93 protein-coding genes and 1 riboswitch (1 of these 94 running past the window's edge) are annotated in these 115343 nt (G+C 68.4%); of the genes, 49 read left to right on the forward strand and 44 right to left on the reverse strand.

Annotated elements, in window-relative coordinates; all coding sequences use genetic code 11:
- Positions 1-378: 378 nt before the first annotated feature.
- The gene (locus ABIA71_RS07515; RefSeq protein WP_354284413.1) at positions 379-1434 is read right to left on the reverse strand and encodes an NAD(P)-dependent alcohol dehydrogenase; all 1056 of its coding nucleotides are present in this window, start codon (positions 1432-1434) and stop codon (positions 379-381) included.
- Positions 1435-1541: 107 nt separating this feature from the next.
- On the opposite strand from ABIA71_RS07515, the gene ABIA71_RS07520 reads away from it, so the two are divergent.
- From ABIA71_RS07520 to ABIA71_RS07535, 4 genes are all read left to right on the forward strand, one after another.
- Positions 1542-2435 (forward strand): LysR family transcriptional regulator, encoded by an 894-nt coding sequence (locus ABIA71_RS07520; protein ID WP_354284415.1) that lies wholly within the window; start codon positions 1542-1544, stop codon positions 2433-2435.
- A gap of 83 nt (positions 2436-2518) precedes the next feature.
- Complete coding sequence (locus ABIA71_RS07525; RefSeq protein WP_354284417.1) at positions 2519-2914, forward strand: glutaredoxin family protein; 396 nt, start codon at positions 2519-2521, stop codon at positions 2912-2914.
- Between the two features lie 31 nt (positions 2915-2945).
- Complete coding sequence (locus tag ABIA71_RS07530; protein ID WP_354284419.1) at positions 2946-3611, forward strand: SMI1/KNR4 family protein; 666 nt, start codon at positions 2946-2948, stop codon at positions 3609-3611.
- 8 nt (positions 3612-3619) lie between these two features.
- On the forward strand, positions 3620-3835 hold the full coding sequence (locus tag ABIA71_RS07535; protein ID WP_354284421.1) for a hypothetical protein: 216 nt from the start codon (positions 3620-3622) through the stop codon (positions 3833-3835).
- A gap of 252 nt (positions 3836-4087) precedes the next feature.
- Here ABIA71_RS07535 and ABIA71_RS07540 read toward each other — a convergent pair whose 3' ends face one another.
- Positions 4088-5191, reverse strand: a complete 1104-nt coding sequence (locus tag ABIA71_RS07540; protein ID WP_354284423.1) for an alkene reductase — start codon at positions 5189-5191, stop codon at positions 4088-4090.
- A 127-nt stretch (positions 5192-5318) separates the two neighbouring features.
- Between ABIA71_RS07540 and ABIA71_RS07545 the strand changes: the two genes are divergently transcribed.
- The 3 genes from ABIA71_RS07545 (at position 5319) to ABIA71_RS07555 (ending at position 8035) form a co-directional block, all read left to right on the forward strand.
- Complete coding sequence (locus tag ABIA71_RS07545; protein ID WP_354284425.1) at positions 5319-6227, forward strand: LysR family transcriptional regulator; 909 nt, start codon at positions 5319-5321, stop codon at positions 6225-6227.
- Between the two features lie 81 nt (positions 6228-6308).
- The gene (locus ABIA71_RS07550; RefSeq protein WP_354284427.1) at positions 6309-7028 is read left to right on the forward strand and encodes a hypothetical protein; all 720 of its coding nucleotides are present in this window, start codon (positions 6309-6311) and stop codon (positions 7026-7028) included.
- A gap of 20 nt (positions 7029-7048) precedes the next feature.
- On the forward strand, positions 7049-8035 hold the full coding sequence (locus tag ABIA71_RS07555) for an alpha/beta hydrolase family protein (protein ID WP_354284429.1): 987 nt from the start codon (positions 7049-7051) through the stop codon (positions 8033-8035).
- A gap of 14 nt (positions 8036-8049) precedes the next feature.
- Here ABIA71_RS07555 and ABIA71_RS07560 read toward each other — a convergent pair whose 3' ends face one another.
- Positions 8050-8607 carry a DUF4240 domain-containing protein gene (locus ABIA71_RS07560; protein WP_354284431.1) on the reverse strand — a complete coding sequence of 186 codons (558 nt, stop codon included), beginning with the start codon at positions 8605-8607 and terminating at the stop codon, positions 8050-8052.
- A gap of 123 nt (positions 8608-8730) precedes the next feature.
- Between ABIA71_RS07560 and frmR the strand changes: the two genes are divergently transcribed.
- Genes frmR through fghA form a run of 4 tightly spaced genes read left to right on the forward strand, consistent with a single transcriptional unit; the run spans position 8731 to position 11388 of the window.
- Positions 8731-9006, forward strand: a complete 276-nt coding sequence (gene frmR / locus ABIA71_RS07565; RefSeq protein ID WP_128096888.1) for a formaldehyde-responsive transcriptional repressor FrmR — start codon at positions 8731-8733, stop codon at positions 9004-9006.
- Positions 9007-9061: 55 nt separating this feature from the next.
- On the forward strand, positions 9062-10171 hold the full coding sequence (locus ABIA71_RS07570; RefSeq protein WP_354284433.1) for an S-(hydroxymethyl)glutathione dehydrogenase/class III alcohol dehydrogenase: 1110 nt from the start codon (positions 9062-9064) through the stop codon (positions 10169-10171).
- A gap of 7 nt (positions 10172-10178) precedes the next feature.
- Positions 10179-10547: a YqcC family protein gene (locus ABIA71_RS07575; RefSeq protein WP_354284435.1), complete on the forward strand. Its 369-nt coding sequence runs from the start codon at positions 10179-10181 to the stop codon at positions 10545-10547.
- Between the two features lie 10 nt (positions 10548-10557).
- Complete coding sequence (fghA, locus tag ABIA71_RS07580) at positions 10558-11388, forward strand: S-formylglutathione hydrolase (RefSeq protein ID WP_354284437.1); 831 nt, start codon at positions 10558-10560, stop codon at positions 11386-11388.
- 262 nt (positions 11389-11650) lie between these two features.
- Here the strand turns inward: fghA and ABIA71_RS07585 are convergent, their stop codons facing one another.
- The 3 genes from ABIA71_RS07585 to ABIA71_RS07595 form a co-directional block, all read right to left on the reverse strand.
- Entirely contained in the window at positions 11651-12511 is an 861-nt protein-coding gene (locus ABIA71_RS07585) for a PA4780 family RIO1-like protein kinase (protein WP_128096891.1), read from the reverse strand.
- 122 nt (positions 12512-12633) lie between these two features.
- Positions 12634-13326, reverse strand: a complete 693-nt coding sequence (locus ABIA71_RS07590) for a M23 family metallopeptidase (RefSeq protein WP_354284439.1) — start codon at positions 13324-13326, stop codon at positions 12634-12636.
- A 4-nt stretch (positions 13327-13330) separates the two neighbouring features.
- On the reverse strand, positions 13331-14296 hold the full coding sequence (locus tag ABIA71_RS07595; RefSeq protein ID WP_354284441.1) for a L,D-transpeptidase family protein: 966 nt from the start codon (positions 14294-14296) through the stop codon (positions 13331-13333).
- 196 nt (positions 14297-14492) lie between these two features.
- On the opposite strand from ABIA71_RS07595, the gene ABIA71_RS07600 reads away from it, so the two are divergent.
- Positions 14493-15926 (forward strand): GGDEF domain-containing protein, encoded by a 1434-nt coding sequence (locus tag ABIA71_RS07600; protein WP_354284443.1) that lies wholly within the window; start codon positions 14493-14495, stop codon positions 15924-15926.
- 27 nt (positions 15927-15953) lie between these two features.
- Here the strand turns inward: ABIA71_RS07600 and ABIA71_RS07605 are convergent, their stop codons facing one another.
- A complete protein-coding gene (locus tag ABIA71_RS07605) occupies positions 15954-16430 on the reverse strand; it encodes a hypothetical protein (RefSeq protein ID WP_354284445.1) in 477 nt (158 codons plus the stop codon).
- Between the two features lie 18 nt (positions 16431-16448).
- Positions 16449-16895, reverse strand: a complete 447-nt coding sequence (locus ABIA71_RS07610; protein ID WP_128096044.1) for a universal stress protein — start codon at positions 16893-16895, stop codon at positions 16449-16451.
- 148 nt (positions 16896-17043) lie between these two features.
- On the opposite strand from ABIA71_RS07610, the gene ABIA71_RS07615 reads away from it, so the two are divergent.
- The 4 genes from ABIA71_RS07615 to ABIA71_RS07630 all read left to right on the forward strand — a co-directional run bounded on the left by ABIA71_RS07615 (position 17044) and on the right by ABIA71_RS07630 (position 22173).
- Positions 17044-17952: a LysR family transcriptional regulator gene (locus ABIA71_RS07615; protein ID WP_354284447.1), complete on the forward strand. Its 909-nt coding sequence runs from the start codon at positions 17044-17046 to the stop codon at positions 17950-17952.
- Between the two features lie 182 nt (positions 17953-18134).
- Positions 18135-19679: an MFS transporter gene (locus ABIA71_RS07620; RefSeq protein WP_354284449.1), complete on the forward strand. Its 1545-nt coding sequence runs from the start codon at positions 18135-18137 to the stop codon at positions 19677-19679.
- A gap of 17 nt (positions 19680-19696) precedes the next feature.
- Complete coding sequence (locus tag ABIA71_RS07625; protein WP_354284451.1) at positions 19697-20752, forward strand: HlyD family secretion protein; 1056 nt, start codon at positions 19697-19699, stop codon at positions 20750-20752.
- Positions 20749-22173 carry an efflux transporter outer membrane subunit gene (locus ABIA71_RS07630; protein ID WP_354284453.1) on the forward strand — a complete coding sequence of 475 codons (1425 nt, stop codon included), beginning with the start codon at positions 20749-20751 and terminating at the stop codon, positions 22171-22173. The genes ABIA71_RS07625 and ABIA71_RS07630 overlap by 4 nt, the downstream gene beginning before the upstream one ends.
- A 162-nt stretch (positions 22174-22335) precedes the next feature.
- Here ABIA71_RS07630 and ABIA71_RS07635 read toward each other — a convergent pair whose 3' ends face one another.
- The 5 genes from ABIA71_RS07635 to ABIA71_RS07655 all read right to left on the reverse strand — a co-directional run bounded on the left by ABIA71_RS07635 (position 22336) and on the right by ABIA71_RS07655 (position 27223).
- Complete coding sequence (locus tag ABIA71_RS07635) at positions 22336-22677, reverse strand: hypothetical protein (RefSeq protein WP_354284455.1); 342 nt, start codon at positions 22675-22677, stop codon at positions 22336-22338.
- 132 nt (positions 22678-22809) lie between these two features.
- The gene (locus tag ABIA71_RS07640; RefSeq protein WP_354284457.1) at positions 22810-23754 is read right to left on the reverse strand and encodes a DegV family protein; all 945 of its coding nucleotides are present in this window, start codon (positions 23752-23754) and stop codon (positions 22810-22812) included.
- Positions 23755-23846: 92 nt separating this feature from the next.
- The gene (locus ABIA71_RS07645; RefSeq protein ID WP_354284459.1) at positions 23847-24476 is read right to left on the reverse strand and encodes a 2-hydroxychromene-2-carboxylate isomerase; all 630 of its coding nucleotides are present in this window, start codon (positions 24474-24476) and stop codon (positions 23847-23849) included.
- Positions 24477-24530: 54 nt separating this feature from the next.
- Positions 24531-25817, reverse strand: coding sequence for an amidohydrolase family protein (locus ABIA71_RS07650; RefSeq protein ID WP_354284461.1), 1287 nt, complete (start codon positions 25815-25817; stop codon positions 24531-24533).
- Positions 25814-27223 (reverse strand): amidohydrolase, encoded by a 1410-nt coding sequence (locus ABIA71_RS07655; protein WP_354284463.1) that lies wholly within the window; start codon positions 27221-27223, stop codon positions 25814-25816. Before ABIA71_RS07655 ends, ABIA71_RS07650 begins: the two co-directional genes overlap by 4 nt.
- Before the next feature lie 228 nt (positions 27224-27451).
- Here ABIA71_RS07655 and ABIA71_RS07660 point away from each other — a divergent pair, with 228 nt between their 5' ends.
- The 3 genes from ABIA71_RS07660 (at position 27452) to ABIA71_RS07670 (ending at position 32318) form a co-directional block, all read left to right on the forward strand.
- On the forward strand, positions 27452-30832 hold the full coding sequence (locus tag ABIA71_RS07660) for an autotransporter domain-containing protein (protein WP_354284465.1): 3381 nt from the start codon (positions 27452-27454) through the stop codon (positions 30830-30832).
- A 116-nt stretch (positions 30833-30948) separates the two neighbouring features.
- A complete protein-coding gene (locus ABIA71_RS07665; RefSeq protein WP_038686330.1) occupies positions 30949-31725 on the forward strand; it encodes an AMP nucleosidase in 777 nt (258 codons plus the stop codon).
- Positions 31726-31778: 53 nt separating this feature from the next.
- On the forward strand, positions 31779-32318 hold the full coding sequence (locus ABIA71_RS07670) for a DUF924 family protein (protein ID WP_038686332.1): 540 nt from the start codon (positions 31779-31781) through the stop codon (positions 32316-32318).
- Positions 32319-32874: 556 nt separating this feature from the next.
- Here ABIA71_RS07670 and grxD read toward each other — a convergent pair.
- Complete coding sequence (grxD, locus tag ABIA71_RS07675; RefSeq protein ID WP_354284467.1) at positions 32875-33801, reverse strand: Grx4 family monothiol glutaredoxin; 927 nt, start codon at positions 33799-33801, stop codon at positions 32875-32877.
- A gap of 57 nt (positions 33802-33858) precedes the next feature.
- On the opposite strand from grxD, the gene ABIA71_RS07680 reads away from it, so the two are divergent.
- Positions 33859-34641, forward strand: a complete 783-nt coding sequence (locus tag ABIA71_RS07680; protein ID WP_354284469.1) for a polysaccharide deacetylase family protein — start codon at positions 33859-33861, stop codon at positions 34639-34641.
- Positions 34642-34659: 18 nt separating this feature from the next.
- On the opposite strand, the gene ABIA71_RS07685 is transcribed toward ABIA71_RS07680, so the two are convergent.
- The 4 genes from ABIA71_RS07685 to ABIA71_RS07700 are packed head-to-tail and all read right to left on the reverse strand — an operon-like array spanning position 34660 to position 37670.
- The gene (locus ABIA71_RS07685) at positions 34660-35013 is read right to left on the reverse strand and encodes a hypothetical protein (RefSeq protein ID WP_354284471.1); all 354 of its coding nucleotides are present in this window, start codon (positions 35011-35013) and stop codon (positions 34660-34662) included.
- Positions 35014-35073: 60 nt separating this feature from the next.
- Positions 35074-35715 (reverse strand): class I SAM-dependent methyltransferase, encoded by a 642-nt coding sequence (locus ABIA71_RS07690; protein ID WP_354284473.1) that lies wholly within the window; start codon positions 35713-35715, stop codon positions 35074-35076.
- 56 nt (positions 35716-35771) lie between these two features.
- Entirely contained in the window at positions 35772-36395 is a 624-nt protein-coding gene (locus ABIA71_RS07695) for an SGNH/GDSL hydrolase family protein (protein ID WP_354284475.1), read from the reverse strand.
- Positions 36396-37670 (reverse strand): pyridoxal phosphate-dependent aminotransferase, encoded by a 1275-nt coding sequence (locus ABIA71_RS07700; RefSeq protein ID WP_038686340.1) that lies wholly within the window; start codon positions 37668-37670, stop codon positions 36396-36398.
- 142 nt (positions 37671-37812) lie between these two features.
- Here ABIA71_RS07700 and rsgA point away from each other — a divergent pair, with 142 nt between their 5' ends.
- A complete protein-coding gene (gene rsgA / locus ABIA71_RS07705; RefSeq protein WP_128097010.1) occupies positions 37813-38910 on the forward strand; it encodes a ribosome small subunit-dependent GTPase A in 1098 nt (365 codons plus the stop codon).
- 474 nt (positions 38911-39384) lie between these two features.
- Positions 39385-40626: a flavohemoglobin expression-modulating QEGLA motif protein gene (locus ABIA71_RS07710; RefSeq protein ID WP_128097011.1), complete on the forward strand. Its 1242-nt coding sequence runs from the start codon at positions 39385-39387 to the stop codon at positions 40624-40626.
- A 53-nt stretch (positions 40627-40679) separates the two neighbouring features.
- Here ABIA71_RS07710 and ABIA71_RS07715 read toward each other — a convergent pair whose 3' ends face one another.
- Positions 40680-41228, reverse strand: a complete 549-nt coding sequence (locus ABIA71_RS07715) for a DUF4274 domain-containing protein (RefSeq protein WP_354284478.1) — start codon at positions 41226-41228, stop codon at positions 40680-40682.
- A 198-nt stretch (positions 41229-41426) separates the two neighbouring features.
- Here ABIA71_RS07715 and ABIA71_RS07720 point away from each other — a divergent pair, with 198 nt between their 5' ends.
- Complete coding sequence (locus ABIA71_RS07720) at positions 41427-43724, forward strand: TonB-dependent receptor (RefSeq protein WP_354284480.1); 2298 nt, start codon at positions 41427-41429, stop codon at positions 43722-43724.
- Positions 43725-43937: 213 nt separating this feature from the next.
- Here ABIA71_RS07720 and phbB read toward each other — a convergent pair whose 3' ends face one another.
- The 3 genes from phbB to ABIA71_RS07735 are packed head-to-tail and all read right to left on the reverse strand — an operon-like array spanning position 43938 to position 47257.
- Complete coding sequence (gene phbB / locus ABIA71_RS07725; protein ID WP_354284482.1) at positions 43938-44678, reverse strand: acetoacetyl-CoA reductase; 741 nt, start codon at positions 44676-44678, stop codon at positions 43938-43940.
- A 25-nt stretch (positions 44679-44703) separates the two neighbouring features.
- Positions 44704-46032, reverse strand: coding sequence for a CitMHS family transporter (locus tag ABIA71_RS07730; RefSeq protein WP_038691835.1), 1329 nt, complete (start codon positions 46030-46032; stop codon positions 44704-44706).
- A 40-nt stretch (positions 46033-46072) separates the two neighbouring features.
- Positions 46073-47257 carry an OprO/OprP family phosphate-selective porin gene (locus tag ABIA71_RS07735; protein WP_354284484.1) on the reverse strand — a complete coding sequence of 395 codons (1185 nt, stop codon included), beginning with the start codon at positions 47255-47257 and terminating at the stop codon, positions 46073-46075.
- 182 nt (positions 47258-47439) lie between these two features.
- Here ABIA71_RS07735 and ABIA71_RS07740 point away from each other — a divergent pair, with 182 nt between their 5' ends.
- The 4 genes from ABIA71_RS07740 (at position 47440) to ABIA71_RS07755 (ending at position 51458) form a co-directional block, all read left to right on the forward strand.
- The gene (locus ABIA71_RS07740) at positions 47440-48141 is read left to right on the forward strand and encodes a response regulator (RefSeq protein ID WP_314403520.1); all 702 of its coding nucleotides are present in this window, start codon (positions 47440-47442) and stop codon (positions 48139-48141) included.
- Positions 48131-49513 carry a sensor histidine kinase N-terminal domain-containing protein gene (locus tag ABIA71_RS07745; protein WP_354284486.1) on the forward strand — a complete coding sequence of 461 codons (1383 nt, stop codon included), beginning with the start codon at positions 48131-48133 and terminating at the stop codon, positions 49511-49513. Before ABIA71_RS07740 ends, ABIA71_RS07745 begins: the two co-directional genes overlap by 11 nt.
- The gene (locus tag ABIA71_RS07750; protein ID WP_354284488.1) at positions 49510-50571 is read left to right on the forward strand and encodes an ABC transporter substrate-binding protein; all 1062 of its coding nucleotides are present in this window, start codon (positions 49510-49512) and stop codon (positions 50569-50571) included. The genes ABIA71_RS07745 and ABIA71_RS07750 overlap by 4 nt, the downstream gene beginning before the upstream one ends.
- Before the next feature lie 230 nt (positions 50572-50801).
- Positions 50802-51458, forward strand: coding sequence for a LuxR C-terminal-related transcriptional regulator (locus ABIA71_RS07755; RefSeq protein ID WP_354284490.1), 657 nt, complete (start codon positions 50802-50804; stop codon positions 51456-51458).
- A gap of 261 nt (positions 51459-51719) precedes the next feature.
- Here ABIA71_RS07755 and ABIA71_RS07760 read toward each other — a convergent pair whose 3' ends face one another.
- Entirely contained in the window at positions 51720-54365 is a 2646-nt protein-coding gene (locus ABIA71_RS07760; RefSeq protein ID WP_354284492.1) for a hybrid sensor histidine kinase/response regulator, read from the reverse strand.
- A gap of 56 nt (positions 54366-54421) precedes the next feature.
- Entirely contained in the window at positions 54422-55588 is a 1167-nt protein-coding gene (locus tag ABIA71_RS07765; RefSeq protein ID WP_354284494.1) for an OprO/OprP family phosphate-selective porin, read from the reverse strand.
- A gap of 312 nt (positions 55589-55900) precedes the next feature.
- Between ABIA71_RS07765 and ABIA71_RS07770 the strand changes: the two genes are divergently transcribed.
- Both ABIA71_RS07770 and ABIA71_RS07775 read left to right on the forward strand, forming a co-directional pair.
- On the forward strand, positions 55901-57250 hold the full coding sequence (locus ABIA71_RS07770) for a dicarboxylate/amino acid:cation symporter (protein ID WP_038686359.1): 1350 nt from the start codon (positions 55901-55903) through the stop codon (positions 57248-57250).
- A gap of 246 nt (positions 57251-57496) precedes the next feature.
- Positions 57497-59788, forward strand: a complete 2292-nt coding sequence (locus ABIA71_RS07775; protein WP_354284496.1) for an NADP-dependent malic enzyme — start codon at positions 57497-57499, stop codon at positions 59786-59788.
- 384 nt (positions 59789-60172) lie between these two features.
- Here ABIA71_RS07775 and ABIA71_RS07780 read toward each other — a convergent pair whose 3' ends face one another.
- Positions 60173-60814, reverse strand: coding sequence for a basic secretory protein-like protein (locus ABIA71_RS07780; protein WP_354284498.1), 642 nt, complete (start codon positions 60812-60814; stop codon positions 60173-60175).
- Between the two features lie 296 nt (positions 60815-61110).
- Entirely contained in the window at positions 61111-64461 is a 3351-nt protein-coding gene (locus ABIA71_RS07785; RefSeq protein ID WP_354284500.1) for a GH92 family glycosyl hydrolase, read from the reverse strand.
- A 386-nt stretch (positions 64462-64847) separates the two neighbouring features.
- Here ABIA71_RS07785 and ABIA71_RS07790 point away from each other — a divergent pair, with 386 nt between their 5' ends.
- The 4 genes from ABIA71_RS07790 (at position 64848) to ABIA71_RS07805 (ending at position 68123) form a co-directional block, all read left to right on the forward strand.
- Positions 64848-65045, forward strand: a complete 198-nt coding sequence (locus ABIA71_RS07790; protein WP_128097818.1) for a zinc-finger domain-containing protein — start codon at positions 64848-64850, stop codon at positions 65043-65045.
- Between the two features lie 15 nt (positions 65046-65060).
- On the forward strand, positions 65061-66173 hold the full coding sequence (locus ABIA71_RS07795; RefSeq protein ID WP_354284502.1) for a glycosyltransferase: 1113 nt from the start codon (positions 65061-65063) through the stop codon (positions 66171-66173).
- 10 nt (positions 66174-66183) lie between these two features.
- Positions 66184-67476: an O-antigen ligase family protein gene (locus ABIA71_RS07800; protein ID WP_354284700.1), complete on the forward strand. Its 1293-nt coding sequence runs from the start codon at positions 66184-66186 to the stop codon at positions 67474-67476.
- 191 nt (positions 67477-67667) lie between these two features.
- On the forward strand, positions 67668-68123 hold the full coding sequence (locus ABIA71_RS07805; RefSeq protein ID WP_354284504.1) for an REP-associated tyrosine transposase: 456 nt from the start codon (positions 67668-67670) through the stop codon (positions 68121-68123).
- A 172-nt stretch (positions 68124-68295) separates the two neighbouring features.
- Here ABIA71_RS07805 and ABIA71_RS07810 read toward each other — a convergent pair whose 3' ends face one another.
- The gene (locus ABIA71_RS07810) at positions 68296-69216 is read right to left on the reverse strand and encodes an LpxL/LpxP family Kdo(2)-lipid IV(A) lauroyl/palmitoleoyl acyltransferase (protein WP_354284505.1); all 921 of its coding nucleotides are present in this window, start codon (positions 69214-69216) and stop codon (positions 68296-68298) included.
- An 85-nt stretch (positions 69217-69301) separates the two neighbouring features.
- On the opposite strand from ABIA71_RS07810, the gene waaA reads away from it, so the two are divergent.
- Positions 69302-70600: a lipid IV(A) 3-deoxy-D-manno-octulosonic acid transferase gene (gene waaA / locus ABIA71_RS07815; protein WP_354284507.1), complete on the forward strand. Its 1299-nt coding sequence runs from the start codon at positions 69302-69304 to the stop codon at positions 70598-70600.
- A gap of 21 nt (positions 70601-70621) precedes the next feature.
- Here the strand turns inward: waaA and mgtE are convergent, their stop codons facing one another.
- The 5 genes from mgtE to ABIA71_RS07840 all read right to left on the reverse strand — a co-directional run bounded on the left by mgtE (position 70622) and on the right by ABIA71_RS07840 (position 76083).
- Positions 70622-72004, reverse strand: coding sequence for a magnesium transporter (gene mgtE, locus ABIA71_RS07820; RefSeq protein ID WP_354284509.1), 1383 nt, complete (start codon positions 72002-72004; stop codon positions 70622-70624).
- A 121-nt stretch (positions 72005-72125) separates the two neighbouring features.
- Positions 72126-72794 (reverse strand): PA4824 family protein, encoded by a 669-nt coding sequence (locus tag ABIA71_RS07825; protein ID WP_354284511.1) that lies wholly within the window; start codon positions 72792-72794, stop codon positions 72126-72128.
- Between the two features lie 453 nt (positions 72795-73247).
- Positions 73248-74609 (reverse strand): TolC family outer membrane protein, encoded by a 1362-nt coding sequence (locus ABIA71_RS07830; protein ID WP_128097808.1) that lies wholly within the window; start codon positions 74607-74609, stop codon positions 73248-73250.
- A gap of 16 nt (positions 74610-74625) precedes the next feature.
- Positions 74626-75273, reverse strand: a complete 648-nt coding sequence (locus ABIA71_RS07835) for a protein-L-isoaspartate O-methyltransferase family protein (protein WP_354284513.1) — start codon at positions 75271-75273, stop codon at positions 74626-74628.
- Between the two features lie 138 nt (positions 75274-75411).
- Positions 75412-76083 (reverse strand): TetR/AcrR family transcriptional regulator, encoded by a 672-nt coding sequence (locus ABIA71_RS07840; RefSeq protein WP_354284515.1) that lies wholly within the window; start codon positions 76081-76083, stop codon positions 75412-75414.
- A gap of 124 nt (positions 76084-76207) precedes the next feature.
- On the opposite strand from ABIA71_RS07840, the gene ABIA71_RS07845 reads away from it, so the two are divergent.
- The 3 genes from ABIA71_RS07845 to ABIA71_RS07855 all read left to right on the forward strand — a co-directional run bounded on the left by ABIA71_RS07845 (position 76208) and on the right by ABIA71_RS07855 (position 81723).
- Entirely contained in the window at positions 76208-77338 is a 1131-nt protein-coding gene (locus tag ABIA71_RS07845) for an efflux RND transporter periplasmic adaptor subunit (protein ID WP_354284517.1), read from the forward strand.
- 3 nt (positions 77339-77341) lie between these two features.
- Complete coding sequence (locus ABIA71_RS07850) at positions 77342-80512, forward strand: efflux RND transporter permease subunit (RefSeq protein ID WP_354284519.1); 3171 nt, start codon at positions 77342-77344, stop codon at positions 80510-80512.
- 149 nt (positions 80513-80661) lie between these two features.
- Positions 80662-81723 (forward strand): hypothetical protein, encoded by a 1062-nt coding sequence (locus ABIA71_RS07855; RefSeq protein WP_354284521.1) that lies wholly within the window; start codon positions 80662-80664, stop codon positions 81721-81723.
- Positions 81724-81749: 26 nt separating this feature from the next.
- On the opposite strand, the gene leuB is transcribed toward ABIA71_RS07855, so the two are convergent.
- The 9 genes from leuB to ilvC all read right to left on the reverse strand — a co-directional run bounded on the left by leuB (position 81750) and on the right by ilvC (position 91479).
- Complete coding sequence (gene leuB, locus ABIA71_RS07860; protein WP_354284523.1) at positions 81750-82814, reverse strand: 3-isopropylmalate dehydrogenase; 1065 nt, start codon at positions 82812-82814, stop codon at positions 81750-81752.
- Positions 82804-83382 (reverse strand): 3-isopropylmalate dehydratase small subunit, encoded by a 579-nt coding sequence (gene leuD, locus ABIA71_RS07865; RefSeq protein WP_354284525.1) that lies wholly within the window; start codon positions 83380-83382, stop codon positions 82804-82806. Before leuD ends, leuB begins: the two co-directional genes overlap by 11 nt.
- Positions 83382-84803 carry a 3-isopropylmalate dehydratase large subunit gene (leuC, locus tag ABIA71_RS07870; protein WP_354284527.1) on the reverse strand — a complete coding sequence of 474 codons (1422 nt, stop codon included), beginning with the start codon at positions 84801-84803 and terminating at the stop codon, positions 83382-83384. The genes leuD and leuC overlap by 1 nt, the downstream gene beginning before the upstream one ends.
- 34 nt (positions 84804-84837) lie before the next feature.
- Positions 84838-85620 (reverse strand): methyltransferase domain-containing protein, encoded by a 783-nt coding sequence (locus ABIA71_RS07875; protein ID WP_354284529.1) that lies wholly within the window; start codon positions 85618-85620, stop codon positions 84838-84840.
- Between the two features lie 9 nt (positions 85621-85629).
- Complete coding sequence (locus tag ABIA71_RS07880) at positions 85630-87183, reverse strand: 2-isopropylmalate synthase (protein ID WP_463271811.1); 1554 nt, start codon at positions 87181-87183, stop codon at positions 85630-85632.
- Complete coding sequence (locus ABIA71_RS07885; RefSeq protein ID WP_354284702.1) at positions 87180-88277, reverse strand: threonine dehydratase; 1098 nt, start codon at positions 88275-88277, stop codon at positions 87180-87182. Before ABIA71_RS07885 ends, ABIA71_RS07880 begins: the two co-directional genes overlap by 4 nt.
- A gap of 210 nt (positions 88278-88487) precedes the next feature.
- A complete protein-coding gene (locus ABIA71_RS07890; RefSeq protein WP_354284531.1) occupies positions 88488-88748 on the reverse strand; it encodes an ACT domain-containing protein in 261 nt (86 codons plus the stop codon).
- Positions 88732-90465 carry an acetolactate synthase 2 catalytic subunit gene (gene ilvG / locus ABIA71_RS07895; RefSeq protein ID WP_354284533.1) on the reverse strand — a complete coding sequence of 578 codons (1734 nt, stop codon included), beginning with the start codon at positions 90463-90465 and terminating at the stop codon, positions 88732-88734. Before ilvG ends, ABIA71_RS07890 begins: the two co-directional genes overlap by 17 nt.
- Positions 90466-90504: 39 nt before the next feature.
- Positions 90505-91479, reverse strand: coding sequence for a ketol-acid reductoisomerase (gene ilvC / locus ABIA71_RS07900; protein ID WP_128095643.1), 975 nt, complete (start codon positions 91477-91479; stop codon positions 90505-90507).
- 677 nt (positions 91480-92156) lie between these two features.
- Here ilvC and ggt point away from each other — a divergent pair.
- Positions 92157-93851 carry a gamma-glutamyltransferase gene (gene ggt, locus ABIA71_RS07905; protein ID WP_502961221.1) on the forward strand — a complete coding sequence of 565 codons (1695 nt, stop codon included), beginning with the start codon at positions 92157-92159 and terminating at the stop codon, positions 93849-93851.
- Between the two features lie 202 nt (positions 93852-94053).
- Here ggt and ABIA71_RS07910 read toward each other — a convergent pair whose 3' ends face one another.
- The gene (locus ABIA71_RS07910) at positions 94054-95622 is read right to left on the reverse strand and encodes a BCCT family transporter (protein ID WP_354284537.1); all 1569 of its coding nucleotides are present in this window, start codon (positions 95620-95622) and stop codon (positions 94054-94056) included.
- A gap of 246 nt (positions 95623-95868) precedes the next feature.
- Positions 95869-95970: riboswitch (TPP riboswitch) on the forward strand.
- A gap of 112 nt (positions 95971-96082) precedes the next feature.
- Here ABIA71_RS07910 and thiC point away from each other — a divergent pair.
- The 5 genes from thiC (at position 96083) to ABIA71_RS07935 (ending at position 105257) form a co-directional block, all read left to right on the forward strand.
- The gene (gene thiC / locus ABIA71_RS07915) at positions 96083-97960 is read left to right on the forward strand and encodes a phosphomethylpyrimidine synthase ThiC (RefSeq protein WP_354284539.1); all 1878 of its coding nucleotides are present in this window, start codon (positions 96083-96085) and stop codon (positions 97958-97960) included.
- A 103-nt stretch (positions 97961-98063) separates the two neighbouring features.
- Positions 98064-98741 carry an ion channel gene (locus ABIA71_RS07920; RefSeq protein WP_038686408.1) on the forward strand — a complete coding sequence of 226 codons (678 nt, stop codon included), beginning with the start codon at positions 98064-98066 and terminating at the stop codon, positions 98739-98741.
- A 250-nt stretch (positions 98742-98991) separates the two neighbouring features.
- Positions 98992-101313, forward strand: a complete 2322-nt coding sequence (locus ABIA71_RS07925; RefSeq protein WP_354284541.1) for a winged helix-turn-helix domain-containing protein — start codon at positions 98992-98994, stop codon at positions 101311-101313.
- 123 nt (positions 101314-101436) lie between these two features.
- Entirely contained in the window at positions 101437-102318 is an 882-nt protein-coding gene (locus ABIA71_RS07930; protein WP_354284543.1) for a helix-turn-helix transcriptional regulator, read from the forward strand.
- A gap of 68 nt (positions 102319-102386) precedes the next feature.
- Entirely contained in the window at positions 102387-105257 is a 2871-nt protein-coding gene (locus ABIA71_RS07935; RefSeq protein ID WP_354284545.1) for a TonB-dependent receptor, read from the forward strand.
- Positions 105258-105833: 576 nt separating this feature from the next.
- Here ABIA71_RS07935 and ABIA71_RS07940 read toward each other — a convergent pair.
- Together ABIA71_RS07940 and ppa are read right to left on the reverse strand one after the other, a co-directional pair.
- Positions 105834-106955 carry an HDOD domain-containing protein gene (locus ABIA71_RS07940; RefSeq protein ID WP_354284547.1) on the reverse strand — a complete coding sequence of 374 codons (1122 nt, stop codon included), beginning with the start codon at positions 106953-106955 and terminating at the stop codon, positions 105834-105836.
- A gap of 150 nt (positions 106956-107105) precedes the next feature.
- Positions 107106-107642: an inorganic diphosphatase gene (gene ppa, locus ABIA71_RS07945; protein WP_354284549.1), complete on the reverse strand. Its 537-nt coding sequence runs from the start codon at positions 107640-107642 to the stop codon at positions 107106-107108.
- A 184-nt stretch (positions 107643-107826) separates the two neighbouring features.
- Between ppa and ABIA71_RS07950 the strand changes: the two genes are divergently transcribed.
- The 6 genes from ABIA71_RS07950 to ABIA71_RS07975 all read left to right on the forward strand — a co-directional run.
- Positions 107827-108744, forward strand: a complete 918-nt coding sequence (locus ABIA71_RS07950) for a hypothetical protein (protein WP_354284551.1) — start codon at positions 107827-107829, stop codon at positions 108742-108744.
- Positions 108745-108795: 51 nt separating this feature from the next.
- Complete coding sequence (locus ABIA71_RS07955) at positions 108796-110016, forward strand: helix-turn-helix domain-containing protein (protein WP_354284553.1); 1221 nt, start codon at positions 108796-108798, stop codon at positions 110014-110016.
- Positions 110017-110062: 46 nt separating this feature from the next.
- Positions 110063-110731 carry a Vgb family protein gene (locus ABIA71_RS07960; RefSeq protein ID WP_354284555.1) on the forward strand — a complete coding sequence of 223 codons (669 nt, stop codon included), beginning with the start codon at positions 110063-110065 and terminating at the stop codon, positions 110729-110731.
- Between the two features lie 60 nt (positions 110732-110791).
- Positions 110792-111292, forward strand: coding sequence for an RNA polymerase sigma factor (locus tag ABIA71_RS07965; RefSeq protein WP_354284557.1), 501 nt, complete (start codon positions 110792-110794; stop codon positions 111290-111292).
- 131 nt (positions 111293-111423) lie between these two features.
- A complete protein-coding gene (locus ABIA71_RS07970) occupies positions 111424-112386 on the forward strand; it encodes a FecR family protein (RefSeq protein ID WP_354284559.1) in 963 nt (320 codons plus the stop codon).
- 157 nt (positions 112387-112543) lie between these two features.
- On the forward strand, positions 112544-115343 hold the 5' portion of the coding sequence (locus tag ABIA71_RS07975; protein ID WP_354284561.1) for a TonB-dependent receptor. Its footprint extends 125 nt past the window's final position; 2800 of the gene's 2925 nt are visible here — the first part of the coding sequence; the start codon lies at positions 112544-112546; the stop codon falls past the right edge of the window.

Raw genomic sequence — 115343 nt, forward strand, 5'->3', positions numbered from 1 at the left:
CCTTTCCGGCGAATGTCCTCCGGCGTCGGCCTGCGGCCGCCCCCTCCCCCTTTACTTCGCCTCCAAGGGTATGGGACCCCAGCGCCCGACCCACCGACCAGCGCCAAACAGGCTTGGCTTCTTCTACCTGCTTACCGCAAGCGGAGCCCCGTAGCGGCCGGTAGGCTCCTGGGCAAAGTAAAGGAGGAGGCCGCCACGCGGCCGGGGGACATTTGCACCAGGGGCCTACCGGGCGCTGCGGGGCCCTCACGCTCGCAACAGACCCGGGCGAATACACAACAAGATCCACATGGCGCCTGGACTGCCCAACCACACGCCTACAGCTGACAAAAAAAACCCCGGCAATGCCGGGGTTTTTTTCATGCCTGTGCGGAAGGATCAGGCCGCCTTTTCCAGCGTGGCCATGTCGATCACGAAGCGGTAGCGCACGTCATTCTTCGCCATGCGCTCCCAAGCTTCGTTGACGGTCTTGATGTCGATCACTTCCACGTCGCTGACGATGTTGTGTTCGGCACAGAAGTCCATCATTTCCTGGGTTTCGGCCATGCCGCCGATCGCCGAGCCGGTGATGTGCTTGCGGCCGAACATCATCGCAGCGCCCATCAGCGGCGGGTCCAGCTCGGTCAGCACGCCGACCAGGCACATGGTGGCGTCGCGCTTGAGCAGGCCCATGTACGGGTTGGTGTCGTGGCTTACCGGGATGGTGTTGAGCAGGAAGTCGAAGCTGCCGGCGTGGGCCTGCATCTGCGCCGGATCGCGCGAGACCAGCACTTCATCGGCGCCCAGGCGCTTGGCATCGGCACCCTTTTCCGGGGTGGTGGTGATCATCACCACGGTGGCGCCCATCGCCTTGGCGAACTTCACGCCCATGTGGCCCAGGCCACCCAGGCCGATGATGCCGACCTTCTGGCCGGGGCCCACCTTCCAGTGGCGCAGCGGCGAGTAGGTGGTGATGCCGGCGCACAGCAGTGGCGCGGCGGCCTTGAGGTCCAGCGTGTCGGAAACCTTCACCACGAAGCGCTGCTCGACCACGATGTGATCCGAGTAACCGCCGAAGGTGGGCTGGCCATCGCGTTCGGTGCTGTTGTAAGTGTAGCTGGCGCCCTTTTCGCAGTACTGCTCCAGCGATTCGTCACAGGCCGCGCAATGGCGGCACGAGTCGACCATGCAGCCGACGCCGGCGAAGTCGCCGACCTTGAAGGCGGTGACACCGGCGCCGACTTCGGTCACGCGGCCGATGATCTCGTGGCCCGGCACCATCGGGAACTTCGAGTTGCCCCAGTCGTCGCGGGCCTGGTGCAGGTCGGAGTGGCAGATGCCGCTGTACAGAATCTGGATGCGGACGTCGCCAGCGGCGACCGGGCGGCGCTCGAAGGAGAACGGCACCAGCGGGGCGGTCTGGTCGTGGACGGCGTAACCATGGGCGAGGGACATGGGAGATCCTTGGCGGGTTTTGTAGAAAGGCGCTTTACAATACGCCCCGTTCCCGTGCACATACAGTCAGGATATCGGCATGATTCATCAAGTAAAACGGGATAATCATGGCCACTGACAACCTGACCCATCTGGCCGCCTTCGCCGCCGTCGCGCGCCACCGCAGCTTCCGCAAGGCCGGTGACGAGCTGGCCCTGTCCACCTCGGCGGTGAGCTATGCGATCCGCGCGCTGGAGGAGCGGCTGGGGGTGGGGCTGTTCCATCGCACCACCCGCAGCGTGGCGCTCACCGAGGCCGGCCAGCGCCTGCTCGAACGGCTGCAGCCCGCCCTGCACCAGGTGCATGACGCCCTGGAGGAAATGAACCACTTCCGTGCCGCGCCGGCCGGGCTGCTGCGCATCAATGCCACCCGCGCCGCCGTGCAGACCCAGCTGGGCCCGCGACTGGCGCGGTTCCTGCAGGCCCATCCGGATGTGCGCATTGAACTGGCGCAGGACGATGGGCTGGTGGATATCGTCGCCAAGGGCTTCGATGCCGGCGTGCGCCTGCACGAGTCGGTGCCTGAAGACATGGTGGCGGTGCCGCTGGGCCCGCCGCTGCGCGGCCTGATCGTGGGCGCGCCGTCCTATGTGCAGCGTCGCGGGATTCCCATGCATCCGCACGACCTGGCGCAGCATGAGTGCGTGCGCTTCCGCTACGCCAGTGGCCATCTGTACAAGTGGCAGTTCGAACGCGACGGCCAGGAACTGGAGGTGGACGTACCCGGGCGGCTGACCCTCGGCGACCAGCACACCATCCTGCAGGCCGTGATCGACGGCCTTGGCCTGGCCTACGTGCTGGAAGACTCCGCGCGCCCGTTCCTGGACGATGGCCGCCTGGTGGCGGTGCTGGAAGACTGGAGCGAACCGTTCCCCGGCTTCGTGCTGTATTACCCGCGGCAACGGCAGATGTCGTCGGCGCTGCGCGCGTTCGTGGACATGGTGCGCGACACCACCGCCTAGCCGCGCAGGCGCACGCATTGAGCCACGCCCGCGCCGCATGCTAGCGTCGCTGCGGGCAGGGGGACTGCCGACAAGGACTGTCGATGAATCGCATTGCCGTGTTGTTGTTGATCCTGGGTACGCTCGGGGGCGTGCTGCACCTCAAGAACCTTTTGTTCAAGCACCGCGCCGGCCAGCAACAGGTGGTGGCGCCGCTTGCTGCTGCGGGCGCCGCCACGCAGGGCCGGGCCGTGGACGTGTACGGGCGCGACGGCTGCGGCTTCACCCGGCGCATGCTGGCCGACCTGCAGGCCGCCAACGTGCCGGTGCGCTACCACGACATCGACGTGCCCGCCGAGCAGGCGGCGTTCCATGCGCGCTTCGAGAATGCTGGCGTGATGCGCGATGGCAGTTATGCACTGCCGGTGGTCGAGGTGTCCGGGCAGTCGATTGCACGCCCTTCTTCGTCCAGCGTGGTCTATCGTTACAACGCGCGCTGAGCGCGCCCTTCTTCAGCTTCATGGATTCCGCATGCACACGCTTTCCGATATCGAACAGGCCACCGGCCAAGCCTTCCCGCCGCTCTACCGGCAGCTGGACGCCGAAGGCCGGCTGGGCTTTGGGGGCCCGCACCCGGACTGGTTCAAGGTCGTGTTTCCAAGCCTGCAGGCCGCACCGCCGGTGCTGCTGTATGCGTACGATTACGAGCCGATCCCGCGCGAGCGCCTGCACGAGGCGTGGTCGGACCTGACCGCGACCGACCACTACAACCCCCTGCGGGCGGACATGCAGCTGCTGCCGTTCGCCGAAACCGGGGCCGGCGATGTGTACTGCTTCTGGACCAACGCACCGGGCTTTGCCGAGCCGCCGGTGCTGCTGGTCTGGCACGACGACGACCGCGCCGACCTGCTGGCCGCGAACTACCAGGACTTCCTGTTCCGCAAGATGGTGGAATCGGTGCTGGACCTGGAGGAGTCGCTGCTGGACGACAGCGCGCTGGCCGACAACCTGCAGCGCTGGCTGGACACGCACCGCGCGTGGCTGCGCGCCGACCAGGTGCAGGCATTGGAAACGTGGTTCGGGCAAACCGACGCCATCGCCGACGGCGCACTGCACGAAGACCAGGCCGATGTGCTGATCCGCGAGGTGATCGGGTTCGAGCGCATCAACGAGCGCATTCCCTACGTGCAGGCATGACCGCGGAAATGCCTGCGCCTGCTGCCACACTCAGCGACACCGACTTCCGCCAGCTGGCCGACCATCTGCTGGCGCTGGACGCCGGACGGGTACCGCCAACGTTGCCCCCGCACCTGCGCGCGCACCCGGTGGCGACCCTGGCGGCCGCCGGGCAACTGGACCAGGCGGTGGTGGCCCTGATGGGCGACGTACCCAACCCATGGCGAGGCCTGCTGCTGCGATAACCGCCCGCGGCGGGCGGTAGAGCCACCCCATGGGTGGCTGCCGCAGCGCGCATATCGAGAAATCAGCCACGCATGGCGTGGCTCTACCGCCGGCGTGGCACAGGTAGAGCCACCCCATGGGTGGCTGCCCGCAGCGCGCATATCGAGAAATCAGCCACGCATGGCGTGGCTCTACCGCCGGCCGGGCACGGGTAGAGCCACCCCATGGGTGGCTACCCGCACGGAATCACCACGCCCGCGCCGGCCCCACGATCAGCGGGCAACCGGGTAATCGGTATACCCCTCTGTCCCACCGCCGTAATACGTGGCCCGATCCGGCACCGCCAATGCCACGTCGTTCTCCAGCCGCGCCACCAGATCCGGGTTGGCAATGAACGGCTGGCCGAACGCGGCCAGGTCGATGATGCCCTCGTCCACCAACCGCAGCGCGCGCTCGCGGGTGAGGCTGCCGGCCAGGATCAGGGTGCCACCGTAGCTCTGCTTGAAGGTGCGCAGGAACGCCTCGCTCAGCACCGACACACCGCGCGCATGGTTGTCGTTGAGGTGCACGTAGGCCAGCCCGCGCTTGCCCAGTTCCTGTGCCAGGTACAGGTAGGCCGCTTCGTTGCCGACGTACTCGGGCATGTCGAACTGCAGGTTGTTCGGCGCCAGCCGCACGCCCACGCGGTGCGACCCGATCCGCGCGGCCATCGCATCGACGGTCTCCAGGATCAGGCGCGCGCGGTTCTGCAGCGTGCCGCCGTACCCGTCGGTGCGGTCATTGGTGACCGGGTTGAGGAACTGCTCGAACAGGTAGCCGTTGGCCGCATGCAGTTCAATGCCGTCGAAACCCGCGGCGATCGCGTTGTCGGCGGCGCGCGCGAAGTCGTCCACGATGCCGGGCAGTTCGTCGGTGCGCAGCGCGCGCGGCGGGGTTGGATCGGCGTGGCCCCGGCTGCCGTCTTCGTGGTACACGAACGAGGTGTTCTTCGGGCTGCTCGCCACCGGGCGGGTGCCCGCGCTGACCGGCTGGCCGCCGTCAGGCTGCAGCGAGGCGTGCGACATGCGTCCCACGTGCCAGAGCTGGGCGAAGATCGCGCCGTGCTCGTCGTGCACGGCCGCGGTGACCTGCTTCCAACCTTCCACCTGCTCGGCCGACCACATCCCCGGCACGTCGATGTAGCCCTGGCCCTGTGCCGACACCGGGGTGCCTTCGCTGATGATCAGCCCGGCGCTGGCGCGTTGCCGGTAGTACTGCGCGGTGAGCGCGTTGGCCACGCTGCCGGGGTTGCGCGCGCGGGTCATCGGCGCCATCGCGATGCGGTTGCGCAGAGGGGTACCGGCGAGGTCGTAAGGCTGGAAGAGCAGGGCGGTCATGAGGGGGAACTCGTGGGGAGGAAGGCGCCAGCGGCGCGACCCCTTCAAGATAGGGTTGACCTGGAGGTGCATAAAGAACTTCAATTTCCCCGCAAGCGGGACATTGTGTCCCCAATGGAGCGCGGCCATGCTGCCAGTGGAATCGTTGAACGGGCTGGTCACCTTCGTCACCACGGCGCGCTCGGGCACCTTCACCGAAGCTGCCGAGACCCTGGGGATCTCGCGCTCGGCGGTCGGCAAGGCGATCGCGCGGCTGGAAGAGCGGTTGGGCGTGCGGCTGTTCCATCGCACCACCCGGCGCATCTCGCTCACCGCCGATGGCCAGGCGTACTTCGCCTCCTGCGCCGCCGCGCTGGAAGAGATCGCCTCGGCCGAGGCCTGCCTGGGGTCGGCATCGCATCTGCCTGCCGGGCGCCTGCGCATCGACATGCCGTCCTCGTTCGGCCGGTTGATGATCCTGCCGGTGCTGCTGCGCATCTGTGCCGACCACCCCGAACTGCAGCTCACCATGACCTTCACCGACCACTTCGTGGACCCGGTCGAAGAAGGCATCGATCTGTTGATCCGCTTTGGTGGGCTGGACCAGGCCCAGCATCTGGTGGCACGGCGGCTGGGCACGCAGCGGCTGATCACCTGCGCATCGCCGGCCTACCTGGACAAGCACGGCACGCCTGGCACCGTTGACGAGCTGCATGCCCACCGCAGCATCGTCGGCTACCGCTACGGCCAGCCGGTGGCGTGGCGGATCGGCGAGGACGATGCGCAGGCGCGCTTCATCCCCAGTGGCACCCACCAGCTCAACGATGGCGATGCGGTGATCGAAGCCGCCCTGGCCGGGCTGGGCATCTGCCAGATGCCGCACTTCCTGGTCAAACAGCACCTGCAGACGGGCGCGCTGCAGCAGGTGCTGGGGCAGTGCATGCAGCATCACGTGGAGATCCACGCGTTGTGGCCGCAGACCCGCCACCTGCGGCCGAAGGTGCGTTATGTGGTGGATGAACTGACGCGGCTGGCCGACGCGGGCGCGTTCGACTGAGCCGGGCGCACGTCCACCTCGGTTGCCAGTGCCACGCAGCGCAGGCCATCATCGGTGCACCCACCATGGACGGGAATGGCAATGCACGGGATGCACGCAGTGATGAGCACGGCGGGGCGCGGGCTGCTGGCGCTGCTGCTGGGGGCCCCGGTTGCGCAGGCCGGTGAGGCTGCAGGTAGCGAGCCCATCTACATTGAATTCCTGTGGGCCAGGACACCGACAGGCGCACTGGCCCGGCAGCAGACGCGGCAGTTCGTCCTTGAAGGTGGACCCGTGCACCAGGTGTGTGTCGCGGCGAATGCGGACGATACCGATGTGCAGGGCCTGACCCTGGCGATCCGCGATGCAGCCGGCACGGAGGTGTCCCGCAGCACCCACGCCGACTATCGCGGCCGCAAGCAGTGTTTTCCCGCGCCGCTGGGCCACGATGGCGCGCCGGGGCAATGGACGGTGGAGACCTGGCTGGGCGATGGACGCCATGCCAGCGCCACCGTGCGGGTGGATCGCCGGCTTGACGATTCCCCGTACATGCGCGACCCCGCCATCGCCTATGTCTACGGCCGCCCCAACTACGATGCGGACATACCGCCAGCGGAATGGATAGGGCGGGTGGAATGGCAGATGGACGTGGACCCGCAGGGCCGCGTCACCCACGTGGACATCATCGCCGCCGAGGGCGTGGGCACGCGCCTGCGCGACCGCGCCATCGCCGCCGGCTACATCAGCCTGTTTCCGCCCGATGCCTCGCGCACGGATTCCCCGCTGCGCGCGCGGCGTGCATTGTCCTTCGCTGCGGAATGACATCTGACAATGGACGCAGCATGATCAACGTGATTCATCGCATCACCGGAACGCTGTTCGGCCTGCTGTGCATGAGCACGGCAAGTGCGTTGCCGCTGCAGGAGCACCTGACCGTATCCCGCGTGGACGGCACGCCTATCGACGTGCAGCTGCACCGGCCCGCAGCGGCGGGGAAGATCCCGTTGCTGGTCTTCATCGACGGTTCGCTGTGCATTCCGTCCGCGCTCAACGACAGCGTGGGCTGGCTGCAGCAACAGGTAGACGGTAGACATCCTTTCGCTTTGGCCGTGGTGGAAAAGCCCGGCCCCGTCGATCCGCCGCGCAACGCCGACGGCGGCATCGACATCGGGCCGGACTTCCGCTGCAGCGATGCCTTCCGCCAGCACTACACCCTCGATCAACGTGTCATCGATCACCTGCGCGCGCTGCAGTACCTGCACCGCCATGCACCGTGGTGGAACGGCGAGCTGTGGATCTGGGGTTTCTCCGATGGCGGCCGGATCGGTGCGCAGCTGGCCGCATACGCGCCGCAGACCAGGGCGGTGGCACTCATCGGGTTCGGCGGCGGGGTGCCGATGGCGGAGTCGATGCAGGACATGGTGTGCGCAGCCAACGGCGCGCCAACGACGTGCCGCCAGGAACTGCGCGCCAGGATGGACGCGATTCGCGCCGAGCCGGTGCCGGGCAAGGACTGGATGGGAGAGGCCAATACATTCGCCGTCTGGGCCAATCGCCTGGACGCGGTGGAGGCCAACATCCTGCGTGATCTGCGTGCCCCGTTGCTGGTGGTGCACGGTGAGCGCGATGGCTCGGTGCCGGTGGCATCGGCGCGGCAGCTGGCCACGGCGATGCAGGGGGCAGGCGTTCCCTTCCGCTACGTGGAGGTGGCCGGCATGCGGCATAGCCTGTGGAGTACGCCTACCGAGGCGCAGGCGCTTGAGCTGCACCGGGGCGTGCTGGACTGGCTGCACGGCACGCCCGCTATCGAGGACGACAGCGAAGAGTAGGGCGTTCTTCCGGCTCAGCCGAACCGCGCCGCCAACTGCGGCACCAGTGCCTCCACGTCGCCATCGACGTCGTCCCACGGCGCATCGATATCCGCTGCGTAGTGGAGGGTCGCCACAAGCGCGGCGTGGTCGGCGGCACTGGGCGCATGTGCACGCATCGCCTCGGCGAGGGCCGCGTGGTCCGGCGCCATGCCCATGCGCTGGAACCAGGCATTGGCGCCCACCACGAGCATGCCTTCACCCTCGGCCGGCGTGGCGTCCAGCGGATGGGTGGCCAGGGAGTCGGGGTCGCGCAGGGCGGCGAGGAAACATGCCTGACCCTGCCCGATCAGCCAGCCGCGAAAGTAGTCGAAGCCGTCGTCGCTGCAGCCGTCGGTGATGATGTACGCCGCGGCCCACAACCGGCTCTTGTACGAGAGTGCATGGTAAAGGTCGAAGTACCCGCACCAGCGCAGGATCGCCTCGGCGTCCTGCGTGGCCAGCCGGCGGGTCAGCACGGCGGGCATCGCGTCGGGCGACGGGGTGTCCTGCCGGGCCTGCTCAATGAGGGTCCAGAATGCGTGGCGGTCCATGCGGGGCGGTTCACGAGGGGGAGCCCCGTTCTAGCCGATGCCCCGCGCCAAGGCAACCGCGCGCTGACGGCAGAGTCCGGTTGTGTATACTATCCCCCAGTATAGTTCTCTGGTCGTTCGCCCGTGCCCCACTCCCCGGAAGAAAAGAAGAAGGTCCTGGCCCGCGTGCGCCGCATCCGCGGCCAGTGCGATGCGCTGGACCGGGCGCTGGAGGGCGGGGCCGACTGCGCGCCGGTGCTGCAGCAGATCGCGGCGATCCGCGGTGCGGTCAACGGGCTGATGTCCGAAGTGATGGAAGCCCACCTGCGTGAAGAATTCGGCCAGCCGGCGCAGTCCGATGCGCAGCGCGCCGAGCGTGTGCGCGACATGAGCGCGCTGATCCGTTCCTACCTGAAATAAGCGCGCGGGCACCCGCGCGCGCACCTGTCTTGTTCCTTGCCTTGGAGAGTTTCCGATGAAATCCCGTGCCGCTGTAGCGTTTGGTCCCGGCCAGCCGTTGAAGATCGTCGAGATCGACGTCGCCCCGCCGAAGAAGGGCGAAGTGCTGGTCAAGATCACCCATACCGGTGTCTGCCATACCGATGCGTTCACCCTGTCCGGCGATGATCCGGAAGGCCTGTTCCCGGCGGTGCTGGGCCATGAAGGCGCCGGCATCGTGGTGGAAGTGGGCGAGGGCGTCACCAGCGTCGCCCCGGGCGACCACGTCATTCCGCTGTATACCGCCGAGTGCGGTGAGTGCCTGTTCTGTACCTCGGGCAAGACCAACCTGTGCGTGGCCGTGCGCGCCACCCAGGGCAAGGGCGTGATGCCCGATGGCACCACCCGCTTCAGCTACAACGGCGAGCCGATCTACCACTACATGGGTTGCTCCACCTTCAGCGAGTACACCGTGGTGGCCGAGGTCTCGCTGGCCAAGATCAACCCCGAGGCGAACCCGGAACACGTGTGCCTGCTGGGCTGCGGCGTCACCACCGGCATCGGCGCGGTGCACAACACCGCCAAGGTGCAGGAAGGCGATTCGGTGGCCGTGTTCGGGCTGGGCGGCATCGGCCTGGCGGTGATCCAGGGCGCGCGCCAGGCCAAGGCCGGTCGCATCTTCGCCATCGACACCAACCCGTCCAAGTTCGACCTGGCCAGGCAGTTCGGTGCCACCGACTGCATCAACCCGAAGGACTTCGACACGCCGATCCAGCAGGTGATCGTGGAGATGACCACCTGGGGCGTGGACCACACCTTCGAGTGCATCGGCAACGTCAACGTGATGCGTGCGGCGCTGGAATGCGCGCACCGTGGCTGGGGCCAGTCGGTGATCATCGGCGTGGCCGGCTCGGGCCAGGAAATCTCGACCCGTCCGTTCCAGCTGGTCACCGGCCGCTCGTGGAAGGGCACCGCGTTCGGCGGCGTGAAGGGCCGCAGCCAGCTGCCGGGCATGGTCGAAGACGCCATGAAGGGCGACATCGAACTGGCGCCGTTCGTCACCCACACCATGGACCTGGAGCAGATCAACGAGGCCTTCGAGCTGATGCACGAAGGCAAGTCGATCCGCTCGGTGGTGCATTACTGAGCCGCACATGGGCCTGACCGACTTCTGGATGCGACGCACCGCGCCCGCGCCAACGGTACGTGACGCGCTGGTCGACCAGATCGAGCAGGCCCTGCGCGATCTGGGCTGGCTGCAGGGGCCGGTGGGCGCACCGCGCCACGTCGATTCGCCGTTCGGCATCGATGAGATGCCGTTCGAGCATTGGCTGGTACAGGTGTTCCTGCCGCGCCTGCAGGAAGCGCGCCGTGACGGGCAATGGCCACCGCAGAGCAAGGTGTCGGTGGCGGCGGTGCGCAACCTGGATGGCCAGGACGAGTGCCAGCCCCTGCTGCACCTGCTGGCGCAGCTGGACCACGACATCAATACCGGCGGCGCGCCTGCGCGCGACCGCCCCTGAAGGAACTTCCATGGAACGCATCGAACATCGCGCCGCCTTCGGCGGTTGGCAGGACGTGTACCAGCACCGCTCGCAGGTGCTGGGCTGTGACATGAAGGTGGCGGTGTACCTGCCGCCGCAGGCGGCTACGCAGAAACTGCCGGTGCTGTACTGGCTGAGCGGGCTGACCTGCACCGAGCAGAACTTCATCACCAAGGCGGGCGCGCAACGCTACGCGGCCGAGCACGGGGTGATCCTGGTGGCGCCGGACACCAGCCCGCGCGGTGACGACGTTGCCGACGCCGACGGTTACGACCTGGGCAAGGGCGCAGGTTTTTACCTCAACGCCACCGAGCAGCCGTGGGCCGCCCACTACCGCATGTACGACTACATCGTGGACGAACTGCCGGCGCTGGTGGAAGCCCACCTGCCGGCAAGCGGTGCGCGCAGCATCAGCGGGCATTCGATGGGCGGCCACGGCGCCTTGGTGATCGCGCTGAAGAACCCCGGCCGCTACCGCAGCGTGTCGGCGTTCTCGCCGATCGTGGCGCCTACCCGCGTGCCGTGGGGCCAGAAGGCGTTCACCGCGTATCTGGGCGAAGACCGTAGTGGCTGGGCGGCCTGGGACGCCAACGAACTGGTGGCCACCGCCGAAGAGAAGCTGCCGTTGCTGGTGGACCAGGGCGGTGGCGACGAATTCCTGGACACCCAGCTGCAGCCGCAATGGCTGCAGGCCGCCTGCACCGCCGCCGGCCACCCGCTGCAGCTGCGCCTGCAGCCCGGCTACGACCACAGCTACTACTTCATCAGCACGTTCATCGGCGACCACATCGCGCACCACGCCAAGGCGCTGCACGCCTGAGCCTGGGGTAGAGCCGACCGTTGGTCGGCTGCGCGCATCAACGCACCGAAGGTAGAGCCACCCCATGGGTGGCTGCAAGCATCAACCCCGGAAGGTAGAGCCACCCCATGGGTGGCTGCACGCATCAACCCCGGAAGGTAGAGCCACCCCATGGGTGGCTGAACGCATCAATCCATCGCCGGTAGAGCCGACCGTTGGTCGGCTGCGCGCGGTGCCAGAACGACGGGTAGCCACCCATGGGGTGGCTCTACCCGCGGCCCCATCAATCCTCGTCTTCTTCCGCCGCCTCGCGACCCTGCTGGCGGATCAGCGCTTCTTCGCGCGCATCGTTGATGGCGTGGCGCACGCTGTCCAGGTCGATGGTGGTTTCGTCGTGCACGAACGTACCGGTGAGCGGGCTGTCCGGCAGCAGGTCGCCGGCTTCGAACAACGCCCACATCTCCTCGCCATACCAGCTGTCCAGCAGCTCGGGCGCGAAACGCCCGAGGTAGGCGGTAAGGTTGTTGACGTCACGCAGCAGCATACTGCGCGCGGCGTTGTTGCCACCAGCGCTCACCACCTGCGGGAAGTCGATCACCACCGGGCCGTCCGGGCCCACCAGCACGTTGTACGGCGACAGATCGCCGTGGATCAGCCCGCAGCACAGCATGCGCACCACCTGGCGGACCAGGGTCTGGTGGAACGCGCGGGCCTGGTCGGCCTCCAGCTCCACTTCGCCCAGGCGCGCGGCGGAGAAGCCGTCGGCATCCGTCACCAGCTCCATCACCAGCACGCCGTGGTAGTAGCCATGCGGCTCGGGCACGCGCACGCCGGCGTCGCGCAGCTGGTACAGCGCGTCCACTTCGGTGTTCTTCCAGGCCGTTTCCTGCTGCTTGCGACCGTACTTGCTGGCCTTGCCCACCGCACGCGCTTCACGGCTGCCGCGCACCTTGCGGCCTTCCTGGTACTGCACGCGCTGCTGGAAGCTCCGTTGGGCCATGTCCTTGTAGACCTTGGCACAGCGCACGTCGTCACCGCTGCGGACCACATACACGGCCGCTTCCTTGCCGCTCTTGAGCGGGCGCAACACTTCATCGATCACGCCGTCGTCGATCAGCGCCTGCAAGCCTTGGGGGGTCTTCACGGAATCTCGGGTATGCGGCCGGCGCCAATGCGCCGGCCTGAAAGGGGGAGGGATTTTCGCATCTTCGGGGCGGGCCGGCCATCGGCGGCTGTTCAAGCGGGCCGGCGCACCCCCGGACGGGCTCAGGGCAGCCGCTGCTCGCCGCGCAGCACCGGGTAGGGATTCAGCGAGGCGCCCTTCCACCATTGCTTTTCCGGGCCCAGGGTATGGATCTCGAAATGCAGGTGCGGGGCCTCCGGGCTGGCATTGCCGGTGCTGCCGACGTAGCCGATGACCTGGCCGCGGGTGACGGTCTGCTTCTCGGCCAGGCCGTCGGCATAGCGCTCAAGGTGGGCGTAGTAGTAGCAGTACCGCCCGCCGGGCTCGAACTGGTACACCGTCAGCCCGCCGCGATCGCTGTTGAACAGCTTCTCGATGGTGCCATCGGCCACCGCCAGCACCGGGGTGCCGGCTGGTGCCAGGATGTCGATGGCATCGTGCACGCGGCCTTCGCTGCGGGCGTCGGTGAAGGTGTCCTGCAACTGGGCGGCGGTGATGCCCTGCACCGGCAGCAACAGCGCGCTGCCGTCTGCCGGGGTGGACACCGGCGGGGCAGGTGATGGGGCCGACGGCGCTGCCGGGGCCGCACTGCTGGCCATGGCGGCCGGCGCGGCCCGGCTGGGGGCCGCCAACGTGGCCGGGTCGGCCGGGGCGGGCACCGGCATCGCGGGCGTGGCATCGGCACCCGCCTGCGGGCCATTCACCACCGGGCCCAGCCACCACCAGCCGGCGATCCCGACCACCAGTCCCAGTGCCAGCAGCTTGGTCAGTTTCATCCGGTCACTCCTGCATCACCACCGGCACCGATGCGTCCACCGCGTCGGCCACCTGCAGCGCGTCCCAGTTGGTCATGCGCACGCAGCCGTGCGATTCGGTCTTGCCCACGTGGCCCGGCTCGGGCGTGCCGTGCAGGCCGTAGTGCGGCTTGGAGATGTCGATCCAGACCCGGCCCACCGGGTTGTTCGGGCCCGGCGGCAGCAGCGCCTTGCTTTCCTTCTTGCTGGCATCCCAGAACAGCTTGGGGTTGTAGTGGAAGGTCGGGTCGCGCGAGATGCCCAGGATCTTCCACTTACCGATCGGCAGCGGGTCGTGCTTGCTGCCAGACGACACCGGGAACTGTGCGTAGACCTTGCCCTGCGCGTCGTACAGACGCAGCGTGGAATCGGATTTGTCGATCACCAGTTTGGCGGCCTTGGGCAACGTGCCCGGTGCGATGTTGGGCACCTGGATCTCGCTGCCGGCCTTGGCCAGGTCCACGCCGGGGTTGAGCGCGCGCAGCAGCGCCGGGTCGGCATGGAAGCGCTCGCCCAGCGCCTCCTCCACCGATGCGTAGCCAAGCGCCTTCAGTTTGGCCTGCTCGGCCGGCTTCTTCGGAATCGGCGCGAACGGGCCGGCCACGTCCTCGGCGGTGAGCGTGTAGCGCGCCAGCACCGGGGTGGCGTCCGGCTGCAGCGCCTGCCAGGTGGCGTCATCAAGCTCGCCGGTCACCTTGAGGCCGCGAGCGGCCTGGAAGCCGGCCACCGCGCGCTTCTGGTTGGAGCCGGTCAAGCCGTCGATCTGGCCGGGCGAGAAATGCGCGCGATCCAGCAGTACCTGCGCGTGCAGGTCCGAACGCGGACCGGTGGCAGGGGTGCTGCTTTCGGCAATCGGTGCCGGCAGGGCAGCCGGTTGCTGGGCAAATGCGGGCGCAGCGCTGGCAAGGGCCAGCACCAGCAGCGAAACGGTGGCAGTGGGGCGCAACGGCATTGACTACTCCAGGGCGGGCTCACCTGCACCATGCCGCAGCGGTGTGCACGGCTGTCGTGAAAACGCTGACGCGCAGCTGAGCGCAGCGTCGCGCCGCAGCGGGCGCGTGCAGGCGCTGTGAAAGACGCGCGCGGCTGCACCGGGTGCACGGCAAAGGCAGTATCGTGGGTCCACATCGCATCCGGGCGGGGATGGCATGGCAGCTGTGTTGGCGGCGTTGTACATCGTGTGCCACGGACTGGCCCTGGTGCTGTTGCCGGGCCATGCGCAGGCGGTGTCGTTTTCGTTCCTGATCGGTGCGCCGGTATTGGCGGCCCTGGCCTGCGCGTGGCGGATGCTGCACAGCGAAGCGCGGGTGGGCTGGCTGGCCTTGAGCGCCGGCATGCTGCTGTGGGCCGGTGGCATGGCGCTCAACATGTACCAGGACATCGGCCTGGGCACGCCTGACGCCACCCCCGGGGTGAGCATGCTGTTGTACGTGCTGTACGGGGTGCCGTTGACGTTTGCGATGGCCCATCCGCGCCATGAACCGTGGTTCCTGGTGGTGATCGATGGCGCGCTGGCGCTGCTGCTGGGCTACCTGTTCTTCGTGCACACCTTCTCGTTCGCCACGATGAGCGATGCCCCCGAGCAGGGCGTCAACAGCCTGCGCCTGATGTTCGACATCGAAAATCTGTTCATCGCCGCCTTCGCACTGGTGCGCTATCTGGCCAGCGAGGATGCATCGCGGCGCATCTTCTTCCGCGCTCTCGCCGCCTTCGCGTGGGTGTACATGGGCGTGGCGGCCTACATCAACCACGTCGCCACCGAGGCCAACTACGGGGGGCTGGTCGATCTGGTCATCGACCTCCCGTTCCTGCTGCTGGCGTGCCTGGCGCTGCGCCGTGGCGACGCGGTGGCCATGGAGACGCCGCGCCGCCTGGCCCTGGCCGTGCGTGCCGGCAGCCCGCTGATCCTGCCGGCGGCACTGCTGGTGGTGTCGGCCTTGATGGTGAGGTCACACCCGCACCTGGCGGTGGTCGGCTTCGCGTTGGCCACGCTGGGCTCGGGCCTGCGCGGGGTGGTGATGCAGGTGCGGGCGATGGAACGCCAGGACCAACTGGACGTGCTGGCGCGGGTGGATGCACTCACCGGTGTGGCCAACCGCCGTCAGTTCGACCAGGTGCTGCAGACCGAGTGGAGCCGTGCGCGACGCAGCGGCCAGGGCATGGCGCTGCTGATGGTGGACATCGACCATTTCAAGGAATTCAACGACCGCTTCGGCCACCCGCTGGGCGACGCCTGCCTGCGTGCCGTGGCCACCGCACTGTCGGGATGCGCTACGCGAGGCAGCGACGTGGTGGCCCGCTATGGCGGCGAGGAGTTTGCGGTGGTGGTGTCAGGCACAACCCGCGACGGCGCGCTGGCCCTGGCCGAGACCATGCGCGTGGCGGTGGAGCGGTTGCGGCTGGCCACCACCGATCCGATCGGCAGCGTGGGTGTCACCATCAGCATCGGGGTGGCGCACGTGGCGCTGATCGCGTCGGCCGACCCCGGCGCGTTGCTGGCCGCGACCGATGCCGCGTTGTACGAGGCCAAGCGCGCCGGCCGCAACCGCGTGGTGGAAGGTCGGCTGCCCGAGGCGCTTTGACCGCGTTGGAGGCACATCCCGTTCCCGTCAGCCGCGCACCCATGCCGCTGGATCGAGCAGGCGCAGGCCCACCGGTGACAGCGTGGTCAGGCGCAGGCCGAGGTCGGCCTGGCGTGCGGCCTGGGCACACTGCGCCAGCTGGTCGCGCAGCGCCACCGTGGCATCGCCGTCGTGGTGTGCACGCGGGCGCGGATGGCGCCATTGCGACAGCCGACGCACGCAGGCCAGCAGGTCCAGTTCGGTGGCGCCAATGAACGGTGAGCCGGGTTGCAGCAGCTCGATCGGCGCGTGGCCGGTGCGCAGCAGCGGCACCAACATAGTGAACGCGGCGATACCGTCGGCATCCAGCCCCAGGCCGCCCAGCAGCGCAACGGCATCGTCGCGGGTCGCGGGGTTGGCCACGCGGCGCAGCGCGCACAGCAGGCGCTGCTCGACGGCATTGCAGCGTCGGCCGATCGACTGGTAGCTGACCCGGGTGGGGGAGCTGGGAGTGCGGTGGGGCATGGGCGACCTGCGAAGGTGTCAGGGAACGGCGTCGCGGACCTCGACCAGCACCGGGCACGGGGCGTGGTCGATGGTCCATTGGCCGACGGAACGCTCGAACAGCCGCTCCATCCGGGAAAGATGCCGGTGGCCGATGACAATCAGGTCGCAGTCGTGCTGGCGGGCGTAATCGCACAGGACCTGGGCCGGTTCCCCGGCCGGGTGGCTGGCCACCCCATCGATGCCGCGCTCGCGCAGCTGGTCCAGCGCGGTGGTCAGCAGCTGCACGGCCTGGTGGCGCTGGTCGTCGGCGGCCACATACTCGGTGCGGTCGGCACGCGGCGCATCGTCGGCCAGCGCAAAGGCCGGGTCCAGCACGCACAGCAGGTGCAGGCGGGTGTGCGGGGTGGCCAGTGACGCGGCCAGTGCCAGCACCTGGGCGTGCTGGGGGCCGCCGTCGATGGCGACCAGAACGGTGGTGAACATGCGGCATCTCGCAGGGGGGACGGGGATGGTCGCGCAAAGCACCCCGCACACCCATGCCCTGCGCCGCAGGCATGGATTGCGTCAAGCGCACGAATCATGGAATTGGCATGCCGTAAAGTGACTGCCATCCTCCCTGTGTGCCGCCGCCATGCCCGACCTGAACCTGCTGCTTGCCCTGGACGTGCTGATCGAGGAGGGCAGCGTGGTCGGTGCCGCGCGGCGGATGAACCTGAGCGCGCCGGCGATGAGCCGCACCCTGGGCCGCATCCGCGAGGCGGTGGGCGACCCGGTGCTGGTGCGCTCGGGCCGGGGGCTGGCGCCTACCCCACGCGCGCTGCAGCTGCGCGAGCAGGTGCGCGAAGTGATCGAACAGGCGCACCTGGTGTTCAACGCCGGCCGCGAGGTCGACATGCTGACCCTGGAGCGCACCTTCAGCATCCGCGCCAACGATGTGTTCGTGGGCACCTACGGCGGCCGCATGCGGGAGCTGTTCCAGGCCCAGGCACCGCGCGCGGTACTGCGCTTCGTGCCCGAAGGGGACGGCGATGACGATGCCATGCAGCAGGGCCGCATCGACCTGCACATCAGCACTGCCGGCAAGCACGGCGCCGACACCAAGGTGCAGAACCTGTTCAGCACCTCGTTCTTCGGGGCCGCGCGCGAGGACCACCCGCTGTTTGCCGACGAGATCACCGTGCAGCGCTTCGTTGCCTACGACCACATCGCGGTGTCGCGGCGCGGACGCCCCCATGGCCCGATTGACGATTACCTGACCACGCAGGGCCTGCAGCGTCGAGTGGCGCAGATCATGCCCACCTTCCATTCGGCGATCTTCGCCGCGGCCGATTCGGACCTGATCCTGCCGCAGATGCCGAGCGTGATGCTGGGGCGCCTGGAACGGCTGGGCGTGCCGCTGCGGCTGTTCGAACTGCCGATTCCGGTCAGCACGGCCGTTGTGGTGCAGGCATGGCACCCGCGCCTGGACAGCGATCTGGCGCATCGTTGGCTGCGCCGCAGCATCAAGGCCCTGTGCGACGCACAGTCAGGCCTGGCCTGAGTCCGGGCACGCGCGCATGGCGCGCCGGGTGACGATCGAGGCGTGCGCCTGATGCATTCGTGGATTGGCCGGCGCAGCATTTTTCGCAGCATGCGCGCTGCCTAGACTGCCGCTCCCCGTCGTGGAGTGGTTGCCATGTTCCTGCTGTATGCCGTGCACCGGGCCCTTGTGGGCGGTGCGCGATGACTGCGCTGAGCGCACCCGTGACGGCCACCGCCGCACCCGCCGCACCGACGTCGCCCCCGCAGGCTGTGCTGAGCCCGCGCCTGGCAGTGGGCTTGTGCGGGGTACTGCTGGCGGTGCTGATCTCGGGCATCAACGAAAACGTCACCAAGGTCGCGCTGGCCGACATCCGCGGCGCGATGGGTTTCAGCGTCGACCAGGGCAGCTGGATCGTGGCGGTGTACACGGCGATGTCGGTCAGTGCGATGGCGTTCGCGCCGTGGTGTGCGGTGACGTTCTCGCTGCGTCGCTTCGCGATGTGCATGATCGGCGCCTTCATGTTGCTGGGCGTGCTGTGCCCGCTGGCACCGGACCTGCCTTCCCTTCTGATCCTGCGCGCGCTGCAGGGCCTGGCCGGCGGCGCGTTGCCGCCGCTGCTGATGAGCGTGGCGCTGCGCTTCCTGCCACCGGGCATCAAGTTGTACGGGCTGGCCGGCTACGCACTCACCGCCACGTTCGGACCCAGCCTGGGTACGCCGATGGCGGCGCTGTGGGTGGAGTACGTGGGCTGGCACTGGGCGTTCTGGCAGATCGTGCCGTGGTGCATCGCGGCCATCGCCATGGTTGGCTGGGGCCTGCCGCAGGATCCGCTGCGGTTGGAGCGGTTTGCACAGTTCAACGGGTTGGGCCTGGCGTTGGGCCTGCCGGCGCTGGTGATGCTGGTGCTGGGCCTGGTGCAGGGGCCGCGGCTGGACTGGTTCGCCTCGCCGCTGATCTGCACGCTGCTGGGCGGCGGCAGCGGCCTGCTGGTGCTGTTCCTCTACAACGAATGGTCGCACCCGCTGCCGTTCTTCAAGCTGCAGCTGCTGGCCAACCGCAACCTCACTTACGCGCTGATCACCCTGGGCGGGGTGCTGTTCGTGCTGCTGGCGGTGATCCTGATTCCCTCCAGCTTCCTGGCCCAGGTGCAGGGCTACCGGCCGCTGCAGACCGCGCCGCTGATGCTGTGGGTGGCCCTTCCGCAGCTGCTGGCACTGCCGTTGGTCGCCACGCTGCTCAACCAGCGCCGGGTGGACTGCCGCTGGGTGCAGGCCACCGGGCTGGCGCTGCTGGCGCTGGCCTGTTGGCTGGGCAGCCACCTGGGCACCGACTGGAACCGCGACAACTTCGTGCTGCTGCAACTGGTGCAGATCTTCGCCCAGCCGATGGCGGTGCTGCCGCTGTTGCTACTGGCCACCGGCAGCCTGGCGCCGGCCGATGGTCCGTTCGCCTCGGCCTGGTTCAACACGGTCAAGGGCTTCGCCGCCGTGCTGGCCGGGGGCGTGCTTGAGGCGGTGACCACCGCGCGCAACCACCTGCATTCCACCGCGCTGGTGGACCGCCTGGGCAACGCGCCGTGGCTGGACGCCGCCGCGTCGCCGTCGCTGGGCGCGCGCCTGCATGCGCAGGTGGTCGCGCTGACCTCTGCCGATCTCTACCTGCTGGTTGCCGTGGTCGCTGTCGCGTTGATCGCGCTGATTCCATGGCTGCCCACCCGCATCTTCCCGCCACGCGCCGTGGCTTGAACTCCAGGACCTTCCCCATGACAGACACCCGAAATCATGTTCCCCTCGTCATCGCCGCAGGCGTGCTGGTGCTTGCCGTCGGCGGCTGGCTGCTGCTGCGCGACGGCCGCCACCAGCGCACCAACAATGCGTACGTCACCGCTGATTTCACCGTGGTGGCGCCCAAGGTGGCCGGCTTCGTCAGCGAGGTGCGCGTGGCCGACAACCAGCCGGTCAAGGCCGGCGACGTGCTGGCCCGCATCGATGACCGCGACTACCAGGTGGCCCTGACCGCCGCGCGTGCCGACCTGGCCAATGCCCGTGCGCAGCTGGCCAATGCACAGGCCGCGCTGGCCCAGCAGGATTCGCTGATCGACCAGGCGCGCGCCACGCTGGATGTGAGCCAGTCCGAACTGACCCTGGCCCAGGCCGACCAGCAGCGGTACGGCGCGTTGGCCCGCGACGGCGCCGGTACCGTGCAGAACGCGCAGCAGGCACAGTCGCGCCAGGCCGTGGCCAGCGCGCACCTGCACCAGGGGCGGGCGGCGCTGCTGACCGCACGCCAGCGCACCGGCATTCTCACTGCTGGCGTGCAGGCCGCGCAGGCGGCGGTGCAACGCGCCGAAGCGGCGCAGGCGCGGGCCGAACTGGACCTGTCGCACACCGAACTGCGCGCGCCGATCGACGGCGTGGTCGGCCGTCGCGCGATCCGCGTGGGCGCCTACCTCACCCCGGGCACGGCGGTGCTGGCGGTGGTGCCGCTGCAACAGGCGTTCGTGGTGGCCAACTTCCAGGAAACCCAGCTCACCCGCATGCACGCCGGGCAGGTGGTGGACCTGCAGGTGGACATGTTCCCCGGCCAGCCGTTGCGCGGCCACATCGACAGCATCGCCCCGGCCACGGGCGTGACCTTCGCGGCGGTGGCCCCGGAAAACGCCACCGGCAACTTCACCAAGGTGGTGCAGCGGGTGCCGGTGAAGATCGTGCTCGACAAGGACCAGCCGTTGCTCGGCCAGCTGCGCGCGGGCATGTCGGTGGAGGCCAGCGTCGACCTGGACAGCGGCCATCGCGGCCTGGAAGGAGAGGGCGCATGACCGGCAAGGCAGCGTGGCGCGCGCTTTCGCTGGGCGCGCTGTGTGCGGCGTTGACGGCCTGCACGCTGGGCCCCGACTTTGTGCGCCCGACCGCGCAGCTACCCGCCGGCTGGCAGGGCGCTGCGGTCAGCGCGGACGCCCTGGCCAGCGATGCACAGTGGTGGGCCGGCTTCGAGGATCCCACCCTGGCCGCGTTGGCCGCGCAGGCGCTGCAGGCTAACCTGGACATCCAGCTGGCCGCCAACCGCGTGCAGCAGAGCCGTGCCGCGCGCGGCGTCATCGCCGCCGACCGCGCGCCCGCGGTGAGTGCCAGCGCCAGCGGCGTGCGCGCACGCAACAGCGAAGTGGGCCTCAACGATCCGTCCGGCAACGGCGGGCGGGAGGATTACGGCCTGTTCCAGGCCGGTATCGGCATGAGCTGGGAGCTGGACCTGTGGGGCCGCGTGCGGCGCCAGGTGGAGGCAGCCGACGCGCGCATCCAGATCGCCGATGAGGACGCCCATGCGGTGCAGACCGCCGTGCTGGCCGAAACCGCGCGTGACTACCTGCAGCTGCGTGCGACCCGCCAGCTGCTGGCCATTACCGAGGACAACCTGCGCATTGCACGCGACATCGCGCGATTGACCCGCGTGCGCCAAACGCAGGGCGTGGCCAGCACCCTGCAGGTGGCCAGTGCCGCCGCCCAGGTGGCAGCGCTGGAGGCGCGCCTGGCACCGCTGCGGCACCGTGATGCGCAGCTACGCAATGCCTTGGCGATGCTGCTGGCCCAACCTCCGCAGGCGCTGGATGCGCGCTTGGCCGACATCCGCCGCGACTGGCCGGCATTGCCCACCATGGCCACCGGACTGCCCAGCGAACTGGCCGAGCGCCGCCCGGACATCCGGCGCGCCGAAGCGGCCCTGCATGCGGCCACCGCCTCGATCGGCGTGGCCAAGGCCAGCTTCCTGCCACGGATCACCCTCAACGGCGACATCGGCTACCAGGCGCAGCAACTGGATGAACTGGATGGCTGGAACGCGCATCGCTTCAGCATCGGGCCGTCGATCAGCCTGCCGATCTTCCAGGGCGGCCGGCTCAAGGCCAACCTCGCGCTGAGCCGGCTGCAGCAGCAACAGGCGGCGCTGCAGTTCCAGCGCACCGTGCTGCAGGCCTGGCACGAAGTGGACGATGCGATCGATGGCTACGCCGCCGAGCAGCAGCGCGGGGCCGCGCTGCAGGTTGCGGTGGACCAGAGCGAACGCGCACTGGACGCGGCGCGGCGCCAATACCAGGCGGGCGTGGTGGACATGCTGGACGTGCTTACCACCCAGCGCATCGCGCTGGACAACCAGGCGGCGCTGGCCAACAGCCAAGCTACGGCCGCCATCGCCCGGGTGGAACTGTACCGCGCGCTGGGCGGCGGCTGGCGCGACACACGGTAGTGCCGGCCGCTGGCCGGCAACCCGCAACGTCGCAACACAAGGTAGTGCCGGCCGCTGGCCGGCAACCCGCAACGTCGCAACACACGGTAGTGCCGGCCGCTGGCCGGCAACGCGCAACGTCGCAACACACGGTAGTGCCGGCCGCTGGCCGGCAACCCTCCCTCAACGCACGTCGCGCAGTTCCCAGTGGTGCCCGGCCAGCATGCGCAGGCGCTGCTTGAACACATCGCTGTCGATGCGGGTGGTGGCCACCAGGTTGATGCGCAGGTCGTCCTGCGCGCCGGTCACGGTGGCGTCCGGGTCGGTGGCGCCCCACTGCGACTCGACCGCATCCGGGTCGGGCTGCTTGGCGCGCCACTTCTCGAACAGGGCGGTGCTGCGCAGGGCGTCCTGCAGCTCCTCGGCGAAGCCGGCGGCGCTCTGCGAGTGGAAGGACAGGTCTGGATCGTTGCCGCGGGCCTTGGAAGGGTCCGGCAGGCTGATGTGGTACTGCGACATGGTCATCTCCGTTGAAGGCTGCAAGGCTGGCAGAAACGCGGTGGATTTGGCGTGCAGATCGCGGCGGGTGTTGCCGGGCAGAGTGCGGCGGCTGCTGCCGGGCAGAGCCTGACGATTAGTGCCGGGCAGAGCCCGGCACTACGCGCTGAAGGTGTGCGGCCCGTCGGCAAACCCCACCGTGAGTGCGCCCTTGCCCACGTTGACCATGCCGGTCAGGCTCATCACCGCTTCGAACACCTGCACACCGTGCGCCTCGCAGGTCTGGCGCAGGGTGGCATAACCGGGCAGCGCCTGCAGGTCGGCCAGCTCGCCGCCATAACTGACGCATACGGTAGGGGTCATCAGCCCCGCCTTGACCCGCTGGCCGACGAAGTCGAACAGCTTCTGCACCGCGTTGTCGAAGCCCTTGATCTTGGCCACCGGCCCGGTCTGCCCGCGGTACCCGTGCAGCACCGGCTTGATGTCCAGTGCGCTGCCCAGCGCCGCGCTGAGCAGGCCCACGCTGCGGTCCCCCTTGTGGCGTGCGCGGGCGCGCATGTAATACAGGTCGCGGGTGACCATGTAGCCGTGCACGTTCTGCGCCAGCATTTCCAGCCGCTCGCGGATCTGCTGCACGCTGGCCCCGCTCTCGCGCAGGCGCACCGCTTCCACCGCGGTCACGCCCTGGGCGGCGAACAGGTTCTGGGTATCCAGCACCCGCAGCGCGAACGGCGAGTTGAAGCCTGCCGCCTGGCGCACCGGCTTGTAGTCGTTGAGGATCGCGAAGCTCGCCTGCATCGCGTTGTCGTGGATGGGGCTGCGGGTCTTGGTGATCGTCATGCAGAACACATGGTCGTAATCGATCACCAGCTTGCCCAGGAACAGGTCGCGGATCTGGGTGACGCTGAACGGAATGGTCTCCGCTTCGGCGCCGTGTTCGGCCACGTGGGCGTGCAGGAAGCTGAGCGTGGCCTGCTCGTCGCGGTGGTCGGCAAGCACGGCCTCGCCGATGCGCACCGTGATCGGCAGCAGCACGATGTTGTGTTGTTCAATGAAGTCCTGCGGCAGATCGCAGGCAGAGTCGACGACGATTCCGATGCGCATCCTGGGCCCCCCTCCGGGCAGGTTGTAGGTTCGGAACTGTGAAAGCTATCCCAAAACCGCCGCCGCTGCCTGACCGGGGACCCGGCGTGGGGTCAACGGCTGCGCTGGACCGCCACCGGCAGGGTATCCACCCGGTCCCATTCGCCGCCCCGGACCGTGCCGGGATTGGCCAGGACCGCCTGCATCAGCGCGTGGGCGTCGTTGCCCCAATACAGCTCGCCGTCGATGGACAGGGTAGGGACCCCGAATACCCCGGCGGCGATGGCCGCATCGGTGTTGCGCCGCAGCTGCTCCTTGACGTCGGCGGCACTGATCGCGTCGGCCACATTGGCCACGTCCAGCATCGCCCCGGGCAGGGCGAGGGTGGCGGCACTGTCGGCGGCGTGGCCGTCGCGCCAGATCCAGTTGAACAGGATGTCCACCGACGCCGCGGTGGCGCCAGCGGCCAGGCACAGCCGCAGCGCGGCCAGCGGGTTGAACGGGTGCCCGGGCGGGAAGCGCAGCGGCACGCCCTGCTGCTGGGCCTGCCACAGCACCTGGCGATAAGTGAAGCGGCGCTTGGCCGGAATCTCGGCCGGGCCCAGGTTGCCCAGGTGGTGCAGCACCGCGCCCAGCGCGATCGGCACCGGGGTGATCCGCTCGAACTGTGGCAGGGCCTTGAGCTGCTGCCAGTGCAGGTAGGCGAAGGGCGAGACGAAATCGAAATACCAGCGCAGCGCCATGGGCACTCCCGGGCGGATGATGCGGCGGGCGTCATGCCCGCCGCAGGATGGGGCTCAGCGTGAGTATGCGCGCGGTTCGGCCGACGCTGGCGTCATGTAGCGGTCGCGCAGTTCGGTCTGCCGCGAGCGCATCGGCATCGCGCGGCCGCCCAGCCAGACCTGCTCGGCATAGTGGCCCACGTCGAGGGGGTCGCCTTCCCACAGCACCAGGTCGGCCAGCTTGCCGACCTCGATGCTGCCGATGCGGTCGCCCACGCCCAGCACCTGCGCCGGCACCCGGGTCAATCCGGCCAGGCCGTCCTGCCACGGCAGGCCATTGGCCACGGCATTGCCGGCCAGCTGGCGCATCTTGCGTGCGTTGTGCGAGGCATCGTCGCGCTGGGCGAAGCTGACCTGCACGCCGGCGGCCTTCAGCCGCGCCGCGTTTTCCAGGCTGGCGCCCAGCTGGTCGAAGGTACTGGGCAGGTTGCCCAGCGCATCGACAAACACCGGCACGTTGGCCTGCGCCAGCTGCGGGGCCAGGCGCCACGCCTCGGCCCCGCCGGCGATGGCGATCTTCACCTTCTCGCGGGCGGCCCAGCGCAGCAGCTGGCGGATGTCGGCGGCGCGGTCCACCTGCACCACCAGCCGGCCTTGCCCGGCCAGGTAGCGTGCCAGCGTGGCGCGCCCGGCGGGGGTGAGCAGGGCATGCGGGGAATCGGCGGGCACGCGCCCGCGCGCTTCGCTGACCATCTGCTCCAGCAGCATCCACTGCGCCGCGCGCGAGTTGCCGGTCAGTTCCGCACCCGCCGCGCCCAGCCGGATATACAGCGCCAGCGGCCCGATCGGGTCGGCGCTGCCGTCCAGCCGCATCACCCCGCCCTGGCCGGCAATGAAGCCGCCGCCGCTGTTGGCCCCCAGCGCGGTGAAGCCGATGCCGTCCAGCCGTGCCACCGGAATCAACACCGAGGCCGGGTTGAAGGCCAGGCTGACGTCGAACTCCGGCCGCAGCGGCTGGTCCTCCAGCTTCAGCGTGCTGTCCACCGTGGCCGACTCGCCGGACACCTCTTCGATGCCGATGTCGGTGATGCCGCCGAACAACGCCGGGGTCAGCGGCTTGCCCGCCGCCTCGACCACGGCCACGCCGGCCGGTGCGACCAGGCCGGTCCCCACCGCGCGGATGATGCCGCCCTGGACCAGCACGTCGGCGTGTTCCAGGCTGCCGCGCGCGCTGGCGGTATGCACGGTGGCGTTGCGCACCAGCAGGTCCTGGGCTTGCACGGGCAGCGCGGCCAGCATCAATAGCGCGGTGGTGCCCAGCCATGCCCGGCGACGCGCGGAAAGGCGCAGACCCCGGCTCATGGACGTGCCTCCTGGCCGAGCATGAAGTCCGACAGCGGCTGCCGCCGCGCATCGCGACGGTCGTACACCTGGTGCCCGTCGATGAAGACCTGTTCGGCCTGCGCGTAGGAGCTGAAGGGGCTGCCGTTCCACACCACCACATCGCCCATCTTGCCCACCTCCAGGCTGCCGGTCTGTTTCTCCACGCCCAGCGAGCGCGCCGCGTTGTAGCTCAGCCACATCATCGCGCGCTCCGGGGCGATCTCGATCCCGGCCCGGCGCGCGTTGGCGATCACCTTGGCCGCTTCCTGGTTGAGCCGCTGGATGCCCTCGGGGGAATCGGAGTGCACGATCGCGCAGCTGTTGGCTGGCCGGTCCACCAGCGCGATGTTGTCCTGGATGCCGTCGAACGCTTCCATCTTGAAGCCCCACCAGTCGGCCCACAGCGCGCCGCACACGCCTTCGGCGGCGAGCCGGTCGGACAGCTTGTAAGCCTCCACCGCGTGGTGAAAGGCGGCGATCTTGAAGCCGAATTCCCTGGACAGGTCGAGCATGGTGGCCATTTCATCGGCGCGGTAGCAGTGGATGTGCACGCGGATGTCGCCCTGGATCGCACCGGCCAGCGTATCCAGCTTGAGGTCGCGCTTGCCGCCGGTATCGCCGGCGCTGTCGCCCTTGTCGCTGCCGCTGAACCAGCGCTTCTTCTGTTGCTTCTTCGGTGCGTTCTTGGCGATGTACTCGCTGGCATCGATGAAGGCCGCGCGGTACCCTGCCACGTTGCCCATGCGCGTGCCCGGGGCCACGCCCTTGCCGCTGCCGTACACGCGCTTGGGGTTCTCGCCGCAGGCCATTTTCAGGCCCCACGGCGCGCCCGGGAATTTCATGGCCTGGTAGGTGGTGGCCGGTACGTTCTTCAGCGTCACCCCGCGCCCGCCCACCAGGTTGGCCGAGCCGGGCAGCACCTGCATCGCGGTCACGCCACCGGCGAGCGCCGCGGCAAAGCCCGGGTCCTGCGGCCACACCGAATGTTCGGCCCACACGTTGGCGGTGACCGGCGCGGTCATCTCGTTGCCATCGCTGTGCGCGCTTACGCCAGGGCTGGGGTACACGCCCAGATGCGAATGCACGTCGATGATGCCGGGCGTGACCCACTTGCCGGCCGCATCGATCCGCACCGCGTTGGCCGGTGCATCCAGCGCGCTGCCGACCGCGCGGATGCGGCCGTCCTGCAGCAGCACGTCGGCGTTGTCCAGGCGCGTGCCGGTGCCGGTCAGTACGGTGGCATTGCGGATCAGCACCGGCGCCGAGGCGATCGGGGCGTAGGTGCTGGGATAGGGGTCCTGCACGAACCGCGAGGCGGCGGGCGCCGGCGCAAGGCCGATCGAAAACAACGCCAGGCCGATGCCGACGCTCAACACCTTATGCATGAATTCCCCGGGTTCACATGGACGCAGCCGCCGACGCTAGCCGGGCAGGGGGGCGTTTGCCAAGTGACGAACTGCACGGTCGGTGGCTATGAAGAATTGTTACGCCATCATTAAAAACCGTGAACCAATCGTGAATTTTGCGTTACGCTCGGGATCGGGCCGCGTGCCCGTCATTTGCGAATCTGCTCGAATTTTTCGGCACTTGCATCACTCAAGGAAGGTAATTCAATGAAACAGCGTTACTCCGCTTCGTCCCGCCAGCCCGCGCGCAGCGTGCTGGCGTCGGCCATCACCGGCACTCTGTTGGCCGCCCTCGCACTGCCGGGCATCGCCCAGGCCAACGATGTACTGGATGCCTACCAGCAGCAGCGCCAGGTCCAGCGCGCCGCCTACCACCTGGACACTGCCCGGGTCGATGTGCCCCCCCGTGCCGTCGCGTCGGTGCGTTCGACCGCCGAGGCCAGCACCCCGGTACTGGGCAACGCCGGCGATGCTGAAAGCTGGCGCACCGACGAGTTCAAGGCCGACTGGGGCCTGCAGGCCATCAATGCCGACGCTGCCTATGCGCGCGGCCTGACCGGCAAGGGCATCCGCCTGGGCGTGTTCGACAGTGGTACCGGCTTGGAACACGATGAATTCGCCGGCAAGGACCATCGCAGCATCCATCTGGCCGATGTGCTCGGTGACGGCAGCCTGTGCACCAACACCACCATCGTGGATGGCCCGGGCGGGTGCTTCAGCAGCGATGGTGATCAGGTGGCGGTCGACTACCAGATTCTGGATCCGGAGTACGCGGACCTGTTCAATCGCAATGGCTATTTCGAAGGCGCAAGCTACCAGGTCCACGGTACGCATGTGTCAGGCACCATTGCGGCCAATCGCGATGGCAATGGCACCCACGGCGTGGCCTTCGGCGCGGACCTGAGCGTCGCGCGTCTGTTCTCCAACAGCGTGAGCTACCTGTCCGCCGTCGAGATCGGCGAGTTGCTGTATCCCACGTCGCAGACAGTGGCGGCACTGGGCGCGGATGATTCGATCTTCCCGCAGCTTTACGCGCAGCTCAATGCGCAGGGCGCGCGTGCCGTCAACCACAGCTGGGGCCTGTCGGCCGAGCCGGACAGTGCCGAAATGCTGGACTACTACCAGTCCCACCCGGTGTTCGCCGGGCAGTTGGCCGCCATGGCAGAGGGCTCGCGCAGCCGCGGCCTGATCCAGGTCTGGGCAGCCGGCAACACCGCGTCGTACAACCCGTCGCCGGAGGAAGCGCCGATCGCCGGCATGTATGCGTCGCTGCCGCGCGCCATCGCCGATATCGAGCCGTATTGGCTGGCCGTGGTCAATGTCAACAAAGCGCTGGAGCTGAGCGATCGCTCCATGCGCTGCGGCCTGGCGGCCAACTGGTGCCTTGCCGCGCCCGGCTCGGCCATCACCTCGACCGTGTATGGCCCGGATTCCCAGATCGACGCCGACCTGTATGACGAGGACGGCAACCTCACGCTCGATGTTCTGGGCCAGACGCCAACCTATGGTTACGAGGATCTGAGTGGCACCTCGATGGCTGCCCCGCACGTCACCGGCGCGCTCGGCCTGTTGTTCGAACGCTTCCCGTACCTGGACAACGCGCAGGTGCGCGACGTGCTGCTGACCACCGCCACCGATCTCGGTGCCAAGGGCGTGGACGATGTCTACGGCTGGGGCCTGATGAACCTGGCCAAGGCCATCGAAGGCTACGGCCAGCTGCGCGTGGACACCGACGTGGTAATGAACCAGAAGGCCGGTGGCCTGAAGGTGTGGGAAGGCGATGCATGGGACGACTGGACCAACGACATCGGTGGCCCGGGCAAGCTGACCAAGTCCGGCATCGGCTGGCTGCGCCTGAGCGGTGACAACACCTTCAACGGCGCCATCGTGCGTGAGGGCGTGCTGGAACTGGACGGCGTCAATGCACTGACGGCCTCGCTGGATGTCAGCGGCGGCCAGGTCCTGCTCAACGGCACCCTGCGCGACATGCGCTTCAACAACATCGCCGGCACCAGCCGCGTCACCGCCAGCGGCGTGCTCGACAGCACCGACCTGACCATCAGCGGCGGCGTGGTCTCGTTCAACGGCGTGCAGACCGGTGGCAGCACCCTGGTCGGTGCCAAGGGCGCGCTGCAGGGTATCGGCCGTCTCGGCGACACCCGCGTGGAAGGCATCATCGCGCCGGGCAACTCGATCGGCACCCTGACCATCGACGGCGACTACGTGCAGACCGCCAGCGGCACCTACCTGGCCGAACTGGCCCCGGGCAGCCGCAGCGACCAGCTGCACGTGACCGGCACCGCCAGCCTGGACGGCACCCTGAAGGCGCTGCCGGAAGTGGGCACGTACTACCTGGGCGAGCAGTTCAACTTCCTGCAGGCCGACGGCGGGGTCAACGGCACCTTTGCCACCGTGGACTTCTCCTCGTTCTCGCCGTTCCTGAAGTTCAACCTGGGCTACGGCGCCAACGGCGTGCAGATCAACGTGGCCCGCGGCAACGCACTGGCCAGCGCGGCGGTAACCGCCAACCAGCTGGGCGTGGCCAGCAGTGCCGACAGCCTGGGCATCAACCAGGGCCTGCCCAAGCCGCTGACCCAGCTGTTCCCGGCCCAGGTCGGCGCGGCACTGGATGCCTTGAGCGGTGAACTGCATGCCGCCACGCCGATGGCGCTGGTGGAAAGCAGCCGCTACCTGCGCGATGCCGCGCTCAGCCGCAGCGTCGGCGCGCGTGCACCGGGTGCAGGCGATGCCGCCGTCACCGGTGCGTGGGTGCAGGCCATCGGCGGCAGCGGCAAGCTCGACGGCGACGCCAACGCGGCGCGCACGCAGAGCAACACCAGTGGGCTGCTGGTCGGTGCCGACCACCAGTTCGCCGGCGGCTGGCAGGTGGGCGGCCTGATCGGTACCGGGCGTACCGACAGCAAGCAGGCCCAGGGCCGTCGCGCCCGCGCGGAAATCGACAACACCCACCTGGGTGCCTACGTGGGCAACCAGTGGGGTGGGTTCGGCCTGCGCGCCGGTCTGGGCTACACCCGCCATGAAGTGGACAGCCGCCGCGAACTGGCCTTCGCCGGCTTCCAGGACGCGCTGACCGCGCGTTACGACGCCAAGACCCGCCAGCTGTTCGTCGAAGGTGCCTACCGCATCGGCGGCGCCGAAGCGGGCCTGGAGCCGTACCTGCAGCTGGCCCGCGTGGAAGTGGACGTGGACGGCGTCAACGAGCAGGGTGGCGCGGCTGCGCTGCACGGCAACGTGGGCGATACCCGCACCACCATCGGCACCGCCGGTGTGCGCTTCGACCGCGGCCTGAAGACCGCGTGGCAGCAGGAGAGCTGGCTGCACGTGCGGGGCGGGGTGGGTTACCGCCGCGCATCGGGTGACCGCAGCCAGGTGGCCAACCTGGCCCTGGCCGGTGGCAGCGGCTACACCGTCAGTGGCGCGGCCATCGCCGACCACGCGGTGGTGGCCGAGCTGGGCCTGTCGGCCTGGTTGAGCCCGCGCAGCCAGCTGGAGCTGGGCTACAACGGCCAGTTCGGCAGCGAGTCGCGTGACCACGGTGCCACTGCGCGCTGGTCCGTGCAGTTCTGATCTAGCGGTAACGGCAACACGGAAAAAGGCGGCCACTGGCCGCCTTTTTCTTGCTTGTTGGGTGCGCACCCGCAGAATAGGCACACTGGAACCACTTGCCGGACCGCACGCGCACTATGAAGAACAAACAGGAAATCGTCGAAAACTGGCTGCCGCGCTACACCGGCGTGCCGCTGGACCAGTTCGGCCAGCACATTCTGCTGACCAACTTCGCAGGCTACCTGCACACCTTTTCCCACCTGACCGGCGCGCCGGTGCAGGGCATGGACCGGCCGATGGCCAGCGTCACCAGCGATGACATCACCCTGATCAACTTCGGGATGGGCAGCCCCAACGCGGCCATCGTGATGGACCTGCTGTCGGCGGTGATGCCCAAGGCGGTGCTGTTCCTGGGCAAATGTGGCGGTCTGAAGCGCAAGAACCAGCTGGGCGACATGATCCTGCCGATCGCGGCGATCCGCGGCGAGGGCACCTCGGGGGACTATCTGCCGCCGGAAGTGCCGGCGCTGCCGGCCTTTGCGCTGCAGCGGGCGGTGTCCACGACCATCCGCGACCTGGGCCATGATTACTGGACGGGGACGGTCTATACGACCAACCGCCGGGTCTGGGAGCACGATGAGGCGTTCAAGGAGAAGCTGCGGCTGATGCGCTGCATGGCCATCGACATGGAGACGGCCACGCTGTTCGCGGCGGGCTTTGCCAACCACATCCCGATCGGGGCGCTGCTGCTGGTGTCCGACCAGCCGATGATCCCGGACGGGGTGAAAACCGAGGCGTCGGACGCCAAGGTCAGTTCGCAGTTCGTCGAAAACCATATCCAGATCGGTATCGAGGCGCTTAAGCTTATACGGCGCAACGGCAAGTCGGTCCGCCACCTGCGTTTTGACGAGTGATGGCAATGGAACCGGCGGGCGTCCTGGCGACGTGCCGCCCTCAGGGGTAGTGAATGGACGTGGCGGTACAAGTGGTGGAATTCTGGCGCGATGCCGGTCCACAACAATGGTTCACGCGCGATGACGCGTTCGATGCGCGGTTCCGCGAGGCGTTCCTGGAGGAACATTTCGCGGCGGCGCGGCGTGGGCGTGAACATTGGCTGGGCAGTGCCGACGGTGCGCTGGCGCTGATGATTCTGCTCGACCAGTTTCCGCGCAACTGTTTCCGCGACACGGCCCATTCCTACGCGACCGACGGTCTGGCCCGGCACTACGCGATGCGCGCGGTGGAGGAGGGGCTGGACCTGCAGCTGGTGCCGAAGCTGCGCGCTTTCATCTATCTGCCGTTCGAGCATTCCGAGGATCCGCAGGACCAGGAGCGGTCGGTGGCGATGTTCGATGTGCTGGGCGACAAGGAATACCTGCAGTTCGCCGAGCTGCACCGCGACATCATCCGCCGCTTCGGCCGTTTCCCGCACCGCAACGCGGTGCTGGGTCGGATGCCGACGCCGGAGGAGCTGGATTACCTGGCCGAGGGTGGGTTTGCGGGCTGACGCGTTTAAAAAGCGGGAGCAACAGCAACTTCCACTTCAACAGCAACTGCAACAGCTAACTGCAACTGCAACCGCAGCGGGTGTGCGCGTGTCGCTGGCTTGGCGGGTACGGGTGGGTTGGCGGGACACGCCGTGAATCCATCCTTGGAGGCTCGTGGGCGCCATCCATGGCGCCCAACGGTCCCGCCAACCCACCCGTACCCACCATTGACAGTGTGCGGGTGCGCAACGGAAGAGCGGTAAAGCTCTAACACCTCTAGATCCCTGACACCTCTGGCACCTCTGACACCTTCAGCCGGCGGGTGCTGCTTGCGCTGTGTGCTTTTCTGCCATGGCTGCCAGCCAACTGTCGAGGGGCGGGGGGTGTGGGTTTGCGGGACCCTGAGCCGCATGGATGCGGCGACGGAGCTTACAGGGATGTACTTGCAGCGTGTCCCGTAAACCCACACCCCCCGACCCAGCCCTGAGGGTCGCAGCCAGGCTGCCTTGCTGTTAAGAGAGCAAAAAAAACGCCGGCAATGCCGGCGTTTTTCCTTGAGCACTGAACGGGTGTCGATCAGTACTTCGGCACGCTGTTGTCCACGTCGTTCGACCAGGCGTCGATGCCGCCGGTGATGTTGTGCACGTTGGTGAAGCCCAGGGCGCGGAACTGCTCGGCCGCCTGCGCGCTGCGGCCGCCGTGGTGGCACAGGAAGCCCAGCGCGGTGTCCTTCGGCAGGGCTTCCAGACGGGCGCGGTTGTCACCGTCGAACGTCTCGAACGCCGCGTTGATCGACGCGATCGCGCGCTCGTCGGCCGGGCGCACGTCCACCACCGTCAGGCGGCCGGCGCGCAGCTGGTCGTCGGCATCGCGCACCGCCAGATCCTTCACCGCACGCGGCGCGTTCGGATTGTCGATCGCCAGACCCTTGCCGCGGATATCGTCCACCCAATCGATGGTGATGCCCTCGGCGCGACGCGCGCTGGCCAGATCGAACTGCACGCGCAGCCCGTTGGACTCGGCTGCGATCGCGTTGTCGTCGTGCGGGGCCAGCTGGAAGTTTGGCTGGAAGTTTGCATCGATGCCCAGCTGCAGCGACGCACCCGGTGCATCGGCCAGCGCGCCGCGCAGCATCTCTACCGCGGCCGGCGTCACCGTGATGTTCGGTGCCGTGCGGTCCGGTGCGGCCAGACCCAGCACGCTGCTCAGCTCACCGCTGCTCGCCATCTGCAGAATGATGTCGCTGCCGCCCACCAGCTCGCTGTCGATGTACAGCTGCGGAATGGTCGGCCAGTCGCCGTAGGCCTTGATCCCTTCGCGGATCTCGGCGTCGGCCAGCACGTTGACGTGGGCGAACTCCACGCCCAGGTCCTGCAGCGCGCCCACGGCCTTGGCCGAAAAACCGCACTGCGGCATGCTCGGCTGACCCTTCATGAACAGCACGACGCGGTTGGCGGTGAGGATGGATTCGATGCGCGAGCGCAGGGCGGGATCAAGGGACATGACGGTCGGGTCCGGCGTTTGGAACCGGTCATTCTACGCCGCATGGCATCATGGGGCATGACCGTACCGGAAACATTGCATCGCATTCCCCTGCGCCCCTGGCGCTGGCTGCCCTGGCTGCTGGTGTCACAGCTGCTCGTGGTGCTGGCGTGGGTGGGCCTGGGCTGGCCCGTCGGGCTGGCGCTGATGGTGGCCTCGCACGCGCTGTTCATGGTGCCCGTGTTCCTGCCCAACAGCCGCTTCTACGCCCCCGTGCTCAGCCGCCTGCCGGGCAGCGCGCCGCGGGTGTGGCTGACCATCGACGACGGCCCCTCGCCCGAAACCCCGGCGGTGCTGGACCTCCTCGACCGCTACCAGGCCAAGGCCACCTTCTTCCTGGTCGGCGAGCGGGCCCTGGCCCAGCCCGAGCTGGTGCGGCAGATGCTGGCCCGCGGCCACACGCTGGGCAACCACAGCCACCGCCACCCGCAGACCCGCTTCTGGCGGCTCGGGCGGGCGGCGATGGCCGACGAAATCGCCCGGTGCCAGCAGGCACTGACCGCTATCGCCGGGCAGCCGCCGCGCTGGTACCGCTCGGTGGTGGGCATGACCAACCCGTTCGTGGCCCCGGCCCTGGCGCAGTGGCAGCTCACCCGGGTGGGCTGGAGCGCGCGCGGGTTCGACGGGGTCGATTGCGAGCCGGCGGCCGTGGTCGAGCGCATCGTGGCCGACCTGGGGCCGGGCGCCATCGTGCTGCTGCATGAGGGCGCGGCCCACGGGCACAACCTGGCGATCATTGAAGCGGTGCTGCAGGCCCTGCAGGACCGTGGCCTGAGTGCGGTCCTGCCCGACGCAGCGTAGGCGACAGGCGCCGCCGGGTTACGGCTGCGTGCTGCCCGCCACCGGGTGCGCGTGCTGCCATTGCTGGCGCATCCAGCTGGCCAGCGACACCTGGGCCAGCAGCAGGGTGACCGCCAGCCCCAGCGCCAGCACCCCGGTCACCCGCCGGCGGCGGTGCTGCAGCAGGCTGCCGATGCCCATCACCGTGGCCAGCACGGCCAGGCCGATGCTGACGCACAGCACCACCAGCAGCACCACCGGCAGCGTCTGCATCTTCGCATGGGCCGGGGTATGCGAGTAGTGCGCGCTGATCGCGAACATCACCAGCCCGCACAGGCTGATCACCAGCGCGGCGATGCCCAGGGCGGAATGTCGGGGCGACGGCGGGGTCATGCGGGCTCCATGCCGGTATCGGGGCGCGAGTATGCGCGTACGGCGCGCCGTGCGCGACCCTCAGGCAAGCGCGGGTCGCTCGGCACTGACCAGCCAGTTGTTGAACGGGGTATTGCCGTACAGCGGGCGCATCTGCAGGTGCAGGCCCGCCGCTTCCAGGGGCGCACGCACGCTGGCGGCATCGGGATAGTGGCGCGGGCGCGTGCCCATCCACCCCACCAGGTGCGCCAGCATGTCGGTGATGCGGGTGGTGCGGTCGCGGCCGCTGTTGTCGGCCAGGGTGGTGCGGATCACCAGCCGCCCGCCCGGTGCCACACGCGCGGCCGCCGCCTGCAGCAGCCCGGTCTGGGCGTGCGCGGGCAGGTACTGCAGCACGTCCAGCAGCGCCACGCTGCCGTGGTGGGCGGGCAGCGTGGCGCTGGCATCCAGGCAGTCGAAGCGCGCGTCGGCCAGCGCCGCGCGCGTCCCCGCGCGCTGGGCACGGGCAATCTTGTCCGCATCGATGTCCACGCCCAGGTACGGCTGCCGGTGCCCGGCCTGGCGCAGCACGTGTGCCAGCAGGCCCAGGCCGCAGCCGATGTCGAGCAGGGCGCCGTGCGCGGGCGCCAGCGCGGCCAGCACGCCCGGGTACAGCGGATCGCTGCCGAGCTTGCCGCGGCTGTAGTAGTAATCGCGTCGGTTGCCGAAGCGCTGAACCGGCATGAAGGCGTCAGCGATGCGGCGGGCCTGTTCCTTGGCCAGTGGCAGGGCGTCCGTGCTCAGCGCGGCACCTCGTCGGCCAGCTGCACGCGCGCCACCTGGAAGGCGCGTTCGGTCCACAGCGCGTACATCGCCGCCGACGGATGCAGGCCATCGTCGACCAGCATCACCGCTTCGGCGCCGGGGACCCGGCTGAGGTCGGTGATGTCGATGAACGACACGCCGTGCTCAGCGCAGATCGCGGCGGCGGCCGCGTTGTAGGCATCCAGTTCCTGCCCGACCTGCACGCGGTCGCGGTTGTGCTCGCGCGCATACGGGGTGACGCCCCAATCGGGAATGGACAGCACCAGCACGCGCTGCGCACGGTCGCCGGCAAAGCCGAGCGCACGCTGCAGCAGGGCGGTGAAGCGCGGGCGGTAGTCGTCCACGCTGCGGCCGCGGTATTGGTCGTTCACTCCGATCAGCAGGCTGACCAGATCGAAGGGCCCCCGCGGCGCGGCGGCATCGATGCCGGCCTCCAGTTCGTCGGTGGTCCAGCCGGTGGTGGCGATGATCTGCGCGTCGTCCACCGCCACGCCGATGTCGCGCAGGCCGGCAACCAGCTGCTGCGGCCAGCGCGCGGCCGGGTCGACCCCTTCGCCGATGGTGTAGGAGTCGCCCAGGGCCAGGTAGGACAGCGGCACTCAGGCCACCGCGCTGCGCGGCTTCAGCGGCACCACCTTGGTGTTCGCTTCGGCACGCCGCGCCAACGCGCGGTCGATGCGGGCGAAGACATCGCGCATCACCTCCGCTTCGGGCAGCAGGGTGACCCGGAAGTGGTGGCGGTAAGGCACGTTGAAGCTCGAGCCCGGGACCACCAGCACGCCTTCTTCGTTCATCAGTTCCAGCGCGAAATCGTGGTCGTCGAAGCTGCGGGCCGCCGGCCCGACCACGGCCGGGAAGGCGTACAGCGCGCCGGCCGGGGCCACCAGCGACAGGTGCTCGCTGGCGTTGCAGGCCTCGATCACCGCACGGCGGGTTTCATACAGCCGGCCACCGGGCGCGCACAGCGCCGAGACGGTGTCCGGGCCGTTGACGGCCGCATCGATGGCGTACTGGCCCGGCACGTTGGCGCACAGGCGCAGCGCGCTGAGCAGGTCCATCGCCGCGCGGAACTCGCCCAGCCGTTCGGCCGCGCCGGACAGCATCGCCCAGCCCACCCGCCAGCCGCAGGCGCGGTGCACCTTGCTCAGCCCGCTGAAGGTGATGCACGGATGCTCGCCGGCCAGCGGGGCCACCGGGTGGAACTGCGCGTCGTCGTACAGGATCTGGTCGTAGATCTCATCGACCATCAGCAGCAGGTTGTGCTTCGCCGCGATCGCCACGATGCGCTCCAGCAGGTCGCGCGAGTAGCTGGCGCCGCTGGGATTGTTCGGGTTGATCAGCACGATGGCGCGGGTGCGCGAGGACACCAGCGTCTCGATTTCCACCGGGTCCGGCTGGAAGCCGTTCTCCGGCGCGCAGCGGTAATACACCGGGCGGCCGTCGTTGAGGATGGTGGCCGCCGACCACAACGGGTAGTCGGGCGAGGGCACCAGCACTTCATCGCCGGGGTTGAGCAGGGCGCGCAGCGACAGGTCGATCAGCTCGCTGACGCCGTTGCCGACAAACACCCGGTCCGGGTGCGCATCGGGCGCGCCACGCCGGGCGTAGGCGGCGGCGATGGCCTCGCGGGCCTCCGGCAGGCCCTGCTGGTGGGTATACGGGTCGGTGCGGCCCATGTCGTCGGCGATGGCGCGCTGCAGGTGTTCCGGTGCGCGGAAGCCGAAGTTGCCCGGGTTGCCGATGTTCAGCTTGATCAGCTTGCGGCCCTGGGCCTCCAGCTCACGCGCTCGCCGCGCCAGTTCGCCCCGGATCTCGTAGCGGACTTCGGACAGGCGCTCGCGGGTGGCTAGCGGCTTGATCGGGGGCGTGGACATGACTGGGCCGTTGGAGGGCATGGAATCTGCATGGTAGCGGAATTGGTGCGTTGCGGGGCAAGCCCCGTCGGGGCCAAAACCCCATTGTTGGCGGGCAGTTGCCGGACCCGGCCGGGACGGCGGGGAAGGGTAGAATGGGGCGATGAGCGAACCGATCGATTTCCGCGCCCTGCAGACCATAGGCTGGCCCTGGGCAGGCGCCCCCGAGCTGCCCAGCTGGCAGGCCTTGTTCGATGCACACCCGCAGGCCCGTCCGGGCCGGGTGATCGAGCAGCACCGCACCGGCTACATCGTGGCGGACATGCCGGACGCGGCGATCAAGACCGAATCCCCGCCGGAATGGCAGCGGCCGCGGTTCCCCAGCCACGAACGCGCGGCGGTGGGCGACTGGGTGCTGCTGGACGGCATCAAGATCATCGCGTTGCTGCCGCGGCGCACCGCGATCAAGCGCGGGGCGGCCGGCGAGCATTACCACCAGCAGGTGATCGCGGCCAACATCGATACCGTGTTCATCGTGTGCGGGCTGGATGCGGACTTCAACCCGCGCCGGATCGAGCGCTACCTGTTGCTGGTGGGCGGGGGCGGCGCGCAGCCGGTGGTGGTGCTGACCAAGGCCGACCAGACCGAGTACAGCCAGGATGCCCTGGACGTGCTGGAAGAGCTGGCCGCGCAGGACATCCCGCTGCTGGCCATCAACGGCCGCGACCCGGCCAGCGCGTCGGCGCTGCTGCCGTGGCTGGGCGCGGGCCGCACCGTGGTGCTGGTGGGGTCGTCGGGCGCGGGCAAGTCCACGCTGACCAACACCCTGCTCGGCGAGGAGCGCATGAAGACCGCCGATGTGCGCGTGAACGACTCGCGCGGCCGCCATACCACCACCCACCGCGCCTTGATCCCGCTGCCGGCCGGCGCCTGCCTGATCGACACGCCTGGCATGCGCGAGCTGAAGCCGACCGGTGAGGAAGCGCTGAGCGAAGGCGGTTTCTCCGACGTGGAAGCGCTGTCGGCGCAGTGCCGTTTCCGCGACTGCGCGCACCAGCGTGAGCCGGGCTGTGCGATCCGTGCGGCCATCGACGATGGCACGCTGGATGAAGAGCGTCTGCTGAACTACTTCAAGCTGAAGGAAGAAGTGGCGGCCGCAGCGGCCAAGCTGGCGGTGCGCCAGGCGCAGCAGGCCATCGAGCGCAAGCACGTGGGCAAGGGCGCGCAGTGGCGCCCTGGCGGAAAAGGCGGCCGCCGGTAACCCACGCCGGGTAGAGCCACCCCATGGGTGGCTGATCTGCGATCCGGCACCGCGCAGCCATCCGGGGTTGCGTGCGGCCACCTGCGATCAAGCGCAGCCACCCATGGGGTGGCTCTACCGGTTTGTGTGGGATTTCGTGCAGCCACCCATGGGGTGTCTCTACCGGTTTGTTTGGGATTTTGTGCAGCCACCCATGGGGTGGCTCTACCGGTTGTCTGGGATTTTGTGCAGCCACCCATGGGGTGGCTCTACCGGTTGTCTGGGATTTTGTGCAGCCACCCATGGGGTGGCTCTACCGGTTTGTTTGGGATTTCGTGCAGCCACCCATGGGGTGGCTCTACCCTTGCGGTTGGGTTGCGTGCGGCTGCCGCTGGGGTGGGGCGGCCACGATCGGGCGCTGTACGGCGGCCGTGGTGCGGGGGCGGGTAGAGCCACCCCATGGGTGGCTGCTATTGTCCGCCCATGGACACACCGATGACCGTGGATCGTGAGGTGGCCCACCACACCGCGCTCGATGCGCAGCTGGTGGAGGCGGTGGGCGGCATCAAGCTGCTCGGGCTCACCAGTTGGCCAGCCGCGCTGCAGGCGCCGTTCCTGGCCAGCGTGGCGCGCGGCAACCCGGTGCTGCCCCAGGTGAGCTATCCGAAACTGGACTTCAGCGACACGCGCCGCGCCCTGGCCGGAATCAGCGCCCAGTGCGATCCCGCGCACCCCATCGGCCTGTACGTGCAGCGCTCGGCGCACAGCTGGGACCTGGCCGCCGGCCTTCTGGAATCCCTGGGCACCGCCGCGGTGGACCACTACTCGGTGGAGCTGTTCGGCGCGCCCGAGCACCCGCTGCCCGGCAACGGCCCCAGCACCCGCGAGGCGGCCCGTCACTTCATCCAGATCGCGCAGGAGCTGGACCACGAGCTGCTCGCCCCGGAAGAACAGGTGCCGGTCTCGGCCACCGCGCTGCAGTTGCAATTGCAGGGCGACCTGGATGCCTTCTTCGAATCGCGCATCATCAGCGTGCAGCTCGACCCGGAGCTGATTTCCAAGGCGGCCGCCGGTCCCACCCGCATCCGCCTGCGCACCAGCGCCCGCTTCAGTGCCTACGACCGTGCGCAGCTGTTCCACCACGAAGCGCTGGTGCATTCGCTGACCGCGCTCAACGGCCGCGAGCAGCCGCACCTGCCCAGCCTGGCGTTGTCCTCGCCCCGGGTTACCGCCACCCAGGAAGGGCTGGCCACGTTCGCCGAGCAGATCACCGGCAGCATCGACATCGAACGCCTCAAGCGCATCAGCCTGCGCACCGAAGCCATTGCGATGGCGCGCGAAGGCGCCGATTTCATCCAGGTGTTCCGCTACTTCTGCGACGCCGGGCAGAACAACGAAGAAAGCTTCGCGTCGGCCCAGCGCGTGTTCCGCGGCGTGCCACCGACCGGCGGCGCGGCGTTCACCAAAGACACCGTGTACCTGCGCGGGCTGGTGTCGGTGCACACCTTCTTCCGCCACATGCTGGCCGAAGACCGCCTGCAGGTCTGCCGGTGGCTGTTTGCCGGCAAGATGTCGCTGCAGGATGCCATCGCCTTCGCACCGCTGTTCGAAGAAGGCATCCTGCGCCCGCCGCGCTGGCTGCCGCATTGGGTCAGCCGCGCCAACGGCCTGGCCGGCATGCTGGCGTTTTCGCTGTTCGCCAACCGCATCCGCATGGACCAGCTGGCCGCCGAGTAGGTCACCACCGGTGGTGGTGACCTGCCTGAGGCGTCAGCACCCACGGTGGTGCCCTACGCCTGCGGGTTCGCTTCTTCCCAGGCGATATGCACGTCGGCCAGCTCGTACAGCTGCTCGACCAGTGCCATCGGCAGGCCGTCGTCGTAGTCTTCGTCGTAGGCCTCATCGAACGGATCGATGTAATGCTCGCCGTCCACGGCCTGCAGCATCTGCGCCGGCATCCGCTGCAGCTCGTCGGCCGAATGCTCGTTCGGGCCCGCACCGTCCCACCGGGTCGGATCGAAGCCGATGCCATGGTCGGCATAGAACCCGCCCAGGAAGCGCTGCTGCACCAGGCCGATGAACTGGTGGGTGTCGCGATCGTAGTCAGGCACATCGTCCAGCGATTCGTACTGCGCATGCGAGCCCGCACCCACGCTCCAGAACAGCATCAGCGCGGTGGCGCGGTCCAGATCGGGCTGGTCGGCCAGCCATTCTAGCGCGCGCTGGTTGTCACCGTAGTTGGAGCGCGCCACATAGAGATGCCGCTGTTCGGGCGTGGCCTGCACCAGATGCGCGTGCAGCAGCGCCCATTTGGCGGCTTCGTAGTCCTGTTCGTTCATTGCCTGCTGTCCCTGCCGTTGCGGTAAGGCGTGCATTGTACGTGCGGTGCGCGCGGGGTGCGTGCGCGCGTGGTTTCGCGCGTTGGGTCGCATTTCATATGCCGCACCCCGTGGCGTAAGAATCCTTTCATGTTGCGCTCGCATGATGGTCACGCACCTGCAGTGCGCAGGTCATCACCCCCCACGCAACGGATTACCATGCTTACCCGACCCCTGACGATCGCCGTGGCGATTGCGCTGTGCGCCGCCAATGCCCACGCTGCCGACGTAGCCGCCAACGCGGGCCCCGATGCCACCGTTGCGCTCAGCGCGCAGACCCTGGACACCGTGTCGGTGATCGGCCAGGGCGAAACCCGCCAGGTGCAGCGCATCGGCACGGTGGACAAGCAGGTGCTGCCGCCGGGCACCAGCGGCCAGAAGATCCTCGACCGCCTGCCGGGCGTGTCGGTGCAGTCCAACGATGCCTTCGGCGCCAACGAGGAATCGCAGAGCATCACCCTGCGCGGCTTCGACAAAAGCCGCCTGGGCTACACGCTGGATGGCATCCCGCTGGGCGACAACAGCTACGGCAACTACAACGGCCTGAGCATCGCGCGCGCCCTGATCGCCGAAAACCTGGCCGGGGCGGAATTGTCGCAGGGTATCGGCTCGCTGGGCGTGGCGTCCACCAGCAACCTGGGCGGCACCATCCAGTATTTCTCGCAGGACCCGTCCACCGAGTTCGGCGGCCGTGCCAGCGTGACCGTGGGCGACGACAACCAGCGCCGTGGCTACCTGCGCGTGGACACCGGCGACCTCAACGGCTTCTCGGCCTACGTGTCCGGCGTGCACCAGGATTCGGACATGTGGGCCGCGCCGTACCAGAACCAGACCACGCGCCAGTTCAATGCCAAGGCCGTGTGGAACGTGGGCGACCACCGCTTCGGTGCGTTCGCCGCCACCTCGCGGGTGAGCCAGGCCAACTACGCCTACCTGTCCAAGGACATGCTGCGGCGCGGCCTGGGCTATGACTGGAACATCTACGCCCCGGACTGGGACCGCGCCGTGGCCGCCGCCTACTGCGCACCGGGCACCTACAACGCGCAGAAGTGTGCCTTCAGCGGCGGCGTCAACAGCATCGACGATGCCTACTACCAGAGCCGCGCGCTGCGCGACGACAACCTGTATTCGCTGGATGCCGACCTGGCGCTGGGCGACACCGCGCGCCTGAAGCTGCTCGGCTACCACCATGAAAACCGCGGCCAGGGCCACTGGTGGGCGCCGGGCCAGCCGTCCTACCCGGGCACGGCGCAGGCGCTGCCGATTTCCATCCGCAGCACCAACTACACCATCAACCGCCAGGGCATCACCGCCGCGCTGAGCTGGCAGTGGGGCATCCATGAACTGGAAGCGGGCCTGTGGTACGAGCGCAACGACCACAACGTGGAGCGCAATTTCTATTACATCACCGGTCCGTTCCTGGATGACGCCTACCTCAACTACCCGAACCGCCGCCTGTTCGACCAGGACTTCGACATCCGCACGCGCCAGTTCTACGTGCAGGACCGCATGCGCTTCCTGGATGACCGCCTGACCGTTGATGTGGGCATCAAGAGCCCCAACACCCGCATGACCGCCAACGCCAAGCCGGGCACCGAGGCCAGCTACGCCTCGGGCACGCTGACCGCCAAGGAATCGGTACTGCCGCAGGCCGGTATCGGCTTCAAGCTCAGCCCGAACCAGGAGCTGTTCGCCTCGTACTCGGAGAACATCGCCGCGTTCGTGGGCGGTGGCAGCGGCGGCCCGCTGCAGGTGTCGCCGGAATCATTCGCGGCCAGCGCCGGGTTGGAGCCGGAGAAGTCGAAGACGCTGGAAGCGGGCTTCCGCACCTTCGGTGAGAAGTACCAGGCCTCGATCGCGGCGTACCACGTCATGTTCGACAACCGCCTGCTCTCGCTCAACCCGTGCACCAGCATCGAGGTGGGCACGCGTCCGGAGTGCATCACCCGCTTCATCAACGTGGGCTCGGTGAAGAGCCGCGGTGCCGAGCTGACCTTCATCCTCAAGCCGGTGGATGGCCTGCAGTGGTACAACGCACTGTCGTGGAACAAGACCACCTACGAGGACAACTACACCTCCGGCGGGGCGATCGTGCCGGTGGCCGGCAAGATCACCGTGGACACCCCGCAGCGCATGGCGTCCAGTGAAATCAGCTGGAACCGCGATGGCTACTTCGCCAGCCTGCGCGCCAAGTACACCGGCAAGCGCTATTACACCTACACCAACGACCAGTCGGTGGCAGGCGTGACCACCTTCGATGCGGGCGTGGGCTATTCGTTCGGCCCCGGCCTGGGCCTGCGCGACGTCAAGGTGTCGCTCAACGCGACCAACCTGACCAACAAGCGCTACGCCGGCCAGCTGAGCTCGTTCGCCCCGACCGACCCGACCGGTACCCGCTACGCGATCCACGCCAGCGCCCCGCGCCAGGTGTTCATGACGGTGGCAGCGGAGTTCTGACCGGCGCGGTTACCACCGACCGACCCTCACGGTAGCCACCGACCGTTGGTCGGTGGCAGGTGGGGTTTGCATGTGTGCCGACCAGCGGTCGGCACCCACCGGTACGTAATGCAAACCCCGGCGGGACGTTGACGAAAAAAAGAAGCCGCAACGCCTCTCAGCGTCGCGGCCACCTCGTGGGGGAGGTCACGCGTCAACCGGACGCGTCAAGCTTCAGAACATGTGCAGGCCACCGTTCACCGCATAATCCGCGCCGGTCACATACGCCGCATCATCGGAGGCCAGCCACGCACACAGGCTGGCCACTTCTTCCGGCTTGCCCAGGCGGCGGATCGGCACCGAGCCGGCCAACCGGTCCAGCACGTCCGGCGGGAAACTGCTGATCGACTGGCTGGCGATGTAGCCCGGCGAAATCGTATTGACCGTCACCCCGCGGGTGGCCACCTCATTGGCCAGCGCCCGGCTGAAGCCATGCATGGCCGCCTTGGCGGTGGCGAAGTTGACCTGGCCGATCTGGCCCTTGTGCGCGCTTACCGAGCCGATGTTCACGATCCGGCCCCAGCCGCGCGCGGCCATGCCGTCGATGACCTGCTTGGTGATGTTGAACAGCGCATGCAGGTTCGAGCCCATCACCGCGTTCCAGTCGTCCGGGCTCATCTGCCGGAACAGCACGTCGCGGCTGCCGCCGGCGTTGTTGACCAGCACGTCGATCTCGCCGACCTCGGCCTTGACCTTGGCGAAGGCCGCCACGGTCGAGGACCAGTCCGCGGCGTTGCCCTCGGAGTCGATGAAATCGAAGCCCAGCTCGCGCTGTTCGCGCAGCCAGCCGGCCTTGCGCGGCGAGTTCGGTGCGCAGCCGGCCACCACGGTGTGGCCGTTGCGGGCCAGCTTCTGGCAGATGGCAGTGCCGACACTGCCCATACCGCTGGTGACGTAGGCGATGCGAAGGGTCATGGCAGAACGCTCCTTGGTAGGCGGATCAGGACGCAAGCGGGTACAGGCCGAACAGCAGGCCGCCGAGCATCAGCAGCATCGAGATGGCGATGGCCCACTTCAGGGTGAACTTCTGGTGGTCGGCGAACTCCACCTTGGCCAGGCCCACCAGCAGGTAGGTCGAGGGCACCAGCGGGCTGAGCAGGTGCACCGGCTGGCCGGCCAGCGAGGCGCGGGCCATCTCCACCGGGGTGATGCCGTAGTTGCCGGCCGCCTCGGACAGGATCGGCAGCACGCCGAAGTAGAAGGCGTCGTTGGACATGAAGAAGGTGAACGGCATCGAGGCGATCGCGGTGATCACCGCCAGGTACGGGCCCCAGCTGTCGGGGATGATCGCCAGGAAGCTGTGCGACATCGCCTCCACCATGCCGGTGTTGTTGAGGATGCCGGTGAAGATGCCCGCGGCGAAGATCAGCGCCACCACCGACAGCACGTTGCCGGCGTGGTTGACCACGCGGCGGCGCTGCTCGGCCAGGTTCGGATAGTTGATCACCAGTGCGATGGCGAAGCCGACCATGAACAGCACCGGCATCGGCAGCACGCCCATGATCAGCGCGGTCATCAGCGCCAGGGTCAGGGCCAGGTTCACCCATAGCAGCTTCGGCCGTTTGGTGTCTTCGGCGTCTTCCACCGTGGGCAGCGCGTTGCCGTCATCGGACACGCTGTTGTCCATCCAGCTGCCCCCCTGCGGCAGGCTGACCACGCCCAGGCGGCGGCGCTCCTTCAGGCCCAGGTACCAGGCCAGCAGCAGCACGCCGGCGCAGGCGATCACCATCGAGGGAATCAGCGGCACGAACACGTCGGCCGGGTCCACGTGCAGCGCAGTGGCCGCGCGTGCGGTCGGACCGCCCCACGGGGTGAGGTTCATCACGCCGCCGGCGAGGATGGTCACGCAGGTCATGTTCAACGCGTTCATGCCCAGCCGCTGGTACAGCGGCAGCATCGCCGACACGGTAATCATGTAGGTGGTCGACCCGTCGCCGTCGAGCGAGATCAGCATCGCCAGGATCGCCGTGCCCAGCACGATCTTCATCGGGTCGCCCTTGACGAAGCGCAGGATGATCCGCACCAGCGGGTCGAACAGGCCCGCGTCGATCATCACCCCGAAGTACAGGATGGCGAACATCAACATCACGCCGGTCGGCGCGATCTTCTTGATGCCTTCCAGCATCATCTCGTCGATGTCGGCACCGAAGCCGCCCAGCAGCGCGAAGATGATCGGAATGGTGATCAGGGCAACAAGGGGCGACAGCCGTTTGCTCATGATCAAGTACATGAACGTAATGACCATGCCAAAGCCGAGGATGCTGAGCATCATCTGCAGACTCCTGGAGAGGTAGTGCGGAAGGAAGAAATCAGAAATCGAACTGCAGGCGGCCGGTCACTGCACGGGTACGGTCCACCGTGGTCGCGGCCAGGCGGTCGCGGTTGCGGCTTTCGATCAGGTTGAGCATGAAGCGCAGGTTCGGGCGCATGTACCAGTTGCCGCCCAGCGTCCATGCCTCGGTCTGTGCATCCCGCAAGTCCGGCTGGCCGATGAGGTGCTGGTCGCCGCGCATCTGGTCGTAGCGCAGCGCCACTTCGACGGCGCCGGCGGGGTGCTGGAAATCCTTGACCCGGCCGAACCGGCCGGTCTTGCGGTCGTACACGCGCGACTCGCCGGTGACGAACCAGCTCACCAGACCGTAGCCGGCCATCACCTTGCCGCGCTGGCTGCCGTCGTCGAAGGTGGCACCGCTGAACTCGCCCTGCCAGGACAACGGGCCGCGCACCTGCGCGTATTCCAGCGACCACTTGTTGACGTCGGTGTCGCGGCCGGCCGAGAAGTCGACCAGGGTCAGGCGGCTGTTGTCGGACAGGTGGCCGGCCGGGCGCGGGCGGATCCTCAGCCCGGGTACGCCGTTGGCGCCGGGATTGTCGTAGCGCTCGTGAGCCAGCGACAGGCCCAGGTGCAGCACCTCGCCGGCGGTGGCGCCCGGTGCCCAGGTGGCGCGGCCACCGGCCGCGCGGCCCTTGACCTGCCAGGCGTCGATGCTCTCCAGGCTGTAGGCGCTGGCCGCCCAGGTCATGTCACCGTGCGCGGCCTGCCACGAGGCACCCAGCCGGTACAGCGGGGCCAGCGTGGTGCCGGCGTTGCCGCGTTCCAGGAAGGTGCCGTAGTTGGAACTGGTGCGGTCGTCCAGCGAGAAGAACTGCTTGAACTGGCCCACGGTGAGCTTGCCGGCGTCACCGAAGCTGCGGCTGACGAACACGTCCTTGGCTTCCACCCGGTCACCGGAGAAGTCGGCTTCCAGCTTGTAGTCCACCACGAAGAACTTGCCCGACACGTCCACCCAGGCACGGCGGATCTCGGTGTCGTCCTTGTTGGGGGTGCCGCGGCTGTCGTTGCTGAAGTCGGCGAAATCCAGGTGCAGGCGGCCGCCAACGGTAGCGGTGACCGGGCGTTCATCGTCGGTGCCCTCGGCGGCCCAGACCGGCGCGGTCAGCAACAGCAGGGTGCAGGCAGCCGGCGTGCGCCAGCGCAGTGAGTTCAGTTCCACGGACCCTCCCAGGTACGTCAGTGCGGTGATGTCGGCAATGGCGTGGCAGGGGACTGCGACGCGATGGCGCAGCCTAGTGCCGGGAAGCTGTCATCCACCTGTCAGGGGTTTGTGCACTGCAGCGAAGCCCACGGCAGCGGCCGCTCGCGCTAGCATTCGTGCACCTTCGACGAATTGACCCGATGCGCCTGCTGCTGGTGGAAGACAACCCGGACCTGGCCGATGCCATCGTCCGCCGCATGCGCCGCAGTGGGCACGCGGTGGACTGGCAGAGCGACGGGCTGGCCGCGGCCAGCGTGCTGCGCTACCAGAGCTTCGACCTGGTGGTGCTGGACATCGGCCTACCCAAGCTGGATGGCCTGCGCGTGCTGGCCGGCATGCGCGAGCGCGGCGACAGCACCCCGGTGCTGATGCTGACCGCGCGCGACGGCATTGAAGACCGGGTGCAGGCGCTGGACGTGGGCGCGGACGACTACCTGGGCAAACCGTTCGATTTCCGCGAATTCGAGGCGCGCTGCCGGGTGCTGCTGCGGCGCACCCGCGGCCAGGCCAGCGAAGTGGTGCAGATCGGCACGTTCCAGTTCGACAACGCCTCGCACCGGGTCAGCCTGGACGGCCAGCCGATCGAACTGCCCAACCGCGAATACCGCCTGCTGGAAATCCTGATGGGCCGGCTGGGCCAGGTGGTGGGCAAGGATGAGATTGGCAACGGTCTGTTCGGCTTCGATGACGAGGCCGGCCCCAACGCGATCGAACTCTACGTGGGCCGCCTGCGTCGCAAGCTGGCCGACGCACCGCTGCGGATCGTCACCGTGCGCGGCAGCGGCTACCTGCTCGAAGCGCTGGGCGACGACGCCGGCAGTGCAGGCGGCGATGACGACTGACCCGCGCACCTCCGGTTCGATCCGGCACACGCTGTGGCTGTACCTGGGCGCGTTCCTGGCGCTGTTCGCGGTGGCGTTGCTGTTCGGCGCACGCGCCTACGGGCAACGTGCCGCCAACCGCTCCTATGACCACCTGCTGGTGTCCTCGGCGCTGTCGATCATCGACTCGGTGGCGCTGGTGGAGGCGCAATGGCAGGTGGACCTGCCGTATGCCGCGCTGGACCTGCTGGCCATGGCACCGGAGGACCGCGTGTTCTACCGCGTGTCCGACGCACGCGACCAGACGGTGACCGGGTACGCGGATCTGCCGCTGCCGCCGCACGCGCCCAGCGACCGCCCACAGCTGTTCGATGCCCCCTACAGCGGCGAGCAGGTGCGGTTCGTGGTGGTGGCGCGGCGGGTGTCCTCGCCGTCGGCGCAGGGCGAGGTTCGGGTGCAGGTGGGCCAGACCCGGCGCGCCCGTGAAGCGCTGGCGCAGGACATGGTCACCCGTGCGTTGCTGGCCATCGCGGTGCTGTCGCTGCTGTCGCTGGCCCTGGTGGGGCTCGGCGTGCACCGCGCGCTGCGCCCGCTGGTGCGGATGGAGCGCGAGCTGGCCCGTCGCGAACCGTCCGACCTGAAACCGCTCGACGCCAGCGTGCCGCGCGAGATGGACAAGATGGTGGGCGCATTGAACCACTTCATGGGCCGCCTGCAGGGCAGCAATGAAACCCTGCGGGCGTTCATGGCCGAGGCCGCGCACCAGATGCGCACGCCGCTGGCCGCGCTGCGCGCGCAGGCGCAGCTGGCCCTGGACGAGGAGGATCCCGAGGACATGCGGCGCAGCCTGCACGCCATCGAGCGCAACGCCACCCACATGAGCCGCCTGCTCAACCAGCTGCTCAGCGATGCCAGCGTGATCCACCGCGCCAACCTGCAGCGCTTCGCCCCGGTGGACCTGGCCGAAACCGTGCACCAGGCGCTGCACGAAGCACTGCCGCAGGCACTGCCGGCCCCGCGCGTGCAGCTGGCGGTGAGTGCCCAGGCGGCCTGGATACACGGCGACGCACTGCTGCTGCGCGAGGCCATCAAGAACCTGATCGACAACGCCCTCAAGTACGGCGGCGACGGTGCGCTGCAGGTGGCGCTGACCGAAGAGGCGCAGCATTGGGTGCTGACCATCGCCGACCACGGCCCGGGCATTGCCGCGGCCGATGCCGAGCGCGTGTTCGAGCGGTTCGCACGTGGTGAAGGGGCCGCCGCCGGCGGCGCCGGACTGGGGCTGGCCATCGTCAAGCGCGTGGTGGACAGCCATGGGGGCCAGATCGACCTGAGCAACCGCGTCGGAGGGGGCCTGGTGGCCACCATCCGCCTGCCGAGGATGCATGCATGAAGTACGCGTGGTTGTTGCTGTTGCTGACGTTGGGGGCAGGCCCGGTGCTGGCCGCGCCGGGCGATGTGCAGCGGTTCCCGGCCAAGGGCCCGGCGGTGGCGAAGCTGCGCATCCATGGCTCGACCGACATCGAGGTGTTCGCCACGGTGATTGCCGATTACCAGCGCCTGCACCCGGGCACCGAAATCCTCTACGAGGATGTGATCACCCAGGACATCTACGCGCGCTACCTGCGCGACCGCAGTGGCCCGCAGGCGCCGGACATGCTGATCAGCAGCGGCATGGACCTGCAGACCAAGCTGGTCAACGACGGCCACGCGCTGCCGCATCGCTCGGTGCAGACCGACGCCTTGCCCGCCTGGGCGCAGTGGCGCCACGAGGCCTTCGGGATCAGCTACGAGCCGGTGGCCATCGTCTACAACACCCGCACCCTGCCGGCCGCGCGGGTACCGCACACGCGCCGGCAACTGCTGGAACTACTGCGCGCCCCGGACGCGCCGCTGCAGGGCAGGGTGGGCACCTACGACGTGGAGCGCAGCAGCGTGGGCTACCTGCTGGCCACCCAGGACGGCCAGCGCGGCAGCATTGCCGGTGCGCTGCTGGGCGCGTTGGGCGACAACGGCGTGCACCTGGAAGAACGCACCGGCGTGCTGCTCGACCAGGTCAGCAGCGGCAAACTGTCCCTGGTCTACAACGTGCTGGGCTCCTACGCGCAGGCACGTATCGAAGCCGGCGCACCGCTGGGCATCGTTGAACCGGAGGACTACACGCTGGTGGTACTGCGCACCGCGGTGATTCCGCGCAGCAGCCCGCATCCGGACGAGGCGCGACGCTTCCTCGACTACCTGCTGTCGCCCCGCGGCCAGCGGGTACTCTCGCGCGAAGCCCGGCTGATGCCGATCCTGCCCGCACAGGGCCAGCAACGCGGCCGCTCGCCCGAACGCAGCTACCGCCCCATCCAGCTCGGCCCGGGCCTGCTCGTGTACCTGGACGGCCTCAAGCGCCGCCAGTTCCTCGACGCCTGGCGCGGCAGCATGCGGCAGCACGACGACCGCTGACAACCGCACCCGCGTAGCGCCGGGCTCTGCCCGACAACCCCACAACGATCCACGTAGCGCCGGGCTCTGCCCGGCAACGCCATGCCAACGATCCCCACGTAGTGCCGGGCTCTGCCCGGCAACCCCATAACAACGATCCCGCGTAGCGCCGGGCTCTGCCCGGCAACCCCATGACAACGATCCCCACGTAGCGCCGGGCTCTGCCCGGCAACGGCATTACAATTGACCGCATGAGCGAACTCACCGTCCTGATCGCCGACGACCACCCGCTGCTGCGCGCGGCCGTCGTCCATTCCCTGCGCCAATCGCTGCCGCAGGCGCAGGTGATCGAAGTGGCCAGCGCCGCCACGCTGGAAACCGCGCTGGACCAGCACCCGGAAATCGAACTGGTGCTGCTGGACCTGACCATGCCCGGCGCCCGCGGGTTTTCCTCGCTGCTGCACGTCCGCGGCGCGCACCCGGACATCCCGGTGGTCATCGTCTCCTCCAACGACCACCCCCGCGTGATCCGCCGTGCCCAGCAGTTCGGCGCGGCCGGCTTCATTCCCAAATCCGCCCCTGCCGAAACCATCGGCCAGGCGGTGGCGGCGGTGCTCGATGGCGGGATCTGGTTCCCGGCCATGGCACCGGAGCGCTCGGAGTCCGACGCGCTGCTAGCCGCACGCCTGGCCCAGCTCACCCCGCAGCAGTTCCGCGTGCTGCTGTGCCTGGCCGACGGCCTGCTCAACAAGCAGATCGCCTACGAACTGGGCCTGGCCGAAAACACGGTGAAGGTGCACGTCACCGCGATCCTGAAAAAGCTCGACTGCCACAGCCGCACCCAAGCCGCAGTGCTGGTGAAGGCGCTGGAGCCGGAAGGCGATGCCGGCGCAGGGCTGGACGGCTGACGCGCGAACCGCGATGCGTTGATGGAGGTAAGGTCGCATCCCGATCGACTGCCGAAAACCTGCGCAGCGTTCGGTGGTGGCATGACCTTGTGTCGAAGGCGGCTTCGTCGCAGATCATGCGTTCGCCGCGCGGATCAGCAAGGTCGGCAGTCGTTTGGGAACCGACCCTACCGCCGCAGCGCATCACGAACGTCACTGATGTGTGGGCCGAGGCAGGGTCGCATCTGCGGCATGCCGTGCCGGAGAAAATGCGCGGCCGGTTCATGCCCTGTGCCTTACCAACACCTGCGTCATCAACGCCCGCAACGCCGGTGGCCGTACCGGCTTGGACAGGAACCCCCACCCGTTCTCCACGGCCTGCGCCTTCAATGCGTCGTCGCGTTCAGCGGTGACCAGGATCACCGGCGGGCGCGCCTGCCACAGGTCACACAGCGCGTCGTACAAATCCGGGCCATGCCACTGGCCCATGCGCACGTCCAGCAGCAGCAACTGCGGCACGTTGAGCGCCGAGGCGATCTCCAACGCCGCCTGCGGGCCGTCGGCCAGCTCCACCGCGCAGCCCCAGCGCTCCAGCAGCGCGCGGGTGGCGGCGCACACGCGCGGGTCATCGTCGATGCTCCACACCCGGCAATGGCGCAACGGGCTGTCATCGCCGGCATCAGCGGACACGGCTGGCACCGGCGTCGGTGCCGGGATCGACGCCGCATCGCCCAGCGGCACGCTGACCGCGAACACGCTGCCGCGGCCCAGCGTGGAGCTCAGGTGGATGCCGTGGCCCAGCAGGCGGCCAATGCGTTCGACGATGGCCAGGCCCAGCCCGGCACCGCGCTCCTGTTCGACGCCGTCGTCCAGTCGGCGGAACTCTTCGAAGATCTCGCCCTGCAGGCTTTCCGGAATGCCCGGGCCCTGGTCGTGCACCTCGATGCGCAGCTGGTCGCCCACGCGCCGGCAGCCCAGCAGCACGCGCCCCCGCGGGGTGTAACGCAGCGCGTTGGACAGGAAATTCTGCAGGATCCGGCGCAGCAGCGCCTCGTCGCTGACCACCACCGCGCGGGTGTCCACCCAGCGCAGCTGCAGGCCGCGGCTATCGGCGGCAATGCCGAATTCGCGTGCCAGCGTTTCCAGCAGCGGCGACAGCGCGAACGCCTGCACCTGGGTCTGCAACGCGCCCGATTCCAGCCGGGAAATATCCAGCAGGCTGGTCAGGATCGCATCCTGCGCGGCCAGCGCCGCATCCACGTGTTCGCTCAACTCGCGCGCATCGCCCGCCAGCTTGCCGCGCAGCACCGACACGAACATGCGCGCGGCGTTCAAGGGCTGCAGCAGGTCGTGCACCGCCGAGGCCACGAAGCGGCTCTTGTAGCGGTTGGCGCGCTCGGCCTCGCGGCGCGCCTCGTCCAGGTCGCGGGTACGCTCGGCCACGCGGTGCTCCAGCGCATCGGCCAGCGAGCGCAGTTCACGCGCGGTGTTCTTGTAGGCGGTGATGTCGGCGTAGCTGGTGACAAAGCCGCCATCGGGCAGCGGATTGCCGCGGATCTCCAGCACGGTGCCGTCGTCCTTCTCGCTCTCGCGCATGTGCGGGCGGCCGCTGCGCAGGTGATTCAGGCGGCGCTCGATGGCTTCGTCGATCGGCCCCGGGCCCAGCAGGCCACGGCGTGCGTTGTAGCGGAAGATCTCCTCGATGGGGCGACCTTCGCGGATCAGGCCGGCCGGGAACTTGAACAGTTCCAGGTAGCGCGCATTCCAGGCCACCAGCTTCTGCGCGTTGTCGATCACCACCACGCCCTGCGGCAGGTGGGCCAGGCTGCGGCTGAGCCCGCTGTCGGCCTGCTGGGCGGCCTGCAGCACGCCGTCCTGCGCGGTGCGCAGCTCCTCGGCATGCTGGGCAAGCACGGTTTCCAGCTCACGCCGGCTGCGCTGCCGATGCGCATCCAGGCGCCGCCGCTGCTGCACGAACAGCACCAGGAAGCCCAGCGCCAGCCACGCCGCGCCGCCGCCGATGGCCGCACTGCGCCCGGCGCTGGTGGCCGCGCCGGCATCGTGCAGCAGGTGCAGGTTCCAGTGCTCTTCGGGCAAGGCCAGGCTCTGCCACAGCATCGGCCCGGGCAGCACCGGGTCGAGCAGGCGCACCATGCGCCCGCCGTTCTCAAGCACATCTTCGGTGCGCACCCGCAGCGGCTGCAGCGAGCGGTCGGCGTACTGCCGCGCCTCCAGCATCTCGCGACGCTCGCCCGGCCCCAACGGGCGCAGCAGACGGTAGCGCCAGGCATCGCGGTTGGCCAGGAACACCACGTCGTGCTCGTCGCTGGCCAGCACCACGTCCGGGCTGGACAGCCATTCCTGTTCCAGTGCCGATAGTTCGATCTTGATCACCACCACGCCGATGCGCCGGCCGTCTTCCTCGATGGCCTGCGACAGGAAGTAGCCGGGCACGCCGGTGGTCATGCCGATGCCGTAGAAGCGGCCACGGCCGGTGGCCAATGCCTGGCGGTAATAGGGGCGGTAGCTGTAGTCCTCGCCCACGTTGCTGCTGCGCTGGTCCCAGTTGCTGGCGGCCACGGCCACGCCGTCGTGCCCGACCAGGGTCAGGGTGGAGGCGCGGGTGACCTGGTTGGCACGCTGCAGTTTCAGGTTCAGGCGCTGCCGGGCGGCGGCGTCGGGCACCTGCAGCAGCGCGCGGCGCAGGTCCGGGTCCAGTGCCAGCACCTGCGGCAGGGTGCCGAAGCGGTCGATGCGTTGTTGCAGGCCCTGGCCGTACAGTTCCAGCTGGCGCTGCACCTGCGCGCTTTCGGTGGCCAGCGCACGGCGCCACGCATAGTGCCCGGCGGCGGCCGCGCACAGCACGGTACCGCCGATCATCAGCAGCAGGGTGAGCAACAGGGTGCGGTGGCGGCCGAGCCAGTACATGGCGGCAGTCTACGGTCGTGCGGCGGGCGCGGTGTACACGCCCGCCGCGATGCCGATCAGAAGTGCATCTGGGCGCGCAGTTCGAAGATTTCCGGCGTGGTGTGCACGCCGCGACGGCTGGCGTCGGCCTTGACGTAGTTGGCCTGGAACTTGAAGTGGCTGGTGAGGTACCAGTTGGCGCCCAGGGTCCAGTCGTGCTGGCGGCCACCGAAGACATCGGCGTCGTCCAGGTCCAGGCGGCTGTAACGGGCCACCAGTTCCACCGCGCCGTAGTCGTGGGCCGGCTTGATGTTGGCCACCGCGCCCGCGCTGTATGGACGCGATTCGCCGGTGAGCACCCAGCTGGCCATGGCGTACTGGCCGTTGCCGGTGTAGTCCGGCTTGCCCTCACGGGTCACGGTGGTCTGCAGCGCTTCGGCCTGCAGCGAGAACGGGCCGCGGATCCAGATGCCTTCCAGGCCGGTACGGCGGATCTGGTCGGCGGTGGCCAGCGCGCCCGAATCCACCAGGCGGATGTCGGTCAGGCCGGCTTCCGGACGGGCGCGCAGGCGGGCGCTGGCCTCGTGGTGCACGTCGCGGCCATCGCGGTAACCACGCGGGTTTTCCTGCGAGTAGGCCAAGCCCAGGTGCAGCACGTCGCCGGCGGCCTTGACCGGGGTCCACACCGCACGCACGGCCTGGGTGGTGCCGGGGTTGTCGCCCTGCAGGTCCTTGCCGCCGTAGGCGCCTGCCTGCAGCAGGTACTGCGGGCGTTCCAGCACCCATTCGGCACCGGTGCGGCGGCCTTCGTAGAACGCCTGCACGGGCAGGGCGGTTTCCAGGAAGCTGCCGGCGCGCGAGGAGGTGCCCGCGTCCAGGCCCACCGGGGTCTTCATGTAGCCGAAGCGGAAACGGCCGATGTCGCTGCCGAAGAAGGCCTTGCTCTCAAAACGCACGAACACGTCCAGCCAGGTGTCGGCCTGGAAGTCGTAATACACCATCGCGTCGTACACGCCCTTCTTCTTCAGGGTGGCGCCGAATTCCTTGCGGCGCACCGCGTCATCGTCTTCGATGCCGCTGTTGCCGGAAAAATCGTTGAGGTCGTAGGCGATGTTGGCGGTGGCAGCCAGTTCGGTGCCATCGCTGAAGGCGACCTTGGTCGGCCAGTTGTCGAAGTCGGCGGCCGAAGCCAGGGCGGGGGTAGCAGCCAGGCACAGGGCCAGCAGGGTCGGGGTCGGGCGCATGGACGTGCAGCTCTCTCTTTGAGACGGGACAGGACAACAACGGCCGCAGCGCCGGAAACTGTTGCCCAGCCGGGCCGCGCGCGTCACTTGCCGCCGTGGGGGAGGGCGGTGTGGGGCGCAGTGTAGGCACCCAACGCCACCTGAACCGGGGGGCTAGTACCAATAGGTTATCTGCGCGGCGGTGACTCGCGCGTACAAATGCGTCCATCCGCCGCGACCCTCGATGCACGATCCGGGCTGCGGTGTTCCCCACGGAACCGGCCCGCACACGTGCAGGCCGGACGCGCCGATACCGTCCCTCCGGAGTCCGCCATGCACATTCCCACCGCCGCCCCCGTCGCGGCCAAGCCGCTGCCGTTCTACCGCCAACTGTATTTCCAGGTGGTGGTGGCGATCGTCCTCGGCGCCATCCTGGGCCACTTCGAGCCGGCCTTCGCCGAATCGCTGAAGCCGCTCGGCGATGCCTTCATCAAGCTGGTGAAGATGATCATCGCCCCGGTCATCTTCCTGACCATCGTCACCGGCATCGCCGGCATGACCCACCTGCGCACCGTGGGCCGGGTGTTTGCCAAGTCGATGGCCTACTTCCTGTTCTTCTCCACCCTGGCCCTGATCGTGGGCATGGTGGTGGCGCACGTGGTCCAGCCCGGCGCCGGCATGAACATCAACCCGGCCGACCTGGACCAGACCGCGGTCCACAGCTACGTGGAAAAGTCCCATGAGCTGACCCTGACCGGCTTTGCGATGGACATCATCCCGGCCACCCTGGTCAGCGCCTTCGTCGACGGCAACATCCTGCAGGTGCTGTTCGTGGCGGTGCTGTTCGGCGTGGCCCTGGCCCTGACCGGTGCCAAGGGCCGCCCGGTGCTGACCTTCCTGGAGGCGCTGACCGCCCCGGTGTTCCGCCTGGTCCACATCCTGATGAAGGCCGCCCCGATCGGCGCCTTCGGTGCCATCGCCTTCACCATCGGCAAGTACGGGGTGGGCTCGCTGGTCAACCTGGCCTGGCTGGTGGGCTCGTTCTACCTCACCGCCTTCCTGTTCGTGGCGGTCATCCTGGGCGTGGTCTGCCGCCTGTGCGGGTTCTCGGTGTTCAAGCTGGCCCGTTACCTGAAGGCCGAACTGCTGCTGGTGCTGGGCACCTCCTCGTCGGAGTCGGCGCTGCCGTCGCTGATGGAGAAGATGGAGCGCGCCGGCTGCGCCAAGTCGGTGGTGGGCCTGGTGGTACCCACCGGCTACTCGTTCAACCTGGACGGCACCAACATCTACATGACCCTGGCCGCGCTGTTCATCGCCCAGGCCACCAACACCGAGCTGACCCTGGGCCACCAGATCGCGCTGCTGCTGGTGGCGATGCTGAGCTCCAAGGGCGCTGCCGGCGTCACCGGGGCCGGCTTCATCACCCTGGCCGCCACCCTGGCCGTGGTGCCGGAAGTGCCGGTGGCCGGCATGGCGCTGATCCTGGGCGTGGACCGCTTCATGAGCGAATGCCGCTCGCTGACCAACTTCATTGGCAATGCCGTGGCCACCGTGGTGGTGTCGCGCTGGGAAGGCGCGCTGGACCGCGACCGCCTGGCGCTGGCCCTGGACGGCCGCGAGGCCGAACTGCCGGCGCTGACCACCGACGACCTGCCGTCGCCGCTGACCGCCCCGGCCCGCTGATACCCGTTTGATGCTTGCGTGTGTTGCAGGGCCTGCCCCGTCCCCCCGGATGGCAGGCCCTGATTTTTTGTCCACGTACCGTCGGTGATGCGGGTTGTCATCGCACTGCGCCACGCTGCGCATACGCTGCCGGACGGCGCGAATATGTGCGGTTGCAGCATGATCGCGACAGCGTAGCGACAGGTCCATCCACGCCAACGGGGGTATGATCCCCTGTTCCTCTCGCCCATTCATCTGCAGAAAGCGATGTCCAACGAAGATTTCAAACAGGCTGCCCTCGATTACCACCGCATGTCGCCGCCGGGCAAGATCCGCGTCGCAGCGACCAAGCCGATGCTGACCCAGCGTGATCTGTCGTTGGCGTACTCGCCGGGCGTGGCACACGCCTGCGAGGCGATCATGGCCGACCCGCAGCAGGCCAGCGAACTGACCGCCCGCGGCAACCTGGTCGCCGTCATTTCCAACGGCACCGCCGTGCTGGGCCTGGGCAACATCGGCCCGCTGGCCGGCAAGCCGGTGATGGAAGGCAAGGGCGTGCTGTTCCAGAAGTTCGCCGGCATCGATGTGTTCGACATCGAGATCGACGAGAACGACCCGGACAAGCTGGTCGACATCATCGCCTCGCTGGAGCCGACCTTCGGCGGCATCAACCTGGAAGACATCAAGGCCCCGGAATGCTTCATCGTCGAGCGCAAGCTGCGCGAGCGGATGAACATCCCGGTATTCCATGACGACCAGCACGGCACCGCGATCATCGTCGGTGCCGCGGTGCTCAACGCCATGGTCGTGACCGGCAAGCGCATCGAAGACGTCAAGCTGGCCACCACCGGCATGGGCGCGGCGGGCATCTCCTGCGTCAACATGCTGGTCTCGCTGGGCCTGAAGAAAGAGAACATTCTGGCCTTCGACCGCGACGGCGTGATCCACACCGGCCGCACCGACCTGGACCCGGAAAAGGCGCGTTACGCACGCGACACCGACAAGCGCACGCTGGCCGAGATCGTCGACGGCGCCGATATCTTCCTGGGCCTGTCGGCCCCGGGCATCCTCACCGCGGACATGGTCAAGACCATGGCCAAGGACCCGGTGATCTTCGCGCTGGCCAACCCGACCCCGGAAATCATGCCGGAAGTGGCCCGTTCGGTCCGTCCCGACGCGCTGATCGGCACCGGTCGTTCGGACTACCCGAACCAGATCAACAACGTGCTGTGCTTCCCGTACCTGTTCCGCGGTGCGCTGGACGTGGGTGCCACGGCGATCAACGAGGAAATGAAGATCGCCTGCGTGCACGCGATCGCCGCGATGGCACGCCGCGAGGCCAGCGACCTGGGCTCGGCCTACGGCGATGAGACCCCGAGCTTCGGCCGTGATTACCTGATTCCGCGTCCGTTCGACCGCCGCCTGCTGGTGGAGCTGTCCGCCGCCGTGGCCCAGGCCGCGATGGATTCGGGCGTGGCGACCCGCCCGGTGGCCGACATGGGCGCCTACCGCGAGAAGCTGGCCCAGTTCGTCTACCGCACCAGCCTGATGATGAAGCCGGTGTACGACCGTGCGCGCGCCGACAAGCAGCGCGTCGTCTACGCCGAGGGCGAAGAGGAAGTGGTGCTGCGCGCCGTGCAGAACGTGGTGGATGAAGGGCTGGCCCGTCCGATCCTGATCGGCCGCCCGGACGTCATCGAATCGCGCATCGAGCGCTTGGGCCTGCGCATGAAGGCCGGTGATGATTTCGACATTACCAACATCAACGACGACCCGCGCTTCAACGATTACTGGCAGTACTACCACAACCTCACCGGGCGTCGCGGCGTGACCGTGGCGGCGGCCAAGAACCTGATGCGTTCGCGGCCGACGTTGATCGCCGCGGTGATGGTGGCACGCGGCGAAGCCGACGCCATGCTGACCGGCGTGGTCGGCCGCTTCCACAAGAAGCTGGGCTACGTGCGCAGCGTGTTGCCGCTGGAATCGAAGGTGACCTCGACCTCGGCGATGACCGGCGTGATCAACCAGCAGGGCGTGTTCTTCTTCGTGGACACCCACGTGCAGGAAGACCCGACCGCCGAGCAGATCTGCGAAGCGACCCTGCAGGCGGCCTACCGCATGAAGCTGTTCGGGATCGAACCGAAGGTGGCGCTGCTGTCGCACTCCAACTTCGGCAGCCACGATTCCCGCGACGCGCTGAAGATGCGCACCGTGCGTTCGCTGCTGCTCAAGCGCAACCCGCGCCTGAACGTGGACGGTGAAATGCAGGGCGACACCGCATGGGACGAGGCACTGCGCCAGAAGCTGCTGCCCGACAGCACGCTGAAGGGCCGCGCCAACCTGTTCGTGCTGCCCAACCTGGAAGCGGCCAACATCGCCTACAACCTGGTGCGCGTGTTCACCGACGGCGTGGCGATCGGCCCGATCCTGATGGGCGTGGCCAAGCCGGTGCACATCCTGACCACCAGCGCGACCTCGCGCCGCGTGCTCAACATGACCGCCATCGCGGCCGTGGATGCGCAGATCCGGAAGCAACTGGAGGCCGAGAAGAACGCCTAAGGCGTTCTTCTCCCTGCAGTTGCCAAAACGCGCCCTACGGGGCGCGTTTTTGGTTTCGCGCCGCAAAACCGGTAGCCACCGACGTTGGTCGGCCGGCGTCGTACGCTGCCATACGCACGCCGCACCCCGGTCACCCGCCTGCAACCTGCCGAGGGCCCAATACACCCACGCGGCCCGGCCGCGGCGGCGGGCCACCGGCTCCCGCCGCCCTGGGCCCGACCAGATCCCCCTGCGAGTCCGGAGCCGTGCCATGCGCCATCGAATGACCCACCGCTATTTCAAGCAGTTGTTTGCGTTGTATGCCGGCTTGGTGGGCGCGCGCTGACCCACGAAAGCGTACCGACCCACGGTCGGTACCCGCCGTACCCCGGCCCACCGCGGGACTCAACGCGCCTGCACGTACGCCGCCCACAGCGCCGGCAGCGCCATGCCGGTGCGGGCTTGCCACAATGCCGGCGTGTAACGCCCGTCGCGCAATGCGCCGTCCAGTGCCTTGACCAGCCCCGGATGCTGCCCCTCGCTCCACGCCAGGAACGCACCGGTCACCCGGTAGCCGGTGTCGAAGTTCTGCCCGTCCTTCACCGCCGTCGGCAGTGCCCAGCCCGCGGCCGCATTTTCCCGCCCGTAACGAGCACGCGCGTAGTCGGCAATGCCTTCCACCAGCCAGCCCGGCACGCGTTCATTGGCGTATTCGGGGTAGCCCTGCACGATGTGCATCGCCTCGTGGGTGACCAGGTCGACGTCGTCGGGGTGCTTGGCCAGCCAGGCCGGATTGATGGTGATGGTGGCCGCGCCCTTGCCCTCGCCGACGAAGGCGATGCCGTCGTAGCCCGGATCGATCACGATCCGCACCTGCGAGGGCGCGCCCGGATGGAAGTCGGCGCGCTCGCGCACGTACGCGGCGAAGAACGTGTCGATGATGCGCGTGCGCATCGGGGCGGCCAGCGCATCGGCCGGATCGCTGTAGCGCAACGTCACGCCCTCGCGCTGCTGGCTGGCCTCGAACGCAGCCGCATCAAACCCCACCAACGCCCCCAGCAACACGGCAAGGCCGGCCGCTGACCGGCCCCAGGCACCCACCGGCACACGCGCCCCGGTAGCGCCGGCCGCTGGCCGGCCCCAGGCAACCACCGACACACGCGCCCCGGTATCGCCGGCCGCTGGCCGTCTCCCCGCAACAATCGACACGCGAGCGCCGGTATCGCCGGCCGCTGGCCGGCTCCCCGCAACAATCGACACGCGAGCCCCGGTTGCGCCGGCCGCTGGCCGGCTCCCCGCACCCCAAGCCGCCGCCCGCTTCAAAAACCCACGCATGCCCATGCTCACTGCTCCCCCATGGGTGCCAGCAACTCCACTTCGGCCAACTGCATCCGCCCCGGCGCGGCGATGCGCAGCCGGTACTCGGCGTATCGCCCGGGTTTGCCAATGGCGAACGGCCGGGTCTGCAGCGCCCAGGCAAAGTCCTCGCCGCGGCGCTCGTCCAGCGTGACCCAACGGCCGCCCGTGCGGCGGGCTTCCAGCGTCCATGCACCGCCGCGGATCGCGGCGTTGCCACTGGTCAGCGTGTACATCGAGGGCGTGCCATCGCTCACCCCGCTGAACACCACCGTGCCTGCGCCCACCGGCACCGTCGTGCCGGCATCGTCATCCAGCAGGTCCGGCACTGGCCGGCCATCGGCCAGCTGCGCGCGTGCGCCGCTGCCCAGCAGGTCATGCAGCAGGGCGGGGCGCTGGCCGCGTGCGGTGAGCGAGCGCGGCGCATCGTCCGGGCCGCTGCCCCAGGTCGAGGGCTGCGGGCCCATCACGAAGTCCAGCGTGGCGCCCTTGGCGATCACCTCGTGCGGCACCCAGGTCTTCGACCAGGGTTTGCCGTTGATCTTCAGCGACTGCACGTACACGTTCTCGCGCGAGTTGTTGGCGGCATTTACCGTCAGCACCGCGCCGCCCTGCAGTTCCACCCGTGCATGGCGGAACGCCGGTGAACCGATCGCGTATTCGGGCGCGCCCATGCGCAGCGGGTACAGGCCCAGTGAGGCCAGCACGTACCACGCCGAGGTTTCGCCATTGTCCTCATCGCCCGGATACCCCTGGCCGATCTCGCTGCCCACGTACAGCCGCGCCAGAATCTCGCGCACGTGCTGCTGGGTCTTCCACGGCTGCCCGGCGTACAGGTACATCCAGGGGATGTGGTGGGCCGGCTGGTTGCTGTGCGCGTACATGCCCATGCGCACGTCGCGCGCCTCGGTCATCTCGTGGATGGTGCCGCCGTAGGAGCCGGCGAAGGCGGGATCGGCGGTTTCCGGGGTGGCGAAGAAGGCGTCGAGCTTGGCGGCCAGCTGCGCGCGGCCGCCATACAGCCCGGCCAGGCCCTCGCCGTCGTGCGCGGCGGTGAAGGCGAAGGTCCAGCCGTTGCTCTCGGTGTAGTCGTGGCCCCACACGCGCGGGTCGTAGTCCTTGGCGGCCAGGCGCCAGTGTCCGTCGGCGGTACGGCCCTGGAAGAACCCGGCGGCCGGGTCGAACAACGTGGCGTAGGTGCCGGCGCGATGGCTGAAATAGTCGGCCTCGGTGGCATAGCGTTCGCGTGCGGCGGCGCTGCCGGCGCGCTTGGCCAGCGCTTCGGCCATGTTGGCGATGCCGAAGTCGTTGAGCGCGCCTTCCATCGTCCACGACATGCCTTCATGCACGTCGGCACTGGCGTAGCCCCGGAAGGTGGAGCGGTCCATGCCCTTGCGCCCGACATGGCGGTCGGGCGGTACCACGGTGGCGTTCTTCAGCGCGGCCGCATAGGCCTCCTCCGGGTCGAAGCCGCCGATGCCCTTCAGCCAGGCATCGGCGAAGGCCACGTCCGAACTGGTGCCCACCATCAGGTCGGCGTAGCCGGGCGAGGACCAGCGCGCCACCCAGCCGCCAGCGCGGTACTGCTCCAGGAAGCCCTGCACCAGCGCACCGGCGTCGTTCTTGGTGAACAACGCATAGGCCGGCCAGGTGGTGCGGAAGGTGTCCCAGAAGCCGTTGTTGACGTACACCTTGCCGTCGCGCACCGGGGCGAAACTGCGCGTGGCGCTGCCGTCGGTGTTGTCCTCGGCGGCGCTGGCCTGGCTGGCGTAGCGCCATTCGGGCGCGGCGGCGCTGCCCACGTTCTCGTGGCCGGAGTTCGGGTACAGGTACAGCCGGTACAGGCTGGAATACAGCGTGGTCTTCTGGTCGTCGCTGGCATCGCCGATGTCGAACGGGGCCAGCCGTGCATCCCACGCGTCCTGCGCGCGTGCCGCCACGCGGTCGAGCGTGTCATCGGCGGCCAGCTCCAGGGCCAGGTTGTGGCGGGCCTGCTCAACGGAGATCAACGAAGTGGCAATGCGCATGGTGACCGTGCGCGTGCTGCCCGCATCGAACTTGATGTAGCCGGTGGGGCGGCCGGTGGTGATCTGGCCGCTGCTGCGCCAGGGCGCGTCGAAGCTGGCCACCACGTACATGCGGGTGGCGCCGTTGGACAGGCCGCTGCGCGTGTCGGTGTAGCCGGACAGCGTCTGCGTGGCCGCGTCCAGGGTCAGCCCGCCGCGTGCGTCGACGTTGTCGAACAGCAGGTTGGCGTCGCCCTTCTCGGGGAAGGTGAAGTGGAACAGCGCGGCATGGTCGGTGGGCGCGATCGCCGCAGCGATGCCGTTGTCGAACCGGACGTCGTAGCGGTACGGGCGCGCGCGCTCGTTGTCGCGCGAGAACGACAGCGCACGTTTGCCGCGGTCGGCCTCGGGCACGCCGCGGGCGCTGGACGGCATCACCTGGAAGGTCTGGCGGTCGCCCATCCACGGGCTGGGCTGGTGGCTCAGGGCCAGTGCCTGCAGCTGCGGCCGGTTGCGCGCGTCGTTCTGTTCGTTCCAGCGGTACAGCCAGTTCAACGCGCCGGCATCGGTGACCGGGGTCCAGAAGTTGAAGCCGTGCGGCACCGCCGTGGCGGGGAAGTTGTTGCCGCGCGAGAAGGTGCCGTTGGCCTGCGTGCCGCGCGTGGTCAGCACCCAGTCCGACGGGCGCTGCGGCGCGGTGCGCGGCTGCGCGCCCAGCTGCACGTCGTCGATCCAGCCCGACACCGGCGCACCGGCCGCGCTGGCCACCTGCAGTTCCACCGCCACCACGCGGCGGCCACGCAGCGCCGGCACCTCGCCCAGGCGCACGGCCTTGCGCGCCCACTGCTGCGGGTACAGCGTCTTCGAGTCGCCCTGCGCGGTCGCGCCCAGCGCACTGCCATGCTGGTCGCGGGCGTCGCTGGCCGACACCCGGCTGCCGTCGTCCAGCAGCAGGTCCAGCGACACATAAGTGGAAGCCACGGTGTCAGCACCGACAATTTCCGGCAGCACCAGCCAGCTCAGCGTGGTGTCGGCCTCGATGGTCACGTCGGTGTTGAACAGGCGGCGCTGCTGGGTGCCGCCGCTGCCGGTGTAATGCAGCGCACGCAGGCCGCTGTAGCCGACCCCGGGCTTGGCCGCATACGGCGCGCGCGGACCGCCGCCCACCTCCACCTGCAGGGCCTGCGTGCCGGCCAGCGGCGCCGGTTCGCCGCGCTCGAAAGAGGTCTGCAGGCCCTGGCCCAGGGCGGGCAGGGCAAGCGAGGCGCACGCCACGGCAAGGGCGAGCGGCAGCAGGGCGTGGCGGGCAGGGCGCGGGGCAGGCAGGGTCATGCAGGGAACTCCCGGGAAGGGCAGGCGGCAGGCAAAGCCCGCATCGGCGACCTCGGCAGACAGGCAGCACCCCGGCCGCCGGGGGCGGGCACAAGGGCGATGCAGGTCCGGCGGGGGACGGGCCATGCGATCGGGGCAGGAATCGAACCGGACCGATGCTGCAACAGCCGGGGCGATGCTGGCAAGTGCCATTTAGTTCGATCCAAACCTGAAGAATCAGCCACTTGCCGTTCCGGTTGACAGTCACTTTGGATCGATTTAAAAAGAACGGTGCTGTGCGTCGGCGGTACGGCTGGGCGGCATGCGGCGGCCTGCACGAGGACGGCGATGCAACAGCCCCGGGTGCTAGAATCACCGTCTTCGCAATTCCTTTGTGTGTCCACGCCATGAGCCATACCGCCACTGCGCCCGCCAACGCCGAGAAGCGCTACACCGTGCATCGCGCCGACCTGCCGCTGAGCTGCCCGACCCCGGAAATGGCGCTGTGGAACTCGCATCCGCGCGTGTACCTGCCGATCGAAGACGAGCCCAACGGCGAGGCCAAGTGCCCGTACTGCGGCGCCGTGTTCGTGCTGGCCGACTAAATCAGCGCTGCTCCCGTGCGCCGACTCACCGTGGTGCAGCTGCTGCCGGCGCTGCACTCCGGCGGGGTCGAACGCTCCACCCTTGAAATTGCCTCTGCCCTGGTTGCCGCCGGCCACCGGGCCATCGTCGTGTCCGCGGGTGGGCGGCTGGTCGAGCCCCTGCTGGCCAGCGGCGCCGAACATCTCACCCTGGACATCGGCCGCAAGTCGCTGCTGACGTTGCGCCACGTGCGCAGCCTGCGCGCGTTGTTCGCCGAGGTGGGGGCCGACATCGTGCATGCGCGTTCGCGCCTGCCGGCCTGGCTGGGCCTGTACGCGCTGCGCAGTCTTCCCGAGGCCCAGCGCCCGCACTGGGTGACCACCGTGCACGGGCTGAACTCGCCGGGGCGCTACAGCGCGGTGATGACCAGCGGCGAACGGGTGATCTGTGTGTCCAACACGGTGCGCAGCTTCGTGCAGACGCATTACCCCAGCGTGCCCGCCGAGCGCCTGCAGGTGATTCCGCGCGGCGTGGACGTGGCCCAGTTCCCGCGCGTGGCGCGCACCGATCGCCGGGCCCGCCTGGCGGTGGCCGCGCAGCACCCGGTGCTGGCCGGCGATGCGCCGCTGCTGCTGCTGCCTGGCCGTGGCACCCGGTTGAAGGGCCACCGGCATGCGCTGCAACTGCTGGCCGGCCTGCACGCGGCCGGTGTGCCCGCCACGTTGTGGATGCCGGGCACCCGCGAGCCGGGCCGCGAGGCCTACGTGGCCGAACTTGAAGCACAGGCCCGCACCCTGGGCATCGCCGATGCGGTGCTGATGACCGCACCCACCACCCGCATCGCCCAGGCCTACGCGGCCAGCGACCTGGTACTGCAGGTGTCGGACAAGGCCGAAGCGTTCGGCCGCACCGTGGTGGAAGCGCTGTCGGTAGGGCGCCCGGTGCTGGGCTGGAACCACGGCGGCGTGGGCGAACTGCTGACGCAGCTGCAACCCTCTGGTGCGGTAGCCTTGCACGACGGTGCGGCGCTGCTGTCGCGCGCGCTGCAGCTGCTGCAGCAACCGCCCAGCCTGCCTGCCCGGATTCCTTTCACCTTGCAGGCGATGCAGCGTGACACCCTCAAGCTCTACACCTCCCTTGCCGGCTGAGCCGGTGCTTGTGCCCGGCTCCCCGGCGTCCCGCGCCGGTCGTTGGGCGCCGTGGTGGGTACTGGCGTTCGTGGCGCTGTGGCCGTTGCCCGGCATCGCCGAAAGCGTGCTGGTGCTGGGCGCGCTGTATGCCGCCGTGCGCATGGTGCAGCTGCGCATGCAGGGCAAACAGCACCTGCTGAGCAGCCCGGCATGGGCGCTCACCAGCATCCTGTTCCTGGGCTACTGGCTGCCGCAGGCGTTTTCCGCGTTCGACGCGATCGACCCGGCGACGGCTTGGCGCAAGACCGCGGCCGGCCTTCGCTATCTGCCCTTCATGTGGCTGGTGGCGATTGCCGTAGCCACCCCGCAGCGTCGGCGCCTGACGCTGGGCGGCATCGCGCTGATCACGGCGGTGTGGACTGTCGATGCGCTGTCCCAGGCTGCCTTCGGTAGCAGTGCGTTGTTCTGGTCGCTGGACCAGCTCAAGCAGCTGGTGAGCGGGCACGGCCTGTGCAATGCCGCCGAGGTGGCTGCCGCGGATCGGCTCAGCGGCGTGTTGGGGCCGTGCAACCTGAAGTTTGGCCAGGTGCTGGCCAGCCTCTCGCCGTTCCTGCTGTTTGCGGCCGCGCGACGCGCGGGGCTGTGGGGCTGGGGCGCGGCCGCTGCCGCAGTGGGCGTGGTGCTGGTGCTGGCGGGCTCGCGTGCAGCGTGGCTCACCTATGCGCTGGTCGTGGCGTACTCCGGTTGGCGCCTGCTCGGCCCGCGCGCGTTGATCGGCTGCCTGGCGCTAGGGCTGGTGGCCGCGGTCGCGATCGGGGTCGGTTCCAGCCAGGTGCGTGAGCGCGTGGCGCGCACCGCGATGGCGTGGGAGGGCGACGGCGACGGCGTCAACCAGGCGTTGTCCGGGCGCGCGCAGATCTGGGCAGCGGCCGGCTGCATGATTGCCGGCCACCCCGTCAACGGCGTGGGCGCGCGCGGTTTCCGCGATGCGTACCCGGGCTGCAACCCCACACCGCAGGCGCAGGAAGTATGGGGCGAAGGCCCGGCGCTGCACGCGCACCAGATCGTGCTGGAAATACTTGCTGAAACCGGCGCACTGGGCCTGCTGCTGTGGCTGGCCGCTGCCGCCCAGGCCTGGCGCGCGTGGCGCTTCGCCCCGCTGCCGGCCCGCGAACGCGCCCGCCCGGCCATGCTGGCGCTGGCGGTCACCGTGTTCCCGCTCAACACCCACCTGGCGTTCTATTCCACCTTCTGGGGCGGGCTCACCCTGCTGCTGGCCGCGCTGTACGCCGGCAGCCTGCTGGCGCGCGACGACGGGTAGAGCCACCCCATGGGTGGCTGCTTGGGAATCCGGCGTTGCGCGTAGCCACCCACGGGGTGGCTCTACCCGGTGCTCTGGAGGTAGAGCCACCCGATGGGTGGCTGCTCTTGGCCCAGGCATGGGCACACACCGACGCACGCGCGCGCCATCCACCGATGGGCACCACGCCCGGCCCAACGCACTCTCGTGCGATGACCAGCCCACGCCTCCAACGCGGCCGATACTCGCATCCGGGGTATTGCTATGCGCTCACCACCACCACGCACGGCAGGCGGAGATGGTTCGACGATCCCCTCAATGCAGAGGTAATCATCGATACGCTGCGCTATATGGATCGTTGTGGGGTCAGTTGCACGTTGGCCTGGGTGGTCATGCCGGACCATGTGCATTGGTTGATCCAGCTGCGGCAAGACACCTTGGCGCGTTGCATGCTGCTGTTCAAATCACGCAGCAGCCGATTGTTGAACGAGCGTCTGCGGCGAACGGGGAAGCTCTGGCAGCACGGGTACTTCGACCACGCCGTGAGAAGTGAGGAATCCTTGCGCCGACAGGCGTTGTACATCCTCGCCAACCCGATACGTGCGGGATTGGCCGGTGCGTTGGGCGAGTACCCGCACGCGTGGTCGCGGTGGCCCATGGATGGGTAGAGCCACCCCATGGGTGGCTGTTCGCGGTCTGGCACCATGCAGCCACCCATGGGGTGGCTCTACCGCTGGGATTCGTGCAGCCACCCATGGGGTGGCTCTACCGCTGGGATTCGTGCAGCCACCCATGGGGTGGCTCTACCGAGGGAATTTGTGCAGCCACCCGTGGGTGCCGTTACCGGTAATAATCGCTGCGGCCGCCCGGCTGGCGCTTGAAGCGGCGGTGGATCCACAGGTACTGGTCCGGTGCCTCGCGCACCATCGCTTCGATGGCCTGGTTGACGCGTGCGGTATCGGCTTCCACATCCTCGCTGGGGAAATTCTCCAGCGGCGCGCCGATCTTGAGGAAGTACCGGCCGCCTTCGCGGCGATGGAAGTAGGGCACCACCGCGCACCCAGTCATGCGCGACAACTGGTGGGTGGCGGTGATGGTGGCGGCGGTGTGCCCGAAGAACGGCACGAACACCGTGTCCTTGCCGCGCATGTCCTGGTCCGGCGCGTACCAGAGGAATCCGCCCTTCTTCAGGTGGCGCACGGTGGCCCGGATGTCCTCGTTGGCATACATCGCCTTGGCATAGCGCAGCCGGCCGAACTTCACCGCCCACTCGTACACTGGGTTGCGGTGCTTGCGGTACATGCCCGACAGCTCGACGTGGTCGCACAACAGGCGCCCGCACATTTCCAGGGTCATGAAGTGGCCCGATACCAGCAGCACGCCGCGGCCTTCGGCCTGCAGGCGCTGCAGGTGCTCCAGGCCTTCGATCTGGACCTGCGGGCGGATGCTGTCGATGCTGCCCCACCAAGCCCGGGCGAATTCAAAGATGCCCACGCCCAGGGCATCGAAGCTGTCACGCAGCAGACGCTGGCGCCAGGCCTCGTCCTTTTCCGGGAAGCACAGGCGCAGGTTGACCTCGGCCGCGCGCCGGCGGCTGCCGGCCAGGCGGTAGGCCACGGTGCCCACGCCGCGGCCCAGCGCGCGCTGCAGCATCCACGGCAGCCGGGCGATCCCGAAGGCGGCGAACATGACGGCGAACATCGGCCAGTGGCGGGGATCGCGCAGGGACGGGCGGGTAGCGGTGGACGCGTTATCTGACATGACTCGATTCTAATGGATGCATCCCGGCAGGCCCATCACGGCGGTGCAGGATGCCTTCCCCGCGCCGCTCCCGTATCCTCTGCGCATGCGCAAAAGCCCTGTCGAATGGATCCTGCGCGGCCTGTACTCGGCCGTGTTGTACCTGTTGCTGCCGATCACCGTGTACCACCTGGTCTGGCGCGGGTTCCGGGTGCGCGAGTACTTCCGCCGCTGGGACGAGCGTTACGCCTCCTACCCTCACCCCAGCGGGCAGCCGCGGGTGTGGCTGCACGCGGTGTCGGTGGGCGAGGTCAACGCCGCCGCGCCGCTGGTCAATGCCCTGCGCACGTTGCGCCCGGATATCCGCTGGGTGATCACCACCATCACCCCGACCGGCTCCGAACGCGTGCGCGCGCTGTGGGGCGACGCCCTGGACCACGTTTACCTGCCCTACGACGTGCCGGGCAGCGTCGGCCGCTTCCTCGGCCACTTCAAGCCCAGCCTGGCGCTGATCCTGGAAACCGAGCTGTGGCCGAACATGCTGTTCGGGTGCCGGGACCGGGGCATTCCGGTGTACATCCTCAACGCGCGGCTGTCGGCACGCTCGCTGCGCGGGTATCGCCTGCTGAGGGCATTGATCGGGCGCGCGCTGCGCACGGTCACCTGCGTGGCCGCGCAGTCGCAGGACGATGCGGAGCGCTTCATCCAGCTGGGTGCACGGCCCGAGCAGGTGCAGGCGCTGGGCAACCTGAAGTTCGATATTGCCGCCCCCAACGTGCAGGACTTCGTGGCCCGGTTCCATGCGCTGGTCCCGGCCGATCGCCCGGTGTGGATCGCCGCCAGCACGCATGAAGGCGAAGAGCAGGCCACCATCGACCTGCACCGGCGCCTGCGCGAGGCACTGCCGGGCCTGCTGCTGTTGTGGGCGCCGCGGCATCCCGAGCGCTTCCCGCGGGTGGAGGCGCTGGCCCGCGAGCAGGGCTGGAAGGTGGCCACGCGCCGCCAGCAGCAATGGCCGCAGGCCGACACCGACGTGTTCGTGATCGACACGCTGGGCGAGCTCATGTCCTTCTACGGCTGCGCGCAGGTTGCCTTCGTCGGCGGCAGCCTGCAGGCCATCGGCGGCCACAACCTGCTGGAACCGGCGGCCATGGGCACCGCGTCGGTGACCGGCCCGCACCTGCACAACTTCGCCGAGATCTCCCGGCGCATGCGCGAGGCCGGTGCGGTGGTGATCGCCGACGATGCACAGGGCGTGGGCGATGCGCTGCTGACCCTGCTGCGCGATCCGCAGGCACGCGAAGACATGGCCCGCGCCGGCTGCATGCTGGTCAGCAATGGGCGCGGCGCGCTCGACCGCACCGTGGCCCTGATCGCACCGCACCTGCCGCCGCCGGTGGCGTGAGGTGCGGCGGCGGTCGGCCGCCTAGGCCGCTGCCACCAGCAGATCGCCCAGGAACAGGTAGGCGAAGCCGAAGTAGATGAACACACCGATCAGATCCATGATCGAGGTGATCATCGGCGACGACAGCGTGGCCGGGTCGGTGCCGATGCGGCGTGCCGCGAACGGCAGCAGCGCGCCGATGATGCCGCCCAGCGCGGTGCACACCAGCATGCTGGAGCCGACCACCAGCAGCACGTCCATGCCCACGCCCTTGCTGAAGTACGCCAGGATGGCTTCGAGCACCGCGATGGTGACGCCCAGCCCGGCCGCCACCGGCAGCTCGCGCCTGACCACGAACCACACGTCGCGCCAGCGCAGCGTCAGCTCGCCCAGCGCCATGCTGCGGATCACCAGCGTGGCCGACTGGCTGCCGGTGTTGCCGCCCATGTCCACGATCGGGGCAATGAACGCCGCCAGCACGATCACCTGCGACAGCAGTTCCTCCTGCGCGGCCACGAAGGTGCTGGTGAGGATGCCGAAGCCGGTCAGGATCGCCAGCCAGAACACGCGCACCCGGAACATCTGCGTCAGCGGCGTGCTGCGCACGTCCAGGTCGTTGCCCTGCGCGCTTACCGTGCCGCCGAAGCGCGCCAGCTGCGCGGCATCCTGTTGCTTCTCGATGTCCATCGCATCGTCGACGGTGACGATGCCGATCATGCGCCCGTCGGCATGGGTGACCGCCAGCGCCAGCAGGTCGTAGCGACGGATCAGTTCGGCGGCCTGCAACTGCGGCCAGTGGGCCTCGGCGGTGGTGGGCGGGCTGCACATGATCGATGCGATCGGCGCGTGGCCGTCGGCCAGCACCAGGTCACGCAACGTGACGCTACCGCGCAGGCGCCGGTCGTGGTCGAGCACGAAGAGGATGTTGATGGTTTCCTTGTCCAGCGCGGTACGGCGCAGGTGGGCGATGGCGTCGGCCACCGTCATCTGCGGGCCCAGGCTGGCATAGTCGGAGGTAGTCACCGCACCCACGGTGCCTTCGGGATAGGCGGCCATGCGCAACAGGTCGTCGCGCTCGACCTTGGCCAGCGCGGGCAGCAGGTGCTGGCGTGCCGCGTCATCGAGGCGGTGGTAGAGGTCGGCGCGGTCGTCGGACGGCAGGTGCTCGAACAGCGTTGCCACGGCGTCGCGCGGCATCGCCGTGAGCAGTGCGTCCTGGGCACCGTCGGGAAAGTGCGCGAACAGCTCGGCACGTGCCGGCGGTGGCAGCAGCATCAGCAGTGCCAGCGTGGCATCGGTACCGAACAGGTCGAGCGCTTCGACCAGGTCCAGAGCATGCGTGGTACTGGCAATGCTGGCAAAGGCAGCGGCATCGCGCGAGCAGATCAGGGTGCGGATCGAGAACAGAAGGTCTTCGCGGTTCATGGGCGTCTCCAGGAGGTAGCGGTGGCGCGTGCCGCAGCAGGCGTCGGGTCCGACGCGGGCGCGGCAGGGCAGAGGGCAGGCGTTGCGACGCCGTGCGACAGGCGAGGCCCGCAGCAACGGCTCAGGGCAGGGCGGCGAGATTGAAACCAAGCGTCAGCCACCGCGTGTCGCGGAGGTGATGCGCCTGCACGGCGAGCAGGTCCACGCTGGCACCGGGCCACAGCACCCGGCGCAGGCCGACCTGGCTGCTGCGCTGGCGGTCTGCATCGCGCGCGCTTTCGGCCAGCAGGGACCAGTCGTGGTGCAGCGCCACCTCGATGCCGACGCCGCTGGTATGGCCCTGCACGTGCGCGTGGCGGGCCCAGCCCAGGTTGAGGTGCAGCTGCACCTTGTCCTGCGCATCCAGCGCAACGGTCAGCGGTACCGCGAGGTTCCAGTCATCGCCGCGCGGAGGGTGTGCAGTGCCGCCCAGACCGGCGCTGGCGGCCAGGCCCCAGCGTCGCTGCCGACGCTCCACCAGCACGCGCTTGGCGCCCACGGCCCACTGCGGGGATGGCTGCCCCGGCAGGCGGGTGAGGCCGAGCGACCATTCGGTATCGGCCAGGGTGCAGGCCGGTACCGCGGTCCATTCCTGGCCGTCGCGGGTATGCCGCACCCAGCTTTCCAGCTGGCAGTGGTGTGCGTCGGTGATGGTGGCGTCGTCCACCAGCAGGCTGGCGGCGGCGCGGGTATCGAAGGGAAGCACGGCTGCGCTCAACAACAGCGCGACCAGCACACGGCCATGGTGCATGGGCAATCTCCAGGCAAGCGGAAACGCCAGCGGCACCCTCGTCGGGGTCGTTGGAAACGGCGATGCAGGTGATGCGGGGCGGGCGCATCATGCGATGCGCGGGCAAGCCCCGTCCTGTGCGGACGGAGCCAACCTTGGGGTCAGCGGGTCCGTCGGCTCAGGAGCAGCAACGAGGTCGACTATGACTGTCCAAGGAGGGGTCTCTGGGCGGAAGGGAAGGGGTCTGCGGGGCGGAAGTTAGAGCGTGGCGAAGGCACGGTCAAGCGTATTTCGGCCGTCTATACCAAGGTATCGCGGCGCTATGCCGGCGCACGCCCTGAAACGTGGAAGACGCCGGTTTGACGGTGAAATGACGTGCTGTTCAGACCGCGGCGCAATGACGTGATCGGCGGGCGCAGCGCAAAAAAAACCACCCGCATGCGGGTGGTTTTCATCCAACGCTGTTGCTGCAGATCAGTTGACCTGGGTGCTCGGCGTGGCAGCGGCCTGGGTCAGCAGGCGGTTGATGTCCTGCAGTTCGGCGATGTCCAGCGTGCCCACGGCCTGGCCCAGCTGCAGGCGGTTCTGCAGGAAGGTGTAGCGCGCGTTGGCGTAGTCCAGCTGCGCCGAGAACAGGATGCGCTGGTTCTGGATCACGTCCAGCACGGTGCGGGTACCCACTTCCAGGCCAACCTGCGAGGCGTCGTAGGCGCTCTGTGCCGAGACCACGGCCAGGCGACGTGCTTCCACTTCGCTGATGCCGGCCACCAGGGTCTGGTAGGCGTTGCGGGTGTTGCGGTCCAGGGCGCGCTTCTGCTGCTCGTAGCCGTCCTGGGCGATGTCGCGCTGGGCCAGGGCCTGGCGCACGCCGGACTGGGTGGCGCCGCCGGAGAAGATCGGCACGCTCAGGGTCAGGCCGACGCTGTTGGTGCGCAGGTCGGGGTTGAAGGCACCGCCGCTGCCGACGTTGGAATCGCCCCAGGTGGCGCTCTTGCCCCAGCTGCCGCCCAGCGACAGGGTCGGGTAGTGGCCGCCGCGCGCGGCCGACACGCCGGACTCTGCCGCGCTGACCTTCAGCTCCTGCGCCTTCAGCGCCGGGTTCTGGGCCACCGCTTCACCGACCAGCTGGTCGATCTGGGCGTACTTGGCCGGCAGTTCCGGACGGAAGTCGGCCGGCAGGGCGCGCAGGTCGGCCACCGGCTGGCCGGTCAACTCGGTCAGGGCCTGGTAGCTGTCGGCCAGCGTGTTCTGCGCCACGATGGTGTTGGCACGTGCCTGGTCGTACTGGGCGCGCGCTTCATGCACGTCGGTGATCGGGGCCAGGCCCACTTCCAGGCGCTTGTCGGCGAAGTCGAACTGCTTCTTGGCCGCCGCCTCGTTGGTCTGCGCGGCGGTCAGCGATTCGATCGCCACCAGCACGTTGAAGTACGCCGCCGAGGTACGCACGATCAGGCTGTCGTTGGCCGAATCCAGGGTGAAGTCGGCAGCCTGGCTCAGTTCGCGCTGCGAGCGCAGGTTGGCGAACTGGCTGAAGTTGAACAACGTCTGGGTGCCGTTGATCGTGTAGGTACGACGCTTGGTGGTGGACGTGCCGGTGTTGAAGCCGCGGTCGTCGCTGCGGCTGCGGTTGAGCGCGGCCTCACCATTGAGCTGCGGCAGCAGCGCGGCACGCGCCTGCACGGCGCCTTCCTTGTCGTACAGACGGGTCGATTCAGCCGCGGACAGCTGCGGGTCGCCATTGCGCGCCATTTCGTAGACCTGCAGCAGGTCGGCGGCAGAGGCGGTCATCGGCAGCAGGGCGGCGGCCAGCGCAATAGCGAGGGATCGGCGGATCATTGCGGCTTCCTTGGACTCAGAGTTGGAACTGGGGCGCCGGAGCGGCACCGCGCAGGTAATCGATATCGGTTTCAAACAGCGACTCGGTGCTGCCGTCGGCCTTGACCAGCACCGCTTCCATCACCGGCGAACGGCCGTGGATGACGAACAGGCGGCCACCGGGACGCAGCCACTGGGTGAAACGTGACGGGATGGTGTCCACCGCGGCGGTCACGCAGATGGCGTCGAAGCGGCGCTCGGTGTTCCAGGTCAGGGCGTCGGCGGTTTCGATCCGCACGTTGTTGCCCAGGCCGGCGGCGTCCAGCTGCGCGCGCGCAGTGGCGGCCAGTTCCGGCTGGATTTCCAGGCTCAGCACTTCACGGGCCAGCTCGCCCATGCAGGCGCTCAGGAAGCCGCTGCCGGTGCCGATTTCCAGCACTTCGTCGCCCGGCTGCAGATCCAGCGCCTGCAGGGTGCGGCCTTCGATGACCGGCTTCATCATCTTCTGCCCGAAGCCCAGCGGCAGTTCGATGTCGGCATACGCCAGGGCCTTGTGCGATTCAGCGACGAACGCTTCGCGCGGCAGGCGTGCCAGTACGTCGAGCACGCGGATCTCCAGCACGTCCCAGGGACGGATCTGCTGTTCGACCATCAGTTCGCGGGCGTGGGAGTAATCGATCGTCATGAGGTTTCTAGTTCCAGCGCAGTGGGCCGGCCATTTTACCGGTGCCGGGAGCCGGCGGCGCGCTGAGAGCATCGCTGCCGTCGCGCCGGGGTCGCAGTGCCGGAAGTCACCGCGACCTCCGGTCCATTCATGTTGTTCTCACGCCGTGGGGCGCGGCGCGTAGGCCCTCAGGAAAAACGCCACGCTGGCGCTCACATGGGCATCGGCGTCGCAGTCGGCCGGGGTCGGTCGCAGCCCGCACATCATATGCGTATGCAGCTCGCCTTTGATGAGGGTCATCAACTGCAGCGCGGCCGTTTCACAGTCCTCGATCTCCAGCTCGCCCCGGGCCACGCGGGCCCGCAGGAACTCGGCCAGGGCGTCGGTGGTGCGTTGCGGGCCGGCCACCCAGAACATCTCGCGCAGGCGGTCGTCGGTTTCCGGCGCCATCATCACCCGCTGCACGGCGACCGCCTCGGCCGAGGTGATCATGCTGAAGAAGGCGTGGCCGATGCCCAGCAGCTGGTCGCGCAACGGCCCTTCGGCGTCGGTGACAAACAGCGCATCAGGCAGCATGGCGACGCAGGTGGACTTCACAGCTTCGGTGAAAAGTGTCTCTTTGTCGCCGAAATGGCTGTAAACGGTCAGCTTCGACACGCCCGCCAGGGCGGCGATGCTGTCCATGCTCACCCCGTTGTAGCCCTGGTCCACGAACAGGGCCTTGGCGGCTTCCAGGATCGCCGCGCGCTTGCCCAGATCCTTCGGGCGTCCCGGCCCGGAGGCCTTGGCGGCAGGCTTTGCAGGGGGAAGGGGGGCGGTCGAATCGGTCATCCAAACAATACTAGACCAATCGGTTCGATATTTATACTATACCGGCTGGTTCACTATTAGCCGTGCTGCAACAATATGTTGCCGGCGCGAAATTTCCCGGATTTCTTCTCAGGTCCTGTACCTCATGAAAAGCATGCGTTGGATGGGCGGTGGTTTGCTGGTGGTGCTGCTGGCGGCGTGCGGCAAGCACGATGCCGAGCCGGTGGCGGCCATTCCGGTACTGGTGGTGCATCCGGGCACCGTGGCCGGGCAGGAAGCGGCCGCCTATCCGGGTGAGGTGCATGCGCGCCAGGAGAGCCAGCTGTCCTTCCGGGTGGGGGGCAACATGGTCAAGCGCCTGGTCGATGCCGGCCAGCGCGTGCGCAAGGGCGATCTGCTGGCCGAACTGGACGCGGCCGACTACAGCGCCCAGGCCGCTGCCTCGCAGGCCCAGCTGGCCGCCGCCGATGCCGACCTGGTGCGTGCACGCGACGACCAGAAGCGCTACGCCAAGCTGGCCGAAGACCAGCTGGTGAGCCGTTCCGCGCTGGACCAGCAGACCGCCGCCTTCAAGGCCGCCCAAGGCCAGGCCAATGCGGCCCGCGCCAACCTGGCCGTGGCCCGCAACCAGGCCGACTACGCGCAGTTGCGCGCCCCGGCCGACGGCGTGATCGCCAGCCGCCAGGTCGAAGCCGGGCAGGTGGTGAGCGCGGGGCAGACCGTGTTCACCCTGGCCGCCGACGGCGGCCGCGAGGTGCTGATCGCGTTGCCGGAAAGCAGCATCCGCGACTATCAGGTGGGCCAGGCGGTGCAGGTGGAACTGTGGAACCGCCCGGGCCAGCTGCTGCCCGGCACGATCCGCGAGATCGCCCCGGCCGCCGATGCGCAGGCCCGCACCTATGCCACCCGGGTCAGCCTGGCGGCCGAAGCGCTGAGCGAAGTGGAACTGGGCCAGAGCGCGCGCGTGTTCGCCCGCGCCGGCCGCAGCGGCACCCTGCAGTTGCCGCTGGCGGCGGTGCTGCGTGGCGCTGACGGCAAGGCCAGCGTGTGGGTGGTGAACCCGGCCAACGGTGCGCTCAAGGCCACTCCGGTGACGGTGGGGGCCTACGGTGCCGACGCGGTGCCGGTGCTGTCCGGTGTCACCGGTAACGACTGGGTGGTCGCCGCCGGTGGCCACCTGCTGCGCGAGGGCCAGGTGGTGACCCCGGTGGATCGCCAGAACCGCCCGGTGCTCGCACCGGTGGCTGCACCTGCTGCTGCCGGCAAGGGGCACTGAGCCGTGCGCCGCTTCAATCTTTCCGAATGGGCATTGAGCAACCGCCCGCTGGTGCTGTTTGCGATGCTGGCGTTCGCGGTCATCGGCGCGTGGTCGTACAAGCACCTGGGCCAGTCCGAAGATCCGCCGTTCACCTTCAAGGCGATGGTGGTGCGCACGATGTGGCCCGGCGCCACCGCCGAGCAGGTCTCGCGGCAGGTCACCGAGCCGATCGAAAAAGCGCTGATGAATACCGGCGAGTACGAGTTCATCCGCTCCTACTCGCGCCCGGGCGAATCGCAGGTGATCTTCATGGCGCGCGACAGCCTGCGCTCCAAGCAGATTCCGGACCTGTGGTACCAGGTGCGCAAACGCGTGGGCGACATCCGCGCCACGCTGCCGCGCGAGATCGTCGGGCCGTTCTACAACGATGAATTCGGCGACACCTTCGGCAACATCTACGCGCTCACCGGCAAGGGCTTCGATTATGCGGTGATGCGCGACTACGCCGATCGCATCCAGCTCGAACTGCAGCGCGTGCCGGACGTGGGCAAGATCGACCTGGTGGGTTTGCAGGACGAGAAGGTCTGGATCGAGCTGTCCAACACCAAGCTGGCAACGCTGGGCGTGTCGCTGCAGCAGGTGCAGCAGGCGCTGGCCGATCAGAACGCGGTGAGTGCCACCAGCTTCTTTGAAACCCCCAGCGACCGCGTGCAGCTGCGCGTGACCGGCCAGTTCGATTCCATCGAGGACATCCGCCGGTTCCCGATCCAGGCCGGCGACCGCACCCTCCACCTGGGCGACATCGCGCAGGTCAAGCGCGGCTTCGCTGACCCGGCCTCGCCGAAGATGCGCTTCATGGGCGAAGACGCCATCGGCCTGGCGGTGGCGATGAAGGACGGCGGCGACATCCTCAAGCTGGGTGCCACCCTGGACGCCGAGTTCGAGCGCCTGCAGAAAACCCTGCCGGCCGGCATGCAGCTGCGCAAGGTGTCCGACCAACCGCACGCGGTGGAAGAGTCGGTGGGCGAGTTCGTGCAGGTGCTCACCGAAGCGGTGGTGATCGTGCTGCTGGTCAGCTTCTTCTCGCTGGGCCTGCGCACCGGCCTGGTGGTAGGCGTGACCATTCCGCTGGTGCTGGCGATGACCTTCTTCGTCATGCACTACTTCGGCATCGGCCTGCACAAGATCTCGCTGGGCGCGCTGGTACTGGCGCTGGGCCTGCTGGTGGACGATGCGATCATCGCGGTGGAGATGATGGCCACCAAGATGGAGCAGGGCTACGACCGCCTGCGCGCGGCCAGCTTCGCCTGGGAATCCACCGCCTTCCCGATGCTCACCGGGACCCTGATCACCGCCGCCGGCTTCCTGCCGATCGCCACTGCGGCATCGAGCACCGGTGAGTACACCCGTTCGCTGTTCCAGGTGGTGACCATCGCGCTGGTGGTGTCGTGGATTGCCGCGGTGCTGTTCATTCCGTACCTGGGCGACAAGATGCTGCCGGACCTGTTCAACCGGCAGCCGCCCAAGCCGACCAGCCTGGCCGGGCGCTGGCACGCCCGCCGCCTGCAGTGGGCCGACCGCCACCCGGCGTTCGCGCGCTGGATCAAGCCGGCCGAACATGCGCACGACCATGACCCGTACCAGCGGCCGTTCTACACGCGCTTCCGCAGCTTCCTGGATACCTGCCTGCGCCACCGCTGGTGGGTGATCGGCGCCACGATTGCGCTGTTCATCTTCTCGCTGGCGATCTTCCGCTTCGTGCCGCAGCAGTTCTTCCCCGATTCGACCCGGCCTGAGCTGATGGTCGACATCGAGCTGGCCGAAGGCGCATCGCTGGCCTCCACCCAGGCCCAGGCCAGCAAGCTGGAAAAACTGTTGAAGGGCCGCGAGGGCATCAGCAACTACGTGGCCTACGTCGGCACCGGTTCGCCGCGCTTCTACCTGCCGTTGGACCAGCAGCTGCCGGCCACCAACTTCGCCCAGTTCGTGGTGCTCACGGCCGACGCCAAGGCCCGTGAATCCACCCGCGACTGGCTGATGAAGGACGTGATCAAGCAGTTCCCCGACGTGCAGATGCGCGTGACCCGCCTGGAGAACGGCCCGCCGGTGGGCTACCCGGTGCAGATGCGCATTTCCGGCGAGCACATCGCGCAGGTGCAGGCCATTGCCCGCCAGGTTGAAGCCAAGGTGCGCGAGAACCCGCACGTGATCAACGTCAACCTGGACTGGAGCGAGCCGAGCAAGGTAGTGCGGCTGGTGATCGACCAGGACCGCGCCCGCGCGCTGGGCGTGAGCAGCGCGCAGGTGAGCCAGTTCCTGAGCAGCTCGCTGTCGGGCATGAGCGTAAGCACCTACCGCGAAGGCAACCGCCAGATCGAGATGCTGCTGCGCGGCCCGGACAACGAGCGCGCCCAACTGGGCCTGCTCGGCAGCCTGGCCATTCCCACCGCCAGCGGCACGCCGGTGACGCTGTCGCAGGTGGCGCGCCTGGAGTACGCCTTCGAGGACGGCATCATCTGGCACCGCAACCGCCTGCCCACGGTGACCGTGCGCGCCGACATCGGCGATGGCATGCAGCCGCTGGACGTGGTGCAGCAGATCCTGCCCACCCTGGACGGCATCCGCGCGCAGCTGCCTTCGGGCTACCTGCTGGAAACCGGCGGTACCGTGGAAGACTCGGCGCGCGGGCAGAACTCGATCAAGGCCGGCATGCCGCTGTTCCTGATCGTGGTGGCCACGCTGCTGATGCTGCAGCTGCGCAGCTTCTCGCGTGCGGCCATGGTGCTGGTCACCGCGCCGCTGGGCATCATCGGCGCAACCTTGTTCCTGCTGCTGTTCCGCGCACCGTTCGGCTTCGTGGCGCTGCTGGGTACCATCGCGCTGGCCGGCATGATCATGCGCAACTCGGTGATCCTGATCGACCAGATCCAGCAGGACATCGACGCCGGGCACGACCGCTGGCACGCCATCATCGACGCCACCGTGCGCCGCTTCCGCCCGATCGTGCTGACCGCGCTGGCCGCGGTGCTGGCGATGATCCCGCTGTCGCGCAGTGCGTTCTACGGCTCGATGGCGATCTCGATCATGGGCGGGTTGATCGTCGGCACCGTGCTCACCTTGGTGTTCCTGCCGGCGCTGTATGCGGCATGGTTCCGGGTGAAGCCGGATGAGGCCAGGACCACGGAAGGTTGATGTTGCCGGGGCCGACCCACTGTCGGCCCCGCGTGGCGCCGGGCATTGCCCGGCGGCGCTTTGCGTGCAGCACCCCGTCACTGCCGATGGCCTTGGCCGCGCGCAGGCGTGACAATGCGCGATTGCGCCTTGTCGATCCATTCGCTGCCATGTACCTCTCTCCCGTTCGTCTGCGCGGCGGTATTGCCGCCCTTGTGCTGCTGTGTGCCTGCACGCCTGTTGCTGCGTCGTCAGGCGCGGCACCGTCTGCGGCGTTGTTCGAGCGCGACCTGGTCGCGACCCTGGAATGCAGGGCGGCACCGGCAACCGCGCAGGCGGTGGTCAGCACGTTACGGGCGGCGATGTATGGCGACCCGCAGCAGCGCCCGGCGCATCTGCGGGCGTGGCGGTTCGAGCGGGTGGGTGATGACGAAGCATCGGTGGTCAACATCGACATGCCGGTGGGGCTGACTGCCCACGGCATCGCTACCCGTCGCCTGGTCGCCGATGACATCGGGCTTGCGATGCAGATCGATGCGGCGTCGCGTGCGCGCATCGTGGCCGCGCAGGGGCTGCGCCTGCAGTCGAGCACGTTGCGCGAGCCGCTGCAGGTCTGGTCGGTGCAGGCGCCGGCGGGCAGTGTGCCGGTGCCCGCGTCGATCGTGGTACGCAGCGATGGGCAGCGCCCGGGTTATCGGCTGGGCTGCGATTACGACGGGCAGACGCGCGATGAACGTGTTCCGGCCCGCTTGCGCGCTGTGGCAAGCGCGCAGGACGTTGCAGCGGCGCTGGAATGCCGGGCCGACCCGGTTGCGCTGCAGCGCATTGCCACTACGTTCGAGCGGGTCGTGGAGCAGCCCCAGCTGGCCTGGCCGGACAGCATCCGCGCCGTGGCCGAACGGGGGTATGTCGTGGGTGAAGAAACGCTACCGGCGCATGTCATCGAACTGGATCAGCCGCTGAACCTGCACGGTTTTCCGGTCCAGCGCATCGCCATATCCATCGGCGGCTACATCGCCGGCGACCTGGGTCAGGCGCCGCTGGTCAAGGTGCTTGCGGCAACCGGGATGGACGCGGCCGCGCGTCAGGGCGACGGCGTGTGGACGCGCAGCGTGGCCCGTGATCAAACGCCCGGGCGCACGCTGATGCGTGAGCGCAGCGTGCTTCAAACGGACGATGGCACCGTGCTGGCCGGCTGCATGAGCAGCAGGACCTATTCGGCGCCACGGTAGCCACCGAACGTTCGTCGGAACGGCGCTCAGCCGCGCAGGCGGGCGAGCACCGCGTCGGTGGCCTGGGTGGTGCTTACCGCCGCACCCTGGGCCGCCAGGTCGGCGGTGAACACACCCTCGTCCAGCGCGGCATGCACGGCCGCTTCCACCGCGGCGGCTTCGTCCTCCAACCCCAACGAATGGCGCAACAGCATCGCGGCGCTGAAGATCGTGGCGTAGGGGTTGGCAATGCCCTTGCCGGCGATGTCCGGCGCCGAGCCGTGGATGGGCTCGTAGATGCCGACCGCGCCGGGCTCGCCCAGCGAGGCCGACGGCAACAGGCCCAGCGAACCGGCCAGCATCGAGGCTTCGTCGGTGAGGATGTCGCCGAACATGTTCTCGGTGACGATCACGTCGTACTCGCGCGGCTTGGCCAGCAGGTGCATGGCCATCGAATCGACCAGCTGGTGCTCCAGCGCCACGTCCGGGAACTCCTCGCGTCCGATCCGCGCGGCCACGTCGCGCCACAGGCGCGAGGTCTCCAGCACGTTGGCCTTATCGACGGACGTCACTTTGCCGCGACGGGTCTGGGCCAGACGGAAGGCGGTGCGCAGCACGCGCTCGATCTCGCCCACGCTGTAGCTGCACAGGTCGCTGGCGGTGTCGGCGGTGCGGGTCTTTTCGCCAAAGTAGATGCCACCGGTGAGCTCGCGCACCACCACGAAGTCCACGCCCTTCAGCAGCTCGGCCTTGATCGGCGAGGCGTTGAGTGCGGCCTCATGCGTGCGCACCGGGCGCAGATTGGCGTACAGACCCAGCGCCTTGCGGATCGCCAGCAGGCCCTGCTCGGGGCGTACCTTTGCATTGGGGTCGGACCACTTCGGGCCGCCCACCGCGCCCAGCAGAATCGCCTGGGCGTCGCGGCAGGCCGCCAGCGTAGCGGCCGGCAGCGGCTCGCCATGGCGGTCGATGGCGATGCCCCCGATGTCGTGCTCGCTGAAGTTGAAGGTGTGGCCAGACCGGTCGGCAACGGCGCCCAGCACCGCGACGGCGGCGGCGGCGACTTCCGGACCAATGCCGTCACCCGGCAGTACGACGATCTCAGCGTGCATGTTCACTCTCGTAACGTTCGATGTCAGACGTGCGGCCCAACAGATACCCCAACTGGTCCACGCCTTCCAGCAGACAGGTCTGCGAGAAGCCGTCCAGTGGGAAGGTGTAGACGCGGCCATCGGGCGTGCGCAGCTCGCGCGCGGCGATGTCGATGGTCAAGGTGTCGTCCGGGCGCTGCATCAGCGTCTGCACGTCGGCCTCGTCCAGCACGATCGGCAGCAGCCCGTTCTTCAGCGAATTGCCGCGGAAGATATCGGCGATCTCACTGCTGACGATCGCGCGCAGACCCAGGTCGGTCAGTGCCCACGGCGCGTGCTCGCGCGAGGAGCCACAGCCGAAGTTGCGCCCGGCCAGCAGGATGCTGCGCCCGGCATTGTGCGGCTGGTTGAAGGCAAAGCCCGGGTTGGGCGCGCCGTCGGCCTGCCAGCGCCAGTCGTTGAAGGCGTGCTTGCCCAGCCCAGCGCGCTCGGTGGTGGACAGGAACCGCGCCGGGATGATCTGGTCGGTGTCGATGTTGGTCTCGCGCAGCACCACGCTGGAGGAGGTCAGGGTACGGAAGCCGCTCATCAGGCCACCTCCCGGGCGGCATACAGCTCACGTGGGTCGGACACCCGCCCGTTCACCGCTGCCCAGGCCGCGGTCATCGGCGAGGCCAGCAGCGTGCGCGAGCCCGGGCCCTGGCGGCCTTCGAAGTTGCGGTTGCTGGTGCTCACCGCCAGTTGGCCCGGTGCCACCAGATCACCGTTCATGGCGATGCACATCGAACAGCCCGGCTCGCGCCACTCGGCACCGGCTGCGCGCACGATGGCGTGGATGCCTTCGGCCTCGGCCTGGCGCTTGACGATCTCCGAGCCCGGCACCACCAGCATGCGCACGCCATCGGCGACGCGGCGGCCTTGCAGCACCTGCGCCACTTCGCGCATGTCGCTCAGGCGGCCGTTGGTGCACGAACCGACGAACACCACGTCCACCGGGGTGCCGGCCAGGGTCTGCCCGGCGTGGAAATGCATGTAGTCCAGACCCTTCTGGTCGGCCGCATCGTTGGCCGCCGGGATCGGCTGGTCCACTGCGATGGCGGTGCCGGGGTGGGTGCCCCAGGTCAGGGTGGGGCGGATGTCGGCGGCCTCGATGTGGACCTCCGCATCGAAGCGTGCGCCGGCATCGCTGCGCAGCTGCGACCAGGCCGCCACGGCGGCGTCGAAGTCGGCGCCCTTGGGCCCGCGCGGGGTGTTGGCGACCCAGTCGAAGGTGGTCTGGTCCGGGGCCACCATGCCGGCGCGTGCACCGGCCTCGATCGACATGTTGCACAACGTCATGCGCTGCTCCATGTCCATCGCCTCGATGGCGCTTCCGCGGAACTCCAGCACGTGGCCGGTGCCGCCATTGACGCCGATCACGCCGATGATGTGCAGCACCACGTCCTTGGCGCCCACGCCCACCGGCAGCACGCCGTCGACGGTGATGGCCATGGTCTTCGCCTTGCGCTGCAGCAGGCACTGGGTGGCCAGCACGTGGCCCACTTCGCTGGTGCCGATGCCGAAGGCCAGCGCGCCGAACGCCCCGTGGGTGGAGGTGTGGCTGTCGCCGCAGACGATGGTCATGCCCGGCTGGGTGAAACCCTGCTCGGGCGCGATCACGTGCACGATGCCGCGGTTGGCCGACTGCAGGTCGAACAGCTCGATGTCATGCGCGGCGCAGTTGTGCGCCAGCATCTCCACCTGCGCTTCGGAGGCAGCGCTGGCGTAGGGCAGTTTGCCGTCGGGGCCGGCCGGCAGGGTCGGGGTGGAGTGGTCCATGGTGGCCTTGGTCCGATCCGGGCGGCGCGGCGCCAGGCCGCGCTCGCGCAGTTCGGTGAAGGCCTGCGGCGAGGTCACTTCGTGGATCAGGTGCAGGTCGATGTACAGCACGGCGGGCGCGCTGTCCGATTCGGGTACGACGATGTGGGCGTCCCACAGTTTGTCGTACAGGGTGCGGGGAGCTGGGGTCATGGAATGGCCTTGCTGTGTACGTGTAGAAGATAGGTCAAATAGTGCGCAGGCGCGCATCGAAGCGCAGCCGTACGTAGTCAGCGGTCCACTGGCCGCGGGCGTCGCACTGGGCCGGTTCGAGCAGCGCGACCGCGTCGTCGATGACGCGCTGGCGCTGTGTGGCGTCCAGGCCGGCCAGGAACGGGGAGGCAAAGGTGCGCAGCCAGCCGCGCATGCCGGTGGGCAGTGCGGTGGGGCGGGCCTGCATTTCGATGTAACGGACCTGGAAGCCCTGCGCGCGCAGGCGCTCGGCGTAGTCGTCGGCAGTGGGGAAGTGCCACGGGAACGCCGGCACCGCGTGGCCGTTGCTGCACAGGGCGGCCTGCAGCGCGCTGGTGATTGCCACCACGTTGCCGTGCCCGCCCATCTCGGCCACGAAGCGGCCGCCCGGCTTCAACGCACGGGCAACGCCGGCGATCACCTGGTCGGCGCCGCGCATCCAGTGCAGGGCGGCGTTGCTGAACACCGCATCGAACTGGCGGTTGAAGGTCAGGGCGTGGGCGTCCATGACGTGCGCCTCGATGCCGCGTGCGCGCGCACCGCCGACCAGCTCCGGCGAGGCGTCCACGCCGGTGATGTGTGCGCCGCTGAGCGCCAGGTCGAAGCTCAACACGCCGTCGCCGCAGCCCAGGTCGAGGATGCGTTCACCGCGCTGCGGATCGAGCAGCCGCGCCACCGCACCGCCGAGCACGGGCACGAAGCCGGCGTCGATGGCGTAGTCGTGCGCGTTCCACTGCTGGCCGGCGTCGGGGGTGGTGTGGCTGTCGAAGGCGCTCATGCAAACTCCTCAGGCTGCGGCGCTGGCCGCGGGTTGTTCGGCGGTGGCGTTGCGCTGGCGCAGCAGGCGGTTGGCCACGTCCAGCCAGGCCAGCGCGGACGCTTCGATGATGTCGCGGCTGGTGCCGGTCCCTTCGTACTCCACGCCGTCGTGGCGCACGCTCAGGTTGGCTTCGCCGCGTGCATCGGCGCCGATGCCCACGCTGTGCACGTGGTAGCTGTCCAGCATCAGCTGCACGCCGGTGGCCGCCGACAGTGCGCCGAACAGCGCATCCACCGGGCCGTCGCCCTGCGACGTTTCGGCCACGCGGTTGCCGTCCGGGTCGGACAGTTCGACCAGCGCGTTGGCGCGGCTGCCCACGTCGCTGATCGTCATCGAGGCCAGGCGGTAGCCGTTCTGGGTGGCGCTGCCCTGCATCAACACCTGCAGATCGGCGTCGGTGACCACGCGCTGCTGCTCGCACAGCGCCTTGAACTGTTCGAACACGTGCTTCAGCTCGTCCTCGTCCAGCCAGAAGCCCAGCGCACGCAGGCGCTGTTCGACGGCGGCGCGGCCGCTGTGGCGGCCCAGCACCATCTGCGACGACTCCCAGCCCACGTCTTCCGGGCGCATGATTTCGTAGGTGCCACGGTGGCGCAGCATGCCGTGCTGGTGGATGCCCGACTCGTGCGCGAACGCGTTGGCGCCCACGATCGCCTTGTTGCGCTGGACCGGCATGCCGACCAGGCGCTGCAGCAGCTGCGAGGTGGAGACGATGCGCGGGGTGTTGATGCGGGTGTCTTCCTCGTAGAAGGCGTTGCGCACCTTCAGCACCATGGCGATCTCTTCCAACGAGCAGTTGCCGGCACGCTCGCCGATGCCGTTGATGGTGCACTCCACCTGCCGCGCGCCGCCTTCGATGGCGGCCAGCGAGTTGGCCACGGCCAGGCCCAGGTCGTTGTGGCAATGCGCACTGAAGATGATGCGGTCGCTGTCCGGCACCCCGGCGATCACCCGCTGGAACATGCCGCGGATCTCTTCGGGCGTGGTGAAGCCCACCGTGTCGGGCAGGTTGATGGTGGTGGCGCCAGCGGCCACGGCCACGCGGGCCACCTCGATCAGGAAATCTTCCTCGGTGCGGGTGGCATCTTCGGCGGAGAACTCCACGTCATCGATGTAGCTGCGCGCCAGGCTGACGTGCTTGTGCACCGATTCCAATACCTGCTCACGGCTCATCCGCAGCTTGTGCTCGCGGTGCAGCGGGCTGGTGGACAGGAACACGTGCAGGCGCGCATTGGCCGCGGCCTCCAGGGCCTTGGCCGAGGTTTCGATATCGGCGGCCAGGCAGCGCGACAGCACCGCCAGGGTCGGCCGGCGTACTTCGCGGCCGATCATCGCCATCGCTTCGCGGTCGGACTGCGAGCTGGCCGGGAAGCCGGTTTCGATGATGTCCACGCCCAGCTCGTCCAACGCACGGGCCATCACCAGCTTCTGCTGCGGGCTCATGCTGCAGCCAGGCGATTGCTCGCCGTCACGCAGGGTGGTGTCGAAAATTCTAATGCGGGGGGAGTTGGGCGTGGTCACCAGGAGGTCTCCTCGACAGCGATGTCGGATGGGGTCACAAAGGAAGGGAAAGCAGCGGGAATCTTGGGTGGGGCGAGCGCGGTGGGCAGCGGTAGTCGCGTTCGCTCGCTGGCGCGGCGGCGGGGTTTGCGCGGCGGGCGGGGACGGATGTCGGCCAGCAGCTGGGCCAGCACCATCGCGTCGATGTTGCCGCCGCTGACCACCGCGCACTTGCGCTTGCCGGCCACGCGGCGCCCGGCGGCCAGGGCCAGGGCACCGGCGCCCTCGGCGATGACATGTTCTTCCAGGGCCAGCCGCACCAGGGTTTCGCGCAGCTCGGCCTCGCGCACGATCACCACATCGTCCAGCAGCGCGCTGCACAGCTTGCGGGTCAGGAAGCCGGGAATCTTCACCTTGACCCCGTCGGCCAGCGTGGCCACCGGGGCGATCTCGCGGACATCACCGCGGATCGCGCGGGCCATCGAATCGACGCCTTCGACCTGTGCACCGACGATGCGCACGCCCTGCGATTTCAGCGCCAGCGCCACGCCGGAGGCCAGGCCACCGCCGCCGATCGGCACGATCACCACGTCCGGCGCATGCGGCGCCAGCTCCATGCCCAGGGTGCCTTGCCCGGCGATCACGTCGGGGTCGTCGAACGCGGACAGGAACCGGTAGCCGTGCTGGTCGGCCAGCGCACGTGCGAAGGCGTAGGCCTCGTCGTAGCTGGTGCCGTGCTGGCGCACGGTGGCGCCCCAGTGGGCCACGCCGGCGATCTTGGTCGCCGGTGCGCCGTGCGGCATCACCGTGATCGCCGGGATGTTCAGGCGGTAGGCCGCCCACGCCACGCCCTGGGCATGGTTGCCGGCCGAGGCGCAGATCACCGGGCGGTCATCACCGCGCTCGCGCCCGGCCAGCAGCGCGTTCAAGGCGCCGCGCACCTTGTAGGAGCCGGTGCGCTGCAGGTTCTCCAGCTTCAGCCACACGCCGAAGCGCTCGGCGTAGTGCAGCGGGGTAGGCGGCAGGTAGCGGCGCAGCCGCGCCTGCGCGGCCAGCACGTCGGCGACGCTTACGTCGCCTACTTCCGGTTCCTGCGGGGCACCGCTAGTGGGCATTTCGCCCCCGGCCACGGTGATCGCCGGCATGCGCTGCGCGGTGCCACGACGTCCCTGCGTGGTGCGACGCCACGCATCCTGCACGCGCACCACTTGCACTTCCCTGTGCTGCGTGGTGCGACGCCATGCATCCTGCGCGCGCACCACTTGCACATCCCTGTGCTGCGAGAAGAGACCTCCGTACCGGCACCGTGGAAACGGTGCGGGCGTTCATACCGATACTCCTGCGCCGGGTTCCAGCGCGCTGATGCGCACCGAAACACAGTCGTAGATCTTCTCGATCTGGCGGCACAAGGTCTCCGGCGGACGGCTGCTGTCCACCACCATCTGCAGGTGCCAGCGGCCGTTGTCGGCCGCGTTGGGCGCACCGGCGATCGCGCGCGGCGCGAAGCCGCGGCGTTCGGCCATGCCGATCACGCGCAGCAGCGCGCCCTCGGCGGGAACCAGCACCAGGTCAAGCCGGTATTGCATTGGGGAACTCCTGGGACTGATGGGCAGGGTTGCTTTCCAGCATGGTGCTGTTGGCGTTGTTGGGCGGCACCAGTGGCCACACGTTGGCGCGGGCATCGATGGCCACGTGCAGCAGCGCCGGGCCCGGCTGGGCCAACAGCGCGGCCAGGCCGCCCTCGACGTCGTCGCGGGCCTCGATGCGGGTAGCGGGAATGCCGAACACCTGGGCCAGGGCGGCGAAGTCCGGGTTGTCGGACAGGTCGATCTCGCTGTAACGCTCGGCGAAGAACAGTTCCTGCCACTGGCGCACCATGCCCAGCGAACTGTTGTCCAACAGCACGATCTTCACCGGCAGGCGGCAGCGGGCGATCGTGGCCAGCTCCTGCACGTTCATCATGAAGCTGCCATCGCCGGACACCAGCACCACGGTGCGGTCGGGGCAGGCGAACTGCGCGCCCATCGCCGCAGGCAGGCCGAAGCCCATGGTGCCCAGTGCGCCGCTGGTCAGGTGGTTGCGCGGGTGGTTGAAGCGGCAGTGCTGGGCCACCCACATCTGGTGCTGGCCCACGTCGCAGGCAATGATCGCATCGCTCGGGGCCAGCTCGCTCAGCCGCTTCAGCAGCGCAGGGGCGTAGATGTGCTTGCCCGGCGCGTCGTAGCGGGCGGCGAAGCGCTCGCGATGGGTGCCGCACCGCTTGCGCCAGGCCTCCTGCGAGGCCGGCGTGGTGGCTGCGGCGGTCAACGCACGCAGCGCGCTGCCCACGTTGCCCGGCACGGCGATGTCGGCACTGCGCAGCTTGGAGATCTCATATGCGTCGGCGTCGATGTGGATGACCCGCGCGAACGGGGCGAACTCGTTCAACTTGCCGGTGGCACGGTCGTCGAAGCGCGCGCCGACCACGACCAACAAGTCGCTTTCCTGCACGGCCATGTTGGCCGCGCGGGTGCCGTGCATGCCCAGCATGCCCAGGTAGTGCGGATGCTGCGGCGGCAGCGCGCCCAAGCCACGCAGGGTCAGCACGGTGGGGATCGCACTGGCCTCGACGAAGGCACGGAAGTCCTCCACCGCATCGCCCAGTGCAACACCGCCACCGGCATAGATCACCGGCTTTTCGGCGGCGGCGATCGCGGCGATGGCCGCGGCCACGGCCGCTTCCTGCGGCGCCGGCGGCGGGCTCACCGCCTCCGGTACGTGGGCCGGCAGGTGCGAGGCATCGGCGATCTGCACGTCCTTGGGCAGGTCGATCAGCACCGGCCCGGGGCGACCCTCGCGGGCGATGCGGAAGGCCTCGCGGACCACGCGCGGCAGGTCATCGACGCTGCGCACCAGCCAGCTGTGCTTGACGATCGGCATGGTCAGGCCGAACACGTCCAGTTCCTGGAACGCGTCGGTGCCCAGCAGCGGGGTGGCGACCTGGCCGGTGATGCAGACCATCGGCACCGAATCCAGCATCGCATCGGCGATGCCGGTCACCAGGTTGGAGGCGCCAGGGCCGGAGGTGGCCACGCAGACGCCGACCTGACCGCTGGCGCGGGCATAGCCGTTGGCCGCCAGGGCCGCGCCCTGTTCGTGGCGGACCAGGATGTGCTTCAGCCCCGAATCCACCAGGGCGTCGTAGAACGGCATGATGGTGCCGCCGGGGTAGCCGAACAGCGTGTGCACGCCCTCGGCTTCCAGGGCCTGCGTCAACCAGCGTGCGCCGTTGCGGGGCGCGGTGCTGTGTGCGGAGGTGTTCATGCGGTGACCTTTACGAAAGCGGGTGGGGGAGCCGCGCGGTTACGCGGCTTGACTTTGCAACCAGACCATCTTGGCGCGCAGTTCCTTGCCTACCTTCTCGATCGGGTGCTCCAGGTCGGCCTGCTTGAACTTGTTGTAGTTCGGCAGGCCCGCTTCGTACTCGGCCACCCAGTTCTTGGTGAAGGTGCCGTTCTGGATGTCGGTCAACACGTCCTTCATGCGTGCCTTGGTGCCGGCATCGATGACGCGCGGGCCGCTGACATAGTCGCCGTACTGCGCGGTTTCGGAGATGAATTCCAGCATGCGGGTGATGCCGCCCTCGTAGAACAGGTCCACGATCAGCTTCAGTTCGTGCAGCACTTCGTAGTAGGCGATTTCCGGCTGGTAACCGGCTTCCACCAGCGTTTCAAAGCCGGCCTGGACCAGCGCCGAGGCACCGCCACACAGCACCGCCTGCTCGCCGAACAGATCGGTCTCGGTCTCTTCCTTGAACGTGGTCTGGATCAGGTTGGCGCGTGCGCCGCCCAGGCCGGCCGCATAGGCCAGCGCGTACTCGGCGGCCTTGCCGCTCTTGTCCTGGTAGACCGCCCAGATGCACGGCACGCCGCGGCCGATCTCGTACTCACGGCGCACCAGCGCGCCCGGGCCCTTGGGCGCCACCAGCACCACGTCCAGGTCCTCGCGCGGCTTGATCATGTCGAAATGCACGTTCAGGCCATGCGCGAACAACAGCACCGCGCCCTGCTTCATGTTCGGCGCGAGTACGTCTTCGTAGAGTTTCTTCTGCACCATGTCCGGGGTCAGCACGGCCACCAGATCGGCATCCTTGACCGCCTCGGCCGGGGCCTTGACGGTGAAGCCGTCGGCCTGCGCCTTGACCTCGGTGGGGCCACCCGGGCGCAGCCCGATGACAACGTCGAAGCCGGATTCACGCAGGTTCAGTGCGTGGGCGCGGCCCTGGCTGCCGTAGCCGACAACAGCGATCTTGATCTGGGGCAGGTCGTTGGTGCTCATGGGGGAGGTCCTTTGGCGGAAATAAAAAGATGGCCGACGGTCAGCGACGCGTCGGCCAGTCAGGGGAAGCGGTGGCACGCGCAGCGCCACAACCGCACGCATCCGCCGTGGGGGCGGTGGGCGTGACGGCGGTGGTGGCGGGCTGGCGGGTCATGGCGGGGGAGGGCAACTCGGAAGGGGGAGGGAAAACGAGGGGGCTCTGAAACGAAAAAACCCGCACCTGGGTGGGTGCGGGTTTTGATGGATACCTGGCAGTCTTGCTTACACGCCGGTCCGTCCCGCACCTGTTGGTTGGGTAATAAGTACGAGGACAAGAAGCGAACGGATCGACGCCCCGCCGGTGTCGGCGTGTTCGATGGATTCGCGGATGGCTGTGCGCTGCAACATGAGATCGAGAAAACCACAGCGGTTTTAAGGCTGTCAACCCTGACAGGCATATTTCCAACAGTTTCGCCTGCATCCAGCGCAAAGCCCCGCCACGCAAGGATGGTTGCGGTTGAAAGCGTTGCGGTGAACCCGAATTCACTATTTTGCAGGCACGTTCTGCGCGGATTCTGGTGCCGATGCGGCCGGTGGCATGACCATTGTGGGATGCCATCGCAGCCGCTCTGCCGCCACTATCGGTGGGGCTACCACCCACCAGGAATCACCCCGTGTCCCGACGTCTTGCCCGCGGCCTGCTTGCCGCCGCCGTGCTGTGTGCCCTCCCCATCGTCGCCAGTGCCGCCGACCGCGTCACCGGCCATCCTTTCGCCACCCGCTCGGAGGTGATCGCCCCGCACGCGATGGCCGCGACCTCGCAGCCGCTGGCGACCCAGATCGCGCTGGATGTGATGAAGGGCGGCGGCTCGGCCGTGGACGCGGCGATCGCGGCCAACGCCGCGCTGGGCCTGATGGAGCCGACCGGCAACGGCGTTGGTGGCGACCTGTTTGCCATCGTGTGGGACCCGAAGACCCAGAAGCTTTATGGCTACAACGGCTCGGGCCGCTCGCCCAAGTCGCTGACCCTGGCCGAGTTCCAGCGGCGCGGGCTGAAGGAGATCCCGGCCACCGGCCCGCTGCCGGTCTCGGTGCCGGGCGCGGTGGACTCCTGGTTCGCGCTGCACGAGCGCTTCGGCCGCAAGCCGATGGCCGACAACCTGGCCCCGGCCATCCGCTACGCCCGCGAGGGCCATCCGGTGGCCGAGGTGATCGCCTACTACTGGGACCGCTCGGTGCCCAGGTTGTCGCAGTACCCGGGCTTCAAGGAACAGTTCACCGTCAACGGGCATGCGCCGCGCAAGGGCGAGATGTGGAAGAACCCGAACCTGGCCAACACCCTGGAGCAGATCGGCCGCGGCGGCCGCGATGCCTTCTACAAGGGCGACATCGCCCGCACCATCGGCAGCTACTTCAAGGCCAATGGCGGCTACCTGAGCTACGAGGACATGGCCAGCCACCACGGTGAGTGGGTGGAGCCGGTGAGCAGCAACTACCGCGGCTACGACGTGTGGGAACTGCCGCCCAACAGCCAGGGCATCGCGGCGCTGCAGATCCTGAACGTGCTGGAGGGCTACGACTTCTTGAAGATCCCCTTCGGCTCGCCCGAGCACGTGCACCTGTTCGTGGAAGCCAAGAAGCTGGCCTTCGCCGACCGCGCGCGCTTCTACACCGATCCGGCATTCCACCCGGCGCCGGTGGACCGGCTGATCTCGAAAGATTACGCGGCACAGCGGCGCGCGTTGATCTCGATGGACAAGGCCCTGCGCGAAGTGCAGCCGGGCACGCCCAAGCAGCTGCAGGAAGGCGACACGATCTACATGACCGTGGCCGACGCGGACGGGATGATGGTCTCGCTGATCCAGTCCAATTACCGCGGCATGGGCAGTGGCATGGCCCCCCCGGGGCTGGGCTTCATCCTGCAGGATCGCGGTGAGATGTTCGTCCTGCAGAAAGACCACCCGAACGGCTACGCGCCGGGCAAGCGCCCGTTCCAGACCATCATTCCCGGCTTCGTGACCAAGGACGGCAAGCCCTGGATGAGCTTCGGGGTGATGGGCGGGGCGATGCAGCCGCAGGGCCACGCGCAGATCGTGATGAACATGGTCGACTTCGGCATGAACCTGCAGGAAGCCGGCGATGCGCCGCGCATCCAGCACGAAGGTTCCACCGAACCAACCGGGCAGGCCACGGCGATGAGCGACGGCGGCGAAGTCAACCTGGAAACCGGCTTCCCGTACGAGACGGTGCGCGCACTGATGCGCAAAGGCCACCGCGTCACCTTCGCCGACGGTCCCTACGGCGGCTACCAGGCAATCCTGCGCGACCCCGACACCGGCGTGTACTACGGCGCCTCGGAGAGCCGCAAAGACGGCCAGGCCGCAGGCTACTAAACCAACGCGGCGGGGTAGAGCCGACCGTTGGTCGGCTGCTCTCCTCAACTCACCGACCCACTGTCAGAGGGGCGCGGTGGGTGGGTTGGCGGGACCCTGAGCCGCATGGATGCGGCGACGGAGCTTACAGGGACGTACTTGCAGCGTGTCCCGCCAACCCACCCGGCGCGACCCTGCCACCGACAGCGCAACGGTGTACGCCCTACGGCGCCCTCGCCGCCTCATCCCGCGTCTCTTCCTGCGCGGCAATCTCCCGCTCGATCCACTCGTCCATCATCCGCCGTGCCCGCTGCGCACGCCGGCGCTGCAACGCGTACTCCATGTCCAGCACCCGGTACAGCGACCACATCACCAGCAGCATCAACAGCGCGAACGGCAAGGCCGCAATCGTGATCATGCCCTGCAGCGCGGTCAGTCCGCCGGCCAGCAGCAACACGCCGGCAATCAGCGCGATCGCCACGCCCCACACCATACGGCGTGCCAGCGGCGGGTCGCCCGCCTCCTCGGTCGACATCGTGGCCAGTACCAGCACCGCCGAATCGGCCGAGGTCACGAAGAAGATCATCAACAGCACCAGCGCGATCACCGACAACACCATCGGCATCGGCAGGCTGTCGAACATCGTGAACAGCACCGTCTCATAGCCGTTGCCCAGCGCCTGCGCCAGGTCCACGTGGCCGAAGATCTGCGACCACAGCGCCGTGCCGCCGAACACCGAGAACCACAGGAAGCCCAGCACGCTCGGTGCGATCACCACGCCCAGCACGAACTCGCGGATGCTGCGCCCGCGCGATACCCGCGCAATGAACGAACCCACGAACGGCGCCCACGCGATCCACCACGCCCAGTAGAAGATCGTCCAGTCGGCCACCCACGTACTGCCCGAGAACGGCGACATGCGCAGGCTCATCGTCACCAGTGAATTGAGGTAGGACCCGATGGTGGTGGTGAACGTATCGAAGATGAAACCGGTGGGGCCCAGCACCATCACCAGCGCCAGCAATACCGCCGCCAGCCCCAGGTTGAAGTTGGACAGCCACTTGATGCCGCGGTTCACCCCACTGGTGGTCGACGCCATGTACAGCACGAACGCCACCGCGATGATGGTCAGCTGCACCGGAATCGAATCACGGATGCCGAACACGCGATGCAGGCCCGCCGCGATCTGGATCGTACCGAAGCCCAGCGTGGTGGCCACGCCGATCGCGGTGGCCACCACCGCCGCCACGTTCACCACCGTCCCCATCCAGCCGCGGTGGTGCGCGCCGATGATCGGCTGCAGCAGATCACTGATCAGCCCGCGGCCATTGCGGTTGAACTGGAACCACGCCATCGCCAGCCCGATCAGCGCATAGATCGCCCACGGATGCAGGCCCCAGTGGAAGAACGCGTAGCGCATCGAGGCACGGGCGGCTTCCATGCTCTGCGGTGCCAGCCCTTCCGGTGGCTTGACGAAATGCGAGATTGGCTCGGCCGCGCCCCAGAACACCAGGCCGATACCCATGCCGGCGGCAAACAGCATCGACATCCAGCTGGCGTTGGAAAAATCCGGCTCGGCATCTTCGCCGCCGATCCGCAGCGCGCCCAGCCGTCCGAAGGCCAGGTACATCAGGAACGACAGCGTGATGAACACCACCAGCAGGTACAGCCAGCCGGTGCTGCGGATGATGTGGCCCAGGCCACTCTGGATCACGTCGTTGAAGGGGCCGGGCGCGAGGCCGGCGATCAGCACCAATGCGACGATCAGTGCGATGGATATGCGAAACACCATGGAGGAGTTTCTCCGTACAAAGGGGGCGAGCGAATGCCTGCCGTCTCCAGCGCTGCCGAGGCGGCGGCTGGGGCGATTCAAGCCGGTCGATGCCGGTTGCGGAACTCCAGGGCGGACCAGCCAGACGGCCATTCCGCGCCGCAGCATTCTAGCGGATGGCAGATCAGCGCCTTTTTCACGTTCCCACTGCGGTATACGCGACCCCGCGCCGGGCGCGGCAATTGGGTCGGGGTTGTGGTCTAATTCGCCCCGAAGCGGGGGTACCGCGGCCCAGTGGCCACGGTTGAGACAGTCCCTTCGAACCTGATCCGGTTGATACCGGCGTAGGGATGCTTCGCAATGCAGACGCACTGCGCCGTAGGGCTGCCCCGCCCGAAGACCGCCCGTGCTGCGTCCGTCGTGCGCCGCCGCTTCGTCCGTTCCGCCCATTCCCGGGCGGAACCCGATCCAGGACGAAGTCATGAACGCAGCGCTTTCCTCCCTGCAGCAGCAGGCCCAGCAATTGTCCGAATCGGTCACCCGACCGATCCCCGGCTCGCGCAAGATCCATGTGCCCGGCTCACGCAGCGACCTGCAGGTGCCCATGCGCGAGATCGTGCTGACCCGCACGCCCACGCTGTTTGGCGGGGAAGAGAATGCACCGGTCACCGTGTATGACACCTCTGGCCCGTATACCGATCCGAATGCGCGCATCGACCTCTCCTGCGGTTTACCGGCGTTGCGCGCCGGCTGGGTGGCCGAACGCGGCGACACCGAACTGCTGCATGGCCTGAGCTCCAGCTTCGGGCGGGCGCGCGAAACCGACGCGCGCCTGGACGCGGTGCGCTTCCCGTCGCGCCTGCAGCCGCGCCGTGCCGTGGCCGGTGCCAACGTCACCCAGATGCACTACGCACGGCGCGGCATCATCACCCCGGAAATGGAATTCGTCGCCATCCGCGAGAACCAGCGCATCGAGGCCATCCGCGATGCCGCGCTGCTCAGGCAGCATCCCGGGGAGTCCTTCGGCGCGTCCATCCCAACGTGCATCACGCCCGAATTCGTGCGTGACGAAATCGCCCGTGGCCGCGCGGTGCTGCCCAACAACATCAACCATCCGGAAAGCGAGCCGATGATCATCGGCCGCAACTTCCTGACCAAGATCAACGCCAACATCGGCAACAGCGCCGTGTCCTCGGGTATCGCCGAGGAAGTGGAAAAGCTGGTGTGGGCGATCCGCTGGGGCGGTGACACGGTGATGGACCTGTCCACCGGCAAGCACATCCACGAAACGCGGGAATGGATCGTGCGCAACTCGCCGGTGGCGATCGGTACCGTGCCGATCTACCAGGCGCTGGAGAAGGTGGATGGCCGCGCCGAGGAGCTCACCTGGGAGATCTTCCGCGACACCCTGATCGAACAGGCCGAGCAGGGCGTGGACTACTTCACCATCCACGCCGGCGTGCTGCTGCGCTACGTGCCGCTTACCGCCAGGCGGGTGACCGGGATCGTCTCGCGCGGCGGCTCGATCATGGCCAAGTGGTGCCTGGCCCACCACAAGGAGAACTTCCTTTACACGCACTTTGAAGACATCTGCGAGATCATGAAGGCCTACGACGTGACCTTCTCGCTGGGCGACGGCCTGCGCCCGGGCTGTATCGCCGATGCCAACGATGCCGCCCAGTTCGGTGAACTGGAAACCCTCGGCGAGTTGACCAGAATCGCCTGGAAGCACGACGTGCAGACCATGATCGAAGGCCCGGGCCACGTGCCCATGCAGCTGATCAAGGAGAACATGGACAAGCAGCTGCGCGAGTGCGGCGAGGCGCCGTTCTACACGCTGGGGCCGCTCACCACCGACATCGCGCCGGGCTATGACCACATCACCAGCGCGATCGGCGCCGCCATGATCGGCTGGTACGGCACCGCCATGCTCTGCTATGTCACGCCGAAGGAACACCTGGGCCTGCCCAACCGCCAGGACGTGCGCGACGGCATCATGGCCTACCGCATCGCCGCGCATGCCGCGGACCTGGCCAAGGGCCATCCCGGCGCGCAGGTGCGCGACAACGCACTGAGCAAGGCGCGCTTCGAGTTCCGCTGGGAAGACCAGTTCCACCTCGGCCTGGATCCGGAGAAGGCCAAGGAATTCCACGATGAAACCCTGCCCAAGGACGCGCACAAGCTGGCCCACTTCTGTTCCATGTGCGGCCCGCACTTCTGCTCGATGAAGATCACCCAGGACGTGCGCGACTATGCCGCCGAACACGGCCTGTCCGAACAGGACGCGATCGAGGAGGGCATGGCCGGCAAGTCGGCGCAGTTCCACGACCTCGGCGCGCAGGTCTACCGGCAGGAATGAGGCCGGTGCCGGGGTGGCGCGCCGTCGCCCCGGCATGCTCATGCGGCACGGGCGGCAAGCGCGCTAAGCTCGGCGACGAAACGGGGCAGGGAAGGGAGCTGGCATGGCAATCGCACGTACCACCAAGTGGCTGGCCATCGCACGGCGGCATCCGTCGGCGTGGTTGCTGGCCGTGCAGTTGCTGGGCGTGCTGCTGTACCCGGCGATGGACGAAGCCGGCGCCAGCCGCGCGGTGTTCGGGGCGTTCGGCATTGCCGTGCTCGGCCTGGCCCTGTGGGTGGTGCGGCGCAGCCCGTTGGGCATGTGGCTGGCGCTGCTGCTGGCCATCCCGGCGGTGGTCTTCTCCATCGCCGGGGCACTGCTCGACAGGCCCACCCTCACCACCACGGCCCAGTTGCTGGAATGCCTGCTGTACTTCTATACCGCCGGCAGCCTGACCGCCTACATGCTCCAGGACCACAAGGTCACCCGCGACGAACTGTTCGCGGCCGGGGCAACGTTCACCCTGTTGGCCTGGGCATTCGCCTTTGCCTTCTCGGTCTGCCAGCAGTGGTACCCGGGCAGTTTCCTGGCCACCAGCGAGAGCGAATTGCGCACCTGGATGGAGCTTCTTTATCTCAGCTTCAGCTTGCTGTCCGGGGTGGGGTTGAGCGATGTGGTGCCGGTGCATCCGCAAGCACGCGCACTGGTCATGCTGGAGCAGTTCGCAGGCGTGATGTACGTGGCTTTGGTGGTCTCGCGACTGGTCGGATTGACCATGATCAAGCGTGTACAAAGCTGAATCGCAGATAAAAAATTCGCGCCCGAAGGCGCGAATACTGAAGCGATTTATGTGAATTCGTCGGCGAGAGAGAGCCTGATGTTGGCCGCACGCACAGGCGCGGTTAACCGGCATAGGCTAGTATTCGCGCGCTTCAGTTGTTTTACGGTTTGCGCTGATGGCATGTGCGGAATCTGGCGGTTCGTTCGATCGGTGTCGGTTGCGATGAATGCTGCGTTCCTGTTGTTCTGCAGTCCTTCGTACCACTGGAATGATCAGCAACATTAGTGAGCCTCCTTCGGCCGATGTCGTGCGTATCGGCAGCTGCACCGTCACGTTGTCCTCGCGCGAGGTCACGGTGCCCGGTGCGCGTCGCGTGCGTCGGCTCACCCCCAAGGCCCTGGGCGTACTGAAGGCGTTGCTGCGTTCGCCCGGTGCGGTCGTCACCCGCGATGAACTGTTCGCCGAGGTGTGGCCCGACACGCTGCCCACCAATGATGTCCTCACCCAGGCGGTCACCCAGCTGCGCAAGGCGTTTGCCAGCGACGAGGGCGACGGCACCGCGTACATCGAAACCATCGCCAAGACCGGTTACCGCCTGCTGGTGCCGGTCCGCATGCTGGCCGACGATCCCGTTGCACCGGCCCCCGCCGACCCGGGCGTGGCGCCCGCGGCCAACGCAGCAGCACCTGCGCCAACGCCCACTACAACAGGCCCGGCACCGGCGTCGGTGCGCAGCCGCTGGCGGCGCAACCGCCGTTACGTGCTGTTGGCCGTGGGGCTGGCCATGCTGGTGGCGCTGCTGGTGATGGCCGCCTTGCTGCTGCAGCGCCCGTCGGCCGAGCCCGGTTCCAGCGGCGTGCTGGAGGACGGCAGCCGGGTGATCGGCAGCCCACAGCGGCCGTACCGCCTGATCACCGCCACGGCCGGGTTCGAGACCTATCCCACGCTGTCCCCCGACGGTTCGCAGGTTGCCTACGAGGCCGACAGCAGCGCCCGCACAGGCAGCTCGGTGAAGGTGCAGACCTCCGGCAATGCGCCGGCGCGGCTGCTGGCCGAAACCCCGGACGGTCATTCCGACCGCTTCCCCAACTGGTCGCCCAACGGGCGCGACATCGCGTTCGCGCGGTTCGGGCCGGGCGGCAGCTGCGAGGTGCTGATCGCCAGCGCCACGGGCGGTGCGGTACGCCACGTCACCCGTTGTGACGGCACCGAACTGCTCAGCTTTGACTGGACCCCGGACGGACGCGGCCTGGTGTTCGGCTCCCTGGCCGGCGCGCATGCCCACCGCGGCATCCGCGTGCTGGATATCGCCAGTGGGCGTTGGACGCCGCTGGCCTACGAGGTGGCCGAGGACAGCTTTGATTACGCGCCGCGCTACTCGCCCGACGGGCGCTGGATCGTGTTCGTGCGCAACCCGCAGATCGGCGATCTGTGGCGGCTCCCGGCCAGCGGCGGGGTGCCCGAACAGCTCACCGCCGATTCGGCCGAGATCCGCGGCTGGGCCTGGCGCGGTGACAGCCGCCACATCGTGTTCGGCCGTCGCGTGGACAGCGAATCGCGCCTGTATGAACTGGATACGCAGAACCGCACGCTGCGCGACGTCGGCATCGACGATGCGCAGTCACCGGCGGTGTCGCGCCACAACGAGATGCTGGCCTTCGTGCACCGCAAGGCGCAGTTCGGGTTGTTCCGGGTGCCGCTCAAAGACGGCCAGCCGGGCCAACCGCAACGCCTGTTCCCGTCCAATGGCCGGGATGGCCAGCCGATGCTCGCCCCGGACGGCCGGCAACTGGTGTTCACCTCCGACCGGTCCGGCAACTACGGTCTGTGGTGGGCCGACCTGACCCGGCCCGACTCGCTGCGTCCGGTGGAAGGCCTGCGCCCGGAAACGCGGCAGGCCGCGGACTGGTCGCCGGACAGCACGCACCTGCTGGTGTCCGGGCGCGATGCGCAGGCCAACCCGGTCATCTATGAAGTGTCACCGCGCGATGAGCAGGTGGTGGCGTTGCCGGTGCCCGTTGCCCAACCGCTGCAGGCGCTGTACGGCGGCGACAGCGACCACGTGCTGATCGTGGACCGTGACGCGCGTGAACGGCTGCGGCTGTCCCTGTTCGATCGTCGGCAGTCGCCGTGGCGGCTGCTGGCCAGTATCGAAGGGGTATCGCAGGCACGCTTCGACCGCAGCGCGCAGCGGGTACTGTTCACCCGGTTGTCGGCGGGCGGGTTGTGGTCGGTGGATGCGCAGCTCAGCGCCGGCAGCATCCAGCAGGTCAGCGAAGACCGGCCGTCGCGCTGGCGCTACCGGACCTGGACGGTGGCACGCGATGGCAGCGTGGACTATCTGTCCAACAACGCCGCCTGCGCCACGCTGTTCTCGCGCATCAACGCCGGCGCCACCCGCACCGAACACTGCCTGGACATGGATCGGCTGAGCGCCGGCAACGGCTTCAGTGCGCAACCCGATGGCAGCGCGCTGTACGTGGCGCTGGCGGTGGCCGACGGGGCCGACATCGGCGTGATGCCGCTGCCCGAGGCTCCGGTGGCGGTCTTCTCGGCGGTGTCCAACGCGCTGTTTTTGAAGGGAAAATAGTCTTCGTACTTCTTTCGTATCGGCCTCGTGTCGAATTCGGATGAATCTCGTAGGACTTTCCTGACCTGGCTCGCCTGATTTGGCAAAACGTTTGCCCCGCAACGGCAAACACGGTGTGCAGTCATGCGTCAGCTTTCCTTGGCCGATCGCGGCCAATCGCTCTCCTTGGACAAGATCGTCGACGACGGTCCGCTGCCCACCTGCCTGGGCGTGGCCCGGCTCGGCAGCCTGCAGACCGCCGGCGCAACCTTCACTGTGTGGATGCAGCTGCGCGGCAGCGCGTGGGTGGAATCCAAGGAAGGTCGCTTCCGTCTGCGTCAGCGCGAATGGATCGCCTTCGAGAAGGAATCCAAGCCGATGATCCAGGCCGGCCGCGATGGTCTGTGCATCGGCCTGAGCCTCACCCCCGATGCATTGCGCGCGCTGGGCGAACTGGAAGACTGCAGCCTGTATGCCGGCCGCGGCAGCATGAGCCGCGCCGAAGTCCGCGTGGCGCTGCGCCTGTGGCGCGATGCACTGGCCAGCGGCCAGCCTGCGCAGGCATTGCGCCCGGTGCTGCTGCATCTGGCGTCGCTGCAGCGCGTGCTGGCCACCGGCGTGCAGCGTTGCCCGGGCCGTTCGCGCGTGCGCAAGCGCCAGGTGTTCGGCCGCATGCAGCGTGCGCGCCTGTACCTGGAAGGCAACAGCCACCGCGTGGTGCGCATCGGCGAACTGGCCGAGTTGACCAACTTCTCCAGCTGGTACTTGTCCAAGACCTTCCAGAGCCTGTATGAAGAAAGCCCGCAGTCGCTGTCGGCACGCCTTCGGCTGGAGCGCGCGGCCGACCTGCTGCGTGATACCGACATGATGATCGGCGAAGTCGCCGCTGCGAGTGGATTTGACAACTGCTGCAGCTTTGCACGGGCGTTTCGGGCACGTTACGGGCAGTCTGCGTCAGGCTTCCGCGAGGGTGGTGGAGTGCTCCCGCCAAAGTCGGCAAAGCCATCGGTTGCTTCCCGCAAATAATTAACCGCAACGCAATCGTAACTTTCCGAGGCGGTTTAACACGCTACTAACGTACCTCGGAGAGATAAATGAATTTTCGTACTCCTGCAGTGCGGCTGGGCCTTCTGCCCGCCGGCATTGCGCTCGCGCTGTCGCCGACCTTTGCCTCGGCGCAGGAAGCTGCAGCCGGCACCACTGACCTGGATCGCATCTCGGTCACCGGCTCGCGCATCCGCGGCGCCAACATGGAGACCCAGCAGCCGATTCTGACGATGACGCGTGAAGCCCTGGAGAAGCAGGGTTTCTCGAACGTCGCTGACGTGCTGAACAACCTCACCTCGGCCGGCTCCCCGGCCATCTCGCGTTCGGATTCGCTGTCCTCGGGCGAGAACGTGGGCGGTTACTACGTCGACATCCGCAACCTGGGCGCCCAGCGCACCCTGGTGCTGATGAACGGCAAGCGCCTGGGCGCCACCACGGCCGGTTACCAGGATCTGAGCCAGATCCCGATGGCTGCCGTGGAGCGCATTGAAATCCTGAAGGACGGCGCGTCCTCGATCTACGGTTCGGACGCCATTGCCGGCGTGGTCAACGTGATCACCCGCAAGAACTTCGACGGTGGCGAAGCCAGCGTCCGCGTTGGCCAGTACGGCAACGGCGACGGCGACGAACAGCAGTACTCGATGCTGCTGGGCGCGTCCGGCGAGCGCGGCAGCCTGACCCTGGCGGCCGAATACTCCAAGCAGGATCCGGTGTGGGCCAAGGACCGCTGGTACAGCCGTGATGGCGGCCGTGGTCCGAACTCGGTTGCTGGCGACGGCAGCCCGATCACCGAAACCGGTAGCTGGTGCAACCCGCTGCAGGTCAACTGCGCCGACTCCAAGACCGCGGTGTGGAAGACGCTGAACCCGGGCGGCAACCCGAACAACCCGAATGACTACCACGTCCTGACCGAAGACGAGTACGTCAATTCGAACGAGCAGATGAGCCTGCTGACCGGTGTGGAGCGCAAGTCGCTGTACATCAACGGCACCTACGACTTCACCGACCGCATCAGCCTGAACACCGATGTGCTCTACAACGAGCGCAACACGTTCCAGCAGATCGCCGGCTACCCGTACCAGTCCAGCGCGTCCAACATCAAGACCCCGCTGTCGGCCTCCAGCGCCTTCAACCCGACCAGCGTCAACAGTGTGGGTGGCAAGGACATCGAGTTCCGTCGTCGCCTGTGGGAAGTGCCGCGCACCACCGACAGCCAGCTGAAGACCCTGCGCTTCGCGCCGACCGTCAGCGGCTACTTCGAAGTGGCCGACAAGACCTTTGACTGGGACGTCGGTGCACTGTGGAACCGCAATGAGTCGATCAAGACCCAGCGCGGTGACATGAGCCTGATCGCTTCGCGCAAGGCCCTGGGCCCGTCCTACATCGATGCAGGCGGCGTGGCACGCTGCGGCGTTGCCGGCGTTGTCGACCCGAGCCTGGCCGACTGCATCCCGTGGAACCCGCTGCTGCCGTACGGCGTGGCTGGCCAGGGTTCGCTCGCCGATCCGGCGCTGCAGGAATACCTGTTCCCGACCTTCACCACCCGTGGCGTCACCAAGACCACCAGCTTCACCGCCAACCTGTCCGGGTCCATCGTGACCCTGCCGGCCGGCGACCTCGGCTTCGCCGTGGGCGTGGAGCACCGCAAGGAAGAAGGCTCGTACGTGCCGGACGCCTTCGCGCAGTCGGGCCAGTCCACCGGTCTGGGCCAGAAGTCGACCCAGGGTGAGTACGATCTGAACGAGGTCTACCTCGAACTGAACGTGCCGATCCTGGCCGACATGGCGTTTGCCAAGGAACTGACCCTGAATGTTGCCAGCCGTTATTCGGACTACAGCAACTTCGGCGGCACCACCAACAGCAAGTTCGGTCTGACCTGGCGTCCGATGGACGAGCTGCTGGTCCGCGGCACCTACGCCGAGGGCTTCCGCGCTCCGACCATCGCCGATCTGTACGGCGGCCTGAGCTCGAGCTTCGAGCGTTACACCGATCCGTGCGCCGTGGGCGTGTCGGGCAGCGTGGCCGGCAATGCCGCCTGCCTTGCCGGTGGTGCACCGGCCAACTACGTGCAGCTGGGCCAGGGCAACGTGCCGTGCTCGACCACGCCGTGCCAGTCCGGTGACCAGTTCGTCTCCGGTGCCAACCCGAACCTGTCGCCGGAAACCTCCAAGAGCAAGACCGTTGGTCTGGTCTGGAGCCCGCGCTGGGTGCAGGGTCTGGACATCTCGCTGGATTGGTACCGCTACGAGATCAGCGACATGATCATCGAAGACAGCGTCGACCGTATCCTGCGTGACTGCTACGTGCTGGGCAATGCTGGCCGTTGCAGCGGCGTGACCCGTGCGGCTGATGGCCACATCAGCGGCATCACCTACGGCACCGCCAACCTCGGCAAGATGGAAACCGAAGGTTACGACCTGGGCATCAAGTACCGCCTGCCGGAGCTGGCCATCGGTCAGTTCAGCATCGACTGGCAGACCAGCTACCTGTCCAAGTACGACGAAGCCAACCAGAACAGCGCCGGCGACAGCATCATGATCGGCAAGGTTGGTCAGGACGCGCTGTTCCGCGTGCGTTCCAACCTGGGCGTCAACTGGGCGATGGGCGACTTCGGTGTGAACTACACCGCGCGCTACTACTCGGGCCTGAACGAGCCGTGCATCGAGATCGGCTGCACCGATCCGGACCGTATCGCCTACGGCGAAACCGCTCCGCTGCGCAAGACCGGCGCCAACACCTTCCATGACCTGCAGGTCAGCTGGAAGGCACCGTGGGATGCCACCATTGCCGTCGGCGCGAACAACGTGTTCGATCACAAGGGTCCGCTGATGTACTCGCAGCAGAACTCGAGCTTCGCCTACTACGGCGGCTTCGATATCGGTCGCTTCCTGTACATGAAGTACACCCAGCGCTTCTGATCCATCGAAGCTCTGTTGCAGTAAAAAAAGGAGGGCGGACCGCAAGGTCCGCCCTCTTTGCGTTGAGCGGGGGCCTGAGCGTTCCACCCTCACCGGTTTCGATGCTGCGGCCACAAAAAGGTTCTTCTCCCCTCTGAGGGAAGCGTCTTGTTGCAAGGGCCGTCGCGAGCGTGAGGGCCCCGCAGCAGCCGGTAGGCCCCTGGTGCAAATGTCCCCCGGCCGCGTGGCGGCCTCCTCCTTTACTTTGCCCAGGAGCCTACCGGCTGCTACGGGGCTCGGCTTGCGGTGCGCAGGTGGACGCCATGCTTTTTTGACGCTGGGCGGTGGGTCGGGCGCTGGGCCCCATGCCCTTGGAGGCGAAGTAAAGGGGGAGGGGGCGGCCGCAGGCCGACGCCGGAGGACATTCGCCGGAAAGGGCATGGGGCCCAGCGCCCGACCCGCCGACGGCTGTGCCTGAAAAGCGTCAAGGCACGTTTTTGCTTGCCCCGCACATGGGTGAAGAACCACAAAAAAAGCCGGCCACTGGCCGGCTTTTCCGTTGCACGTCTGCCCGGCGTCGTGCCGCGAGGCGGGGTCTCAGGCCTCGGCAGCCACCAGCCCCATCAGGCCATTGGCATGGTCGCGCCACTGCGGCAGTTTGTGCAGCACGCCTGCACGCTGCAGGTACTCTTCATCCACCGGGTCCCCGTTGATCAGCGCCAGGGCCACGTGCACCGCACCGGTCACCCAGAAGCTGCGCGTGTTGGACTTCTGCGGCTGCAGGTGGAACGCCACCGCCTCGATGATCGGCATCGGCAGGCCCCACAGGCCCAGCAGGTAGGCGCCTGCCTCCGCATGGCCGGGGCGTTCATCGGACGCGTCGGCCGGGGCGCCGCGCTCGTTGCGCACGCCCGGCAGCAGCAGCCCGATGTCGGCCAGCAGGGCGGCGGTTGCACCCAGCTCGGCGCTGGAATCGGGCAGCAGCTTGGCCGCCAGCCGCGAGGCCAGCAACGCACGCTGCTGCAGCGAATTGCGCTCGGCACCGGACAGCGCCGAGGCAGAGAACACCTCGCTGGCCAGCACCAGGTCGCGCAGGGTCGACAGGCCCAGCCGCGTTACCGCAGTGCGCAGGTCGGAAATGGTGCGGCCGCTGTTGAAGAATGCCGAGTTGGACAACTGCAGCACCTTGGCCGCAATCGCCGGGTCTGCCGACACCAGCTTGGACACATCGGCGGTGTTGGTTTCGTCGTCGTGTTCCAGCGCCTGGGTCAGGCTCAGGTACAGGTGCGGCGGCGACGGCAGCTTTTCGATGCGGCCGATCGCGCTGCGCAGATGCGCGCTGTCGAGCAGTTCGCGCAGTTCTTCCAGGCTGGTCAGCGCTTCCAGCAGCACTTCCGGGGCCAGCGGCATCGGCAGGAAGCGGTGGGCCACCCCGATCAGGCGCGCCGGCGGCGGGCGGTTATTGTGGTCAGCGTCCACCAGCGCGATCCGGATCGTTTCCGGGCGCAGGGTGCGGATCTGCCCCAGCAGCGTGGTGGCGGTGAGATCGGGCAGGGTAGGGCAGGCAATGACCGCGTCCACCGGACCGGCGGCGACGATGCTCATGGCCGACTGGCCATCGGAGGCCGTCAGCGGTTGCCACTCTTCCCCAAGATCGGCAATGAAATCCATCAGTTCAGCCGACAGGCTGGCCTGGTCCCCAACAAGCAGAATGCGCACGACAAGTCCCCTGGCTGACCACGGTGAAACGCACCGTGGACGGTGTGAAGACGCAATGTACCCAATCCGGCACAAATAGTGATGTGCCGCAGTCAAAAAACGTGATGTCCATCGCTTCGGCGGCCAGCGCCGAAGCGATGCGGTTCAGCCTCAGCCGTTGTTGGCGAGGTAACGCTGGTGCGCTTCCACCAGGATCTGCTTGGCTTCGGCAGCGCCGGCCCAGCCGTCCAGCTTGACCCACTTGCCCTTTTCCAGGTCCTTGTAATGCTCGAAGAAGTGGCCGATGCGCTCCAGCCAGTGGCTGGACACCTGCTCGATGTCTTCCACGTGGGCGTAGCCGCTGAACACCTTGGAGATCGGCACGGCCAGGATCTTCTCGTCGCTGCCGGCCTCATCGCTCATCTTGAGCACGCCGACCGGACGGCAACGCACCACCGAACCGGGGATCAGCGGCAGCGGCAGCACCACCAGCACGTCGGCCGGGTCACCGTCGCCGCACAGGGTGCTCGGCACGTAGCCGTAGTTGCACGGGTAGCGCATCGGGGTGGACAGGATGCGGTCGACGAAGATCGCGCCGGTTTCCTTGTCCACTTCGTACTTCACCGGCTCGGAATCCTTCGGGATCTCGATGATGACGTTGATTTCTTCCGGCGGGTTCTTGCCGGGCGAGACGAGTTCCAGACCCATGGGTGTACTCCGAGAGGGGGATGAAGGCAGATAGCCCCCCATTTTATGCCTTTGCCGGGCCGCGTGCAGCGGGGGCCGGATGACCGCCCCGCGATGGGTTTTCCCACAGCCCGGCGCGGCCTTGCCGGATGGGCCCGTGCTCGGGGCCAGACCACGCTGGTTCTCCTTCCGTTGGAGTCTGGCCATGTACCCACGTTTCCGGCCGTTGCTGCGCCTGTTCGCCCTGCTGGCCTGGCTGCCCAGCGCCCCGCTGCTTGCCCAATCGTTTGTCGATCTGGTGGATTTCCCGCGCAAGGAGGCCAACTGGGACCGCTTCTATTCCCTGGAAGCCCATCTGGCGAACCGCTTTGACGCGGTCTGTGCCGATACCCTCTGCGAAGGCGACTACAGCAACCTGCGCGCACTGCAGCTGCGCTGCTCGGTCAACGCAACCAGCGGACAGGTGCACGCCTGCAATTGGCTGTTCATTGCCAGCGAACTGCAGGTGGCGCCGGACACGGGCGTGGTGCTGGTGGACAACCGACGCTGGGACTGTCCCTTGCCGCTGGGCACAGGGGTGGGGGTGGAGGCCTTCCATGCGTCGCTGGAACGCGCCGACGCGCTCGATGTCGTGCTGCCCGGTGCGGCGATGTCCATCGGCGAGGCGGTGGGCGGCTGCCTCCAGCAGACCCGGCAGCCGGAGCGCGCGGCGTCGGCGCCCCGTTACGTGGACGCGCGGGATTATCCCGGCCAGGGGCAGGGTGGCGCGCGTTTCCGTGCGCTGGAACAGGCGCTGGTACGCGGTTTCGATGACGTCTGCGGCGACACCTTCTGCGAGGGCGAGTACTACAACCTGCAGGCCATGCGCCTGCGCTGTTCGGTGCACGCGGCCAGCGGCCGGGTGGGGGAGTGCCGGTGGACATTCGCCGGCAGCAATATGGATGTGGACGCCCATACCGGTCAGGTCGCGGTGGATGCCCGCGACTGGGCCTGCCGGCTGCCGCTGGCGTCTTACACCCCCTTGTCGCGGCTGCTGGATACGCTTCAGGGGCCTCAGGCCATCGACACCATGCTGCCGGGCACCACCACCACCGTGTACGACGGGTTGACCACCTGCCTTTGAGCTGCGGGCGCGATCGCGGCAGGTGCCACGCCGGGCGGGTAGCCTGTGCGGATGGATGCCCTCATCACGGCTGCCGCTCGCGCCCTTGCCTCCGGTGATGTGCTGGCCGCGCTTGACTGCGTTGCGCTGCGCGAGGACCCGCCGGCGCTGGCGCTGCGGGGCATTGCCATGGCCCAGCTTGGCCAGCTGGATACCGCGCGGCACCTGCTGCGGCGGGCCGGTCGCGCGTTCGGGCCGCACGAGACGATGGCGCGGGCGCGCTGCACGGTCGCCGAGGCCGAGGTGGCGCTGGCGATGCGCGAGCTGGCGGGGCCATCGCAGCCCCTGCAGGAGGTGGCGGCGCTGCTGGATGCGTGGGGCGACGGTGCCAATGCGCTGCAGGCCTGGCTGATCCTGGCCCGGCGCGGGCTGCTGCTGGGCCGCCTGCGTGATGCCGAACATGGCCTGGCCCAGCTCGCCGGCCGGTCGATGCCGCCGTCGTTGGCCGCGATGGCCGAGTTGACCGCTGCGGCGTTGGCGTTGCGGGCGCTGCATGTCGCACCGGCGCGTGCCGCCCTGGCCCGCGCGCAGGCGGCGGCCGAACACGCGGGTATCCCCGCGCTGCGGCGGGAGGTGGATGAGGCGCGCGCCGCGCTGGACCGGCCGGCCGCCCGCTGCCTCCAGTCCGGCAAGGCGCGCAGTCTGCGCATCGACGACGTTCCCGCGCTGCTCGGGTCCGGCGCGCTGGTGGTGGACGCGTGCCGGCGGGGCGTCCGCACCGGCACGCAATGGCAGTGTCTGGCGCGGCGTCCGGTGTTGTTCGCCTTGCTGTGCGCACTGGCCGAGGCGTGGCCGGGTGGCGTCAACCGCGATGTGCTGATTGAACGGGTCTTCGGTATTGCCCACCCCGACGACTCGCTGCGCGTGCGGTTGCGGGTGGAGCTGGGTCGGTTGCGCGCGCTGGTCGCGGCGCAGGCGCGGATTGACGCCACCCCGGAAGGATTCCGCCTCCAGCCCTACCACGCGCAGACGGTCGCCGTGCTGCTGCCGCCGTTCGATGGCGAGCAGGCGGCGTTGGTCGCGCTGCTGGCCGACGGTGCCGCCTGGTCCACCTCGTCGCTGGCGCTGGCCGTGGGCGCCAGCCAGCGCAGCGTGCAACGTGCGCTGGTCGAGCTGCAGGCCGCAGGCCAGGTGCACACCCGCGGACGTGGCCGTGCGCAGCGCTGGCGGTCGGTGCCGCTGGCCGGTTTCACGACGATCTTGTTACTCCCTGCCGCGCTGCCGGTTGGCTAGTGTTGCGGGCAGGCACCGCCATTCCACGGGCCAGGAGACTGCAACGATGAACACGGACACCTTGGGTACCGCTGCCCCCGTAGAGGCCGCCGAACTGGTGCGCGAATACGGCCCGTTCGCCGGCTCGGACTGCGTCAACGGCGTCAGCTTCGACGGGCACCACGTATGGGCGGCCACCGGCGCCGCGCTGGTGGCGTTCGACCCGGACAGCGGCGAGGAGGTGCGCACCCTGGCACTGCCGTGCGACGCCGGTACCGCCTTCGATGGCACCCACCTGTACCAGATCGCCGGCACGCGCATCGACCGGATCGACCCGCGCAGCGGTCAGGTGCTGGCTTCGATCCCCGCGCCGGGCGGCGGCACCGACTCCGGCATGGCCTGGGCCGAAGGCAGTTTGTGGGTGGGGCAGTACCGGCAGCGCCGCATCCACCAGGTCGACCCGGCCACCGGCAGCATCCTGCGCACGATCGAGTCGGACCGCTTCGTGACCGGCGTGACCTGGGTGGACGGCGAGCTCTGGCACGGAACCGACGAGGCGGGGCAGAGCGACATCCGCCGCATCGACCCGGCCAGCGGCGCGGTGCAGCATCGCTTGCAGATGCCGGATGGACGCAGTGTCAGCGGCCTGGAGTCCGACGGCGCCGGACTGTTCTACTGCGGCGCCGGCCATGGCCGGGTGTGCGCGGTGAAGCGTCCGGCGCCCGCACAAACGTGACTCATTCGCATTTGCGGGGTAGCATGGCGCGCCTTCCGCCCCGGCCCCTGCGTCTGTCGCATGACCCCCAACGCCTCCGCCCTCACCGAGATGCTGATCCGCGAACGCCCGGCGCTGCTGCGCTTGGTGCAGCGCATCCTGGGCAACGATGGCGGCGCCGAGGACGTGATCCAGGCGATCTGGTTCAAGGCGCGCGGGGTGGACAGCGGCCAGGCCATCGACAACCCGCGGGCCTATCTGTACCGGCTGGCCACCAACCTGGCCACCGACCACGGGCGTGAACGCACCCGCCGCGCGCGCCTGCTCGCAGAGCACTACCTGTGGGGACCGGACGAAGTGCTGTCGACCGAAGAACAGGCGATGGCCCAGGACGAACTGCAGCGCGTGCTCGCCGCCGCCGCGCACCTGCCCGAGCCCACCCGCACCATCTTCCGGCTCAACCGCCTGCAGGGAATGACCCAGGCCGATGTGGCCAAGCGCCTCAAGGTGTCGGTGACGACCGTGGAGAACCACGTGCGCGCCGCCCTGCAGCGCCTGGCCTGGGCCCGCAACGGGCGCTGATGGCGCCCGCGCGCGTCATGGCCTTGGGGAACCGCACCCGCCATTCGTCTTGATCATACTGGGGCGGTGTCGCGTGCCCCCGCTTCCGTCCCTTGCGGGTGTCATCGCCCGATCGCGCCAACCCGCCAGCCATGAGCCCGCCGCACATCGATCCGCTTCCGCCACCCTCCACATCGTCCGATCCCGTCGCCGTGCAGGCGCAGGCGTGGATTGCGTGGCTGGCCTCCGGCACGGTGGATGACATCGGCATACAGGCCTTCGAGCGGTGGCTGGCCGCGCCGGGCCACCGGCGCGTGTTCGAACGCGAACGCCAGCTCTGGCGCAGTCTGGGGCCACGACCGCAGTCCACCGTCGTTCCCGCGCGCCGGCGTGCGCGGGCCCGCCGCTGGTCGCTGGCCGCTGCGGCGGTGCTGGCGCTGGCCTGGGTGGCACCGGATGCGTGGCTGCGGCTGCAATCGGACCACCGCACCGGTCACGGCATCGCCGAGGTTGCGCTGCCTGACGGCAGCCGCGCCGTGCTGGATGCCGAGTCGGCCATCGCCGTGCAGTTCGACGGCCAGGTGCGCCGCATCGCGCTGTTGCGCGGTCGTGCCTGGTTCCAGGTGGCGCCCGGCCAGCCGCAGCGGTTTGAAGTGCGCGCGCAGGGCGGGGTGGTCGAGGACATTTCCACCGCGTTTGCGGTCTCCAGCGACGCCACCGGCGTGCAGGCCGACGTGGAACAGGGCCAGGTGCGGGTGGCGGCCAGCGACGGCGGCGGCTGGACCTGGCTGCAGGCCGGGCAGCGCGCCGCATTCGCGCCCGGTGGCCGCGTGCAGCGGCTGGCCGACGAGGCGCCCGACCGGATCGCGGCATGGCGGCAGGGCGAACTGCTGCTGGATGAAGTGGGTGTTGCCGATGCGGTCCAGCGCATCGGGCGCTATCGGCGTGGCCCCACCTTCGTCCGCGGCGACCTGACGCAGCTGCCGGCGGTCAACGCGGCGTTCCGCATCGACCGGCCCGAGCAGGCATTGGACGCACTCGCCGGTAGTGCCGGGCTGCGCGTCACGCGCCTGCCGATGGGCGTGGCGATCGTGCAGGTCGACGCCCGCAAGTAGCGGCGCGCGCTGCCAAACCGAATTGGTCTTGGGGTTGTCGCCGCCCCAGTCGTCTCACCCCCCGAACGTACCCGCCGCCGCCACGTACTTCGCAGCGCCCGCACACCGTATGCGGGGACGTCGCTTCTGCGATATCGCCTTCTCGACAGGTTCCATCATGCGCATCACCTCCTCCCCGGGCCGTTCGCCGCGTCCGTCCCGTCTCTGCATCGCCTTGTTGGCCGCCGGCCTGGTGGCCGCGCCTGCATTCCCGGCGATGGCCCAGGCCAGCACGTCCGGCGCTGCCGCCGTGCATCGCTTCGATATTCCCGCCCAGCCGCTGGCCGACGCACTGCGTACCTACATGCGCCAGTCCGGCGTGCAGGTGGCCTGGCCGGCCGCGCTCACCGAGGGCGTGCGCTCCAGCGCGGTCAGCGGCGAACTCGACGCGCAGCGGGCACTGCAGCAGCTGCTGCGTGGCAGTGGTCTGGTGATGCGCAGCGTCGGGTCCGATGCGGTGACCCTGGAACCGGCCGCCACCGCCAGCCGCGAGGACGGCGTGATCGTCACCGACGCGCTGCGGGTGGCCGGTGAGCAGTCCGGCGACGGCGACAGCGATGCCGCACGTGCACTGGATGTGTACCGCACCGCCGGCTCCAGCGTGTACGTGCCGCGCGCCACGATCGAACGCTTCCGCGGCACCTCCGCGGCCGACATCGTCAAGGGCGTGGTCGGCGTCACCGCCGGCGACCCGCGTACCGCCAACGCGCTGGACCTCAACATCCGCGGCATCCAGGGCCAGAGCCGCATCCCGGTCATCATCGACGGCGGCCAGTCCAGCATGGACACCTACCGGGGCTACGCCGGCCAGTCGCAGCGCACCTACCTGGACCCGGACCTGATCTCCAGCCTCACCGTGACCAAGGGCCCCAGCCTCGGCGCCAACGCGTCCGGCGGCATCGGCGGCGTGGTCGAGATGGAGACGTTGAAGATCGGCGACGTGCTGCGCGAGGGCCAGGACGTCGGCCTGCGCGTGCGCAGCGGCGTGTCCAACGGCAGCGCGCGCGATGTGCCGGCCTATGGCGCCGCCCCGCGCAGCAACCGCAACAGCCTGGGCGGGCAGTTCTTCAACATCGCCGGTGGCAAGCACTGGGATGCGTTCGACCTGGTGGCCGCCTACGCCTGGCGTGACACCGGCAACTACTACGGCGGCAAGCACGGCTACGACGACTTCCCGCAGACCCGGCGCACGCTGGCCCCGTTGAACCCGCCCAACACCGAAGTGTTCAACACCTCGTCCAAGTCCAACTCGGTGCTGTTGAAGGGCACCTGGCGCATCGACGACACCCAGACCCTGGAAGCGGGCTACCGCCATTACAGCGGTCGCCAGGGCGAGATCATGGCCTCGCAGATCATCCGCGTGGACCGTGACCGCGTGCCGCAGTGGGAGCCGGGCAGCGTGGACATGGATGCCTACAACCTGCGCTATCGCTTCAACCCGGGCAACGACCGCGTCGACCTCAAGGCCAACCTCTGGTACACCGACGCCGACAGCCTGATGTACAACGGCCTGACCGGCATCACCCCGTGGTACTTCGATCGCCGCACCGAGTGGTATGACGGCCCGAGCTTCAATACCGACCCGGGTTACAAGGACGCCTACCGCAACAGCATGCAGCAGCAGCGGCTCGGCTTCGACGTGTCCAACACGACCCACCTGGTCACCGATGCCGCCGGGGTATTCACCTTCGACTACGGCCTGTCCTTCAGCGACGAGGACGTCGGGCCCGGCAAGAATGCACCGATCAAGCACGACGATCTGATCAACAACCGTTTCCTGCGCAACGCCGACCGCAAGGAATACAGTGCGGTGGCCTCGATGAAGTGGCAGCCCGACGACCATTGGGAAGTGCTGCTGGGCGGGCGCTTCAACCGCGTCAGCGTGCACGACCGCAACCGCCTGGCCACGCCGGACGGCGAGGAAGTGATTGGTCAGTACCGCTACACCCAGCTGCTGGACGGCAACCCGGCGCTGCCGGCCTGGCGTGCCAAGCGCATCGCCATGCTCAACTGGTACCCCGATGCGAACGGCCAGTTCACCGAAGCGTCGCTGCTGGCCTCGCCGTACAAGAAGGGCACCGTGGCCGACATCACCGGCTGGAACTTCCACGACATGAGTGAGGTCGAGGATCTGATCGTGCCGACCAGCTGGACCTGGTCGCAGCCGATCCGCCGCACCGATCATGCGTTCATGCCCACCGCCAGCGTCACCTACCACTTCAACGACGACAGCATGGTCTACGTGAAGTACGCCGAAGGCGTGAAGCTGCCGAGCCTGTTTGAAAGCACGCTGGGCCTGTTCACCGCCGCCAAGCCGATCGGTGGCGAGCTCAAGCCCGAGCGCGCCGGTACCTGGGAAATCGGTGCCAGCACGGTCCGGCAGGGGCTGTTCACCGACGGCGATACGGCCGCCTTCAAGCTCGCGTACTTCAACACCCGCATCGATGACCTGATCACCCGCGACTACCGCACGCTGTCGGCCGGCTACATCCGCAACATCGACCGCTTCAAGGTGTCGGGCATGGAATTCCAATCCAGCTACGATGCCGGCAAGGTGTTCGCCGACCTGTCGGCGCACTATTACTTCGAGGCCAAGACCTGTGCGCCGGACATCGCCGCCGAGCGCCGTGCCTACGGCGTGCAGCGCAGGATCGAGGAACTGGCCAACACCCCCGACTGCGTCGATGGCGGCTTTGAAGGCTCCTACAGCAACACGCAGAATCCGCCGCGCTACACCGTCAACCTGACCCTGGGCTCACGCCTGTTCGATGAGCGGCTCAGCGTCGGCACCCGGGTGATCCATAACGCCGGTCCGATCAGCAAGCTGGACAAGGAATGGAACGTCGGCCTGTCGGCGATCCAGCAGCTGTACCGCCCGGCCACCGTGGTAGACCTGTTCGCCAGCTGGCAGGCCAGCG

It is taken from the genome of Stenotrophomonas sp. 2619 (assembly GCF_040548725.1).
GTDB classification, from domain to species: Bacteria; Pseudomonadota; Gammaproteobacteria; order Xanthomonadales; family Xanthomonadaceae; genus Stenotrophomonas; species Stenotrophomonas maltophilia_AP.

Coding starts and splice junctions, on each gene's coding strand:
- ABIA71_RS07885 (WP_354284702.1), bottom strand. CDS start 88,277: ATGCCCACTAGCGGTGCCCCGCAGGAACCGGAAGTAGGCGACGTAAGC.
- ABIA71_RS07765 (WP_354284494.1), bottom strand. CDS start 55,588: ATGCGCCCGACCCCGACCCTGCTGGCCCTGTGCCTGGCTGCTACCCCC.
- ABIA71_RS07525 (WP_354284417.1), top strand. CDS start 2,519: ATGAATCGCATTGCCGTGTTGTTGTTGATCCTGGGTACGCTCGGGGGC.
- ABIA71_RS07530 (WP_354284419.1), top strand. CDS start 2,946: ATGCACACGCTTTCCGATATCGAACAGGCCACCGGCCAAGCCTTCCCG.
- ABIA71_RS07805 (WP_354284504.1), top strand. CDS start 67,668: ATGACCAGCCCACGCCTCCAACGCGGCCGATACTCGCATCCGGGGTAT.
- ABIA71_RS07535 (WP_354284421.1), top strand. CDS start 3,620: ATGCCTGCGCCTGCTGCCACACTCAGCGACACCGACTTCCGCCAGCTG.
- ABIA71_RS07715 (WP_354284478.1), bottom strand. CDS start 41,228: ATGAACGAACAGGACTACGAAGCCGCCAAATGGGCGCTGCTGCACGCG.
- thiC (WP_354284539.1), top strand. CDS start 96,083: ATGAACGCAGCGCTTTCCTCCCTGCAGCAGCAGGCCCAGCAATTGTCC.
- ABIA71_RS07640 (WP_354284457.1), bottom strand. CDS start 23,754: ATGCGCATCGGAATCGTCGTCGACTCTGCCTGCGATCTGCCGCAGGAC.
- ABIA71_RS07615 (WP_354284447.1), top strand. CDS start 17,044: ATGCCCGACCTGAACCTGCTGCTTGCCCTGGACGTGCTGATCGAGGAG.
- ABIA71_RS07520 (WP_354284415.1), top strand. CDS start 1,542: ATGGCCACTGACAACCTGACCCATCTGGCCGCCTTCGCCGCCGTCGCG.
- grxD (WP_354284467.1), bottom strand. CDS start 33,801: ATGTCCCTTGATCCCGCCCTGCGCTCGCGCATCGAATCCATCCTCACC.
- ABIA71_RS07720 (WP_354284480.1), top strand. CDS start 41,427: ATGCTTACCCGACCCCTGACGATCGCCGTGGCGATTGCGCTGTGCGCC.
- mgtE (WP_354284509.1), bottom strand. CDS start 72,004: ATGAACCGCGAAGACCTTCTGTTCTCGATCCGCACCCTGATCTGCTCG.
- ABIA71_RS07950 (WP_354284551.1), top strand. CDS start 107,827: ATGTACCCACGTTTCCGGCCGTTGCTGCGCCTGTTCGCCCTGCTGGCC.
- ABIA71_RS07575 (WP_354284435.1), top strand. CDS start 10,179: ATGGGCCTGACCGACTTCTGGATGCGACGCACCGCGCCCGCGCCAACG.
- ABIA71_RS07540 (WP_354284423.1), bottom strand. CDS start 5,191: ATGACCGCCCTGCTCTTCCAGCCTTACGACCTCGCCGGTACCCCTCTG.
- ABIA71_RS07625 (WP_354284451.1), top strand. CDS start 19,697: ATGACAGACACCCGAAATCATGTTCCCCTCGTCATCGCCGCAGGCGTG.
- ABIA71_RS07595 (WP_354284441.1), bottom strand. CDS start 14,296: ATGCCGTTGCGCCCCACTGCCACCGTTTCGCTGCTGGTGCTGGCCCTT.
- ABIA71_RS07785 (WP_354284500.1), bottom strand. CDS start 64,461: ATGACCCTGCCTGCCCCGCGCCCTGCCCGCCACGCCCTGCTGCCGCTC.
- ABIA71_RS07665 (WP_038686330.1), top strand. CDS start 30,949: ATGAAGAACAAACAGGAAATCGTCGAAAACTGGCTGCCGCGCTACACC.
- ABIA71_RS07730 (WP_038691835.1), bottom strand. CDS start 46,032: ATGCTCAGCATCCTCGGCTTTGGCATGGTCATTACGTTCATGTACTTG.
- ABIA71_RS07930 (WP_354284543.1), top strand. CDS start 101,437: ATGCGTCAGCTTTCCTTGGCCGATCGCGGCCAATCGCTCTCCTTGGAC.
- ABIA71_RS07770 (WP_038686359.1), top strand. CDS start 55,901: ATGCACATTCCCACCGCCGCCCCCGTCGCGGCCAAGCCGCTGCCGTTC.
- ABIA71_RS07655 (WP_354284463.1), bottom strand. CDS start 27,223: ATGCATAAGGTGTTGAGCGTCGGCATCGGCCTGGCGTTGTTTTCGATC.
- ABIA71_RS07630 (WP_354284453.1), top strand. CDS start 20,749: ATGACCGGCAAGGCAGCGTGGCGCGCGCTTTCGCTGGGCGCGCTGTGT.
- ABIA71_RS07830 (WP_128097808.1), bottom strand. CDS start 74,609: ATGATCCGCCGATCCCTCGCTATTGCGCTGGCCGCCGCCCTGCTGCCG.
- leuB (WP_354284523.1), bottom strand. CDS start 82,814: ATGCACGCTGAGATCGTCGTACTGCCGGGTGACGGCATTGGTCCGGAA.
- ABIA71_RS07635 (WP_354284455.1), bottom strand. CDS start 22,677: ATGACCATGTCGCAGTACCACATCAGCCTGCCGGACCCTTCCAAGGCC.
- ABIA71_RS07710 (WP_128097011.1), top strand. CDS start 39,385: ATGACCGTGGATCGTGAGGTGGCCCACCACACCGCGCTCGATGCGCAG.
- ABIA71_RS07955 (WP_354284553.1), top strand. CDS start 108,796: ATGGATGCCCTCATCACGGCTGCCGCTCGCGCCCTTGCCTCCGGTGAT.
- ABIA71_RS07605 (WP_354284445.1), bottom strand. CDS start 16,430: ATGCCCCACCGCACTCCCAGCTCCCCCACCCGGGTCAGCTACCAGTCG.
- ABIA71_RS07670 (WP_038686332.1), top strand. CDS start 31,779: ATGGACGTGGCGGTACAAGTGGTGGAATTCTGGCGCGATGCCGGTCCA.
- ABIA71_RS07875 (WP_354284529.1), bottom strand. CDS start 85,620: ATGAGCGCCTTCGACAGCCACACCACCCCCGACGCCGGCCAGCAGTGG.
- ABIA71_RS07550 (WP_354284427.1), top strand. CDS start 6,309: ATGCACGGGATGCACGCAGTGATGAGCACGGCGGGGCGCGGGCTGCTG.
- ABIA71_RS07935 (WP_354284545.1), top strand. CDS start 102,387: ATGAATTTTCGTACTCCTGCAGTGCGGCTGGGCCTTCTGCCCGCCGGC.
- ABIA71_RS07645 (WP_354284459.1), bottom strand. CDS start 24,476: ATGGCGCTGCGCTGGTATTTCGATTTCGTCTCGCCCTTCGCCTACCTG.
- ABIA71_RS07970 (WP_354284559.1), top strand. CDS start 111,424: ATGAGCCCGCCGCACATCGATCCGCTTCCGCCACCCTCCACATCGTCC.
- ABIA71_RS07680 (WP_354284469.1), top strand. CDS start 33,859: ATGACCGTACCGGAAACATTGCATCGCATTCCCCTGCGCCCCTGGCGC.
- ABIA71_RS07570 (WP_354284433.1), top strand. CDS start 9,062: ATGAAATCCCGTGCCGCTGTAGCGTTTGGTCCCGGCCAGCCGTTGAAG.
- ABIA71_RS07610 (WP_128096044.1), bottom strand. CDS start 16,895: ATGTTCACCACCGTTCTGGTCGCCATCGACGGCGGCCCCCAGCACGCC.
- ABIA71_RS07700 (WP_038686340.1), bottom strand. CDS start 37,670: ATGTCCACGCCCCCGATCAAGCCGCTAGCCACCCGCGAGCGCCTGTCC.
- ABIA71_RS07750 (WP_354284488.1), top strand. CDS start 49,510: ATGAAGTACGCGTGGTTGTTGCTGTTGCTGACGTTGGGGGCAGGCCCG.
- ilvC (WP_128095643.1), bottom strand. CDS start 91,479: ATGAGCACCAACGACCTGCCCCAGATCAAGATCGCTGTTGTCGGCTAC.
- ABIA71_RS07910 (WP_354284537.1), bottom strand. CDS start 95,622: ATGGTGTTTCGCATATCCATCGCACTGATCGTCGCATTGGTGCTGATC.
- ABIA71_RS07620 (WP_354284449.1), top strand. CDS start 18,135: ATGACTGCGCTGAGCGCACCCGTGACGGCCACCGCCGCACCCGCCGCA.
- ABIA71_RS07745 (WP_354284486.1), top strand. CDS start 48,131: ATGACGACTGACCCGCGCACCTCCGGTTCGATCCGGCACACGCTGTGG.
- phbB (WP_354284482.1), bottom strand. CDS start 44,678: ATGACCCTTCGCATCGCCTACGTCACCAGCGGTATGGGCAGTGTCGGC.
- ABIA71_RS07890 (WP_354284531.1), bottom strand. CDS start 88,748: ATGCAATACCGGCTTGACCTGGTGCTGGTTCCCGCCGAGGGCGCGCTG.
- ABIA71_RS07925 (WP_354284541.1), top strand. CDS start 98,992: ATGATCAGCAACATTAGTGAGCCTCCTTCGGCCGATGTCGTGCGTATC.
- leuD (WP_354284525.1), bottom strand. CDS start 83,382: ATGAGCGGCTTCCGTACCCTGACCTCCTCCAGCGTGGTGCTGCGCGAG.
- ilvG (WP_354284533.1), bottom strand. CDS start 90,465: ATGAACACCTCCGCACACAGCACCGCGCCCCGCAACGGCGCACGCTGG.
- ppa (WP_354284549.1), bottom strand. CDS start 107,642: ATGGGTCTGGAACTCGTCTCGCCCGGCAAGAACCCGCCGGAAGAAATC.
- ABIA71_RS07545 (WP_354284425.1), top strand. CDS start 5,319: ATGCTGCCAGTGGAATCGTTGAACGGGCTGGTCACCTTCGTCACCACG.
- ABIA71_RS07960 (WP_354284555.1), top strand. CDS start 110,063: ATGAACACGGACACCTTGGGTACCGCTGCCCCCGTAGAGGCCGCCGAA.
- ABIA71_RS07845 (WP_354284517.1), top strand. CDS start 76,208: ATGAAAAGCATGCGTTGGATGGGCGGTGGTTTGCTGGTGGTGCTGCTG.
- ABIA71_RS07740 (WP_314403520.1), top strand. CDS start 47,440: ATGCGCCTGCTGCTGGTGGAAGACAACCCGGACCTGGCCGATGCCATC.
- ABIA71_RS07790 (WP_128097818.1), top strand. CDS start 64,848: ATGAGCCATACCGCCACTGCGCCCGCCAACGCCGAGAAGCGCTACACC.
- waaA (WP_354284507.1), top strand. CDS start 69,302: ATGCGCAAAAGCCCTGTCGAATGGATCCTGCGCGGCCTGTACTCGGCC.
- ABIA71_RS07650 (WP_354284461.1), bottom strand. CDS start 25,817: ATGAGCCGGGGTCTGCGCCTTTCCGCGCGTCGCCGGGCATGGCTGGGC.
- ABIA71_RS07855 (WP_354284521.1), top strand. CDS start 80,662: ATGTACCTCTCTCCCGTTCGTCTGCGCGGCGGTATTGCCGCCCTTGTG.
- ABIA71_RS07775 (WP_354284496.1), top strand. CDS start 57,497: ATGTCCAACGAAGATTTCAAACAGGCTGCCCTCGATTACCACCGCATG.
- ABIA71_RS07590 (WP_354284439.1), bottom strand. CDS start 13,326: ATGAAACTGACCAAGCTGCTGGCACTGGGACTGGTGGTCGGGATCGCC.
- ABIA71_RS07600 (WP_354284443.1), top strand. CDS start 14,493: ATGGCAGCTGTGTTGGCGGCGTTGTACATCGTGTGCCACGGACTGGCC.
- ABIA71_RS07690 (WP_354284473.1), bottom strand. CDS start 35,715: ATGCCGGTTCAGCGCTTCGGCAACCGACGCGATTACTACTACAGCCGC.
- fghA (WP_354284437.1), top strand. CDS start 10,558: ATGGAACGCATCGAACATCGCGCCGCCTTCGGCGGTTGGCAGGACGTG.
- leuC (WP_354284527.1), bottom strand. CDS start 84,803: ATGACCCCAGCTCCCCGCACCCTGTACGACAAACTGTGGGACGCCCAC.
- ABIA71_RS07515 (WP_354284413.1), bottom strand. CDS start 1,434: ATGTCCCTCGCCCATGGTTACGCCGTCCACGACCAGACCGCCCCGCTG.
- ABIA71_RS07555 (WP_354284429.1), top strand. CDS start 7,049: ATGATCAACGTGATTCATCGCATCACCGGAACGCTGTTCGGCCTGCTG.
- ABIA71_RS07840 (WP_354284515.1), bottom strand. CDS start 76,083: ATGACCGATTCGACCGCCCCCCTTCCCCCTGCAAAGCCTGCCGCCAAG.
- ABIA71_RS07685 (WP_354284471.1), bottom strand. CDS start 35,013: ATGACCCCGCCGTCGCCCCGACATTCCGCCCTGGGCATCGCCGCGCTG.
- ABIA71_RS07965 (WP_354284557.1), top strand. CDS start 110,792: ATGACCCCCAACGCCTCCGCCCTCACCGAGATGCTGATCCGCGAACGC.
- ABIA71_RS07810 (WP_354284505.1), bottom strand. CDS start 69,216: ATGTCAGATAACGCGTCCACCGCTACCCGCCCGTCCCTGCGCGATCCC.
- ABIA71_RS07835 (WP_354284513.1), bottom strand. CDS start 75,273: ATGACGATCGATTACTCCCACGCCCGCGAACTGATGGTCGAACAGCAG.
- ABIA71_RS07560 (WP_354284431.1), bottom strand. CDS start 8,607: ATGGACCGCCACGCATTCTGGACCCTCATTGAGCAGGCCCGGCAGGAC.
- ABIA71_RS07660 (WP_354284465.1), top strand. CDS start 27,452: ATGAAACAGCGTTACTCCGCTTCGTCCCGCCAGCCCGCGCGCAGCGTG.
- ABIA71_RS07920 (WP_038686408.1), top strand. CDS start 98,064: ATGGCAATCGCACGTACCACCAAGTGGCTGGCCATCGCACGGCGGCAT.
- ABIA71_RS07760 (WP_354284492.1), bottom strand. CDS start 54,365: ATGTACTGGCTCGGCCGCCACCGCACCCTGTTGCTCACCCTGCTGCTG.
- ABIA71_RS07755 (WP_354284490.1), top strand. CDS start 50,802: ATGAGCGAACTCACCGTCCTGATCGCCGACGACCACCCGCTGCTGCGC.
- rsgA (WP_128097010.1), top strand. CDS start 37,813: ATGAGCGAACCGATCGATTTCCGCGCCCTGCAGACCATAGGCTGGCCC.
- ABIA71_RS07825 (WP_354284511.1), bottom strand. CDS start 72,794: ATGCACCATGGCCGTGTGCTGGTCGCGCTGTTGTTGAGCGCAGCCGTG.